Here is a 115,106-nt window from a genome sequence, read left to right on the forward strand (position 1 = left end):
CGTTGATCGGGTTCTTCGTGAACACGCTGGCGTTGCGCATGGATCTGTCGCAGGCACCGAGCGTGGCCGAGCTGTTGGCCCGCGTGCGGCAAACGGCGCTGTCGGCGCAGGATCACCAGGACCTGCCGTTCGAGCAGGTGGTGGAGATCGCCCAGCCGCCGCGTTGCCTGGATCACACGCCGTTGTTCCAGGTGATGTTTGCCTGGCAGAACAATGAGGCCGGCGAATTGGAACTTCCTGGTCTTCAACTTGTTCCCATCGCGCTGGCAGGGGACACGATCAAATTCGATCTGGAATTACATCTGAACGAAGAGGGTGGCACTATTCACGGTGCGCTGTTCTATGCAACGGCGTTGTTCGATGCGGCGACCATCGAGCGCTATCGCGGCTACCTGCTTAGCGTGTTGCAGGCGATGGTGGCCGATGCGCACGTGCCGGTGTCGCGGATCGACCTGCTCGGCACCGAGGAGCGCGAGCTGCTGCTGCACACCTGGAACCAGACGGACGCACCGTATCCGAAGGATCAGTGCATCCATCAGCTGTTCGAGCAGCAGGTGTTGCGTACGCCCGATGCAACGGCCGTGGTGTTCGAAGATCAGTCGCTGAGCTATGCGCAATTGAACGCACAGGCGAACCGCCTCGCCCATTACCTGCGCAGCCTGGGTGTCGAAGCGGACGGCCGCGTAGCGATTTGCGCCGGACGCAGCATGTCGATGGTGATAGGGATCCTGGCCATCCTGAAAGCAGGAGGAGTCTATGTGCCACTCGATCCAACCTATCCGAAGGATCGCCTGGTTCATTTGCTCAAAGACAGTGCGCCGCAGTTGATCCTGGCCGAAGGCAACGGTATGGACGCACTTCGTGGCGTCATGCCCGAGATGCGTCGCGTGGATTTGCGCGACGATGCCGCGTGGGCATGGCGTCCCGGCAAAGATTTCGATCCATTACAGGCGATGGCGGGTGCCGCAACGGCTTACGTCATGTACACCTCCGGCTCTACCGGCATCCCCAAGGGGGTGGCGGTACTGCATAGATCGATCGCACGTCTGGTCATCAACAACGGTTACGCGGATTTCAACGCCGAGGATCGGGTTGCGTTTGCCGCCAACCCTGCCTTTGATGCGAGCACGCTGGAATTGTGGGCGCCGCTGTTGCATGGCGGTACCCTGGTGATCTTCGATCACGCTACCGTGCTGGAGCCGGCACGCTTTGCGCGAGCCTTGCTGAAGCAGCGGATCAGTGTGCTGTGGCTGACCGTGGGACTGTTCAACCAATGTGTCGATGCGCTCAAGGACGTCATCCCAGGCCTGCGCTATCTGATTGTCGGTGGCGATGCGCTGGATCCCAAGATTATCCGCCAGGTGCAAACGCAGTTCCCGCCGCGATATTTACTGAACGGGTACGGCCCGACGGAAACGACCACCTTCGCAGCCTGCTACGCGATACCGAGGGAGTTGGACGGCCATACCAGCATTCCTATCGGTCGCCCGATCGGCAATACGCGTATTTATCTGTTGGATGCCCATGGCCAGCCGGTGCCGCTGGGCGCGCCGGGAGAAATCTACATTGGCGGCGCCGGTGTGGCGAGCGGCTATTTGAACCGCCCGGATCTCACGGCCGAGCGCTTTCTCGACGATCCATTCAGCCCGCACCCCGATGCACGCATGTACCGTACCGGCGATCTGGCGCGGTATCTGTCCGATGGCAACCTGGAATTTCTGGGACGTAACGATCACCAGATCAAGATCCGCGGCTTCCGGATCGAATTGGGTGAAATCGAAGCGTGCCTCGCTGAGCATCCGCTGGTGTGCGACGCAGTGGTCACGTTGCGCGAGGATGCACTTGGCGATAAGCGCCTGGTTGCCTATGTCACCACTATGGCAGGCACCACGATCGAAGCCGGTGATCTGGTTGCATCGTTGCGTGCACACGCCGGTGAATTTCTCCCCGACTACATGCTGCCGTCGGCCTTTGTACAGTTGACCGCGTTGCCGCTGACGCCAAATGGCAAGCTGGATCGCCAAATGTTGCCCATACCGGACGGCGAGGCCTACGTGAGGCGTGTTTACGAACCCCCGCAGGGTGACGCCGAGCAGACCATCGCGATTCTGTGGGAAGAGTTGCTTGGCGTGGAGCGAATTGGCCGGTACGACAACTTCTTCGAGCTCGGCGGGCATTCGCTGCTTGCCGTGCAGCTGATTCATCGTGCCAGAGAGCTCAGCTTGCGGCTTACCTTCAATGATCTGTTCCAGAACCCGGTGCTGCATCGGCTCGCCGCGCAGATTGAAAATCCGTCCCAATGGCTGGATGGCGATCGTGCGATTCCCGTCCGTACGACCGGTACCCAGACACCGATCTTCTTTTTGCCCACGGGTACCGGCGATCGTTCGTATATTTTCTCGCTCGCCAAAGATATCTCTAAAGAGCACCCGATCTACGGGTTGCCGTGGCCGTCGATGGAGGAAGGGGTGCTGCCGACACTCGAGGCCATGGCACCACGGTTGATCGCCATGATGCAAGCCGTCCAGCCGCAAGGGCCGTACCGCTTGATTGGCTACTCTGCAGGAGGTCTATTGGCCCATGCCATCGCGTCGGATTTGTTGAGAGCCAAACAACCCGTCTCATTCCTTGGTTTGATCGACACGTATTTGTATGCGGATCAGAAAATACGTCATCCCAAGAAAATGATCGTGGATTTTGTCGGGTCGCGGTACGGGGACCACGCGGAAGCCGTCGAACGCTTGCGTCGACTTGAAACGGATTTGAGCTTGGACGACCTGATCAAGGAAGCGCTCGAGCTGAAGCTGTTGCAGGCCAACCACGACGTGCGAGGCTGGAAACAGGTCTGCTACTTCCTGCAGGCCGCATTCTCGTACCAGGCATCAGATTCGTCGCTGACGGTGCATTTGTTCTGTGCGTCGGACCCACTACCGGAAGAGTTGACGTTGGGAGATGCCGATACGCACGCGCCTGACAAGGAGGCGATTGCGCAGCAACGTCCCGTCGAGAGTTGGCATGGCGCGTTGCCTGCCGCTTCCATGCACGTCATTCCCATTCCTGGGGACCACCTGAGCATGGTGTCGGAACCGGACCATCGGAGGGTATTGGGTGCGGCGATATCTGATGTGTTGGAAAAACCAGCCTGAGTAGCATGGGAATCGCTCGTCATCATCGACGCGGGAGCGGCCTGGTCTGGACTTGCGCGACGCAACGGATTGAAGCGTCGCACCAAAGGGGCGCGGCGCAAACCGCGCCCCTTTTTTTTGCAGCATTTCAGAGTGATGGCTGGGTATGCGGTGGTTCGGTGCTGCTGGGCAAACCGTTTTCCAGGTGGCCGCACAGGCGGCGTCCCCAGTTGCTCAAGCCCGCAACCGTGGCTTGCAGGTCGTACCAGTTGCTGCTGCTGCCCAGATTCCACGTATCGCTGACCTCGCCGCCGGCAGGCACGGTATAGGTGCGCATGTCGGAGGCGTCGTAGCCATTGGTCACCGTCATTGAGCAGGCGTTGGCGCCGGCATTGCTCATGGTCAGGGTGACCGTTCCCGCGCTGGGGTTATAGGCGATCGCGGTTTCCGGCATCACCGAGGCCGACTTGGCACTGCCCTGGTAATGGCGGACAAAACCGTTGGGTCCGTGCACTTCCAGCACGTAGGTGCCGCCGCTGAATATGCTGCCGTTCCAGAAGTCGGAGACAGAAGCGTTGGCGCCGACGGTATAGGTCCACGGGCCGGTGCTGGAACTGCGATTGAGCGCATACACCTGGAACACCACGCCTGCCGTACCGGTGTTGATGAAGTCGATGTCGAACTGGTCGGCCGAGGTGTTGATGCTGCCCTGCGCGTCGATCACGTAAGGCAGTGCGCAGGCCGGATAAGTGCCGGCTTCGGCGGCAGGCATCGCCTGCTTGCTTGGCACTGCGGGCGCAGGGAGCGTCGAGCACTCGGTGCTCGATTGCGAAACATAGTTGGCGGTCGAGGGCAGGCTGGGCCAGTGGGCGTTGCTGCCGCTGAAATCGAACGCGGAGGTGAGATCGCCGCAAACCGCACGCCGCCAGGCGCTGATGTTGGGTTCGGTAACGCCGGTCCAGGTCTCCAGGAATTGCAGCACCGAGCTGTGATCAAACACTTGTGAGCACACTCGCCCGCCGTAGGTCCACGGCGAGATGATGATCATCGGCACGCGATAGCCCAACCCGATCGGCGAGGAACTGATGGTGCTGCCCGATTCGTTGACCGTGGTCAGTTCGCCGGAGGTGCTGACGGTGGATTTGCCGCCCATGATGGCCGATGGCGGGCAAGGTGGCGGGACGTGATCGAAGAAGCCGCCGTTCTCGTCGTAGTTGAGGATGAACACGGTGCTGGCGTACACGCTGGGATTGGAGGCCAGGGCGGCAACCAGTTGCGCCGTGAGGTTTTCGCCATCCGGCGGCTGATAGTTCGGATGCTCGGACAAGGCCGCCGGCGCGACGACCCACGACACCTGCGGCAGAGTGTCGTTGGTCACGTCGTTCTGGAAGGCCGTCACGATATTGGCGACGGTGGCCATGCCCTGATCGTAGAGTGCGGAACCGGACGCGGCGTTCTTGAAATTGGCGAACCAGGCCAGGGCGTTGTCGTCGAAATTGTCGGTCTGCTGATACACCTTCCAGCTGATGCCGGCCGACTGCAGGCGTTCGGCATAAGTGGTCCAGGCCCAGCCCGAGCTGGACTCGGTGTCATCCAGCACCGGAGACGTACCGACCGAAAGACCGTTGCTGCCGGTGAACAGGAACAGGCGGTTCGGATTGGTGTCGGTGAGGGTGGAGCAGAAATACTGATCGCAGACCGTGAAGTTGTCGGCCAGCGCGTAGTAGAACGGCAGGTCGCTGCGGTTGTAGAAGCCCATGCCCAGTCCGGCCGTGCGTGCGGTATTCCAGGCATTGAACTTGCCGCCGTTGTTGATCGCGGTGTCGGTGGTGAAACCCATCGAGGATGCGCTGATACAGGTGGCGCTGGTCGTGCTGGTGTCCAGGTGAAAGGGCAGGATGTAGCTGTTCTTGGTCGGCTGGTACCATACGTTGTTGCCGGTCAGCGTGGCGCTGGGTAGCGGCGCCGGCACCGGATCGTTGAAGCCGCGAACACCCGGCCGGCTGCCGAAGTAATGGTCGAACGAACGGTTCTCCTGCATGAAGATCACCACGTGATTCACGTCGCCGATGGTGCCGCTCACCGTGGCTGCCGGCGTCGCCAGCGCCTTGCGTATCGCAGGTGGAAGCATCGACATGGCCGTCAGTCCGCCTGCGGCGCCCGCGGTAACCTTCAAAAACTTCCGACGCTTGATATCGTCGATCTCGCTCATACAGCTCTCCCCGCGCATTCGCCGGCCCACGCCGGCCCATGCATAGCTCAGCGCGTTGCTGTTGCAGTCCATTGCCATTGGCGGGGCAGGAGCTAGACACGAAGTGGACCTGTGTCCGGCGTTGTTGCTTGTTGTCGACAAGTACGGCGAGGCTTCACGCCGTCATCACGATGCAATGCGTGATCGAGTGCTTGAAGCGCGCGGTAGTCGCGGTCGGGTGGTACCCCTCGTTTCCAAAAAGCCCGGAACGATTCAAGGCGGACTCTCCGCTGTACCGCGTGCCTGCGCAGGTGCTAACGTTTTGCGGCTGTGGGCCAGGATAGGCCTGGCACACCATCGACGTGGTTCCGCTAGGAACTCGAGCCAGGGGAGGTGCGACGTGCTGATTCGAATTGCAGTGCCGTATCGATCGGATGGGCGGGGTAAGGGGCATGACAATGATTTGTGCCTGTTGGAACGCGGCGAACTGTGGACGGGTGAAGGAAGCTATCGGGCGTCGAACGACCGTGGACCAAGGTTCGTCACCGTTGGTTCGCAGCAATGCGCCATCCATGCCGTTACGCTCATTTCCCGACATTTGTATGACGCTTCCCACACGAGCGACGGGGCTCTGCCCAATAATTGGCAGGGCGTTACAGCCAGCCCGATCTATTGCGAGGCCATTGATGCGGCGTTGATTGATGGCCTTTTCGTTCCGGGCGGGCCAACGGCGCATCCGTCACAGGAGGGAGGCCGCAACAAAGAAAAAGTGAATAAGCCATGGGAAACGGCCAGGCATGCCCAGGAAGAGGACGCGATCCGCTATTGCCGTGACCAGAACATTCCCGTGTTTGCCATTTGTGGGGGCTCGTGGCGGCTTGCTGCGGTGCTTGGTGCCCAGATCGTCGGGTTTGGGCCGAGTAGTGGCGACATGAGGACACACAACAAGCCATTCAATGCGGAGGCGCTGCTGGTCTCCGCACACGACGTCAGCATCGAATCGAATACTCACCTGCGACAACTGTTCGATAGCGATTACCGGGGCTATCTGGCGACCAAAGAACGCGGTCCGCAGGAATCGGTGTTGAACATTTCAGTGAATTCTTCCCATTGGGCGAAATCTGTCTTCGATCGAGACGAGACCGCGACGCGGGTGAGTGCGTTGTCAGGAAATGTTGCCGAGGGTTACGAAGACCAAGGGAAGCATTTCTGCATCGGCGTGCAGTGGCACCCGGAATACGCACAGGTTCGCCTGATGCGTGGGGATGAAGACGAGAGCGCTCCCCACAAGCTGCTCATGGAGAACTTCATGCGCGCCACGGCGGCGCGCCATGCGGCGGTGACCATCCAGCGCGCCGTGCGGGAGTGGCTGAAGGTGCAGGCTACGCAAAGCAGCAGCCAAGCCACCGGCGGCGTGGTCCTCGAGCAACTGTAGGCGAGAGGCACGCCCGTGACGTACGGGCGTGCCTTGAGGCCTGCGGCAAAAAAAATCCCGGCCGGAGCCGGGATGTTCGATGCGGTGCATCGCAGGAGTTTGGCAGTGGGTCGAATCACCAGTGATAGATCACTTTGGTGTAATAGTAACGCCCATTGAAGCCGTTGGGTGAAAATTCCGAATACGGGATGGTGCCGTTGGTGCTGTTTACCGCGATCACCTTGTCCGGATAGCTGTTGCTGGCATTGTCCACACCCAGCGTGAAGGTCCAGTTGTCGAGGTTGTAGCTGCCGGCCAGGTCCAGCACCCATTGCGGACTGAATATCTGGTTGAGCAGATAGGACGAGTTGCTGTAGGCGGTGAAACTCCCGTAGCGCGTCAGGTTGCCGTTGAACGACCAGTGGCCCACCGCGTAATTCTCGTTGAAGATCAGCTTGCTGCGCGGCGTGGAGTTGGCAAGCAGGCCGCGGATGTCGCGATAGCTTACGCGCTCCAGCTCCAGCCCCAGCGCCTGCAACTGCGGCGGATTGGGTGCCACGCTGGTTACCTGGGAGCGGTTGTAGTTGTAGCTCAGCGTGCTGTCGAGCACGCCGTGGTTGCCGAAGTCGGAACGGTAGCTGGCGACCAGGTCGCCGCCCTGGGTCTTGGTATTTACCGCATTGGTAAAATATTGCGCCGAGCTGAAGGCCACGTTGGCGATGCCGTGCGCGGCCAGGTAATCCACCACCACCGGATCGTTCAGTCCGCTCAAGGTGCTGGAAAGCACGATGCGGTTGTTGATCTGGATCTGATAGACGTCGAAGGTCAGCGTCAGCGGATCGATCGGGTTGAATACCGCGCCGACGGTGTAGTTGCGCGACTTCTCCGGTCGCAACGCCTGCGCGCCCAGCAATTGCGCCACCGGATTGTTCACCGGCAGCAGGCCGGTCTGATAGATGCCGGGGGCGACGCCGGGGGCGGCATTGCTGGGGGTGAGATATAGCGAGCCGATCTGCGAGTAGTCTTCCTGCGCCAGCGACGGTGCGCGGAAACCGGTCGATGCGCTGGCGCGCAGGGCGAAACGGTCGGTGAAGTCGTAACGGGCCGCCAGCGCACCGGAGACGGTATTGCCGAAGTCGTTGTAATCCTCGTGGCGCACGGCGATCGAGGTGCCGAGCTTGTCGGTGAGGTTGGTCTCCAGGCTCACGTATTGCGCGACGTCGCTGCGGCTCCATGAGCCCGTGTTGACCGGGCTGTAGCCACTGAAGCCCTGTGCGCCGCCACTAACCCCCGAGGTGCCCACGTAATACGAACTCGGATCGCCGGCACGGATGCTGTAGGTTTCGCGCAGGTACTCGGCGCCGAAGGCGAGCGTCACCGGGTTGGGCAGCCAGCCGGGGGAGAAGTCCTTGGCGATGTCCACGTCGGCCGCTTGTTGCGCCGACGAAACGATGCCGTCGAAGAAACTGCCCGGCGTGTAGCCGAAGTCGTGCAGGAAGGCGTAGTTGGCACTGTGGATGGTGTCTAGCGACACGCGATTGCCACCATAGTTTGCGCTGGCGTCCCAGCGCCAGCCGCCCTCGGTGGTGCCGCGTACGCCCGCCACCAGGGACTGGTCGGTGCTGTGCGATTGCAACAGGGGTTGATAGCCGCCCGGGTAGATCGCATCGAGCAGGCTCGCGACCGATTTGGGATATCCGTAGGGATTGCGATACAGCTCGTCGGAAATTGCGTCGCGCTCGTGGTAGCTGCCGAAGGCGTAGAACTGCACGTTCTTGGCGATGTCGTATTGCGTGTTCAAGAACACGTTGTGCTGGCTGATCGACGGATCGCCGAACACCTGCTTTTCTCCCAGCTGCGGATAACGCACATCCACGCCGCCGTGATTGGTCGGATCCTGGTGGCCATCGTCCACGCTGATGCGCAGCCAGCCCTTGTCGCCGCCAAGGGGAATGCCGAAGTTGGCCGAACCCAGCCATTGGCGTCCGCCGCCGCGCTGGTATTGGCCGCCGTCGATTTCCACTGAGCCGCCTTGTGCACCGTGCTTGAGAATGATGTTGATCACGCCGGCAATCGCATCGGAGCCGTATTGCGCGGACGCACCGTCGCGCAGCACTTCGATGTGGTCGATGGCCGAGAGCGGAATGGTGTTGAGATCCACCGGTGCCGAGCCGCGCCCGATGGTGCCGTCGGTATTGATCATCGCGCTGGTGTGCCAGCGCTTGCCGTCCACCAGCACCAGCACTTCATCCGGCGAAAGACCGCGCAACTGGGCGGGCCGCTGCGAGTCGGTGGTATCGGTGGCGGCCGGGCGCGGGAAATTCAGCGACGGAATCAGGCGCCCGAGCGCCGTAGCCAGTTCGTTGGAGCCGGTGCTTTGCAGCGCGCTCGCCGGGATCACGTCGATCGGCGAGAGTGAGGTGCTGTCGGTGCGATTCTGCGCGCGCGTGCCGGTGACGATCACGGCCTGCAGGTTCTTGGCGTTGTTCGGCGGGGGAGGGGTGGGGCTGGCGTCTTGCGCGGCGGCGCTGGAGGCCAGGGCGAGCAGAACGGAGGCGGCGAGTGGTGCGATGGTGTTTTTATGGAGGCGATGCTTGCCTGTTTTCATTGCGGACTTCCCCTAGCGTGTCAAATGCTGCTGTGCAGCAATTTCAGATTAGTGACATTCAAACCCGGCGGCAACCGATGTTTGGGCGTCTAAAAGTCCAAATGGGAATATCCATATCGAACATGCGTTTATGCGCACATTTACGGTGGGCTGCGGGCTACCCACGGCTGGAGGATGGTGCGTCGCAAGTTTACGCGCCGTGCCGCCCGGCGATGAGCATGCGTAGGCTCGGCGTATAGGAAACGTGTAGAGGGTGTCTTGGCCCCCAGGGCTGGGCAGCACTATTTTCGTCGCCCTGCGTTGTCGTTGAGTGGTCGTTAGGGGGTAGCGCACGGCGCGGACTTGGCTGGCGAGCAAACAGCTCCCGGCGCGGGCCACGAAAATAGCGCTAACAGGCCATAGGCTAGGCGTCTCCAGGAGCAGGCACTAAGATGCCCGGGCCTGAGGTGACCGCCGGCCAAGTGCTGGCGGTTGAAACGGGAATCCGGTGACGCCAACGGCCATTCCGGAGCTGCCCCCGCAACGGTAGGCGAGCAAGACGGTCTCCACGCTGCCACTGTGCCCAGGCATGGGAAGGCGGAACCGGAAGGCGCAGGCGCCTTCGCTCGCGAGCCCGGAGACCGGCCCAGGCGATAACCGGACGGCGGAGGGCCATGTCGCGGGCCGCTGCCTTGCCAGCCGGTTCACCTCTTCACCGTCTCCATCGGCCTGCGTGCCGTCGCGTGAAGGAGAATGACCATCATGAAGCCCCTGCCCCGATCGATCGCCATCGGTCTGTTTGCGTCGTTGACGTTGTTGATGGCGGCCACGCGCTTCAAGCATTTCGGCGACGCGTTGCACTTGCCGGATGCATCGATGGCGGTGTTCTTCCTGGGCGGCCTGTATTTGCGCCGGCACCTCGCTTTCGTGTTTTTCACCCTGCTGGCGGTGCTGCTCGACTATGTGTCGATCCGTTATGCCGGCGTCAGCGATTTTTGTATCACCGCAGCCTACGCTTTCCTGCCGTTGGCTTATGCCGCACTTTGGTATGGCGGCCGCCTGTACGCGAACCAGCTGACCGGTCAGTGGCGATCCCTTTTAGGTGCGTTGGCCGTGGCGTTCGCCTGCGCTGCGCTGTCCTTTGCCATTTCCAATGGTTTCTTCTATTGGCTGGGCGGGCGTTACGCGCATCCGCACCTGGCCGAATATGTTGCGCGACTGTGGCAATGGGGGCCGCTGTTCGTGCGTACCACGCTCGCCTATGTGATCGTGGCATTGCTGCTGCAGGCCGGGTTGCAACGCTTGGCTGATCGCGTGGCCATCACGCAGGGAGCCGGCGCGTGAACGAACACGAGACATCTCGCGAGGCGATGACCGCGGAAGAGCGCCATCGCGAACGCATGCAGCGCAAGAAGGAACTGGTCGACCGCAAGATCGCCAGGGCCACCATCGACCGCGGCGTGCTGGTGGTGAATACCGGCAATGGCAAGGGCAAGAGCTCTTCCGGCTTCGGCATGTTGGCGCGCTCGCTCGGACATGGCTTCCACTGTGGCGTGGTGCAATTCATCAAGGGCACGTTCTCGACCGGGGAAGAAGCCTTTTTCCGTCGGTTCGCCGGTGACCAGCTGGACTATCACGTCATGGGCGAAGGCTTTACCTGGGAAACGCAAGACAAGGCGCGCGATATCGCGGCCGCCCAGGCGGCCTGGACAGTCGCCGCAAACATGCTCGCCGATCCCGCGTACGACTTCGTGCTGCTGGACGAACTCAACATCGCGCTGGTGAAGCAGTACATACAGCTCGATCAGGTATTGGCCGCACTGGCGGCGCGGCCGCCGCGCCAGCACGTGGTGATCACCGGGCGCGGCGCGCCGGATGGCCTGGTTGCGGTGGCCGACACGGTGACGGAGATGCGTGTGGTCAAGCACGCCTTTGATGCAGGCATCAAGGCGCAGAAAGGTGTGGAGCTGTGACGGCGCGACACTGTCCCGCCTTGCTGGTTTCCGCGCCCGCATCAGGACAGGGCAAGACCTCGATCACTGCAGCGCTGGCACGTTGGCATGCGCGCCAGGGGCGCCGCGTGCGGGTGTTCAAGACCGGACCGGATTTTCTCGACCCGATGGTGCTCGAGCGCGCGGCCGGTACGCCGGCTTACCAGCTCGACCTGTGGATGTGCGGCGAAGCCGACGTGCGCACGCGATTGTTCGATGCGGCGGGCGCGGCCGACCTGATCCTGGTCGAAGGTGTGATGGGGCTGTTCGATGGCGATCCGTCGAGTGCGGATCTTGCCCAGCGCTTCGGCCTGCCGGTGCTGGCGGTGATCGACGGCTCCGCGATGGCGCAGACCTTTGGCGCGCTTGCCTGCGGGCTGGCTGCCTATCGAGAAGGCTTGAACGTGTACGGCGTGGCCGCCAACCGCATCGGTAGCGACTATCACGCGCAATTGTTGCAACAGAGCTTGCCGCCGTCGCTGCATTGGCTGGGCGCGCTGCCACGCGATGAGGCGCTCGCACTGCCGGAACGACACCTGGGCCTGGTCGCCGCAACGGAGTTGCCGGACCTCGATCGCTGTCTCGACGTGCTGGCAGAAGCGTGGGCTCAGCACGCTAGCACCGAGTTGCCGCCGCCGTTGGCCTTCGAGGCACCCGCCTTGGAGCCGTTGCCGGCCCTGCTGCACGGTCAGCGGATTGCCGTAGCGCGCGATGCGGCCTTCTGCTTCATTTATCAGGCCAATCTCGATCTGCTCAGCGAAGCCGGCGCGCAACTGCGTTTCTTCTCGCCGCTGCAGGGCGATGCACTGCCCGATTGCGATGCCGTGTGGTTGCCGGGCGGCTATCCCGAGCTGCACCTGGACACGCTGACGAAGCAAAAAGCCTTGCACTCGGCATTGCTCGCGCATCGCGACGCGGGCAAGCCGATGCTGGCCGAATGTGGCGGATTACTGTTCGCGCTCGAGTCATTGGCGGACCGGGACGGCCACGAAGCGCCGATGGCTGGCCTGCTGGCCGGGCGGGCGGTGTTGCAATCGCGGCTGGCCGCCCTGGGTCTGCAAAGTGTGGAATTGCCGGAGGGCGCGCTGCGCGGGCATACCTTCCACTATGCGCGCGCCTGGATCGATGCGCCGCCGCTGGCGCAAGCCGTCAACCCGAACCAGGGACCCTGCCAGGAAGCGGTGTATCGCCAGCAACGGCTCACCGCCAGCTTCGTGCATTTTTATTTTCCCTCCAATCCAGTTGCCGCGATGAAATTGTTCCTGCCATGAGCATGGCGCTGGCGATGCTCGCGGCGGTGTTGATGGATGCGTGGCTGGGCGAACCGCGTCGTGCACATCCCTTGGTAGGTTTCGGGCGCGTGGCGAGCGGCATCGAGCAACGCGTTTACGCGGATAGGCGGGTGGCCGGCGTATTGGCCTGGTCGCTTGCCGTGCTGCCTGCCATCGCCTTGCTGTGGGGTATCCAGCGTGCCATGCCAGTGTGGGCATCCTGGTGTGTGGGCGCGGCGGTGCTGTATCTGACGCTCGGTTGGCGCAGCCTCGGCGAGCACGTGCGGCCGGTGGCGGCAGCCCTTGCGAAGGGCGATCTCGATGCAGCGCGTGCCGCGGTGAGCCGCGTGGTCAGTCGCGATACGGCAGCGTTGAACGACGTCCAGGTATCTGCGGCGGCGACCGAATCCGTACTCGAAAACGGCAATGACGCCGTGTTCGGAGCGCTGTTCTGGTTCGCGCTGCTGGGCGCACCCGGGGCCTTGTTGTATCGGCTGGCCAATACGCTGGATGCCACCTGGGGTTATCGCACGGCGCGCTACGAGCGTTTCGGCTGGGCGGCGGCGCGCATCGACGATGTGCTGAATTTCCTGCCGGCACGTCTCACTGCACTGACCTACGCATTGCTTGGCCACTTCGATACCGCATGGCGTTGCTGGCGCACCCAGGCTCCCCAGTGGGACAGCCCGAACGCCGGTCCGGTGATGGCGGCTGGCGCCGGTGCACTGCGTGTGCGCCTGGGCGGTCCGGCGCCTTATCACGGCCGGTGGGAAGCCCGCCCTGAACTGGGCGAAGGGGAGTTGCCGAGCGCGGCCTCCATTTCGCGGGCGCTGCACCTGGTTTCCAAAGGCGTGCTGATGTGGTTGATCTGCACCTGGGTACTCGGTTTCCTTCTCGACGGTGGCGTGCATGCTTGAACACGGCGGTCGCCTGCGACGCGCGGCAGGCGAGTACGGCATCGCCCTGGAACATTGGCTGGATCTTTCTACCGGCGTCAGTCCATTCGGATGGCCGGTGCCGGCGATTCCGCCTTCGGCGTGGCAGCGCCTGCCGGAAGACGATGACGGGCTGATCGACGCCGCGCGTACTTATTACGAAGCGCCACAGTTGCTGCCGGTGGCCGGTTCGCAGGCGGCCATCCAGGCGCTGCCGCTGTTGCGCGGTCCGTCGCGGGTGGGCGTTATCGCGCCCGGCTATGCCGAGCACGCACAAGCCTGGCGCGCAGCTGGCCACGAAGTGGCTTGCCTGCCTGCCGATGTGTTGTTGCAGCAGGTCGAGCGCTGGGACGTGCTGGTGCTGATCCACCCGAACAACCCCGGAGGCGAGCGCTTTTCCGTGCAGGAGTTGTTGCGCGTGCATGCCGCGTTGGCTGCCCGTGGCGGCTGGCTGCTGGTCGATGAGGCATTCGTGGATGTGACGCCGCAGGACAGTCTGTGCCGCTACACGCAGCGCGACGGCTTGATCGTGCTGCGCTCGGCGGGGAAGTTTTTCGGTCTGGCCGGAGCGCGGGCGGGATTTGTTTGCGCGGCATCCTCCTTGCTTGACCTTTTGCAGGAAAAACTGGGGCCGTGGACCTTGAGTGGACCGACGCGCTACGTCTTGCGGCATGCGCTTGCCGATCGTCCCTGGCAGGCCGAGGCGCGCGTGACGTTGCAGGCCGTCAGCGCGAGTCTGGCCGCGTTGCTGGCTCGCCGCGGACTGGCGCCGACCGCCGGTTGCGGACTGTTCCAATGGTGCCGACGCGACGATGCGGCGAGCCTGCATCGCGCGCTCGCCGAGCGGGGCATTTTTACGCGCTTGTTCGACACGCCGCCCAGCCTGCGCTTTGGTCTTCCCCCGGATGATGCGGCGTTCGAACGACTGGATCGTGCATTGAGCGAGGTGCTTCGATGACGGCACGGGTACTGATGGTGCAGGGCTGCACCTCCGATGCGGGCAAGAGTGCGCTGGTGACCGCGTTGTGTCGCTGGGCACATCGACGCGATATCAGCGTTGCACCCTTCAAGCCGCAAAACATGGCCTTGAATTCGGCGGTCACCGCCGATGGCGGAGAAATTGGCCGCGCGCAAGCCGTGCAGGCGCAGGCCTGCGGCATCGAGGCCAAGGTTGATTTCAATCCGGTGTTGCTCAAGCCGAACAGCGACATCGGTGCGCAGGTGATCGTGCACGGACGCGCCGTGGCCGACATGGATGCGCGCGATTATCACGACTACAAGCGTCGCGCTTTCGACGCGGTGATGGCATCGCACCGGCGCCTGGTGGAAACCTACGACGCGGTGATTGTCGAAGGCGCCGGCAGTCCAGCGGAAATCAATCTGCGCGATCGCGATATTGCCAACATGGGCTACGCCGAGGCGGTGGATTGTCCGGTGATCCTGGTGGCGGATATCGATCGCGGCGGCGTGTTTGCGCATCTGGTCGGCACGCTGGCCTTGCTTTCGCCGAGCGAGCGAGGGCGTATAGCGGGCTTCGTCATCAATCGCTTCCGCGGCGACCTCGCGTTGTTGCAGCCGGGTCTGGAATGGCTGGAGCGCGAAACCGGCAAACCCGTACTCGGCGTGCTGCCCTACCTGCATGGTTTGTATCTCGAAGCTGAAGATGCCTTGCCGCGCGATCGCCGCGTCAAGCCGGACGCGCTGTTGCGTGTCGCGGTACCGGCCTTGCCGCGCATCAGCAATCACACCGATTTCGATGCCTTGCGGGCGCACCCGCAGGTCGACCTGCACCTGGTTGGCCCTGGCGAGACGCCGCCTGCCTGCGACCTCATCGTACTGCCCGGTTCGAAGTCGACACGTGCGGACCTGGCCTGGTTGCGCGAGCAGGGTTGGGATGCGGCAATAGCCCGGCATCTGCGCTATGGCGGCAAGCTGATCGGCATCTGCGGCGGTTTGCAGATGCTGGGGCGCGCCATACACGATCCGCACGGTGTCGAGGGCGAAGCCGGTTCCAGCGACGGTCTGGGCTGGCTGGATCTGGAAACCCGCTTCGAACTGCAAAAGCAATTGCACCGCGTACGCGGGCACCTGAGTTTCGGCGGCGCCCACGTGCATGGCTATGAGATTCACTGCGGTGTCAGTTACGGCCCCGCGCTGGCGCGTCCGTTTGCGCAACTCGACGGTGGCCGCAGCGATGGCGCATTATCGGCGGACGGGCAGATCATCGGCACCTATCTGCACGGCGTCTTCGACGATCCACAGGCTTTGCGAGCATTGCTGCAATGGGCGGGTCTGCATGCCGCGGAATGCGTCGATGTGCGCGCGTTGCGCGAGGCGAGCATCGAACGGCTGGCCGATGCGGTGCAGGAGCATCTGGACACGGCAGCCTTGGAGCAATTATTGGGAATGGTTACGTGCGTACCTTGATTCTGGGTGGCGCCCGCTCCGGCAAAAGTGCCTTGGCAGAGCGGTTGGCCATCGAGAGTGGCCGCGAAGTGGTCTATGTCGCCACGGGCCAGGCCGGTGACGAAGAAATGGCCGCGCGCATCGCGCACCATCGCGCCCGCCGTCCTGCGCAATGGCGATGCGTGGAAGAACCGCTCAGGCTTGCCGATACGCTGCATAAACAGGCCCGCAACGATCGCTGCATTCTCGTCGACTGTCTGACACTATGGTTGAGTAATCTGCTTGGCGACGCCGATCCGGGGTGCTTGGAGCGCGAACGGGGCCTGCTGCTCGATGTGCTGCCCGGTTTGCCTGGCGAGGTGCTGATGGTCAGCAACGAAGTCGGCCTGGGCATCGTGCCGATGGGTGAGCTGGCGCGGCGTTTCGTCGACGAGGCAGGACGCCTGCATCAATCCGTTGCTGCGGCAAGCGAGCGCGCGCTCTTTGTTGCAGCGGGCTTGCCATTCGTTTTGAAAGGAAACCTGTAATGAGTCTCGACTGGCTTCACGCGCCCTGCGCACAGCCCGACGCGGTGTTGGCCGACGCGGCTCGCGCGCATCAACTGCAACTGACCAAGCCGCCCGGTTCGCTGGGTCTGCTGGAGGCATTGGCTATTCAATTGGCTTCGTTGCAGCACACATCCAAGCCTGCGCTGGAGCGGGTGTGGATCAGCGTGTTTGCCGGCGATCACGGTGTGGCCGACGAAGGCGTGTCGGCATTTCCGCAAGTGGTGACAGGCGAGATGGTGCGTAACTTCGCCAGCGGCGGTGCGGCCATCAGCGTGCTGGCGCGCACTCTGGGCGCGAACCTGGAGGTGGTCAACCTCGGTACGGTGAACGATCCGGGCGACATTCCGGGCGTGCGTCGCGCCATCATCGCGCCATCGACCGCCAATTTCTGTCTCGCCCCGGCAATGACCGTCGAGCAGCTCGATGCGGCGATGTCGATCGGTGCGCAAAGCGTGCAAGCGGCGCTTGCCGCCAAAGCGCAGCTTTTCATCGGCGGCGAGATGGGCATCGCCAACACCACCGCCGCCGCGGCCGTGGCGAGCGCCTTGCTCGATGAGCCGCCGTCGTGCCTGGCTGGTGCGGGCACCGGCCTGGACGCCGCGGGTATCCGGCACAAAGTGAGCGTGCTCGAGCGGGCACTGGAACGTCATGCCGATGCTTCGACGGCGCTGGAACAGTTGCGCTGCCTGGGTGGATTCGAGATTGCCGCGTTGACCGGCGCTTATGTGGCGGCGGCGCAGGCGGGCTTGCCGGTGCTGGTGGACGGTTTCATCACCACCACGGCCGCCCTGGCGGCAGTGACGATCCAGCCGGATGTGCGGCCCTGGCTGCTGTTTGCCCATCGTTCGAAGGAGCATGGCCACGCGCACTTGTTGAACGTGCTGGCCGCCCAGCCCGTGCTCGATCTTGGCTTGCGCCTGGGCGAGGCCAGCGGTGCTGCCACGGCGGTGCCGCTGCTTCGTCTTGCCTGTGCCTTGCACAACGGCATGGCCACGTTCGAGCAGGCAGGCGTGTCCAACGCATGAGCGAGGACGATGCTTTCCAGATCGAGTTGCTTCGCCACGGCGATACCGGCGAGCGCAGCTATCGCGGCCAGCTCGACGATGCCTTGAGCGAACTGGGCTGGTCGCAACTGCGCGCGGCGGTGCAGGGGCAAGCGTGGGACTGCATTGTTTCGTCCACCTTGCAGCGTTGCGCGGCCTTTGCGCAGGAACTCGCCGAGCAGCGCCACCTGCCTTTGCGGCTCGATGCGCGATTGGCGGAATACCACTTCGGCGATTGGCAAGGCATGCCGATCGAACAGATCGCGCAGGAGCAGGGCGACGCATTGGCGCGTTTCTGGGCAGACCCGGTGGCGTATCCGCCGCCAGGCGCGGAAACTTTCCAGGCTTTTGGCGATCGGTTAAGTGCCGCGCTGGACGAGGTGGCTGCGCAAGCGGCCGGCCGGCGCGTATTGGTGGTGACTCATGGAGGCGCGATCCGCTTGCTGCGCTGTCGGGTTGAACGACGTAGCTATGGCGACATGGCCGGCATCGAGGTGCCGCATGCTTCGCTGCATCGCCTGCCGTGGCATCGCGCGGTCGCGGCCTGATGCGCGGATTGCTGGTCGCGCTGGGTTTTCTTACCCGCCTGCCGGTGCCGCTCGGTGCGTTCGATGACGCGCGCGCAAAAGCTGTGTCGCTGGCGTGGTACCCGCTGGTGGGTTTGCTGATCGGCTTGTTGCTGGGCTCGCTCGCATGGTTGCTGCGCGACACGCCGCCCTTGCTGGCTGCCGGTATCGTGGTAGTGGCGTGGGTGGCGCTGACTGGCGCCATGCATCTGGATGGTCTGGCCGACAGCGCCGATGCCTGGATCGGCGGGCTGGGCGATCGCGAAAAAACACTGGCCATCATGAAAGATCCGCGCTGCGGGCCGGCCGGCGTGGTTGCCCTGGTGCTGGTCCTGCTGCTGAAGTTCGCGGCGCTGGCCAGCCTGCACCCCGCGCCTTGGTCGGAGCTGATCCTGGCTTCGCTGCTGGCGCGTGTAGGCCTGACGGCCTTGTTTCTTACGACGCCTTATGTGCGCGGCGGTGGGCTCGGGGCGGCCTTATCCAGTGCTCCGCGCAATGCCTGTGCCGTGGCTATCGCGGTCAGCGTCGGGTTTTGTCTGTTGGGACGCTGGCACGGGGTGCTAGCCCTTGGGGTGGCGGCCGTGGTGTTCGGCGGGTGGCGGCATGCCTGCATCAAGCGCCTGGGGGGTATCACCGGCGATACGGCGGGAGCTCTGGCGGAAATGGTCGAGGCGGCGGTCCTGGTGGCGCTGGTCGTGCGTTGAGCACCGTCGCGCGGTTGAAATCTCGTCGGTCGGCCTGATAATGATCGGCTGCCACCGGCTCAAGCCGGCCGGCATAGCGGAGTGTGTTCATGCCCATTTACGAATTCCAATGCAGCGCCTGCGGCCACCGGTTCGATCGGTTGCAGAAGATGTCCGATCCGGATCCGACCGATTGCCCCGACTGCGGTGCGCCGCAGGTCCACCGTCAGCTCAGTGCGCCGCAATTTCGCCTGGCCGGCGGCGGCTGGTACGAAACCGATTTCAAGAAAGATGGTGACAAGAAGCGCAATCTGGCCGGGGAGGGCTCGACCTCCAAGACCGCCGACAGCACGGCCGCGCCCGCCAAAACGGAAAGCAAGCCGGCGGCGACGCCCAGCGCGGACTGATATAGCCGTCCTGATCATTGGATAGCCTTCGCCGGGATGGCGATGCGGCGTTATTTCGTGGGCCTGGGGGAAGGGCTCGTGCAGCAGTGTTAAGATTCCGGGTCTTTTCCACGTTTATTCGCCGCCCTGGCGGCCCGGAGTCCCCTTTCGTATGCGCACGCACTATTGCGGCCTCATCGATGAGTCGCTGATCGGCCAGACCGTCACCCTGTGCGGTTGGGTGAATACCCTTCGCCTGCAGAGCCACGTGGCCTTCGTCGATCTGCGCGACCACGAGGGCCTTGCCCAGGTGGTGATCGAGCGCGACAACGCCGCGGCCTTCGCCGTGGCCGGCGAGCTGGGCTACGAGTATTGCGTGCGCGTGACGGGCAGCATCCGCAAGCGCTTGTCCGCCAACGACAAGCTCAAGACCGGCACGGTGGAACTGCTGGCCGAGCAGGTGGAGATTCTCAATGCCGCGAAGGATCTTCCGTTCGCGCTGCACGAGAATCCCAACGAGGACATGCGGATGACCTACCGCTACCTCGACCTGCGCCGTCCCGACATGCAGAACATGATGCGCACGCGCATCAAGCTGGTGCAGGCACTGCGGCGCTATCTGGATGCGCGCGGCTTCCAGGATATCGAAACCCCGATCCTCACCAAGGCCACGCCGGAAGGCGCACGCGATTACCTCGTGCCCAGCCGCGTGCACCCGGGCCAGTTCTACGCGCTGCCGCAGTCGCCGCAGCTGTTCAAGCAGATCCTGATGATGGCCGGCTTCGACCGCTACTATCAGATCGCGCGCTGCTTCCGCGACGAAGATCTGCGCGCCGACCGCCAGCCGGAATTCACCCAGCTCGACCTTGAATTCGCGTTTGTCGAAGAAAAAGACGTGCAGGATTTCGTCGAGGGTCTGATTCGCCACGTCTTCAAGGAAGTGGTGCAGGTGGAACTGGATGCCGTGTTCCCGCGCATGACCTGGGAAGAAGCGATGCGTCGCTTCGGTTCGGACAAGCCGGACCTGCGCATTGCGCTGGAACTGGTCGACGTGGCCGACGCGTTGAAGCACGTGGAGTTCAAGGTATTTGCCGAGCCGGCCAACGATCCCGCCGGCCGCGTCGCCGCGCTGCGCGTGCCAGGCGGCGCAGCGCTCAGCCGCAAGGAAATCGACCAGCTCACCGAATACGTGGCCAAATACGGCGCGAAGGGCTTGGCCTGGATCAAGGTGGAGGATCTGGCCAAGGGGCGCGAAGGCGTCAATTCGCCAGTGGCGAAATTCCTCGACGATGCCGCATTGGACGCCGTGCTCAAGGCGACGGGCGCGCAATCGGGCGATGTGGTGTTCGTCGGCGCGGGCAAGTGGAAGACGGTCACCGATTTCATGGGTGCACTGCGCCTGAAAGTCGGCAAGGACCGCGGCCTGGTCCAGGGCGGCTGGAAGCCGCTGTGGGTCACCGACTTCCCGATGTTCGAATACGACGAAGAGGAAAAGCGCTTCGTCGCCCTGCATCACCCGTTCACCGCACCCAAGGTCGACGACATTGCCGACCTGCGCGCGAACGCCGCCAACGCGGTGAGCCGCGGCTACGACATGGTGCTCAACGGTGCCGAGATCGGTGGCGGCTCCATCCGTATCCATCGCCCGGAAATGCAGAGCGCGGTCTTCGAGCTGCTCGGCATCGGCGCGGAAGAAGCGCAGATGAAGTTCGGCTTTCTGCTCAAGGCGCTGAAATTCGGCGCTCCGCCGCATGGCGGCCTGGCCTTTGGTATCGACCGCATTGCGGCGCTGATGGCGGGCACTGAGTCGATCCGCGACGTGATCGCCTTCCCCAAGACCACCAGCGCGCAGGACCTGATGACCGATGCGCCGTCGATGGTCAGCGAGGCGCAGTTGAAAGAGCTGCACGTGGCAGTGGCTGCAACCGATGAGGTGAAGCGCTGAGTTCTGCTTCCTCTCCCCTCGCCTTTGATCAAGAGCGGGGGAGCGGGAGGAGCGCGTTGCGGCAAGATAGGCACCTATGACCGATCACATCTTCTTGCTGCACGGCCTGTGGATGCGCGGCTTCGCGCTGGGCGTGCTGCATCGGCGCCTGATGGAAGAGGGGTTTCGCGTCCACCGCTTCGATTACATGAGCGTGGCTGCGACCCAGCAGCACATCCTGACGCGATTGCGTGCCGGCATGGCCGAGTGCGCGCCGGATGCGGTGCACCTGGTCGGCCATAGTCTGGGAGGCCTGCTCGCCTTGCGTGCCTGCCTGGAACCCGGCGAGCTTCCGCCGGGGCGGGTGGTTTGCCTGGGTTCGCCGCTCAAGGGCAGCGCCGCCGCCCGGGCCTTCGCCGGTTGGGGGCGCGGCGGCGAGGTGCTGCTAGGGCACAACCGACAGTTGCTGGAGAAGGGGCTGGAGGCCTGGCCAGGCCCCCGCGAAGTGGGGGTGATCGCCGGCCGCATGCCGATCGGGCTGGGAGCCATGCTGGGACACATCGCCGGGGAGCACGATGGGACCGTATCGGTGGCAGAGACCTGCCTGCCGGGACTTGCCGGCCATTGCGTGGTGGAAACCAGCCATACGGGGCTGTTGCTGTCGGCCGAGGTGGCGCGCCTGACCACCCAGTTTCTGCGCGAAGGGCGGTTTGGTCGGGTGCCCGTCACCGACGCAGGCTGAAAAAACGCATCCCTGGGGCCTGTCAGCACTATTTTCGTGGCCCGTGTCGGGAACTGTTTGCGCAATGCAGTAAAATCGCCCGCTTGTCATCTGATCCAGCCAGGAATCGCCATGGGTAGAGGCCCGTCCATCGAAGGTCGCAAGAACGCCGAAGACGCCAAGCGCGCCAAGGTATTCACCAAGCTGATCCGTGAAATCACCGTGGCCACGCGTGCCGGCGTGGCTGACCCCAATCTCAACCCGCGCCTGCGCGCGGCGGTGGACAAGGCGCTGACCGCCAACATGTCCAAGGACACCATCGAGCGCGCGATCAAGCGCGGCTCCGGTGCCGATGGCGGCGCGAAGATGGAAGAGCTGCGCTACGAGGGCTACGGCCCGGCCGGCATCGCTCTGATCATCGAGTGCTTCACCGACAACCCCACCCGCACCGTGGCCGACGTGCGCCACGCGCTGACCAAGCACGGCGGCAACCTTGGCACCAGCGGTTCGGTGGCGTTCCAGTTCACCCGTTGCGGCGAGCTGGTGTTCTCCACCGGCGGCGATGCCGCCGCGGAAGAGAAAGTGCTGGAGGCGGCACTTGAAGCGGGTGCCGACGACGTGGTCAACGAGCACGGCGAAAGCACCGTGATCTGCGCCCCCGAGAACTTCGAAGCCGTGCAGCAGGCGCTGACCGAGGCCAAGCTCCATGCGCAGCACGCGGGCGTGGGGATGCGTGCGAACAATCGCACCGCCGTCACCGGCGAGGCGCTGGAAACGCTCAACGACCTGCTGGAAAAGCTCGACGGCCTCGACGACGTCAGCGAGGTGTATCACAACGCGCTGCTGCCTGCTGAAGCCGGCTAAGTGACCAAGGCCACCACAGCCAGCGGCCGCCGATGATCCGCATCATTGGCATCGATCCTGGCAGTCAGCGCACGGGGGTCGGCATCGTGGATGTCGACGCCGCCGGCAAGCTGTCGCACGTTTTCCACGATGCCTTGATGGTGGCCGGCGAAGACGATTTTCCGCTGCGCCTGAAACGTATTTTTGATGGCGTCAGTGAGATCATCGCCATCCATCGTCCGGTCGAATGCGGTGTGGAGCGCGTGTTCATGGCACGCAACCCCGATTCCGCACTGAAGCTTGGGCAGGCACGCGGCGCAGCCATCTGCGCCGTGGTCAATCGGGGGATTGCCGTGCACGAGTATGCAGCGACCGAAGTCAAGAAGGCCGTGGTCGGTGGCGGCCGCAGCGACAAGACCCAGGTGCAGCACATGATTGGCGTGCTGCTGGGGCTGAAGGGGCCGATCCAGGCCGACGCCGCCGATGCGCTGGCTATTGCCGTGACGCACGCGCATACCCGTTCAAGTCTCGAACGCGTGGGGATTCCACGCATCGCATGGAGACGTCGCCGATGATCGGCCGACTTAGAGGCATCCTGGTTTCGAAACAGCCGCCGTGGCTGATGGTGGAAGTCGGTGGCGTGGGCTACGAGCTGGAAGCGCCCATGTCCACCATCTACGACTTGCCGCCCACTGGCAAGGAAGTCACCTTGCTCACCCATTATGCGGTCAAGGAGGACAGCGTTGCGCTCTACGGATTCCTGCACGAATCCGAGCGCGCCCTGTTCCGCAATCTGCAAAAAGTAAGCGGCATCGGCGCGAAGATTTCGCTGGCCGTACTGTCCGGTGTATCGACGCAGGATTTCGCGCGGCTGGTGCAGGCCGGCGACGTCGTCGCACTGACCAAGATCCCCGGCATCGGCAAGAAGACCGCCGAGCGCATCGTGGTGGAATTGCGCGATCGCGTGGACGGGCTGGGCGCGGGTGCGCCGGGCATTTCCGCTGTATCGAACGCGCCGCTCGATCCGGCGGCAGAGGCCGCCGTGGCGCTGCAGCAGCTGGGCTACAAACCGGCCGAAGTCACCCGGCTGGTGCAGAAAGTCGCCGCCGCGGGCGACAGCGCCGAAACCATCATCCGCAAGGCGCTGCGCGCCGCGCTAGGGAGCTGAGGAACCACTGATCAAATCCAGGCAGGTGGCATGATGTCCAGAAAGCTCACAGATTGTGTTTCGCGGTGCAGGGAAGACGGGCCGTCTTTCCAGGGCGCGCGATGCAGGGTGAGAGCCTTCTGGACATCACCCCATCATTTAAAATTTACTCGCTGGGGCCGGTTTTTTCGTCCGTATGCTTTCGATCCATCGTCTCGACAGACGGTCAGTCTGCCTTCGTCGATGGTCCTATGGCCTGCGGACGGACAGCACCGGTGACACCTACGTAGATTTGAACAGAGGATCCTTTGTGGGACACGATATTCATCAGGGCATGGGCGAGGCCGAGACCAAGAAGCGTCTGGCTGCGCTGGCACTGGGCGCCATCGGCGTCGTTTACGGGGACATCGGCACCAGCCCGCTGTACACGCTGCAGAGCACGCTCAGCCTGGATGGCCTGAAGCCCACCCAGGAAAGCATTTTCGGCGTGCTGTCGCTGATCTTCTGGGCGCAGATCATCGTGGTGTCGCTCAAGTACGTCACCTTTATCATGCGTGCGGACAACAAGGGCGAAGGCGGCATCATGGCGCTGATGGCCCTGGCGTTGCGCAGCGCGCGCGATCAACCGAAGTTGCGCTGGGTGCTGGCGATTCTCGGCATTTTTGGTGCCTCGCTGTTCTACGGCGATGGCGTGATCACGCCGGCGATTTCGGTGCTGGGCGCGGTGGAAGGCGTGAAAGTAGCGGCGCCCGGTCTGGGACATTGGGTGGTGCCGCTGACGGTTGCGGTGTTGCTCGTGCTGTTCTGGCTGCAACGTCGTGGCACGGGGCACGTAGGACGACTGTTCGGTCCGGTGATGGTGGTGTGGTTCGTGGTGATCGCGCTGCTCGGCATCAATATGATCGTCCGCAATCCGCACATTCTATGGGCGCTCAATCCGATGTATGGCGTGCATTTCTTCTTCGTGCACGGGTTCAAGGCGTTCGTGTCGCTCGGTGGCGTGGTGTTGGCGCTGACGGGCGCGGAGGCGCTGTACGCCGACATGGGTCATTTCGGCAAGCGGCCGATCCGGTTGGCATGGTTCAGTTTCGTGTTGCCGGCGTTGATCCTCAATTACTTCGGCCAGGGCGCCTTGCTGCTGGATCATCCCGAGGCGATCGACAGTCCGTTCTTCAAGACCGTGCCGTCGGTCGTGCTCTACCCGATGATCGGCCTGGCTACCGTGGCCGCGGTGATTGCTTCGCAGGCGGTGATTTCCGGCGCGTTCTCGATGACGCGCGAGGCGATGTCGCTGGGGTATTCGATGCGCATGCCGGTGGTGCACACCTCGCGCGAAATGTCCGGCCAGATTTTCGTGCCCTGGGTGAACGCGTTCCTGTTGGTGATGGTGCTGGTCGCGGTGCTCGGCTTCCGCAGCTCCGACAGCTTGAGTGCCGCGTACGGTATTGCGGTGACCGGCACGATGACGATCACCACGCTGCTCGCGCTGATTGTCGCCAACCGGCAATGGAACTGGCGCTTGCCGATCGTGATCGTGGTGGGCTTGGTGCTGTTGACCATCGATCTGTCGTTCCTGGGCGCGAACCTGCTGAAGGTGGAATACGGCGGCTGGTTCCCGTTGGTGCTGGGCCTGGGTGTTTTCATCATCATGACTACCTGGCGTCGCGGCCGCGAACTGGTGGTGCGCGAGATCAAGCAGGGCGGCCTGGCGCTGGAGCCGTTCATCGAGAACATCACCGAGCATCCGCCGTTGCGCGTGCCGGGCACGGCGGTGTTTCTCACCGCCAACCAGCACTCGGTGCCGCATGCGCTGCTGCACAATCTCAAGCACAACAAGGTGCTGCACGAGCGCAACGTGATGCTGACGGTGGAGATTCTGGAAGCACCGGTGGCCGACGCCGAAGAGCGCATTCATCTGATCCCGCTGGCTGGCGATTTCTATGGCCTCGAGCTGCGCTTCGGCTTTGCCGAAGATCCGAACATTCCGGTGGCGCTCACCCGTTGTGCCAAAAGCGGCCTGCCGTTCGACCTGATGGACACCACCTTCTTCCTCTCGCGCGAGAACGTGGTGGCAGACAAGCGCCGCCCGGGCATGGCCTTGTGGCGTGACCGTCTGTTTGCCTTCATGTCGCGCAATGCGTTGCCGGCGACGGCGTTCTTCCAGATTCCGGGCAACCGCCTGATCGAGCTGGGGACGCAAGTGGAAATCTAGGAGATGAGAGATAGACGTGAGGAATTAAAGGTCGCGATACCCGCTTTCTCTCGCTTCTCACTCCTCTTCACTCACTCCTCGTTCCATAATGACCAACATGACCGACCGCATCATCACCGCTAACGCCCACATGGACGACGAAGCCCTGGAAGCTTCGATCCGTCCCAAGCGGCTGGCCGAATACCTCGGCCAGCAGGCGGTGCGCGAGCAGTTGTCCATCTATATCGAAGCGGCCAAAAAGCGCGGCGGCGCACTGGACCACGTGCTGATTTTCGGGCCGCCGGGGTTGGGCAAGACGACGCTGAGCCACGTCATCGCCAACGAACTGGGCGTCAATGTGCGCTCCACCTCCGGGCCGGTGCTCGAGCGCGCCGGCGACCTTGCCGCGCTGCTCACCAATCTCGAAGCGCACGACGTGCTGTTCGTCGACGAGATCCATCGCCTGTCGCCGGTGGTGGAGGAAGTGCTCTATCCGGCGATGGAAGATTTCCAGATCGACATCATGATCGGCGAAGGCCCCGCCGCACGCTCGATCAAGCTGGATCTGCCGCCGTTTACCCTGATCGGTGCCACCACCCGCGCCGGGCTGCTGACCGCGCCTTTGCGCGACCGCTTCGGCATCGTGCAGCGCCTGGAGTTCTATTCGCCGGACGAATTGACGGCGATCGTGCGTCGCTCCGCGCGCATTCTCGGCATCGACTGCGAAGTGGAGGGGGCGCAGGAAATCGCCCGCCGTGCGCGCGGCACGCCACGCATCGCCAACCGCCTGCTGCGCCGCGTGCGCGATTACGCCGAAGTGCGCGCTGGCGGGCGCATCACCGTGCAGGCTGCACAGGCGGCGATGGACATGCTCAAAGTCGACGCCGAGGGTTTCGACGAGCTTGACCGGCGCCTGCTCACCGTGATCATCGAAAACTTCGAAGGCGGTCCGGTGGGTGTGGAGTCGCTCGCCGCGGCGCTGAGCGAAGACCGCGGCACCCTGGAAGACGTGGTCGAACCCTATCTGATCCAGCAAGGTTTCCTGATTCGCACGGCGCGCGGGCGCATGGCCAGCGCCAAGGCCTGGCGCCATCTGGGGCTGACACCGCCACCTCGCCAGCCACAGCCGGCGGACCTGTTCGGCATGGGCGGCCAAGATGTCTGAGATTCCGCGCTTCGAATGGCCGGTGCGCGTCTACTGGGAAGATACCGACGCCGGCGGCGTGGTCTACCACGCCAGCTACCTGCGCTTTCTGGAGCGCGCCCGTACCGAGTGGCTGCGCCGGCTTGGCGTGGACCAGATGGCCTTCAAGCAGGCCACCGGCCTGGCTTTCATGGTGCACCGGATGGAGATCGATTTCCTCCGGCCCGCCCTGCTGGACGATGAACTGGTTGTGAGCGTGGAAGTCAAAGAAAGGCGTTCAGCCAGTATCCTTTTCGCGCAGAGTATTACCCGGACGGATGGAACCGTCCTGATCCAGGCGCAAGTGCGGGCGGCTTGCGTCGATCTGAAACGAATGCGGCCCGCCCCGATTCCGGTTGATATCACCGACCGGATCGGCCGGGCCTGATCCCCATTCCGGTCCAACCTCAATTTTTAGACATACCCATGTGGTGGAGAACCCCCAAGCCATGAACAGTGGATTGAACATTTTCAAGCTGCTCGCCGATGCGAGCTTGCCTGTGCAGCTGGTGATGGTGCTGCTGCTGCTGTTCTCATTCCTGTCCTGGGTGATCATCATCCGCAAGTATTCGCAGCTAAAGGCGGCGATGGAAAACGCCGAGTCCTTCGAAGAGCGCTTCTGGTCCGGCGCCGACCTTGCCCAGTTGTTCCGCGAAGTCAGCAACAACGGCGGCGACAACGGCGGCATGGAAAACATCTTCGAATCGGGCTTCCGCGAATTCGTGCGCCAGCGCCAGCGCCGCAGCACCGACATGCGCACGGTGATCGAAGGCTCCGAACGCGCCATGCGCGTGGCCGGCACCAAGGAAATCGGTGCGCTGGAACGCAACCTGGAATTTCTCGCCAACGTCGGCTCGATCAGCCCGTACGTGGGCCTGTTCGGCACGGTGTGGGGCATCATGGGTGCCTTCCAGGGCCTGGGCGAAATGAAGGACGTCACCATCGCCGTGGTGGCTCCGCACATTTCCGAAGCGCTGATCGCCACCGCCATGGGTCTGTTCGCCGCCATTCCGGCGGTGTGGGCCTACAACCGCTACGCCAATAAAGTGGAGCGCGTAGCCTCGCACTACGAAGTATTCCAGGAAGAATTCTCCTCGGTGCTGCAGCGTCAGATCCAGATCGACGACAACAACTGATCGAGGGCGCGATCATGCGAAACGCCGCGCGCCACAAGCGCTTCAAACTCAAATCCGAAATCAACGTCGTTCCCTACATCGACGTGATGCTGGTGCTGCTGATCATCTTCATGGTCACCGCGCCGATGCTCAACGCCAACGTCGACGTGAACCTGCCGCAGGCCAACGCCAAGTCGTTGCAGGACAAGAAGGAGCCGGTGATCGTTTCGGTGGATGCCCAGGGCCAGATGTATCTGACCCTCGGCACCAGCAAGAAGGAACCGATCGACGCCAACGCCTTGAAGGTCAAAGTGAGCGCCTTCGTGCAGGAAAATCCCGACGTCAGCGTGCTGGTTGCAGGCGATCGCGACGGCAAGTACGACGGTGTCTACCAGGTGCTGGCTCTGTTGCAGCAGGCCGGCGTGGCCAAGGTCGGTTTGATGAGTGCGCCGGAGACGGGCAATCCGAATGGACGACCGTAATAAGAGTCTGCTTTCATGCTCCAAGCACCCCGCGTTGCTCCTGAGCGGTCGCCAGGTGGCAGCGTTTGGCGCAGCGCTTGACTGGCTGTCAAGTCAAGCCGCGCGCTGCCGCCTGGTGGGCGCTCAGGGGCAACCCTACGGGCCGGGTCTGTTTGCCCGCCATGCTGCGTCATCACTCAGTTACGTATCGACATACGCGCCTTCGTTCTTCCTTGCCTTGCGTGCAAACAGCTTCCGGCGCGGGGTGCTTGGAGCATGAAAGCAGACTCTAAAGGAACCCCGCTGGCGGTAGTTCTATCGGCCATCCTGCACCTGGGCATCGTCGCGTTCCTGTTCCTGGCGATGTTGCCGTGCACGAGCTACGAGGCGTTTCTCAGCGCCCTGCATCTGCCCAACCCCATCACCTGTACGCCACCGCCCCTGCAGTTGAAGGGTCCGGTGATCGAAGCCACGCTGCTGGGCGATACGGGTTCGCCGCCGCCGAAGGCCGTGAAGGTAAAGCCGATACCCAATACCGTGCCGCCCCCGCCTTCGGTTCCGCCGCCGACCCCGCCGCAGGTGCAGCCGCCGCCGAAGCCCAGCCAATTGCCGCCGCCGCCGAAGAATCCGTCTACGGAGGATCAGGAGCGCGTGGTGCAGGATGCGCTGCAGAAGGCCGAGGACGCCAAGAAGCTACAGGAAGAGAAAGAGCGCCAGCGCCAGTCCGAACTGGATGCCCAGGCGGCCAAGAAGAAGGCCGAGCAGCAAAAGGTGGATGAGTTGTTCAAGCAGCTCAACGAAGCCTCCACGCAAACGCAGAAGGCGGACAGCAAGGCCAAGCAGGCCAAGCAACAGATGGCCGACCTGAAAAACGCCCAGGACAACGGTCAGCCCGACCTGCCCAATGCGGCCCAGCGCCAGACCGGCACCAATGCGGCCAACAGCGATCTGCTGTCGCAATATGCGGCGGCCATTCAGAACGCTGTCACGCAGAATTGGACCCGGCCGGATAACATGCCCAGCGTCCCCTGCACGGTTCACATCGTGCAGCTGCCTGGCGGCAACGTCATGAGCGCGAAGGTCGTGGGCAATTGTCCCTACGACGATGCCGGCAGGCGGTCGGTCGAGAATGCCGTGCTGCGTGCACAGCCGCTGCCCTACAAGGGCTTCGAGAAAGTGTTCCGGCGCGAAATCGATTTCACCTTCACCCCGCAGTGAGCAAGCCCATGCGCAGATCACCCCGATCGCTGATTAACCTGATCCTGCTGTTGATCGCAGGCCTGATTGCCGGCCCCGCCGTCGCGCAATCGTTGAACGTGCAGATCGTCGGCGGCGTGAAAACCGCCACGCCGATCGCCGTGGTGCCGTTCGCGCAGCAGGGCGGTTCGCCGCTGCCGACCGACGCTGCCGACGTGATCCGCAACGACCTCAATCGCTGCGGCAAATTCCGCTCGCTGGCGGTGAGCGAGATCGTCGAGCAGCCCAGCCAGGGTTCGGACATCAAGTTCGCCACATGGCGCCTGCTCAAGCAGGACTACATCGTGATCGGCCGCATCAAGGATGCCGGTGCCGGCATGGTGTCCATCGAATACGAGTTGTGGGACGTCAACCGCCAGCAGCGCCTGCTCGGTGCGGCCATGCCGCCGGCTCCGGTCAGCGACCTGCGCAGCGTGGCGCACCAGATCGCCGACGCCATCTTCAAGCAGATCACCGGCATCCCCGGTGCGTTCTGGACGCGGATCGCCTATATCACCTCGGTAGGTACCGGTTCCAACCAGACCTACTCGCTGATCGTGGCCGATTCGGATGGCTACAACCCGCAGGTGGTGGCCCGCTCGCACGAAGCGCTGCTGTCGCCGAAGTGGTCGCCGGACGGTAACCGTATTGCCTACGTCTCCTTCGAGAGCGGCGATTCGGCCATCTACATCCAGAACATTTCCACCGGTGCGCGTCAGCTGATTTCCGGCCGCAGCAAGGGCATCAACAGCGCACCGGCCTGGTCGCCGGACGGCACCAAGCTGGCCTTGTCGCTCTCCTACACCGGCAATCCCGAGATCTATGTCATGGATCTGGCCTCGCGCCAGGAAACCCGCCTGACGCGTACCCTGGCCATCAATACCGAGCCGGTCTGGGCGCCGGACGGCCAAAGCATCTACTTCACCTCCGATCGTTCGGGCCGCCCGCAGATCTATCAGGTCTCGGCCGGCGGCGGCACGCCGCAGCGAGTCACCTTCCAGGGGCAGCAGAACCTGGACGCGGCGGTCAGCTACGACGGCAAACAGATGGCAATGGTGCAGGCCAACGGGAACGTGTATCGTATCGCCATTGTGGATCAGAGCCTCGGCGGGCAGTTGCGCTACATCTCGCCCGGTCCCATTGACGAATCGCCAAGCTTTGCACCAAACGCCAGCATGCTGATTTATGCCGCAACCGATGGAGCCCGGGACGTGTTGTATGCCGTTTCGGACGATGGCCTGGTCAGGCAACGGCTGATGCTGGCCGATGGCGACGTGCGTCAGCCGGCTTGGGGACCCTATCGCAAAAATTGAATACGATCCGGTCGCAACCCGTAGGGCTGCGGCCGGGTTTTGGGGAATGGCCCGGGACGCCTCCAGTGTTTCGGCCGAGGTGCGCGGTCGCATTTTGCCTCGCCCCTTAGCGGCCTTAAGCAGTACAATGCGTGGCCGTAAGATGAAGTTGTAAGAAAAATAAGTAAAACAGCCGGCCCACCGGCGATGACTGTCCCGTAGCCGCAATCGTCATTGACTGTCGGAAATCAAACCCGTTTGAAGGAACGTCACCATGAATAAGACCGTTCGTATCGCCCTGGTCGCTCTGCTTTGCGTTGGCGCAGCAGCTTGCTCCAAGAAGACCGTAAAGCCCCAGGCGCCCACCGCTGAACCCGAGACCACGCAAACCGCTCCTCCGCAGGGCACCGGCAAGTACACCCCGGCTGACCTCGACAGCGATCCGTGCCTGCGTCAGCGCGTTGTCTACTTCGACTTCGACAAGGACGAAGTGAAGCCGGAATTCGCGCAGATCATGCAGTGCCACGCCAAGTACCTGCAGGACCGCCCGACCGCTCAGATGCGCCTGGAAGGCAACACCGACGAGCGCGGTACGCGTGAATACAACCTTGGCCTCGGCGAGCGCCGCGGCAACGCCGTGTCCAGCGCGCTGCAGGCCAATGGCGCCTCGGCCAGCCAGGTCAGCGTGATCAGCTACGGCAAAGAAAAGCCGGTGTGCCGCGAGCACAACGAAGATTGCTGGAGCAAGAATCGTCGCGTCGAGATCGTCTACACGGCTGAGTAATGGTGTATCGATTGGCTAATCGTTTCACGGCCAGTCTCGGCATGGCGGGCGCCTTGGCGTCCGCCATGCTGTTTGTGGCCCCCGTGCACGCGCAGGACTCGTCGCCGATGAGTCTGGCCGACCGGGTTGCCCGGCTCGAACAGCTGCAGCAGAACCAGGGTCAAGGGCATGGCGACGTGCTCGGCCAGCTTCAGCAGATGCAGTCGCAAATGCGCGACATGCAGGGCCAGATCGAAGAACTGCAGCACCAGGTGCAGCAGTTGCAGGACCAGAGCAAAGCGCAATACACCGACCTGGACAGTCGGGTAGGACGCCTGGAAAAGAACCCTGGCGCAAACCCAGCACCCGCTGCCAGCAGCACGGCACCCGCCGCACCCGCTTCGGCCGGTAGCGCGGCGGCCGCCGCATCGTCCCCCGCAGCGCCCGCACCATCGACTGCTCCGGCCGAACCGCCAGCGCAAAAAGCGGCTGCGCTCAATGCCTACAACGCCGCCTTCAAGTCCCTGAAGGGGGGCGACTACGTATCCTCGTCGCGCGGGTTCCGGGAATTTATCGAGAAATACCCGAACGACGCGCTGATCCCGAATGCTTTCTACTGGCTGGGCGAGTCGTACTACGCCACGACCAACTACCAGGTCGCCGTGGAAGCCTTCAAGCATTTGCTCAGCCAGTATCCGCAGAGCGAGAAAGCCCCGGACGCCACGCTCAAGCTCGGCTACAGCCAGCTCGAGATGAAGCAGACCGACGCTGGCGCCGCCACTCTCAAGTCTGTGCTGGCCAAGTATCCCAATTCCAACGCGGCCAAACTGGCGCAGGAACGTTTGCGCCGTCTCGCGCAGCAACCGCACTGAGACGCAAGCCATGACGACGGCCAATCAAGCGAACGTGGAAGTCGCCACGTCGGCTCCGTCGACGGTTGAGCGGTTGCGCATCACCGAGATTTTCCATTCGATCCAGGGCGAGGCCGATGCCATCGGCTGGCGCACCGTGTTCGTCCGCCTCACCGGGTGCCCGCTGCGCTGCGTCTGGTGCGATACCGAATATTCGTTCTACGGCGGCAACTGGCGCGATATCGACGACATTCTTGCCGAGGTCGCTACACACGGTGCCAAGCACGTGTGCGTCACCGGCGGCGAGCCGCTGGCGCAAAAGCGCTGCCTGACTCTTTTGCAGAAACTGTGCGATGCCGGCTATGAGGTCTCGCTGGAAACCTCCGGTGCGATCGATGTGTCAACGGTCGATCCGCGCGTGCGCAAGGTGATGGACCTGAAAGCTCCCGATTCCGGCGAAAGCCAGCGCAATCTCTGGTCCAACCTTGATTACCTGCTGCCGCACGATCAAGTGAAAGTGGTGATCGCCAGTCGCGCCGACTACGAATGGGCGCGCGATGCGGTGGCCGAACACGCCATCGACCGGCGCTGCATGGTGCTGTTCTCGCCCGTGCATGGCGCGGTCGAGCCGCGTGCGCTGGCCGAATGGATCATCGAGGACAAACTGCCGGTGCGCTTTCAGCTGCAGTTGCACAAGCTGCTGTGGAACGACGCTCCCGGCCATTGATCCGCTTCGGCAAGATGGCAACGTGATTCACGCGCATCGGCTTGTGTCGCCGTCAGCGCTTTCCGGCCGGTGACCGGCCGTTTCAAACCTGGAATCCACCCATGTCAGGATCTCAATCCCGCAAGGCCGTCATCCTCGTTTCCGGAGGCATGGACTCGGCCGTCACCATCGCCATCGCTCGCGAGCAGGGCTATCAAGTGCATGCGCTGAGCGTCGCTTACGGGCAACGCCACAGTTCCGAACTGGAAGCTGCGGCACGCGTGGCCCACGTGCTCGGCGCCGTCGAACACAAGACCGTGCACGTGGATCTGCGCAGCATCGGCGGTTCGGCGTTGACCGCCGATATCGACGTGCCGGAAGAGGGCGGCGAGGGCATTCCGATCACCTATGTGCCTGCGCGCAACACCATCATGCTGTCGATCGCGCTCGGCTGGGCCGAGGTGCTCGGCTCCACGGATATCTGGTGCGGCGTCAACGCGGTCGATTATTCGGGTTATCCCGACTGCCGCCCGGCCTTTGTGGAGGCCTTCGAGCAGTTGGCCAACGTCGCCACCAAAGCTGGTGTGGAAGGTGCGGGCATTCGCATCCACGCACCGCTGATGGCGATGAGCAAGGCCGATATCGCCCGCGAGGGCGCGCGGTTGGGTATCGATTTTGCTGCCACGGTGAGCTGCTACCAGGCGGATGCCGAGGGCAGGGCGTGCGGCCATTGCGATGCCTGTCGCCTGCGCGCCCAGGGATTTCACGCGGCCGGACTACCCGATCCCACCCGATATGCCTGATTGGCTTGTGCCGCGGCCCTCCAGGCCATAAAATTGCCAGCTCACTTTTTTGCGGGCCGTTAGCTCAGTCGGTAGAGCAGTAGACTTTTAATCTATTGGTCGACAGTTCGAATCTGTCACGGCCCACCACATTAAGAACCCGCATGGCGCTGCGCCTTGCGGGTTTTTTCTTGGGCAATGCAAGCGGTGCCAACAGGCCTTAGGGCTGGTCGGAGTGATGCTGGGTCGGCGAATGCGAGGGATGCCAGCGCGATTTGAATCGCTCCAGTATCAACGGTACCAGCGACAACAGGGCCAGCACGCCCAGTGGTGCGATCACGCCCGGATCAAACATCAGGTTCAATCCGAACTGCTGCCCGTGGCTCAAGGCTTTGCCCAGGCCGGCACCGATCGAGGTTTCGAAGGCCAGCATCACCGTACCGCCGAACCAGGTGGCGCCCAGAAACAGCCACAGCGAGCAGCGCAGCCAGGCAAGCGCGACAGTGATCAGGCCGAATGGCGCAACCGGCACCAGGCGCAGGAATAACGTATAGGCGACCGGATGGCGTTCGAAGCCATGATGCAATTTTTCCACGATGGCGGGTGGGTGCTTGCTGCCCGCGCCGAAGGCGTAGCGGCTGGCAAGAAACAGAATCAGCGAACCCAGGGTGAGGCCGATCGACGAATACGTCGTACCTTCCACCACGCCGAACGCGAATCCGCCGGCAAGGATCAGCACGATGGTGACCGGGATACCGGTGCAAGTCGCCAAGACGAGCAGGCCGATATAGACCAAACGGCTCAGCCACGGATCTTCATTGATGTGCGCGCGAAATTCCTGCTGATGCGCAACCAGCTGTTCCGGGTGGATGCGATCGAATACGCCGGAGGCAAGCAGCACGATGCCCGCGGCCACGAGCAGAAGCAGCGGCAAGGCGGCGCGCAGCCGGTTCAATAGCTTTCCCCGGTGGCACCGTAGGTAGCAAGCACATCGCGCGCTTCGCTGCGCAGAATGTCGCGGCGCACGGCGATGCCGCGCTTCTCCAGTTCGCCGATCCAGTCCGCCGGCAGCGGGCCTTCATCGAACTCGGTAAGCGTTTCCACATCTTCCGCGCGTGCACCGATCAGCAGCGTATCAATGCCCGCCCACACGGTAGCGCCGTAGCATTGGCAGCAAGGCTGTGCGCTGGTGGCCAGGGTGTAATGGCCGCCTTTTTCGTTGAGACGGTAGCTGGCAAGCCGCTGCTGGGCGGCCATGTAAGCGAGCATTTCGGCATGCGCGACCGAGCAGGTTTGCGGTACCACGCGATTGGCCGCTGCGGCAATCAGTCGACCGTGTTCGTCGAAGACGGCCGCACCAAACGGGCCGCCGCTGCCGTGCTGGATGTTGCGCCGTGACAGTTCGATCGCCAGCCCTACGCGCTCTTCATCGGTCAGATAGCGTCGACTCGTGTCGGCCACTTCTTCGATCCAGGGCGGTAGGGTGAGATGGATCTGCAACGGCAGCATCATGCCTGTTTGGCCCAGGCGTCACGCAGGGTGACGGTGCGATTGAACACCGGCGCTTCCGCACGGTGCTCGATACGGTCGGCTACGAAATAGCCCAGGCGTTCGAACTGGTAGCGCTGCTCCGGCGCCGCGCCGGCGGCCGAAGGCTCCAGCCAGCCGCGCACGATGCGCTTGGCATCGGGGTTGATGTGTTCCAGCCAGGTCTTGCCGTCGCTTTCGTCGTCTGGCGTGGGCACGCTGAACAGGCGGTCGTACAGGCGGATTTCCGTGGCTACGCCGTGCTTGGCGCTGACCCAGTGAATGGTGCCTTTGACCTTGCGATCGGCGCCGGGCATGCCCGAACGCGATTCCAGGTCGAGCGTGCAATGCAGTTCCGTGATTTCACCGTCAGCATTTTTGACGATCTGCTCGCACTTCACGATGCCGACGCCGCGCAGGCGCACTTCACCTTCCGGCTTCAGGCGATGGAAGCCCTTGGGCGGCACTTCGGCGAAGTCTTCGCGTTCGATCCACAGCTCGCGCGAGAACGGAACCTGGCGCGTGCCGAAGCTTTCGTCCTTGGGATGGTTGGAGAAGGTCAGCGTTTCTTCGTAGCCTTCGGGCAGGTTGGTGATCACCAGTTTCAGCGGATCGATCACGGCCATGCGGCGCGGTGCGCTGCCGTCCAGGTCTTCGCGCACGCAGTTCTCGAAGATGGCGTAGTCGATCACGCTGTTCTGCTTGCTCACACCCAGGCGTTCGATCAGCAGGCGGATGCCGCCAGGCGTAAAGCCGCGACGGCGCAGGCCGCGCAAGGTGTTCATGCGCGGATCGTCCCAGCCGTCGACCACCGCTTCGTTCACCATCTGCGCCAGTTTGCGCTTGCTGGTGATCATGTAGCTCAGGTTGAGGCGGGAGAATTCGATCTGTCGCGGCTTGGCCGGTTCGGTGCGGAAGCCGGCATCGCGCATGTGCTGCCACAGTTCCGGATGGTTCGGCAGGTCCACGTTGTCCACGAACCAGTCGTAGAGCGGGCGGTGGTCTTCGAACTCCAGCGTGCACAGCGAGTGCGTGATGCCTTCAAGCGCATCGGACAGGCAATGCGCGTAGTCGTACATCGGATAGATCGGCCACGCGTCGCCGGTGTTCTGGTGGGTGACCTTGCGGATGCGGTAAATGGCCGGATCGCGCAGGTTGATGTTGCCCGAGGACATGTCGATCTTGGCGCGCAGGGTCTTGCTGCCGTCCTCGAACTCGCCCGCGCGCATGCGACGGAACAGGTCCAGGTTTTCCGCCACGCTGCGGTCGCGGAAGGGCGAGTTGCGGCCAGGTTCGGTGAGCGTGCCGCGGTATTCGCGCACCTGCTCGGCGGTGAGGTCGTCGACGTAGGCGTGGCCGTCCTCGATCAGCTTGACCGCGGAGCGATAGAACACCTCGAAGTAATCCGAGGCGTGGCGCAGGTCATGCCACTCGTAGCCCAGCCAGCGCACGTCGTCCTTGATGCCTTCGACGAATTCCGGGTCTTCCTTGCCGGGGTTGGTGTCGTCCAGGCGCAGGTTGCACCAGCCCTCGAACTCCCGGGCAATGCCGAAGTCCAGGCAGATGGCCTTGGCGTGGCCGATGTGCAGGTAGCCGTTGGGCTCGGGAGGAAAGCGGGTGCGGATGGCGGTGTGCTTGCCCTTGGCCAGGTCGTCGCGAATGATCTGGCGGACGAAATCGCGCGGCGCGTCGGTCTCGGGGGTTTCGGCAGGCTTGGCGGCGGCGGATTCGGTGGACATCGGGATCAAGACTTCGCACTTGGGGCGGGATTCCCAAGTTTAACCGGTTGAATGCGCTGCGTAACCGCGGGCGAAACGCTCGTTCCCCGAGGGGTAAGGGTCAGCGCGGGGCTGCTGTCAGGTCCAGGTAGCGTTGATGCAGGGCGGCGATCTGGGCATCCAGTGCGGCTTCGGGGCCGGCGTTGTCAATCACGTCATCGGCCAGACCCAGGCGGGCGGTCCGGGTGGCCTGGCTGGCGAGGATGCGCGTGGCGAGTGTTTCATCGATGCCGTCGCGGGCGATCAACCGCTGCTGTTGCAGCGCCTCGGGCACGTCCACCACCACGATCCGGTCGACCCAGCGGTAATGCCCGATGTTTTCGGCAAGCAGGGGGATCGACAGCATGACGTAAGGGCCGTCGGCGTGCTGGGCGTGATCCAGCATCCACTGCCGCACGCGCGGATGCACGATGGCCTCCAGAGTCTTGCGCGCGTCGGGGTCGGCAAAAACACGCTGACGCATGGCGGGGCGATCCAGGCGGCCCTGCGCATCGAGCACGCCGGCACCGAACGCAGCCACGATGGCGGCAAGGCCGCTGCTGCCGGGTTCCACCGCGACACGTGCGGCATGGTCTGCATCACAGACCGCTACACCCAGGGATTTGAAGCGCCGCTCCACCACGCTTTTCCCGGAGGCAATGCCGCCGGTGAGCGCCACGGTCAATGGCATGGTCCGGCTCACTGCATTCCGGAGAAGCTTGCGTAGGCGTGCCAGAGTTCGTCGCCTGCCACAAACCAGATCCAGCCGGCCATGGCGATAAAGGGGCCGAACGGCATCGGTACGTCGCGCCCTTGTTTGCGCAAGGCGATCAATGTGCCGCCGATCACGGCGCCGACCAGCGAGGACAACAGGATGATCGGCAGCAGGGCACCCGGTCCCATCCAGGCACCGAGTGCGGCGAGCAGCTTGAAGTCGCCGAAGCCCATGCCTTCCTTGCCGGTCAGCAGTTTGAACAGCCAGTACACGCTCCACAGGCTGAGGTAGCCGATGGCCGCGCCCAGAATGGCAGGCTGTGGTGCTACGAAGAGATGAAGCAAGCTCAACAGCAAACCCAGCCAAAGCAGGGGCAGGGTGATCTGGTCGGGCAGCAACTGCGTACGGAAATCGATGCCCGAAAGCGCCACCAGTGCCCAGGTCAGAAATAATCCCGCCAAAGCTGCCCAGGTGACACCGAATTTCCAGACGATGATGGCGCTGAATAGGGCAGTCAGCAGTTCGACCAACGGGTATTGGATCGAAATGGGCGCCTGGCAATAACGGCAGCGCCCGCGCAGCAGCATCCAGCCGAACAGAGGGATGTTGTCGCGGGCGCTCAGCGGGTGTTTGCAATGCGGACAGTGGGAGGGTTCGCGTACCACCCCGGGTGGCAACGGTTCGGCCTCCGCTTCCAACCCCAGCACGCTCTGCGCTTCCTGTCGCCAGGCTGCTTCGAGCCGCGCGGGCAGGCGCAGAATCACCACATTGAGAAAGCTGCCTACTATCAGGCCGAGCACACCGGCCAGCACGACCCACGCAATCAACGGCAAGTCGGGCATGCCCGGCTCCTATACAAAGAGAATGCCGTCGATATTAACCGGCGACCGCGCCAGCGAGCTTGAAGATCGGCAGATACAGCGACACCACCATGCCGCCCACCAACGTACCCAGGATCACCATGATCAGAGGTTCCAGCAGGGTGGAGAGCGTATCGACGGCGTTATTGACCTCTTCCTCGTAGAACTCCGCCACCTTGAACAACATGCTGTCCAGTGCACCGGATTCTTCGCCGATGGCCGTCATCTGCACCACCATGTTGGGAAACAGGCCGGTCTGGCGCATAGCCAATTGCAACTGGTGGCCGACCGCCACGTCGTCTCGCATCAGCTTGATGGCGTCGCCGTAGACCACGCTGCCGGTGGCGCCGGCTACCGAGTCGAGGGCTTCGACCAACGGCACACCGGCGTGGAAGGTGACGCCCAGGGTGCGGGAGAAACGGGCGATGGCGGAGTTGCGCAGGATGGCGCCGATCACGGGGAAACGCAGCAGTACGCGATCGAGGAAGTGCGAAAATTTCGCCGAACGTCTTTTGCCCTGGGTAATGCCAACGACGGCCAAAACCACGCTGCCGATCACCACCCACCAATAGCTCTGCATGAATTGGGAGGCGCTGACCACGACCTGTGTGGGGGCAGGCAGGGCGGCGCCAGCATCTTGGAAGGTTTTGGCAAACACGGGCACCACGAACAGCAGCATGATCATGCAGACCAGCATGGCTACGGCCAGCACCATCACCGGATAGAACATGGCCTTTTTGATCTTGCTCTTGATGCTCTCCATGCGCTCTTTGTAGGTGGCGACCGTGTCCAGCACGGTATCGAGCACACCTGCTGATTCGCCGGCGCGCACGAGGTTGCGATAGAGCTCGTCGAACTGTATCGGATACAAGCCCAGTGCTTCATGTAGCGAAGATCCGCCTTCGATGCCCTGTTTCACATTGACAAGTATGGTCTTGAAACGGGGGTTCCTCTGGCCGTCGGCGATGATGTCGAAGGCCTGGACCATGGGTACGCCCGAGGCCATCATGGTGGCGATCTGGCGACTGAAGATGGCCACGTCACGGGGTTTGACCGATTTGCCGTTGCCACCGAACAGCGGTTTCGACCGCTCCTTGACGTTCTGGGGATTCATGCCCTGGCGGCGCAACTCGGCTTTCACCAAGGTCGCATTCTTGGACTGCATCGACCCCTTCATGACCTTGCCGCGCTTGTCCAGCGCGGTCCAATCATAGGTCGGCATCTGCGTCACTTCGGCGCGCTGCGCGGCCTGCGTGCGAACGTTCTTAGCGGCTGTTACGGTGGCCATGCCCATCCCCCAATGATCCGGTCCGGCTCCGGCGATAAGCCGGGCAGGTATATCTCGAGCTTACGTTACTTCTAGGCAGGGTTTCGAGGTGTCTGGCGCAAGTCCGACATCCCACTGCCCCGAAAGGTTGACCGGATACTCAATCCTTGGTGACGCGGTCGATTTCGGCCAGGCTGGTGACCCCATCCCTGACCTTCTTCAAGGCCGAGGCGCGCAGATCGTTGATGCCGGCCTTGCGGGAGACTTCGGCAATCTGTAAGGCGTTGCCGCCTTGCAGTACGATCTTCTGGATGTCCTCCAGCATCGGCATCACCTGATAGATGCCCACGCGCCCTTTGTAGCCTTCGTTGCATTCATCGCATCCGCCTGCTTCATAGAGCGTAAGGCCGGCGTCGATTTCCTCTTGCGTAAAGCCAGCGTCGAGCAGCACTTGTGGTGGCAAGTTTTGCACCTTCTTGCAGCCATGCAGGCGGCGAGCCAGGCGCTGGGCAATGACCAGGGTGACCGAAGAGGTGATGTTATAAGGCGCGATGCCCATGTTCATCAGGCGGGCGATCGTCTGTGGCGCGTCGTTGGTATGCAGCGTGGACAGCACCATGTGACCGGTCTGGGCGGCCTTGATGGCGATTTCGGCCGTCTCCAGGTCACGGATTTCGCCCACCATGATCACGTCCGGGTCCTGGCGCAGGAACGAGCGCAGCGCGGCAGCGAAAGTCATGCCTCGCTTGGTGTTCTGCTGGACCTGGTTGATCCCCTCTACACGGATTTCCACCGGGTCTTCGACCGTGGAGATATTGCGCTCGGCGGTGTTGAGGATATTCAAAGCGGTATAAAGCGACACGGTCTTGCCCGAGCCCGTAGGGCCGGTCACCAGCACCATGCCGTAAGGCTTGTGCATGGCATCCAGATAAAGCTGTTTCTGATCATCGTCATAGCCCAGCTTGTCGATGCCGAGCTTGGCCGATGAGCTGTCCAGGATACGCAGCACCACCTTCTCGCCGAACAGCGTGGGCAGGGTGCTCACGCGAAAATCCATCGCGTGGCTCTTGCTCAGGTTCAATTTGATGCGTCCGTCCTGAGGCACGCGGCGCTCGGCGATATCCAGCCCGGCCATCACTTTCAGGCGTGCTGAAATGCGGTTAGCCAGCTTCTGGGGCGGGGAGGCCATCGCCCGCAACATGCCGTCCATGCGGAACCGCACGCGGTACTGCGATTCGAAAGGCTCGAAATGGATATCCGAGGCACCGCGGCGGATCGCGTCCACCAGGATCTTGTTGACGAACTTCACTACTGGAGCATCGGCGTTGGCGTCGATATCACTACCGGAGCTGCTGCCTTCCTCGTCACTGCCGCCCTCCAGCGCCAGCTCATCCAGGTCGCCGCCGCCCAGATCGGGCATGGCGCTGCTCATCGCGCTGATCGCCGCGTCGATCGCCCGGTTGAGCTGTATGCGCTCCACCAAGATCGGCTCTACCATGCAATTGGAGTGGAACTTGATCTCGTCCAGGGCATGCAATTGCATCGGATCGGCAATGCCAACAAACAGGCGCTTGCCACGTTGGATCAGCGGGAGCACCTGATGTTTGGTGATCAACTCCTGGCTGATTAGTCCCTTGGGCATGCTCGAAGGGGACAACGAGGTTACGTCAAGCATAGGCATGCCAAACTCAGCCGAGGCCACCTGGGCCAGCCGAGTGCTGTCAACCAAGTTCTGCTCTAGCAGCCAGGCAGTCAGAGTTTTCTTGTTTTGGCTGCAGTCGGTAACGGCCTTGCGCGCATCCGCTTCCGGTAGCAGGCCCTCGGCGACCAGACGGCGGGCCATGCCCGAGAGCCCCGCGACGGATGGTTGTAGTTGCGATGACATAACGAATCTGGTCCAGCCCCCTGATTGGAAGGGAATTTACCGCACATCAGTCCTTTCGGCCATGGGATGCCCCTATGCCTCTATGGCGTGATCAGTGACATCTCATGATCGATGAGACGATGAGCGGTCGTAAAGGAGCAATGGGAGAGAATGGTGGAACAGGATGTGCGATGTCTTCGTCAGTTCCTTGTTACGTCGGCCCCCTTCCCCGAAGTGGTTTGGAGGGAATCCAGTAGCGCTGTGAAGGTCTCCTCTCGCCGCGCGCGCTCCGTTCCGTCGGGCACATAAAGGGACATCGCCGATTTTTGCGCGCTTTTTGCGGCTAAGATTTTTCCCTGCAATGCCAATGCCACGGCTAGTGTAAATTGAGGTTCAGGGTCCGAGCCATCTGCTGCTATGGCTTGCCGCAAGATGGGCTCAGCCTCCGCTGCCCGGTTTCGTAAGATCAGCACTTCCGCTTGATCTATTAGATAGAAATCGTAAGTGGCGTTATTGAAACGAAGTTCGTTCGGATTTTTTATTTTTGATAAATAAAATTCCGCAAGATCCGCTTTTCCTTCTTTCAGAGCCATGCTTGCCCCATTAAGCATGCACATCGGACAGTTTTCGCTCCGAGCAATTACATCATTTATAATGTAGGTCGCTTTCTCGTTTTTTCCTGCCCCGATATATGCGGTGATTAGCTGATCTTTTGCGCCGACGTAAGTCGGATTCTCTTGATACGCCCACTCCCATAATTTTAGTTGGGATGACCAAAGTGGAATTGTCTGTCTGATGTTCATTATCGATAGGGCTATCCATGCCGCTAGCGCAACGAGAGCTGCTATCGAGCAGACATCACGGATGTTGGCTGGAATAGGGGTCTCCTGCAAGCATCCTGGTACCATGGCGCAAGCGATAGCTAGCGCGGTCATGGCATAGCGTTCATGGTAAAGGCTGGCGTCGACGTTGGCTGCTAGGACGTGTAATACAGGTAGCAAAGAAAACGTCACGACGAGGATTAGTCCGCCGGTGAAAGAGCGTCGGAGCGTGAGGATAAAGCCTATCAGAACCATGCTAACTGCACCCACGTCCCTCAATATCGACATGCTGCTGAAATTGAAGAATTGAATGCTGTCGATCGGGTGGAGGGGGCCCATTCCTGTCATGGGCCAGAAAAACATGCGCCAATAGCGCAGATATAGAAAGCTGGCTTGTTGTGCTCGAGGCAGCGCTGGTAGCTGGTCAGTCCCTGCTTCCAAGGCGAGGCTGCCAAGGGCCCAGTGTCGCAAGAAAAGATAGGTAATACCTGCTACCAGGGTCAGGACATAAACTGGCCAATTTCGGCTAATTAGACTTTGTAATTGCGCCAATTTCGGGGTGCTTTTGCTGATTGGCAACTTAAGCCAATCGAATACCACGATAAAAAGAGGAAATGGTGCGGCAGATTCTTTTGAACAAGCGGCCAGAAAAAAGCACAGAGCAACGGCAAGCATTCGCGGAAAGTTGCGTTTCAGGCTGGCGTTAAGCAGTAGTCCGAGCAGCATGAACAAGGTGGCGATCAGATCGAACTGACAGTCGATCCAAACCACGGGTTCGACTAGTAGGGGGTGCAAGCCATAGAGAAGCATGGCCAATGTCATGACAAACCAATGCTGGCCGGATCGGGACTCGCCGGCACTCAGGTGCATGGCGAGCAGGCCCACCAACAAGGTATTGACAATGTGGACCATCAGCGAGATTACGTGCATGGGGCCGGGCGTTACTTGAAATGCGCGTACTTCGAGGGTGAATAGCGCTACCACCAGCGGACGAAAATAATTCACGAAGCCATTGAAGCCGCGAAAAATAAGGTGTTGCCAGTCGTTGCCGTGACGCAAGCCCCCAGATCGCTGAAAATTCATAATGTCGTCCCAAACGAATTGGGCATGCGAAACGGGCCAGTAGACCAGTGCGACGAAAAGCGCAGCGGCGGCAGCAACGAAACAAAGGATAAGGGTGCCGCCAGGGCGGGATGTGGTGAATGGAGTCGACAACGCAATACCCTGTTGGATAGGTAATTCCTTTCGAAGTCTACAGGCAACTGGTGATGTGCGGCTTTGGTCGTCCGATTGAGTTTCCCGTCATGTCTGCAAGGATGTGCCCGAGGTATGATTTGCCAACATCCAGGGGAGTGACCCAGTTTGTCTCGTCTCAGTATTATTTTGCCCGCCAAAAATGAAGCCTCTGCCCTGGCAGGGTTGTTGCCGCGCCTGAAGGCCGCGCAGCCGGTTGCAGAAATCATTGTCGTGGACGATGGTTCTACCGATGATACGCGTACCGTTTGCGCTCAGAGCGGAGTCCAATGCATTAGCTCGCCTTATTCCATGGGCAATGGTGCGGCTATCAAGAGAGGGGCGCGAGCCGCTGCGGGCGATATTCTGGTTTTCATGGACGGAGATGGTCAGCACGACCCGGCTGACGTTGCCCGATTGCTCGAACGACTGGAACAAGGCTACGACATGGTCGTAGGGGCAAGGGATTGGGGCAGCCAGGCGGGTGTCGGGCGAGGTCTGGCCAATACGCTTTACAACTGGCTGGCAACACGAATGACGGGGCACCCGGTCGCCGACCTCACTTCAGGCTTCCGCGCAGTACGCGCAGATAAATTTCGGGAATTTCTGCACCTTTTGCCCAACGGGTTCAGCTATCCCACGACCAGCACTATGGCGTTCTTTCGCAGCGCATATCCGCTGGCTTATTTGCCCATTAAGGCTGCACAACGCGTGGGCAAAAGTCATATCCGCCCTCTTCGGGACGGTATCCGATTTCTGCTGATCATTTTCAAGATCGCCACGCTCTATTCACCGCTCAAGCTATTCGTTCCAGCGAGTGCCTGCTTTTTCATGCTCGGTTTGCTCAACTATGCATGGACCTTTCTCCATGAAGGGCGGCTGACGAATATGAGCACCCTGATGTGGAGTGCGTCAGTAATAGTCTTCCTGATCGGACTGGTCTCGGAGCAAATTACAGCGCTTACCTACACGCGGCAGCGCGATCGATAAATGGATGCGCGCTCAGATGCTTGTTCTGCATGTTGAGCCGGCCTTTTGGAGACGCAGTGTTTATTTACGTCGTTGAGTTAACTGATGGATGCAGGACATGAAATTAATTCGTTCCAGTGACGACCTGGCCATTTACGGCGCGTCCCCAGCTTATTCCGAACCTCTGCACGTAGGGCGCCCCAATGTTGGTAGCCGCGACACGTTCTTGCGTTTGGCAGGTGAGATGTTCGATCGCCATTGGTTCAGCAACAATGGGCCGCTTTTGCAACAGTTCGAACGGCGCATAGCTGAGCAGCTGGGAGTTGCACATTGTGTAGCCATGTGTAATGGCACCATTGCCCTGGAGATCGCTATTCGTGCTCTGGGGCTTTCGGGTGAGGTCATTGTGCCCTCATATACCTTTATTGCGACGGCGCACGCATTACATTGGCAAGGGATTACTCCTGTTTTTGCCGATATCGATCCGAGCACACACAATCTCGATCCGGTGGCCGTGCAGCGTATGATTACGCCCAAGACGACTGGCATTATTGGCGTGCATTTATGGGGTCGTGCAGCACCTATCGAGGCTCTGCAGAAAATAGCTGATGAGCATGGTTTGAAGTTGCTTTTTGATGCAGCTCATGCCTTTGGTTGTGATTACGGTGGACGTTTCATTGGTAGTTTCGGTGCTTGCGAAGTGCTGAGCTTTCACGCCACGAAGTTCTTTAATACCTTTGAAGGTGGGGCCGTTGTAACTAACGACGGAGATCTTGCTCAGGCCGTGCGGCTAATGCGTAACTTCGGCTTTGCCGGCTACGACAACGTCATTCATCCTGGCACCAACGGTAAGATGGTGGAGGTATGCGCGGCAATGGGATTGTCCAACCTTGATTACGTCGATTCGGTTATCGAGGTGAATCGCCGCAACTACTACGCTTATAAAGACGCAATTTCCCACTTGCCGGGCCTAAGTGTGCTCGATTTCGACGAAAGTAGGCGAAATAACTTTCAATATGTCGTATTGGAGGTGGGGGAAGACTGTCCTTGTAGCCGAGACGATCTGGTTGACACCTTGCACGCCGAGAACGTGCTGGTCCGAAAGTATTTTTGGCCTGGGTGCCACAATATGAGTCCATATCGTCAGTTGTTTCCTCATTCGGCATTGGTGTTGCCCAATACTGAGCGAGTAGCACAGCGTGTAATCGTGCTACCCACGGGTACGGCCATATCTGCCGACGATGTTGCGACAATCGTGTCGATTATTGCGCAGCGCATCGCGGTGTAGCAGAGGGACACGTGGCGTTACGTTTCAACGAAATAATTATGGGTTTGTATGGCTCGACTTTTTGTGCAAGTGGTTCAGGTAGTGATGCAGTCGGCTTTGTTGAATATCACACTACGTTCAGGGTGTTCGCTGCGCACATGATCAACAACGATCAGTGTTGCGCATAGGGCAAGGTGCGAGGGGCGGTTGGTCGTCGAAGGGGCTTGGGCGACAGATTTGGTAGAAAATGGCTCGTAGGCAACAAGGGTTTGGCCCATGAAAAGTGCTAGTAAATGCTAAAGGCTCGAGCTCTTTCCGCCACGATGTGGAGTGGTGCGGATATTATCCTGCGGCAAGCGATGCAGTTTTTATTTACGATCGCTTTGGTCAGAATGCTTAGTCCCACTGACTTCGGTACCGTTGCTTTGCTTACTTTGTTTACGGGGATTGCAACGGCAGTCGTGGATGGTGGATTTTCCGCTGCCCTCATACAAAACCAGCGGGTCGATCACGTCGACGAGTCGACTGTTTTCTGGTGCAATTTGGTGATTGGCGTTGTTGTGGCCGTGGCTTATTGTGCCATTGGGCCCTTGGTAGCCATCTTCTACGCTCAACCAGTGCTTTCATCACTTATGAGCGTGATGGCAGTGAACGTCTTTTTGGGGGCGCTTGGTACCATTCATCGCACATTGCTGACCAAGCAGCTCAATTTTCGCCTTCAAATGCGCGTTGGCCTAGTTTCTGCCGTTGTGTCCGGATGCGTCGCCATTTTGATGGCTTTAAATGGTTACGGGGTTTGGGCTCTTGTGGCCCAGATCGTGACAATGACGGCCGTATCCACTTGCTTGTTTTGGGTCTGGCATCCTTGGCGGCCTGCGTGGGTGTGGAGCGCATCGTCAGCACAAAAATTATTTGGTTTCGGCGGATACCATTTGGTATCCGGTGTACTCGATGTGGTTTACGCCAAGTTCTATACCCTGGTGATCGGAAAGCTATATAGCGCGCGCGAACTCGGCTATTACAACAACGCTGACAATACTTCCCAGCTTCCCGGTGCTTTTCTCGTCGGAGTGTTAACGAGGGTGGCGCTGCCCATGTTCTCATTCGCTGCAGACGATAAGTCGAAATTGAGGAGAGGGGTTCAGCTTTCAGTGAGGGGAGTGATCCTCATCAATGCACCCGCCATGTTTGGTATGGCAGCTTTGGCCGACCCCCTGGTGAGGGTCCTTTTTGGCGCGCAGTGGCTTCCGGCTGTTCCTTCTTTGCGGGTGCTGTGTCTGGCCTGCATACTTCTCCCGCTTCACGTAATAAACCTCAACGTGCTCATGGCTCAGGGGCACTCCAAGCTTATGCTTCGGTTGGAGGTCATCAAGAAAGTGCTGGGTGTTGTGCTGACATGCATCGGAGCTTTGTTTGGGGTGTTGGGGGTTGCTTGGAGTCAGGTGATTTTTAGCGTGCTGGCGTTATTCATAAATGCACACTATTCGAAGCGATTCCTGCAGTATGGCTTCGTTGAGCAGTTGTTGGACTTTTCACCTCCACTGGTGGTGGCTGGGTTGATGGCGCTAGTCGTGTATTTGGTCTCTCAAACTTGGCATGCGTCGCCGGCGGAAAAGCTGGTCGGGCTCGTCATCTTGGGTGGATCACTGTATTTCTTTGCGACGTTTGTGTTCCGATTGAAGGCGGTTCGTGATGTTGCTGAGTTGATCGTCGCTACCTCTTCAAGAAAGCTCGGCGATTAAGTTGCTTCCATAATATTTTGACAAAGCGCTGCAATCGCTTGGAGTGATATGCGTAGCCCACTCATTTCCGTATGTATCGTTACATACAATCAAGAGAGCTATATTCGCCAGTGCGTGGAAAGCGTATTGGCGCAAGGTCCCGATGTTTCGCTGGAAATCCTGGTGGGGGATGATTGCTCCAGTGACAGAACGGGCTCGATCGTAAAAGAGTTGGCTGACTTACATCCGGGAGTGATTCGATATGTGCGCAATGCATCTCGCCTTGGGCCTTCCGAGAATATCCAGGCTGTTCTTGCAAGAGTGAAGGGTGAATTCGTTGCGCATTTGGATGGTGATGACTACTGGCTTCCGGGGAAATTGAAGAAGCAGCTTGCATTCCTCGAGAGCAATCCGGGATGTGCGGCGGTATACACCAATGCGTTTACTGTCAATGAATCAGGTGGCCAGACGGGTTTTTTTAATGATGTTCGAGATTTGGAGCTGGATTTGGCGGGATTGCTGCGGAGAGGGAATTTCCTCAATGCAAGCTCAATGTGCACTCGTGCGGAGTTGATCAAGGATGTTGCAGCAATCGAAGGTCCTTTTATCGATTACAGAGCGCATTTGCGCTACGCCCGATACGGGTTTGTCGCACAGATAGCAGAGCCACTGGTTGGATATCGAGTCAATTCGACAGGATCGATGGTTCTGAATGCAAATGACCGAATTCGACAGCTTTACTGGGAGGCCCTGATGGATGTTCCAAGGGCGAAGGTCTCTGACATCGATTTCGCAAAGGGGATGGCGGATTTTCTTCGCCGGGTTACATTTAGAGCAATAAGAATGCGGCGTTGGAGTTTGATTCGTGAGTGGGCGCCTCGCGTATTCGAGGTTTCACCCTACGGTTCCGTGGTTGAGGTGCTGCTAACCTTGTCCTCGATTCTGCGCGTTATTTGTTCAGAAGCATGGGGTAGGCTTGTTCGCAACGAAAAAGTTCTCTATCGCCGGTAGGTTAAAAAACAAGCTATGAAATTACTCAAGCTGATTCAGTACGGTACGCTTGGCTGGCTTCCGTTCGGTCGGCGCTATTGTGTGATCTGTCGTCACAATGTGTGGGGCTTTTTGCCTTACAGAGGGGGAGTTGTCGACGTTTCCCCGCTCATGCGAAGCCTTGATTGGATTGGTAGTGATGTCGATAACTTCGAATGCCCTCGGTGTGGTGCGCATGATCGCGAACGGCACTTGTACATGTATTTAGAAGCCACTGGCCTGTTGTCCCGGCTTTCTAGTATGCAGATAGTGCATTTTGCACCAGAAAAGCGGTTGTCCAGGCTGATTTCGGCAATAGGTGTGTCGCGTTACGTCGGATGCGATTTATATCCTTCCAGGCCCGAGCTAGAGCGTATCGACATACTCAATACGGGTTTTGAATCTGCATCATTTGATTTGCTGATTGCGAATCACGTTTTGGAGCACGTGGACGACGACATGCAGGCTCTTTCGGAAATATATCGAGTGCTGAGGCCTGGAGGGTACGCAATACTGCAAACGCCTTTTAGCAGTAAACTTCAGCGAACCTGGCAGGATGACGGGATTCAGGGTGAGATGGCCAGATTGATGGCCTATGGACAGGAAGATCACGTCAGGCTTTACGGTAAAGATATATTTGAGCGATTCAGCGCTTCAGGTTTGTCTTCGATGGTGCGTAGCCACGAAGAGCTTCTTCCGGGCGTAGATCCCATTAAAAATGGAGTCAATTTGTTCGAGCCCTTTATGCTCTTTCGTAGAGAATGAATATTTATCGTATGGTGGGTAGGCCGTGTTTAAAAAATAATCTTAGTTTTTGTGGGAGCGGAACAAAGGTGTTTGCATATGAGCGAAGAGATGCATTTCTTTTTTGTTGCATGCCCTTTCGTCTCACTAGAATAGAGCGCCCGTTGCTTCGTAGAAATGAAAAAACTGGGGCATAAATATCCTTCCAGATTCGCGTGTTTCGCTGAATCAGGGTGAGTGCAGCACCTTCTAGAATTAGGCACGCCATGTGTAGTCCAAATAGCGGCCAAACCAATGCGGTGGGCGTGCACACCAACAAAACGGCCGTCTTGTTGCGCTCGCTTAGTCGGCGGCGGCGAAATGTCGTGGAAAGCCGCCCTGAATCTGCGCGATTGCCGCCAAAGCTTTTCCCCTGAAGATGGCGATACCTGCTATCTCTTGTAACTTGCACGGGTATACCTTGAAGCCTGGCTGCGCAGCAGAGATACATGTCTTCAGCGATAGACTCGAGCCAGGTGGGGAATCCGCCTAGATCATGCCAAAGCTTTCTAGGCATGAACATGCAAGCACCTATGACCATGGCCACGTCAACGCGGCCTATGTCCAGGTTGGGTACCGGATTGTGGAAGGGGTCCAAGAAGCACCCGCGATCAACTAGCACGTCAGTCTTCCAGTCATACTGAGGCAGCGTCAGAATTCCTTCTGAAGGCTGTGCTTGCGACGCTGTCAGTAGCGTTTCGATCGCATTGGACTCCAGTGCCGCATCATTGTTTAAAAGTAAGATGTATTTGCCTCTCGCAAACTCCACCATGCGATTGTTGCTGACACAAAATCCAACATTTTCGGTGCTCGCCAGAATCGATATATTGGGAAAGTTTTTTCGGAGATATGAGACTGATTCGTCAGTCGATGCATCATCGTGAACTATGATTTCGAGATCCAGCTCTCCCGATTGATTCATTACGGACTTCAAGCATTCGTTGAGCAGCGAGAGCCCGTTGTAATTGGCTATGCACACCGAGCACGTGGGATTCTCGGGCCGGCTTACCGGTGCGTAAGTCTGTACGAGTTCCATGTCTGCTCCAAGCCTCGGGCGATCGTGGTGGCTGGCATCCAGCCATAGCGAGACCTTGCCAGATTGTTGTCGAGTACGACGCGCTTGGCGTCGACAACTCGACTACATGTGTATTGCCGCGTTAACGGCATCCGGGTCACCTTTTCAACGAGGTCTAACAGCTCGTTCAGGCTGATTCCTAAGCCGCTGCCAGCGTTCAATACGCTGAATCCCCTGGGCATGGGGCTCTCGACGATCTTTAAGCAAAGACTTATCAGGTCGTCGATGTACAAGTAATCTCTAACAGTGGTTCCGTCTCCCCAAATGGGCAGCATTTCGCCGCGAATCGTCTTACCTAATGCGGCCGGGATAATGCCAAATCCAGCTCGCTCAGGCTGTCCGGGGCCGTAAATGTTGGACGGGCGAAGTGCTGTGGCGGTCGCCTCGTATTGTTGGCACCAGGCGGAAATGAACCATTCAGACGCAAATTTGCCGGCACCATGATAGGAGCGCGGGTTCACCGGCGAAGATTCGCTAGCCTCTCCTTCGATATTTCCAGAATAAAGGCTGCCCCCTGATGACATATAAAGAAGCTTTGCATCGGAGCGGTTCTGCAGTGCTTCCAGAAGTGCCGTGGTTATCTGAATGTTGCCTTGCAATTCAGGCGTGGGTTTCCCAGCGGAGCTTCCTGGTGTGGATACGGATGCCAGATGAACTACATCGCATCCTGGCGTGAGTACCGCGGAGAAGTCTTCGGGGGCTTTGAATTCGCCCGTCACTGTCTCGACGTTAGCGTAGCCAAAGTCGATAGGATGTCGAACCAGTGCGGTGAGCTTCTTGCTGACGGGGGCCAGCGCGTTTACGAGATGTCGCCCAATGAAGCCGCCGGCCCCAAGAATCACGGTGTGATTACGCATGTGAATGATTCTCGAATAATTGGCGATAGATGTCTGCGTAGCGGCCGGCGCAGTCGTCCCAGGTGCCAAACTCTTGCAACGCCCATCTTCGGGCTTCGTGCCCGAACGACCGGTTAGTTGATGGGTCTTCCAATCGCTCTACGGCGCGTTCATATTCTTGAGGCGACTCGCACAAAAATCCTGTGCTGCCGTGTGAAACAATGCTGGCGTGCGCCGACATGGAGGAAGCTATGATGGGGAGGCCGGAAGCCATGGCTTCAAGCATTACTTGCGGGCGGCCTTCCGCGTGGCGGCTCAGCGTAATCAGTCCACAGGCGTTTGGAAACCATTTTGCAGCGAGATCGTCGGGTGATGCCGAGCCGTGGTAATGGACCCATGAAGGAATTGATATCTGTTCCTGCATCGGGCCAAATAGATGCAATTCACGCTGAGTCTGTTGAAAGATTTTTTCCGACCATTCGAATAGTGGGCCTAGCTTGTCGTGGGTGAGACGAGTAACGGCGAGCCAGGGCTTGGGTTGTGAAGAGTCGATCTGACGCTCAATGTCGTACCAGCATTTGTCAATGCCAAATGATATGGGTCGAACGCGCGCGACATCGCCGAAAGCCGCTTCAAGAGGTGCCTGCATCCATTCCGCATTAGGGCAGATGGTGACCCTCCTGTTTTTCATGACCCGACGGAGCAACGGTCGTACTAGAGGAAGCTTCAGTAGTTTCAGATCGTTTCCAAGAGCGGTGATGACGGCAGGTTTTCCATCGTCGGGAAGAGGCAAGGCGCACTGCAGCCAGTTGATGTGATAGATGTCGTTGTGGGATTCGCGCTCATAGGCCTTTCGAAGCCTGTAGAGCAGTACAAATGGCGCGCTCATGGCTTTAACGCCGCCGCTGCGAACGAGATGCGAGATGCCGCCCGCCGCCATTAGACGAGACAGCCAGACATCATCGGAAATATTTGTGACTGATTGCACATCGGGCGGCAATTCGCCCGGTGGTGCCCAGATGCTTAATTTGACGTGTTCCAACCGGCTTAGTCCGCCCGCGACGTGACGAATGAATACACCACGCCAGTCTTTGAGGTCTTTGGGATAGGACGTGCTGATGAATAGGATGCGCATATTGTCAGGGAGGATGGCTGTCATGGTGGAATGCTGGTCGGACCTGACGCGTGGTTTCAAATATTGAGCTAACGCTTATCGTTGACCGCTATGTCAATTGTTCAAGGAACAGAGGACTGGCCTGGTGTCACCTGGTTACGCATGCCGGGAAGCGCCTGTAGTTCGTTCAAGCTGTCAGTCAATCGCCCCCCGATATTCAGCAATCGCAGTTGCGCAAGCGATGCGTTGGCTTCGCCATACTTGCCTTCGGCGGCGAGCATGCGTATCAGGGAAATTCGGTAGGCGGGCTCAGTAGGGGCCTTGCCGACAGCCTCGGCCAGATACTGTTCTCCCTGTGCTTCATTCCGAAGAATGTTCCAGGAATAGTCGCCGTACATTGCCAGGAGTCGAGCACTGGGCTGGGGGTGGGTGAGGGCTGCTTCGAATGCTTTGCCAAGATATTCCTGCGGAAAAATGCAGGTTTTGTCTCTTAGGCATTCAGTAAGCGTTTGCAGGGAGCTTTCGTCCTGAACGGCGATTCGGTGCGTTTTTAGCTTTTGATCCATGCTTGACCACCATTTCGCTTTGGTGGGCATGCCCATTCTCGAGCTCATGAATATCAGGGCTTGTTCGGGAAGCACGGACGAACCCGGAATACTGGCCGCGTGCTCAAGCGCGGAGTAGGCGAGCAATGTAAACGGTGAGTTTGGGTTGTAGTGAGAATAAATGACGTAAGTACGGCCAAGCTCATATTGAGCGCGTGGCGAATATGGATCGCGCGCGGCTAACGCTTCGGCCAATCTGAGGGGATCTCCCCATGCGCACGCGGTTATGGTTGTGAGAGTGGTCCAATAGGTTATTAGGCTGATTAACAGCACTGCTAGCAATCGCCTTACTCGATAGTTGTCGGCACCTACCTGTTGCGACCCTTCTGGGGCAAGCAGCGGAACCACCACCAGCATCAGGCCGAAGCTGGCGAAGTAGTTACGATGTTCATAGACCAGTTCCAGGGGAATGATCGTTGCAGTGAGGACGTGGCAGGCCAGGTAAAAGGCAATGCCCAAGGTGATTAAAGGGCGTCGCTTGCGTAGCCATAGAGCGAGAGCTACGAGCATGGCTAATGCGATGAGGCTTGTTAGAGTAGTCCAGGGAGACAGCAAATCGGTCGAAAGTGCAATGTCGTCGTGATAGAACGACAGCGTGTCAATCGTTGGAAAGAGTATCCAGCCGATGTAGTCGACAACTACCCTGGCTTCTGTGAGTAGGCGGGTATGCAGCGTAAAGTCGCGGGTTGCCCAAGAGGCGGGATTCAGGATTCCCGGCAGTAACCACGCAAGTCCAAGGCCTAATGGAAGCCACAGAGTCACTACAAATAACGTGATGATGCGAACGTCGTGACGCGATCTCGGCGGGGCGGTATGGTGCTGGTCTTCGAAATCTTTGCCGTGGTTGCCGACACGGGAGAATCCAAATAGCGCCCACTCGCATAGAAAGGCATAGAGCGGAAGCATTACGGCTGTTTCTTTTGCGGTCGCGCCCATTGCGGTCGCGCCTATTAGGCTTACCGTGCAAAGTGCAATCGCGCCTAAATTATTCGCAGATGGAAGCGTCAGCAATTTTACGCGACCATGCACATACCCAATCAACCCTAGCAAGACAAACAGATTTGCCAGGCTCTCCATGCGTTGGACTGTATAGAGAACGGCAGTGAGGTTAATTGGCAGCAACAGCCAGGATGCCGCTACCCAGGCGGCGATTGTTTCAGCACTACGTTCTGAGGCATGCGGGCGTGCTGACTTCAAAAGCAGTCGGGAGAGAAAGAAAACGAGACAACCGTTGAGCAGATGAATAATTAGGTTGGTGGCCTTCATCCAATAGGGATCGAGGCCAGTGAAGCTGTAATTGAGCGCAAAGCTCAATGACGCCAATGGGCGCTTGAAGTCGCTCGATGGTGACGACAATGCTGCGCGCACCAGCGACGCTGTATCGAGCTGGTTTGGCTGTACCCCGGGGTTGTCGACGATATTGGGATAGTCATCAAATAGCCAACCGCCGGAGAGCCCAGGCCAATAGGCCATAGTCGTCAGGCAAAGTGCAGCGAGCAACAGCAGTCGTCCATTGAACCAGTTGGCCCGGAAGATGCTCGCCTGCCTTCCGAGATGAAGTTTCGGCGGCGGTTCCGCTGTTGCTTGAGTTGTGTGGTCAGACGTTGGGCTCATCGCCCTATCATAATGGCCGCCTGCTCGTAACGCTTAAGTGCGTGATACCGCTTGATATTGGCAGTATCAGGTCCCGGATGGCTCGTTTTGGCGCTTCGTCGCAAGTTCGGCCTGGGACCGCAAGTTCAGGAGGGTTGGTGTATCGACCAAAGGCGGATGGATGCTCAATGCTTCGTCGATGACTTCAACCGCTTCGCGGTCGAGATGATTTTGGATCAGATACCCCGCCAGCCCACTAGCGTAGTTGGGAACATCTTTTTGCAGGATCACGGCTTTTTTCCATTCGGCAGTCGCTAGGGGGCGGTCTGCGAGTGGGCCTTGTGCCAGTTCTGCGTATTCCAGGTGAAGGCTCACCCGGTTGGGGTTGCGGCTAAGTGCAATCTGGTAAGCCAGCGCGAGTTGTTTTGCATCGATGTTTATGCCGTGGACGAGTCTGGCTTGTAACAGGCCATGGAGCGCCAGATAGGCTTCGGGCCCAAGCGGGGAGAACTGAAGCTTGTGATCCAGGCTTGACCACCAAGGGGTGCTGTCCAGCCCGGAATGATTGGCAGCTTGGATAATAAGGGCGTTTTCCAGCAAGGGGGATGCGTTTGGCAGCTTCGCGCCGCGCTCCAACTCATCAATGGCTAGCGAATAAATCGGTGAATTGGGGTTGTCGTTAGACAGCTCTACGAAGCGCCTTGCGAGATCCAGGGCGGCCCGTGGTGAGCAGGGGTTGTCTTGCGCGAGCGTCATGGCGAGTTGCACGGGGTTTCCCCACGTCGCAGCCCGCAAGGTAGTCAAAAAGCCCAGGTTTAGCAGGAGTACGCATGCAATCGTGGCTGCGAGTCGTGGAGGCCTTTGGCGAGTGGCCAGCCAAAGCAGGTCGGTGGCGGCTATGACGATTCCCAGCAGCGCGGGGTAGTTGCGATGCTCGAACACAAGCTCAAGCGGTATCGGACTGCTGGTCAGTGCGTGCGCCACGAAAAACCAGCCTATGCCGAGCGCGATCAAGGGGCGGCGTGAGCGCACGGCTACGGCTAGCCCAGCCAGTCCGAGCAATAGCAGCCCACTCAACAATGTCGTGGACGGATCGAGCCATCCGGCGGAAGCGGCGTAGTTGTCATAGTAGAAATGCAACTGGCTGGGTAGCGGGAGTATGCACCAAGCCAAATACATCGACAGCACGCGAAGCTGCGTGAGTTCGCGTTGCCATGCGCTGTAATCGCGCTTGGCGTAGGCCTCGGCGGTTGCGTAATGAGGCAGCAGGTAGCCTACAAAAATAACCAGTGTAGCTACACAGCCCGCGGCATAGAGGATCTTCCAGGCTCTGCAGGTGCTGGGCCGCGATGCTCTGAATCGCAATACAGTGAGCTCTAGCAAAAAGGCGTAGCCTGGCGCGAGCACGGCGGTTTGCTTGAAACAATAGCCTGTCAGGATTGCTATGCCGCTTAACAGCAGCCATGGCCATGCAAGTTGTCCTGTTTGCTGTCGTTGCCGAGCCTGCCAGTAAGCGAGCAGTGCGAGCAGTGTGAAGGTGAAGCCCAACAGCTCCATCCGTTGCACGACATACATCACTGTAGAAACTTGTAGAGGGTGGATGGCCCAGGCCAGGGCGATTCCAGAGGCCCAGATGTCGGTATCCGGAGATTCGACGCGCATGAAGTCGGTCTGGGTTTTCAGCCACGCAGCCGCAAGCAAGCGGCGGACGAGCAACCAGACCAAGAGGGTGTTTAGTAAATGGATTGCCAGGTTGAGCGTCTTGAAACCCCAGGTACTGCCGCCGAGAGCGTAATTCAGCGCATAACTGAACATGGCCAGGGGGCGCTGCGTATTGGAGTTGGACCAATCCCATAGGCTCTGCCATGCCTGCCAGTGCCAGCCCGAGACGTGGACGGCAGGGTTCTCCGCGAAAATGGGGTAGTCGTCGAAGATGAAGCCGCCACTGAGTCCTGGCCAAAACACCAGTGCCGTTATTGCCAGCAAGGCAAACAGTTGCGAGATTAGGATAAAACGACTGCGGTAAGAGCGCTCTTGCATAACCGATCATTGCATTTGGGTGAAATGACAAAGGCCGCCATGTGGCGGCCTTTGCAGTCAAGCATTAGTTGCTCAATGCTTAAACTTACTGGCAGCTGGCCGGAGCATACTTGTCGATGGCTGCCGTTACCGAGCAGGACCATGCGCCGCTCGCCGAGCGGGTCCAAACCAACGAGGCGCTCGCAGCGGTAAGGGCGGTATTGGCATGGTCGCCGAAAGTGGAAGTGATCGTTGCCACCGGCGCGCTAGTCATGACAATGACCGGTTTGCCACCGGTACCGGCAGCACCCAGCAGGTCGGACGTGGTCGCCGTCGAAAGGCAAGGGCTCGTGCCGACAGCCGTAATGCCGTTATTGAGGCAATCTTCGACCACCACTTTCTGGTCGCCAGTTTCGCCCATCACGCGGGTGACCTGCGAGCGGATAACGTAATTCTGGTACTGCGGAATGGCGATAGCCGCCAGGATGGCGATGATCGCGACCACGATCATCAGTTCGATCAGGGTAAAGCCCTTCTGCACGCTCTTCATGATGGTTCCTCTGTTTAGGTCGAAATGACCGTTTTTAGTCGCCCCCTGCGCCCCGCCCGGGCATCGCTTGTTGCGGTGCCGGCCCCAACACGAGGTCAGGAACAATCAGGAAGCTCTCGCTAGCGGTAGCACTATGTATGCCATACCTCCTGCTCCTGGCTAGCCCCGTGACGGGAGGTGGAGGGATTGTGCATGGGGTCTCAGTACCCAACAAGCGCTTGATGGGACGCAAAGGGCGGAACTGTGGACTATGTCGAATAGCGCGGGGTGGAATGGACCCTCCTGGGCAGAGAGTGACGTGATTGGTCACTGCCTATTGGGTCAACGTCACTCCGTGCAGTCAGGGGGCAGGGCCGCACTGGGCAGGTTGGCCGCGATGCACTGCCAACTGCCGCTGGCGCTTCGCTGCCAGGTGATCGTGCTGGTGCCGTTGGTTATCAGGGTTGATGAGTTGATCAGCGTGCAGGTGATGCTGCCCTGACCATTGGTGAGCGGCGATGACGAAATGAGGCAGCGCGGTGTGGTTGGTTGAAGGTTGAGGTTATTGACATCCGTATAGGTGCCATTGGTCTGAACGCCGGAGTCGATCAGCAGTTCATAGGCAGTGCGCCCAGGGGTGATGTCCGCCAGACCGGCAGTAACTTGCGAGCGAGCCACATAGACCTCGTACTGCGGTATGGCAATAGCCGCCAAAATGGCAATGATCGCCACCACGATCATCAACTCGATCAAGGTAAATCCTGCGGTGGTGCGTCGGTCCGACATATCGTTTTCCCCTGTGTATCGGCCGTTTAGTCGCACGTTCTGTGCCAAGCTTTTCCGGGGAATGTGATAGGTTCCGCGGTTCCGCGAGTGTCGGTTTTCCGCCACCCGGGCCGCCCGAGCTTGCGTGAAGCCGTCGCCCCCCTTACCGTCGGCGCCTTACCGCACTACCTCTCAAGGAGTTCCCATGAAGCCCCTGTTTGCTGCGCTGATGCTGGCGTTGGCGCTCCCCGTTGCCGCGGCCCCCATGCCCAGCGGCGTGCCGGTCGAAAACCACGGTCCGCATGCCTTCAACGTGCACGACCTGGTGATGATGGAGCGCGTCAGCGACCCGCAACTGTCGCCGGATGGCCGCTATGCGGCTTTCAGCGTGCGCAGTACCGATTACGCGGCCAACAAGGGGGTCAATGCGCTCTATGTGCTGGACCTGGGCAAGTCCGGCGCTCAGCCGGTGAAGCTGGCGGTGAAGGGGGCTTCTTCGGCCCGCTGGTCGTCCGACGGGCATAGCCTTTATTACGTGGCGGCCGCCGGTGACATCGCGCAACTGTGGCGGTTGGATATCTTTGCCGGCAAGAGCGGCCTGGATCTGTCATCGGCCAAGCCGGTGCAGATAAGCCACGGCCCGCTGGATATCGAGGACTACAAACTCTCGCCCGACGGCAAGAGCGTGCTGCTCTCCTACGCCGTGTTTACCGACTGCGACGACCTGGCCTGTACCAAGGAGCGCCTGGACGGCCGCGCCAAGGACAAATCCACCGGCACGCTCTACACCAAGCTGTTCGTGCGCCACTGGGATAACTGGTCCGACGGCCGCCGCGACCAGCTCTATATCGCCCGCTTCGGCGCCGACGGCAGCCTGCCGGCCGAACCCACGCTGCTGAGCAAGGGCATCGACGGCGATATCCCCAGCAAGCCATTTGGCGACGAGAGCGAATTCTCCTACTCGCCGGATAGCAAGACGGTGTACTTCGACGTACGCATCGCTGGCAACAGCGAGCCGTGGTCGACCAATTTCGACGTATATAAAGTACCGGCCGATGGTTCGGCCGCGCCGCAAAACCTCACCGCTGCCAACAAGGCCTGGGACGCTTTCCCGGTGCCCTCGCCGGACGGCAAGACGTTGTACTACCTGGCGATGAAAACCCCGGCCTTCGAGGCCGACCGCTTCGGCATCATGGCCATGGACCTGTCCACCGGCAGCATTCGCGAGATCGACCCGTCCTGGGACCGCTCCCCCGGCAGCATGCAGGTCAGCGCTGACGGCAAAACCTTGTACGTCACGGCCGACGACGAAGGTCAGCACCCGCTGTTCGCCGTGGACGTGACCAGCGGCAAGGTCGACAAGCTGGTCTCCGATGGCTCGGTAAGCGCCTACAGCCTGGCAGGCGATCGCATCCTGCTGGCGCGCGATGACCTTAAGCGTCCGTCCGATCTCTACACGGTTTCCGCCGCGGGCAAAGACCTCAAGCAGGTAACGCATTTCAATGCCGAGCGCCTGAAGAACGCCAAGATGGGCGACGCCCAGTTCTTCACCTTCAAGGGCTGGAACAACGAAACCGTGCAGGGCTACGTGGTGAAGCCGGTGGACTACAAGGCCGGCCAGAAATACCCGGTCGCCTTCATCATCCATGGCGGTCCGCAAGGCGCGATGACCAACGATTGGAGCTACCGCTGGAATCCGCAGACCTACGCCGGCCAGGGCTTCGCTGTGGTCACCATCAACTTCCACGGTTCCACCGGTTACGGCCAGGCCTTCACCGACTCCATCTCGGGCGATTGGGGCGGCAAGCCGCTGGAAGACCTCAAGCTCGGCTGGCAAGCCGCACTGGATAAATACTCTTTCCTCGATAGCGATCGCGCCTGCGCCCTCGGTGCCAGCTATGGCGGCTACATGACGTACTGGATCGCCGGCGTGTGGAACAAACCGTGGAAGTGCCTGGTCGACCACGACGGCGTGTTCGACGCGCGCATGATGTACTACGCCACCGAAGAACTGTGGTTCGAAGAACACGAAAACGGCGGCACACCGTTCAATGCGCCGGAGAACTACGAGAAGTTCAACCCGGTCAATCACGTCAAGGATTGGCGCGTGCCGATGCTGGTGGTGCATTCCGGCCACGACTTCCGCATTCCCATCACCCAGGGCCTGGGCGCCTTCACCGCTTTGCAGCGTCAGGGCATTCCCAGCGAATTCCTCACCTTCCCGGATGAGAACCACTGGGTGCTCAAACCGCAGAACAGCGTGCTGTGGCACGAAACCGTCAACGCGTGGCTGAAAAAGTGGACCGCGCCCGACGCATCGTCCACCTCCACGACCAAGTAAGACGTAGACGCTGGAGAACAAGCCTTTCCCTCTCCCCTTCGGGGAGAGGGCAGGGTGAGGGGCCACTCTTGCGCGACTTTTCCGAAGGAAAAGCTTTTCCTTCCCGCTTTTCAGCGATCCCACATCAGCGCACGCCTCAGTACCGCAAGCAAACCCCGATTCCCCCAGCGCCCACACGTACAAAACCTGCCATCGATCCCCTACACGGGTCCCGCGCGCTCATTTGATAAATTGGCACCGTCATCAACGCGAACGCTAACCAAGCAACGTCGATGACCCATGCAGCAATGTGTGGAAGTCGCGGACCGTGAGAGTAACGAGCTCCCACGATCCGCTAACCAAAACCAACTCATAGGAAGTTGATCATGGCTACCCAAGATCATACGGCAGACGCACGCCCATCGGTTCGCAACGAACCCGTTTCAGAATCCTTCCCGTTCGCCAACTACCAGCCCTATCCACTGAGCCGCACGCAGCAAAAGCGGCTGAGCAACCGTGCGCGCATCGCTGGCGTCGCCCATGCCACCGGCACCATCGAAGCCTTGCTGGAATACAGCGAAGCCTACAAACGCGCACGCATCGGTCGCACCCGCGACCCGATCAGCCCCTGGCCTTTGATCCCGTCAGAAGCCAGCGGCCTGCACGCCGCGCTCTACTACCTGCGCCAGTACGCCGGCACGCTCCCGCCTGAGCCGGGTGGATAACCCGTTACTGCCGCATGATCGCTACCGCGGCACGCCGCGTGAGGAAGGGCGTGCCGCATCTAAGCGGCTAAAAGAGGAATCAAGGCAACGAGATGTTCCCCTATGCAGCTGACTACGCAGCGTGGAGCGAACGGATCACTGTGTGCGGCAAGTTCCGAGCTATGAAAGGAGGGGCTGCGAAGCACCGGTCTAATGTTTTAGATCGGAGAAAAGTCGCAGCTAAAGAAAAGTTCCTTAAACGATTGAATATCTGCTGCAAAAATCTTTGCATGCCTCTGCATGGTTGAACATCATTACGTCAATGATGGAGAGTCTGGGTAGAAAAGCATCGTCGAATTGGCGGTACTCGATATTCCCTGATTCAAGAAAAGACAAATTCATGCCTTTCTCGGTAAAGGCATCTTTGCTGTAAAGTTCCATGCCGCCGATGCTATTCACATAACGCTCGCCACCTGCTTTTTTTGCAATGGCGACAAGTCGCTCGGATTTTTCCATTCCCTGCGTCTCAGGGGAGAAGTCGGAAGACTTTGCGTGAGTGAATTGAAGGTCCAGGTAATTGCAGGCGCTCGCGATGGATGTGATGGCCATATCGGCAATCGAGGCATGAGGTTGTTCGATTACCTCTATGATGCTTGCCATGACTTCATTGAAGTATGGGGCCTTCTTGTAGGCATGAATGAGCTGTTTGATCAAAGTGTCCTTCCATCGATCATCGGCAAGAAGGTGCGTATCTTTGATCAGTCTGTTCTGGCTGGCATTTGCGATAGGTATGGTAAAGCTGAATTTTTCACCATTCAGTAGAATATTGTTCTTGTTGATAAAGCCGCGCTTTATATAGTTGACGTCATCGTAGAAAACGAAAAAGTCAGTGGCGTTTATCAGCTGAAAGTAGCCTATATATGGATAGACGTAAGGCTGCATGATGGCAATGCGGCGGTCCACTGTCATGCGTTCTCGTGAGATGTTCGTGCTCGTAGAGCGAAATCCGAGTTTTCGATAAAGGAGACGGGCCGGATTGTCTGCGTCGACCTCCAGTGAAATGGGTTTTGTTCTGGCACGTATCAGGCCCTCTAGCAAAAGAGTCGCATGGCCTTTGTTTTGAAACTTGGGGTTTGTCCAGACCATCGAAATGAATACTTCGGGGCCATTGTCATAGAAGAGTACGTATGAAATAAGGATGCCGTCACTCCACGTGCATACGGACTTTCCGTTGATCAATAATTTGTGGGCATATGCTTGCAAATCATCTATGTGAAAGTAGACGCCATTGAGTGGCGAGAGCGTGGATACGATGTCCTCTTCGGTCAGCATCACCGGGCTCTCTCCTGTTGCTTTTCACCAGATTCAACCCCGGCGCTGCGGGCCAATCCGTTGGATATATTGTCGTTCAGCAACGCTAACGCTGCCGAGCGTTGCCGAGCAGGTAGCATGGCGATGCCAATCATACCCATCTCGCGGGCAGGCCCGGACTGGCCGTCCAGTGCCAGGGCATTAGCAAGGGACAGTTGCGCGGGTGCGTCGAAAGGATACGTCTTGACGGCTTCGGCGAATGTACGGACGGCCTCATCGTAACGACCTTGCAGCAAATAAGTGCGTCCGGTTGCCATAAGATACAGTTGCAGGGCAGGTGAGTTGGATACGTCGGGGCCGATGCGATTGAGTTTGTCCAGTGCCATGCTCGCCGTAACCGGATCATCGTTATCAAACGCCGCATGTCTTGCTATTAGCAGCAGGCAATAGCGGCAGGGGACGCGGTCTTCGATGATCGTGATGCTAAGTTTGCGGAAGCCGGTTTCGTCCTTGTTTCGCAGATATGCGTCGAGCAGATTTTGCCTGGACTGGGAGTCGTGGGGATACATGCTGAGTGCCCAGCGCCACAGGTTGGTATCGTTTGTCCACATGGGTAGCGTCAGCCGAATGTCGATCGCCGCAAAGATAAGCCAGAATGTGGCAGCGATCACGCAAGGCAATACGAGCCATCGCTTGGGGCTCTGTGTGGGCAGATTGCGAGGCCATATCAGCGGAAACATACCGCAGGCCGTGGCGAGAGCCGTCATAACATATCTTTCGTGGTAGAGGCTTATGTCGAAATCAGCCCCAAAAATATGCAAAACGGGAAGTAATGACGCTGTTACGGCGAGTGCGATGTAACCAGCATTTGCTTGGCGCGTGATGCTGAAATATAGCCCGGACGCTACGATACTGATCGCCAGTGCATCGATCATCAAAGCCGATGTCGATATGCTTTGAAAGATGTGTCTGTCGAGGGGGTGAATTGGACCTATTCCCGGCATGGGCCAGACCATAAGGCGCCAATAGTGTACGTAGATGGCGCAAACTTCTTGAATTCGTGCGATAGGATGGCCGCTCAATGGATTCGGTGGCGTGATGGGTGATTGCCCTGCATGGGCGATAAAGCCTCCCAATCCCCAGTGGCGAAATAGCAAGTACGCTGCACCTGCGCCAAGCAGTCCCGCATAAGACTGCCAATTTTCACTTAGAAGTTGACGCAAGGCTTTTACAGGTTGTCTTTGAGTAGGATCGAGGCGGAACGCCCAATCGAAAATGGCAATCAATATTGGGAAAGATATTGCTGATTCTTTGGAGCACGCGGCAAGAAAGAAGAATGCTGATACGCTTGCGGCCCGGCTTGCTTTGTGCTGAATGCCCAGGTTGGCAAGCAAGCCGAGCAGAATGAGCATGGTGGTGATCAGTTCGAACTGACAGCCGATCCAGGCTACTGGCTCAATCAGGGCGGGATGAAGGCCATAAACAGCCATGCACGTAATGGTCGTGAAGCTGCGATATCGCGATTCCTTCGTGCGTGTGCCGGCACAGTGCCAGGCAAGCAGGCCTACCAGAATCGTGTTCAGTAGATGCAAGGTTAACGAGACCACGTGCATCGGCCCCGGCATACCGTCGAAGATGCGTAGCTGGAGCGTAAAAAAAGCGAGCACAAGCGGTCTGAAATAGAATGACCAGCCGTTGAAGCCGTTGAAGATGTAGTGCTTCCAGAGGTTGCCCTGAGTCAGCCACGGCTCATCGTGAAAGCTTGGCCAATCGTCCCACACGAAATCTGCGTGGATAACGGGCCAATAGAGCGCCGCAATCGCTATCAGTACAATGGCGAACGCCAATACGGTTACTTCTTTGCGCATGCGCTCCCCTGGATAATAACTTGCTTGTTCTGCGCAAAAGGATACCAGTAGCGACTGTGCGAGAGCGGTGGAGCGCGAGCGCGATGAATGACTCAGATTTAGATAGGGGTTCTCACAGCCAGCGTGCTCGTTTGAGTGCGACGTAGATCACGCCGACCACGCTGGCCACCACCATGATGATGGTGGGATAAGCCCACGGCTTTGCCAACTCCGGCATGTGGGTGAAGTTCATGCCGTACCAACTGGTGATGAGAGTGGGGGCGGCGAGCATTGCGGCCCAGCCGGCGAGTTTTTTCATCACCTCGTTCTGGCCGAAGGTGACCAGGGAGAGGTTGACGTTGATGGCGGCGGTGAGCATTTCGCGCATGGCGCCGATGGATTCGTTGACGCGGAAGACGTGGTCGTAGACGTCGCGGAAGTAGACGCGCAATTCGTCTGGGATCAGTTCCGGGTGCAGGCGTACCAGTTGGCTGATGACGTCCTGCATGGGCGAAACGGCCAGGCGCAGGGTCATCAGGTCGCGCTGCATGTCGTACAGGCGGCGCACGGTGTTGCGGTTGAAGGTGTCGGCGAAGATGTCGTTTTCCAGCGTTTGCAGTTCTTCGCGGAATTCGCGCACGATGGGGAGGAGGTTGTCGACGATATAGTCGAGTACCCCGTACAGGCCGTAGCTGGGGCCGTGAGCAAGGAGGTCAGGTGTCTTCTCGCAGGCGTGTCGTGCGGGTGTGTAGGATAGCGACGCGCCATGCCTGACTGTAATCAAATAGCGAGCGCCGAAAAAAATGTGGGTCTCGCCGAAGGCGATGTGTCCTTCGATTAATTGAGCGGTTTGTACGACGATAAAGAGTGCGTCACCGTACGCTTCAATTTTTGTGCGTTGGTGTGCCTGCTGGGCGTCTTCGATCGCAAGATCGTGAAGGCCAAACTCGTCTTGCAATTTCAGCAGCAAGCGCTGATCGGGTTCGTGCAGGCCGACCCAGACAAACGTCTCGGGCTTCCTCAGGGTCTCGTCGATGTCCTCGATTTGAATGTCGTCGAGACGGCTGCCGTCTTTCCTATAGGCAACGCAATTGACGATCATGCCTTCCGGGAAAGGAATGGGAGTGACTGATGAGCGTTCCGCTGTCGACATGTCAGAATAATGCCGCCTCGCAGGGGCGGGGCGCAAATGGATGATCGTTGCGACTCGTGTACGAGCCTTTCCAGATGGTATGGGATTGGAACGTCGTTATGATGGCTGGCGTTGGCCAAGGCAGGGGGCGGGTGGATGGAGCGGAAAAAGGAATATCGGCTAGGTTATCGCGGCGACATCGAAGGGCTCCGCGCCATCGCAGTGCTGTTTGTGGTTGGCGTACACGCTGGGGTGCCCTGGTTGCAGGGTGGGTTCGTCGGGGTCGATATTTTCTTCGTGCTTTCAGGGTTTCTTATTACGGGGCTGCTGGCGAAGGAAATTACTTGGACAGGACGGCTTCAGTTCGCCGACTTCTATCTTCGTCGCCTTCGAAGGCTGTTGCCGGCTTTGGCTCTGATGTTGCTTGCCACCTGCCTGGCCGCATCGTTGCTGCTGGCTCCATCGCAGCAACTATCCCAATCGCTGACGGGTGTTGCGGCCGCTGAGTGGATCAGTAATTTCTATTTTGCTTTTCAGAAGCTCGACTACTTTGCGGCGGGCACGGAAACCAATATCTATCTCCACACTTGGTCTCTGGGTGTGGAGGAGCAGTTTTATCTGATCTGGCCGGTGCTGGTTTATTGGTTGCTGCGCAGAAAGGAGAGGAAAGTCAGCTTCGGTCGTCTGCGTTTGGGGATGATGGCGTTTGCAGGACTCAGTCTGGTCGCCTGCGTGGTGGCGACATACAGGGCTCCTCAGTGGGCATTTTATTTGATGCCCTTGCGTGCCTGGCAATTCGCAGCCGGAGCGCTGATATGGCTCGAATTTCAGGAAGAAGGGGGCAAGCTGCACGACTGGGGTGGCATAGGGCGACACAAGCTTTTGCTCGGTGCAGTAGGCTTGATGCTATTGCTGGCGTGTGGCATTTCGTTGAGTGCGAATGTGCCTTACCCCGGTTTGCTGGGACTGATTCCTACGCTGGGTGCCGCATTCGTCATCGGTTCGGGAAGTGCGGGGGCTGATACGTTCATACAGCGGTTTCTATCATTGACGCCATTGCAGGCCATCGGGCGAGTTTCGTATGCCTGGTATCTCTGGCATTGGCCGGTGCTTTTGCTTGGGTATGCATTGACGGGAGTGGATACTCCGGTATATCGAAGTGCATATGTGGCGGTATCGCTCGTGCTTGCTTTCGTCTCGTACAGATTTGTCGAGTCACCTATACGTCATCAGCGCTGGTGGCTATCTCACAAACGTATAGCGACATGTGTGGCATTCGCAGTCATGGCGGGGTCCATTTGGGTTTTGGGACGTTGGACTGTGGGAGCGGGAGGCGAGCTGAGTAACCCGGCTTACCAGCGCTTTGATATATCACGAAGGGATCAGCCTCTGATTTACGCTATGGGTTGTGATGATTCGTATCTTAGTGATCGGGTGAAGCCTTGCGATTTTGGTGATGCGAAGGCTAAGCACACCGCAGTGTTGCTAGGGGATAGCATTGCTGGGCAATGGTTTCCGGCCGTAGCAAAGGTCTTTGACCGACCCGATTGGCGGCTGGTGGTCCTGACCAAGTCGGCTTGCCCAATGATCGATAAATCGATCTTTTATCCCCGCATCGGGCGCATGTATACAGAATGTGATACGTGGCGCAGGACTGTCTTGGCGGATTTGGCGCAGATGCGGCCGGATATCGTTCTGATTAGCTCGCAGGTTACCTCGACGTCCGAACCCAAGGAATGGGCGGATGAGTCTGCAAGAGTATTGAAGCTTGTCAGTGCTGCGGCAAAGCGTGTTTATCTTTTGCGTGCGACGCCACATCTGACGTTCGATGGCCCGGATTGTTTGGCTGAACATGCTTTCAGGCCTCAATGGTTGCGGGGGCATGAAATGTGTAGTTCTTCCTTAAAGGAGGGCAACTCGGATGTCGTCTATGCATCCATTGAACGGACATTAGGGAGCTTCAACAATGTGGAGGGCATCGATGTCAGCGCCAATATTTGTCCAGGTGAGGTTTGCAGCGCCGAGCGGAATGGGATGATAATTTTTCGAGATTCGCAGCACTTGACTGCGACGTTTGCTGCCACACTCGCGCCGGCTTTAATGAATCGAATCAAATTCGATAATAATCAGTCTGGTGCGAACAAATAGCTGTTTCTCGAAGTTGGGAAGGCGAGGGCTGATTGCTCATCAGGTGGATGGCGACTTCCTCAAGGTCCGCGCCAGCGCAAGCCAGCACGGCAGCGCAAACAGAATCCACGGCTGGTTCTGTTGCACGACACCGGGCAACAGGTGCAGGGCCAGCGCAATCAGCAGTGCGCTCAGCTGAAGCAACAGAACACCGTGGGCGAATCGCGATAGTGCGATGCGCCGGTGCGCACGCCACAGTGGGCGCAGCAGTACAAACGCCAGTGGATTGAACAGAAGCAGGTTGGCGTTGGCCCAGGCGGAGTGGTGGGCGGTGAGGGTCCACAGGGCCAGCATCAGCAAGCCGCAGACGCCTGCGAGCAGCAGGAACAGATCGCCCAGCAGTGCATAGAACAGTGGGGCGCGATACCAGGCGAGCACGAGCAGCGCGGCGATCAACAGGCCGGCGATGGCGAGGGGAATGCGCAGGTCCGGCGGTGTGGCGGGTGGGGCGTCAAGGCGGTTCGGCGAAAGCAGGTTTTCGCTTTGAATCAGCGGCTGGGTGCCACCGTGGCCGTCGGGTACGGTGATGTTGTGCAGGTTTTTCTGCAGTTCGGCCGGTAGGAAGCTCTCCTGCCAGGCGTTGAGCGGATGATCGGCGTAGGGGCCAAGGCCGAGGTCGAGGATCAGCATCAGCCAGGGTTGCGCGCTCATAAGGCGCACGGTTTGCTGGCGGTAGGTCATGCCGCCGGGCAGGGTGGTGAGGCGAGCCTTGATGATGCCGCCCAGTGCGCGGTCGAGTGCGTCGCGCACGCGGGTGGTGCAGTTGTCGACGTAGTAGTCGTAGTTGTAGGTGGCGTTTTCGGGGCGCAGGTTCCACAGCAGGAAGTCGCGCAGCGCTGCCGCCTGGTCCGGCGTGAGGGCGAGACGTTGCTGGGTGACGGAGCGTCCGGCCTGTTTGTAGAACGCTTCTTCGTCGGTGGTGACTTCCGCATCGATCAGGTAATGCATGCGGCCGCGCGCGAAGTTGAGGAAGAAGTTCTTTTCCTCAAAGGAGAACACGCCGTAGTTGAAATCCACCTCTTCGCCGCTGACGGTGTCGCGCAGTTCAATGGCGTCGTGGCCGAAGCGCTCCCAGTAGATGTCGCCGGGCCCGTAGGTGATCAGCGAGATTTCGAGGTTGGCGCCCGGAGCGTTGCTGACGTCGGCTCTGGCGGTGATGCATGCGCTGCACAGGAGCAGGGCGAAGGTCAGCAGCAGGCGAGTGGCGAGCGTCATGGGCGAAACCGGTGGGCGGAAGGTGGGTAGCTTATCGGGAAGCTGGGGTGTGGGCGTTTGTTGCGCGTTGACGCTGGCGTGGGTTGGGATTGAAGAGCTTTACCCCCTCCCAGCCTCCCCCTGCTCGCAGGGGGAGGGGCAAGGCAGGCTACCGGCGGACGACGCGGAATTGCTGCACGCGCCGGTCGTCGGCCTGGGTGACGTGGAACAGGAAGTCGCCGATGGCGATTTCTTCGCCCACTTCCGGCAGGTGGCCGAATTCGGAGGTGACCATGCCGCCGATGGTGTCGAATTCCTCGTCGGAGAACTTCGCGCCGATTTCTTCGTTGAAATCGGAGATGGGGGTGAGGGCGTCCACGATCCATTCGCCCTCGGCCTGGGGCAGCATCAGCTCGGGTTCTTCCTCGTCGTCGTGCTCGTCGTCGATTTCGCCGACGATTTCCTCCAGCACGTCTTCGATGGTGATCAGGCCGGCGACGCCGCCGTATTCGTCCACCACCAGCGCCATGTGGTTGCGGCTGCGGCGGAATTCGGCCAGCAGCACGTTGAGCCGCATGGACTCGGGGATCAGCACGGCCGGGCGCAGGATCGAGCGGAGATCGAAGTCGTGGCCGTTGCCGAAATACTTGAGCAGATCCTTGGCCAGCAGGATGCCCAGGATGTCGTCCTTGTCTTCGCCGTGCACGGGGAAGCGCGAGTGGCCGGACTCGACCACGGCGGCGAGGATGTCGGTCAGGGGGGCGTCGACGTCGATCATCACGATCTGTACGCGGGGCACCATCACGTCGTCGACGTTGAGTTCGGTGACTCGCAGCGCGCCTTCCAGCATGGGAAGTGTGTCGGCGCTAAGCAGGCCGTTGGCCTGGGCGGTACGCAACTCGTCGATCAATTCTTCGCGGTTGCGGGGTTCGCCGGAAAACATGTGGCCCAGTCGATCCCACCATTTTCGGTGGACTGGGCCGCTGGTACTGCCAGGGTCCTCGTTCATTACTCTTGAAAATGCAGCCCGGATAAGGGCGGGAAGCCGAGTCTAGCGGAAAAATCGTGACGGTTCTGGAACGAAAGCCGGCCGGGCCGGGCTTTCGGGTGGCTTCGATGGGTGTTTGGTGCCCTGGGAGCGGCTACCGGGTAGGGTGATTCCGCTCCGGCCTTATCGGTTTTCGCCGGGCGTTATCGGGCTTCCGGTAAACGGGTTCCAGCCCTTGGCGGCCAGCGCCGCCCACGCCGTGGCCCCCAAGTGTGGCAGGTGGTAGTAGAAAAAGTCGGCATGGGTGGAGGTGGGGCCGATCGCGAAATCGGTGGCGATGCGCGCCTGCGGTGTCGCATAGAGCATCCCTTCGCCGTCACGCTGGGCAATCAGCAGTTGCCACAGCGCATCGGGCACCGGTTTGCCGCTTGCCTGCATGGCAGTGGCGACCTGTGCGGTGCCCTCGGTCCAGATGCCGTCCGGGTGGCGCCGGTAGCCGTAGCCCGCGCCGCTGCCGTGCTGGGTCTGGACCCAGGTCCACACCTGGTTCCAGGTGGAGGGGCGAGGATGAAAGGCGAGCAGCGGCCATACCTGCGCGTCCAGTCCGGATTTGTCGCGGGACAGGGTTTTGCCGTCGTCCAGTGTGCCGACCAGGAAGCGATGCTCCGTGCCGTCCCACATCGCGTTGACGAAACTGCCGGCGAGCTTCGCCTGCTGCGCCCATTCGGCACCGTGGCTTTCGCGATAGGCCCAGGTGGCGGCCGCGTAGATGTCGATGTTGTGCTCGGTGGATTTCCAATGCTGCACGCGCTGGGTGTTGTCGTAGCCGAACAGGCCGCCCTCGTAAGCGGGCGGCGCGATTTTGTTGAGGCGCGTCTGGATCCACTGCAATTGCGCCGTGGCGGCATCCAGGTAGCGTCGATCGTGCGTTTGGTCGTACACCGTCAGCAGCAGCAGCGCTGCCCATGCCGCGTTGCCGGTGGCGGTGCCGACCTGATAAGGATCCTGGCTCCAATAGTTGCCGTGGGTTTGCCAAAAGCCCGTCAGCGCCATCGGGCCGCTACCGACGGTGCCGCTGCGATAGGCATTGCGCAGGCGGCCGTCCTTCAAGCTTGGATCGTGCGCGGCAGCGAACACCAGCGCATCGGCAATGCGTTTTGCCTGGGCCGGTTCCCCGCACGCGGTGAGGGCGATGCCTGCCAAGGCGTTGTCGTAGACGAAGGCCACGTGTTCCAGCGCGAGGCTGGCGTCGTCCCCGGCGTCCTTGATGCTGGGATAGCTGGGCAGCAGCATGGGGCCGTTGCCGGGTATCGCTGTTGCTGCCGCGTGCAAAGCCGCGCAGGTGTCGCTGGCCAGTTGCTGCTGCGCGGTGTCCGCAGCAGCAACTGGCGCGGATGCCGTGGTCATGGCCAGCAGGCCGACGCTTGCAACGAAAGACCAATGCTTGGACATGTCCCTTTTCCTTTGTGCTTTAGTTTGGCGCTGGCGCGTTTATTCTTTTTCTACAGCATAGGGATCGGCGATGCCGAGCTTGGCCAGGATGCGCTTTTCCAACGCTTCCATGGTTTCGGCTTCGGCATCTTCGATGTGATCGTAGCCAAGCAGATGCAGCACGCCGTGCACGGTCATGTGCGCCCAATGATGCTGGGCGGGTTTGTCCTGCTCGGCGGCCTCGCGTTTCACCACGGGTGCGCAGATGGCCAGGTCGCCGATCAGCGGCACCGTGATGCCGGGCGGCAATTCCACCGGAAAGGACAGCACGTTGGTGGCGTAATCTTTATCGCGGTAATCGTGATTGAGCTTGCGGCCTTCGCGCGTGCCGACGATGCGGATGGCCAGTTCGGCGGATTTGCGCCGCTTCGCGCCGGCCAGCGCAGCGTCCACCCAGCGGCGAAAGCTGAGCGCGGAAGGCAGCCCTTTGCGCTCCACCCCGTAGCTGAGATGCACGACGTGCGGGGAATTATTTGGCGCCATTTTCCCGTTTCTCTTCGTTGGCGTCTTCAAAGGCTTCGTACGCGCGAACGATCTTGGCCACCAGCGGATGGCGCACCACGTCACGCGAAGTGAAGAAGGTGAAGCTGATGCCGTCCACGCCGCGCAACACTTCGACGGCGTGGCGCAGGCCCGAACGCACGTGGCGAGGCAGGTCGACCTGGCTGACGTCGCCCGTGATCACCGCCACCGAGCCGAAGCCGATGCGGGTGAGGAACATCTTCATCTGCTCGACCGTGGTGTTCTGCGCTTCGTCGAGAATCACGTACGAATCGTTGAGCGTGCGGCCGCGCATATACGCCAGCGGAGCGATCTCGATCACGTTGCGTTCGATCAGCTTGGCAACCTTTTCGAAGCCGAGCATTTCGTAGAGCGCGTCGTACAGCGGGCGCAGGTAGGGGTCGACCTTCTGCGACAAATCGCCGGGCAGGAAGCCGAGCTTTTCGCCGGCTTCCACCGCCGGGCGCACCAGCAGCAGGCGCTGCACGCGGTTGGCTTCCAGCGCTTCGACGGCGCTTGCCACGGCGAGATAGGTCTTGCCGGTACCCGCCGGCCCCACGCCGAAACTGATGTCGTGGGTGGTGATGGCGTGCAGGTAGCGCGCCTGGTTCGGGCCGCGTCCCTTGATGACGCCGCGCTTCACCTTGATGGTGACTTCCTGCGCGCTTTCGGCGGCCTCTTCGGTGATTGCATCGATGCCCGATTCGGCCAGATGCAGGTGGATCTTGGCGCCGGTGAGGGATTCGTTCTCGCTGGTGGCGTAGAGCGACTTCAGCACCTTTTCGGCGGCATGGGTTGCGCCTTCCTCGCCGATCACCTGGAACAGGTTGCCGCGGTGATCGATCTCCACGCCCAGGCGCAATTCCACCTGGCGCAGGTGTTCGTCGAACGGGCCGCACAGGTTGGCGAGCCGGGCGTTGTCTTCCGGATCGAGGGCGAAATCGCGTTGGTTCAAGCCGTTGTTCATGAGATGTGTCGGAGGTTGAGCCGATAGAAGCGGGTGTCTACCGGCATGAATAGAAAATTCGTGGGCAATGACGTTTTTTCAACCTGCGCAAAGCCGTTCTTTTCGTAGAAGCGATGCGCGGCGCGAAACTTTTCCGTGGTGCCGAGAAAGATGTTGCGCACGGCGTGCTGCTTCGCCCAGTCCGTGGCAGCTTCCAGCAGTTTCGCGGCCACGCGCCATTGGGCTCCGCGATAATCGGCTGCCACGAACATTTTGCGCAGGGCCGCCTGGTGTCCGCCGATATCCTTCAAGGCAATTGTGCCGACCACCTCGTCATCGTGCAGCGCTACCCAGAAATTCCCGGCGTCGCGTTGGTAGAACGCCGGAATGCTCGAGAGATCCGGTTGCCGCGCAAGGTCGATGTCGAAGCCGAACTCGTCGCGCTGGATGGCAACAATGAGGCCCGTGGCGGCTTCGAAATACCGGTCCTGGTAAGGCATCACGCAGATGCGCCCATCAGGAGTCGTGGCATTCGCGGCCATGCGTGTTTCAGGCAGCCTGGCTGTCCGCGCTACCGATCCGTCCGCGCAGCGAATTGGTCATCGCCTCGGTGATCACCACATCCACGAACTGCCCGATGAGGCGGCTCGGGCCGGGGAAATTCACGTAGCGCATGTTCTCGGTGCGACCGGTGAGCTCGTTCGGGTTCTTCTTGCTCGGCTTTTCCACCAGCACGCGCTGCACGGTACCGACCATGGCTTCGTTGATCTGCTTCGCGTTGGCGTTGAGCACGGCTTGCACGCGTGCGAGGCGCTCGCTCTTCACGGCGGCAGGCGTGTCGTCCTGCAGGTTGGCGGCCGGGGTGCCGGGGCGCGAAGAGAAGATGAAGGAGAAGCTCTGGTCGAAGCCGACGTCGTCGATCAGCTTCATGGTCTTTTCGAAATCGTCATCCGTTTCGCCGGGGAAGCCGACGATGAAATCCGACGAGATGCAGATGTCCGGGCGCACCGCGCGCAGCTTGCGGATCTTCTGCTTGAATTCGATCGCCGTGTAGCCGCGCTTCATTGCCGCAAGAATGCGATCCGAACCTGCCTGCACCGGCAGGTGCAGGAAGTTGGCCAGTTGCGGCACGTTGGCATAGGCCTCGATCAGCGAGTCGGAGAACTCCAGCGGATGCGAGGTGGTGAAGCGGATGCGGCCGATGCCTTCGATCTGCGCGATGGCGTGGATCAGCACGGCAAGATCCGCCGTGCCGCCGTCGTGCGTGGGACCACGGTAGGCGTTGACGTTCTGGCCGAGCAGGATCACTTCGCGCACGCCCTGGTCGGCGAGCTGCGCCACTTCCACGATCACGTCGTCGAACGGGCGGCTGATTTCCTCGCCGCGGGTGTAGGGCACCACGCAGTACGAGCAGTATTTGGAGCAGCCTTCCATGATCGAGACGAAAGCGGTGGGGCCTTCCGCGCGCGGCTCGGGCAGGCGGTCGAATTTCTCGATCTCGGGGAAGCTGATGTCCACCTGCGGCTTGCCGGTGGCGCGCTTGGCTTCGATCAGCTCGGGCAGACGGTGCAGGGTCTGCGGACCGAACACGAGGTCCACGTAGGGCGCGCGCTTAATGATCGCCTCGCCTTCCTGCGAGGCCACGCAGCCGCCCACGCCGATCAGCACCGGCTTGCCGCCCTGCTTGTATTCCTTCCAGCGGCCGAGCTGGCTGAATACCTTTTCCTGCGCCTTTTCGCGGATCGAACAGGTATTGACCAGGATCACGTCCGCTTCCGACTCGTCCTGGGTCAGTTCCAGGCCATGCGACGCCTTCAGCACGTCGGCCATCTTGGCCGAGTCGTACTCGTTCATCTGGCAGCCGTGGGTCTTGATGAAAAGCTTGCCGGTCATGGCGCTGGGTACCGTGGAAAGTGGGGCGGGCGCGGCTTGCGCCGAACCAAATATTGTACTAGTCCAGGACGCGGGCTGCTACTGACAGCGTTCGGCAGATCAAGCACTTGCGGGGGTGGAGGCGCTTTCCCCCTCTCCCCCTCCAGGGAGAGGATAAGGGGGCAATCATGTGACGCCGTTAGCCGCGCAGGCTCATTGGGGGAGCGGGCATTCGCCAGGACGGATTTGTTCTGGCTCACGAAATCATGCACTTAGACTTGGCTCTGCTCCGACATCGGGGCAAACTGCCGCCATGCCCGTCGCCGTACGCCAAAGGGGAGGCGCCGGCTCCCAGGCACCGCGCCTCCCTGCCTTAGTGATTGTCCTGTTCCAGGCCGTATTCGGCTGCGCGCTCATCCTGCTTTTGCTGGGTTCGGCGCCCGCGCGGGCCGGTGCGATGTTCCATTGCACCGGATCGCAGGGGGAGGCTGTGTTCACCAGCAGCACCGCGGGTTATCACGACTGCAAACCGATGGGCTCATATGCTGCTTCGGCGCCACGCTCGGCATCGCGGCATGGGGTAACGAAAGAGGTGACATCGTTGGCCTGGGTGACGGGCTGGGCGGAGACCACGGCGCAGCCGATTTCGCCGATGGTGGTGTCGCTGGACCGCGTGCAGGGTGGCGTTGAAACCACGGCACGCACGCTATCCCTCGCATCGCTAGCCGGCGGCAGGCCGGGGCAGTGGACGTATAGCCAGTCGAACGATGCGCTGCCGGCTTCCCTGGCATCGGCGGCCTTGCAGGATTCGCCGGACAACCGCGTGTTGCGTGGCGCGGTCTATCGGGTGGTGCGCAAGGACGGCAGCGTGGAGTACACCAATATCCAGCCTGCCGGCGAGTTGGCCCACAACGTCACCAAGCTCTTCAGCTATATCGCCACCTGCATGGCGTGCAACCTGCACTCGCCGATCAACTGGGGCACGGTGCACCTGGACCTCACCGACTATGCGCAGGTGATCCACGATGCGAGCGTGGAATCGGGCGTCGACGAAGCGCTGATCCGCGCCATCATTCATGCCGAAAGCGCTTTCAATCCGCGCGCGATGTCGTTGAAAGGCGCGCAGGGCCTGATGCAGTTGATGCCCGGCACGGCCAACGACATGGGTGTGCTGGATGCTTTCGATCCCGCCCAGAACATCCGCGGCGGCGCCCGCTATCTCGGCTTGCTGCTGAAGAATTTCAACGGCAACGTGCGGCTTACTGCCGCAGCCTACAACGCCGGTCCGGCCGCGGTGCAGCACTACAACGGCGTGCCGCCGTTCGCCGAGACGCAGGTCTACGTGGAGCGCGTGGGCGAATTGCTGCAGCGTTACAGCAAGGCCTTGCATCCGCCGGCCACGGCGAGTCTTTGAGGCTCAGCCGTCGACGTTGTTGCCCGGGTTCGCTGCCGCGGCGGCGGTGGGGGCCTGGGGCGGACGCTGCACCACCGTCAGCATCAAGTGGAACGGGACGCCGTTACGCAGGCCCGATACCTCCACCTTGCTGCCAGGCTTGAGAGCCGCCTCGCGGCGGCGGAGGTCGCCGGGATCGCGGATGTTGTCATCGCCCAGCTGCAGCACGATATCGTGCACCTGCAGGCCCGCCGCGGCGGCCGGCCCGTTGGGGTAGATGTCCTTGACTTGCGCGCCACGTGCCGCCGCCGGCAGGCCGCTGTCCGCCGCCACCGGCACGAAGCCGTAATCGGCGCCAAGCCAGCCGCGGATCACGTGTCCGGTTGCGATTAATTGTCGCAGGACGTTCGTAGCGGTATCGACAGGAATGGCAAAACCGATACCTTCGGCATTTGCCGCCTTGCCGATCAGTAACGTGTTGATGCCCACCAACTCGCCATTGCTATTCACCAGCGCACCGCCGGAGTTGCCGAGGTTGATGGCGGCGTCGGTCTGGATGAAGTCTTCCGGGCTGCTGTTGCTCAGCTGGCGGCCGATGGCGCTGATGATGCCCATGGTCACCGTCTGGTTGAGGCCGAGCGGGTTGCCGATGGCCAGCACCACGTCGCCGACGCGCAGACTCTTTGCATCGGCCATCTGGATGACCGGCAGGTTGCTGGCGTCGATGATCTTCAGCACGGCCAGGTCGGTTTCTTCGTCGGCGCCGACCAGTTTGGCCTTGGCGACGCGGCCGTCGTACAGCAGTACCTGGATGTCATCGGCATTGGCGATCACGTGATTATTCGTAAGCACATAGCCTTCGGGGCTGACGATCACCCCCGATCCCAGGTTCTGCTCGGTGCGCGGCACCGGTGGTCCTGCCGGCGTGCCGCCAAACAATTGTTGCATCAGCGGATCGGTGAACATTTGCACGGCTTGTTCGGTGACGAGCTTGTTTGCGTAAATATTGACCACCGAAGGCGCAGCCCTGGTCACGGCATCGGCGTACGAAGCTGGCGCATGGACGGCGGCGGAAGCGGGCGGTGCGATCGTGCTCGACGTCGCGGCGGGTGTGCGCTGGAATCCAAAATGCGCGCGCAGGCGATCGCCTACGCCTGGCGAGATCAGGCTGATGACGAATGCAAGCGCCAACCCGAGCACCACGAAGCGGGCAATAAAAGCGACGATGCCGGCGGCATGCTTCATGTCGTAATGCGATCCGTAACCGTTGCGTGGAGTGTGGCGGAGCGACGTGACCGCCCGTGCGGTTTTATTGTAGGGTGCTGAACCTGAGACTAGACTAACGTGATTTTTGTAAGGTAACGCGATTTTTGCAGGGGCACGATCCTGGGGCGGTCGGCGAAGCGCAACCTTTTTCGTCCGCAGGGCAGTATCTGGTTTCTGCATTCTCAATGGCATGCAAGTACCGGAGAGCCTGATGGCGAACGAAGTCGTCGATCAAGGCCGCCGCCGCTTTCTCACTACGACTACCGCCGTAGTGGGGGGAGTAGGTGTAGTGGCGGCAGCTGTGCCTTTCATCAAGTCGTGGGAACCCAGTGCAAGAGCCCGGGCGGCTGGTGCTCCGGTCACCCAGTCGTTAAAGAAAATCGAGCCTGGACAGCAGTTGATCGTGGCGTGGCGCAGCCTGCCGATCTTCATCGTCAACCGCACGCCCGCGCAGCTCGCTTCGTTGCCCAAGCAGGACCCTCGGCTGGTCGATCCCAAGTCCGATGGCTCCTCGGTGGACCAGCAGCCGAAATACGCGCAGAACGACACCCGTTCCATCAAGCCCGAATGGCTGGTGATGATCGGCATCTGCACGCACCTGGGTTGCGTGCCCAATTTCGTGGGCGAGATGAAGCCGGAGCCGTTCGACCCGAACTGGCAAGGCGGCTACTACTGCCCCTGCCATCACTCGCGCTATGACATGGCAGGCCGTGTCTATCAGGGAGTGCCGGCGCCAAAGAACATGGAGATTCCGCCGTATCACTTCATCGACGACACGACGGTGCAGATCGGCGTCGATCCGCAGGGGGCAGCGTAATGGCAAACGTCTTCTCCAATATTGGCGAGTGGGTTACTGAGCGTGCGCCCGGCCTGATGCCGGTGTATCGCAAGCACATGACCGAGTACTACGCGCCGAAGAATTTCAACCTTTGGTATTACTTCGGTTCGCTGGCCTTGCTGGTGCTGGTCAACCAGATCGTCACCGGCATCTTCCTCACGATGAACTACAACCCGAGCGCGGCAGGCGCGTTCGATTCGGTGCAGTACATCATGCGTGACGTGGAGTGGGGTTGGCTGATCCGCTACATGCATTCCACCGGCGCATCGCTGTTCTTCGTGGTGATCTATCTGCACATGTTCCGCGGCATTCTGTACGGCTCGTTCAAGCGGCCGCGCGAACTGGTGTGGCTGCTGGGCATGCTGATCTTCCTGGTGCTGATGGCCGAGGCATTCATGGGCTATGTGTTGCCGTGGGGCAACATGTCGTTCTGGGGCGCCAAGGTGATCGTGTCGCTGTTCGGTACTATCCCGAAGATCGGCAAGGACTTGGTCCAATGGATCATGGGCGATTTCCTGCCGGCCGACGCTACGCTCAACCGCTTCTTCGCCTTGCACGTGATCGCGCTGCCACTGGTGCTGTTGCTGTTGGTGGTGTTGCATCTGGCGGCGCTGCACGAGGTAGGCTCGAACAACCCCGACGGCGTGGACGTCAAGCATGGCCCGAAGGGCAATCGCTGGGATCCCACCAAGCCGGCCGACGGCATTCCCTTCCATCCGTATTACACAGTGAAGGATCTGGTCGGTGTGGGCCTGTTCCTGGCCATCGGCGCTTTCATCATCTTCTTCCAGCCTACGTTGGGCGGCTGGTTCCTCGAGCACGACAACTCGATTGCAGCGAACAACCTGGTGACGCCGTTGCAGATCAAGCCGGTGTGGTACTTCACTCCGTTCTACGCGATCGTGCGCATGATTCCTTCGGCGATGGGCACGGCGGTGTGGGGCGTGCTCGGCATGTTCGGCTCGATCGCGCTGCTGTTCGCGCTGCCGTGGATCGATGTGGGCAAGGTCAAGTCGGTGCGCTATCGCGGCACCGGTTACAAGGTGGCGCTGACGTTGTTCGTGCTGGCCTTCCTGGGGTTGGCGCTGATCGGCACCGACATGACCGACGAGCTGTTTCCGAAGCTGTTCGGCCAGGATATCGACATCACCCAGTGGGACAACGTATTCGGCCGCGTGCTGGTGTTTGTCTACTTCGGATTCTTCGTGTTCATGTGGCTGTATACGCATCTTGGCTGGGAAAAGACCAAGCCGGTTCCGGAACGGGTGACGACGCATGACTAAGCGCTACATATCCATTTTCGCGCTGGCATTCGGCCTGCTGCTTGGCACGACGGGCGCGATGGCCGAAGGGCCGGAGCTGCCCTCGGCCGGCACCAATATTCGCGACACGGCCTCGCTGCAACGCGGCGCCCACCTGTTCTTCAACTACTGCGTGGGCTGCCACTCGCTCAAGTACATGCGCTATGAGCGCATCGCGGACGACCTCGGTCTGACCGAAGACGACGTGATGAACAACCTCAACTTCACCGGCGCCAAATTCGGCGACCCGGTGATTTCGCACATGCCGGCGGACGATGCGCAGAAGTTCTTCGGCAAGGCACCGCCGGACCTGTCGCTGGAAGTATCGGCCAAGGGTCCGGATTGGGTTTTTGCGTACCTCAACTCGTTTTATCTCGACCCCAAAAGCCCGATCGGCTGGAACAACCTGATCCTGCCCAATGCCGCCATGCCGTTCCCGTTGTGGGAGCTGCAAGGCATGCAGGTGCCGGTGATGAAACCGGCCAAGGCGGGCGACGACCCGGCGATCGAAAGCCTCAAGCTCGAACATCCCGGCAGCATGACTCCCGAGCAGTACCAGCAGGCTACCCGCGACCTGACCAACTTCCTGGAATACGTATCCGAGCCGGCCGCGCTGCAGCGGCGCCATTACGGCATCTGGGTGGTTTTGTTCCTGCTGGCTTTCACCTTTTTGGCCTATCTGCTAAAGAAGGAATATTGGAAGGACGTTCACTGAAGGGATTTGTGATCGCCACGTGAGGGCTGAGGCCCTCATTGGCGATCGCCTATAAAAATGGGGAGACAAGTGCATGGTCCAGAACGCCCGTTCCCGGACAGTACTCGCCCTGTACTCCGCGGCCGATGACATTCAGTGTCACCGCGTACGGCTGGTGCTGGCAGCTAAGGGGGTTACTTACGATCTGGTCCAGGTCGACCCGGCCAAGCCGCCGGAAGACCTGATCGACCTCAATCCCTATCACAGCTTGCCGACCCTGGTGGATCGCGACCTCACCCTGTACGACACCTCGGTGGTGTGCGAATACCTGGATGAGCGCTATCCGCATCCGCCCTTGATGCCCATCGACCCGCTCTCCCGCGCGCGGCTGCGGCTGGCGGCCGTGAGGATAGAGCGAGATTGGTTGTCGGAGGTGGAGCACATCCGGGCCGGCGGCAAGCCGGCGGACCTGGCCCGCAAGCGCCTGCGCGAGCAACTGCTGGCTGCCCTGCCTTTGTTCAAGGCCTCCAAGTTTTTCCTCAATCCGGAGATGAGCCTGGCCGACTGCCTGGTCACCCCGGTGATCTGGCGGCTACCTTCGCTGGGCGTGGAGCTGGGGCGCGAAGGCAAGCCGATCATGGATTATGGCGAGCGTTTGTTCCACAGTCAGGGTTATGCTCGCAGTTTGACGTCGGAAGAAAAGGCTTTACGGTGACTCAGCAGGACCACGGGATGACCTCCAACCGCCCCTATCTGTTGCGGGCGATCTACGACTGGATCAGCGACAACAATCTCACCCCATACATGCTGGTGGATGCCACGCGCAGCGGCGTGCGTGTGCCCACGCACGTGATCAAGAACGGGCAGGTGGTGCTCAACATGGCCATGCGCGCGGTGGCCAACCTGGACCTGGGCAACGAATGGATCAGCTTCCAGGCCCGCTTCTCGGGCGTCAGCCACAGCATCCAGATCCCGATCCCGGCCGTGCTGGCCTTGTATGCCCAGGAGAACGGGCAGGGCATGATGTTTCCGGCCGATGAGGATGGCGGGGATACCCCTTCCGATAACCCACCCTCGCCGCCAGCACCCGATCCCACCACGGATGGCGACAAACCCAAGCGCGGCGGATCGCATTTGCGGGTAGTGAAATAACCTGCACCTGGCCTACGGTCGCAGGTTGGGTTACCCCGGACTAGGTCTGTGGGTAATCCAATAAACCCCCAACATTGAGAAAAAAAGTTGGGTTACGCTTCGCTAATCCAACCTACGAATGCGTGGGTTTAATGGCGCACATCGCGGTCACGGTCCCGTGGCCGAAACGGCACGATGTTTCCCCCGGATGGTGCATGCCCCGGCTCGATGGCATCCTCGGTCCGCTCCGGCGTATACAGCTCGATGGTCGGCAGGACCAAGGCCGTGAGCACGTTGCCGATCATCCATAGATGGCCGGCTTCGCGATCGTTGCCGTCGATGCTTACTTCAAAACTGTAGCGCCGCTCCAGCACGCGCTGGTCGCCGAAGCGCCGCAGGCGCCATCCGCTCAGGCCGACGGTTTCGTCCAGCAGTTGCAGGCCGTGCTGCTGGCAGCGGGAACGTGCTTCCTGGATGGCGCGGTCGCGGGCACGGCTGAGCCTTAGCCACAAGCCGACCAGGAGAACGAGCACCAGCAGAAGGAAAAGGGTAGCGAAGTCGCCCATGCACAGAGTGTGTGGGCGACTGGCTGAAGCTGCAAGCTCAGTTGATCTTCAACCTGAGCGAAAGATCGACCGCACGCACGTGTTTGGTCAGTGCGCCGACCGAGATGTAATCGACGCCGGTTTGTGCGAAGTCGCCAATGGTGCTCAGGTCGACGTTGCCGGAGATCTCCAGCGGCACGCTTCCTGCGGCGAGCGCAACCGCTTCGCGCATCAGCGGAAGGGTGAAGTTGTCGAGCATCACGCGATCGACGCCGGCATCCAATGCCTGCTGCAGTTCGTCGAGATTTTCCACTTCCACCTCCAGTAGCAGGGTGGGGTGGAGCTGACGCGCCGCCAGCACCGCTGCGGCGATGCTGCCGGCGGCGATGATGTGGTTTTCTTTCACCAGGATGGCGTCGTACAACCCGATGCGATGGTTGTGGCCGCCGCCGCAGCGTACCGCGTACTTCTGCGCCAGGCGCATGCCCGGCACGGTTTTGCGGGTGTCGAGCACACGCGTCCGGGTGCCGGCGACCGCGGCGACATAAGCGGCCGTGTTGGTGGCGGTGCCGGAGAGCAATTGCAGGAAATTGAGTGCCGAGCGCTCCGCGCTGACCAGGGCGCGAGCATCGCCGTGGATCACGCAAATCACACTGTCCGGCGCGACCCGGTCGCCATCATCGACGCGCCACTCGATCTGTGCCTTGGGATCGAGTTTGTGCACGCAGGTGTTGAACCAGGGGATGCCGGCGATCACCGCATCCTCGCGGCAGGTCAGCTGCGCAGTGGCCTGTGCGTCGGCGGGCAGAAGGCTGGCGGTGGCGTCGCCTTTGCCGAGATCTTCGGCGAAGGCGCGGTCCACGTCGGCGTTGATCGTTGCCTGATCGGGCGGGGTGAAGCGTAGAGCAGTAGTCATTCCGTATCGCTGGTGCGGCCGTCTTCGTGGCTCAATCGGTCAACAATAGCATCCAGCGCGCGGTCGAACAGTGCATTGGAGGCCAGCACGCGAGCGCGACCCTCGGCCATGACCGTGGCCAGCTCGTACGGCGAATAATCCGCCACCTTCAGGCCGCGGCGATTGACGAACAGGTAGCGGCCGCTCATCGGGCTGATCCAGGACAGCTTGGCACGCTCGAAGTGCGGTTCCTCATCGCCGTTGAACTCCAGCCAGCTGCCTGGCTTGAGCGCACTGACGTGCTCGAGCTGTTCGCGCACTTCGGGTGCGATGGCACTTGCCTCGGGCTCGGCCTGGGTGGGGTCGTCTTCCAGGTCGGCCACGTTCTCGGTAAGCGGTTGGATGCTTTCGGGAATGGGCAAGGGAGCCGGCGCGCTTTCGGCGGCCTGTGCCGCTTCCGTCGCCGGCGCCGCTTCACCCAGCTGCTGCCGATAGTACGTGTGCAGTTGGCCGAGCAGGCGCTCGATATCGGCCTCCTGGAACGCCACGTTGCCCAGGCCCTTGCGCAATGCGCGCTCGATGCCGGGCAGGAGCTGGCGCAGGTCGCGCTTGGCTTCCGGCGTACGAGCAGGCTTGGTACTGGCGATGAAGGCGTCGACGAAGCGCAAGGCTTCGCGGAATTCGCTGGACTCCTCACCCTGGCGCAGGATGGTGAGCACCAGGTAATTGGCCCAGGCGCGCGACAGCACGCCGTGAATCAGTGGCGGCAGGACGTGGTCGCCGATCCGGTTGAGGATTTCGCGTGCGGCGCGGCGGCGTGCCTGCTCGAGCTTTTCGCGGCCGCGGGTGGATTCGGCAACGCGCTGCTCGGCCAGTTCGGCGCGGCGGCGGTTGGAATCCTGGAACTGTTGCAGCTCGGCGGACAGACGATCGAACAACGTCATGTCGTCGTCGAATTCCTGCAACAGGCGCTCGACGATGCCCTTGATGGTGTCGTGCAGGCGTCCGTCGCGGTCCGATTCTTCCGACCAGCTCTTGGCTGCATCGGCCAGCCCGTCGAGCAGGCGGCGTGCCGGATGCTGGCGATGGGCGAACAGTTTGCGATCGAGAATCGCGGCTTTGAGATACGGAATCTGCAGGCGCGCCAGCATCACCTGCATTTGCGGCGGCAGATTGCGGTCTTCGAGAATGAACTCGAACAGCATGCCGACCAGATCGATCGTATCTTCGTCGATGGTGGCGATTTGGCCCGGGCGCTGGCCGCGCAGCGAGCCCAACTGCGACAGCAACTGTTCTTTCAGTTGCAGCACCTGCTGGGTGATATCCAGGGTGCTGCTGCTGCCGACCGACAGAGGCATGACGGGTACGGTGGCCGCCTGGCTCTGCAGCACGCTGAGTGCGCCGATCAATTCGTTGGCGGTGGGCAGCGGACCTTGCGCCATGGCCGCAAGCGGCACATTCGGATGAGCCCGGCGTGCGCCGAACAGTGTGCGCAAGGTTTGCAGCAATTCGGCCGAGGCTTCGCTGTCCTCGGCCATGATGGGTGCAGGCATTTCGCCCGCGGCACCGGCCGCGCCGGCGGGTGCCGAAGCGCCGCCCTGGCGCACCACCTCGTGACGCAGCTGCGGCAATACGCCTGCACGCATCAGTTCGGCATTGGTTTCCTGGTACAGCTCATCCAGCGACGCCATCACGTAGCGATCGAACAGCTTGTAGATGATCAGCTTCACGCGCATGTCGGCGCTGAGTTCGCGCATCGCCTGGCGGAATGCCTGGGAGAGCAGGGCCGGGCCGATCGGGTTGGTGGCGTCCTCGATCTTCACGCCGCCGCAGATCACCGACAGCCGCTGGTTTACCGCGAACAGATCGCGGGCCAGGCGGGTCTCGTTCTTGCCGATCATGCTGGTGATGGCCAGCGATTCTTCCAGCTCGTTGTCGGCGACCAGCGAGAGCTCGATCGATCCGACCGCGGGCGCCGAGGTGCCGGGCAAGGGGGGGGAGCGGGTGCCGCTCACAAAGTCGTTCAGCTCGCGCGATACCTGGGCCAGGAAACCGCGCTCGATCACCGACCGGCGCTTGCGCACTTCGCGCATGCCGTCGAAGTAATGCATCTGCGCGGCATTGTTCTCGGCCTTCTCGGCCAGATCGAACAAGGCGTCATCGACGTGCTCGAACATGTTGCCGATGTACTGCTGCAGGCGGCGGGTGGCAATGCTCCGGACAGCATTCAACAAGTCGCCTCCACGGCCACTGGACGGGTCCAGTCGCTGGCTGAGATTGACGATATTGGATGGCTCGTTGGCTTGATTCACCGCCACACCCCTGTGGTTGGCCGGATTTACTAAGAACGACGGTTGGCCGGCTGATCCCTTGAACATAAGCGAAAACGCGTCGCCCTGCTATGCCGGGCGTCAACAAATTCAGCTTTGCCGTTCAGGCCAGGCCGGGGTGGCAGGTATTTACGTAAGAGAAGCTTAAGCTTGCGCTGGAAAATCGTTGAGCTGGGTGGTGCCGATGCCTTCCTCGGGCAGCATCACCGGAATGCCGTCTTCGACCCGGTAGACCACTTTGCGGTCCACGGTGATCAGCCCCTCGCCGAGCCGGGTTTGTACCGACGAGCCCACCACGTTGACCACCTGGCCGGCGTCGATGGCCTGGTTGAGCGCGTGCAGTTCGCTGCTGTTGAGCGGGCGCACCGGCGTCTTGCTTACCGGGCAGCAGAGAATGTCGAGCAGGCGCTTGTCCATGGGGCAGGGCGGGTATCGTTGCAGTGCGGGGAAGCACGTACAATATCCCCTTTTGGACGACCGGGCCATGACGGTAACAACGGCAGCACCGCGGGTAGGGGTGGTGATGGGATCGCGTTCGGATTGGGAAACCATGACGCATGCGGCCGATGTGCTACAGGAGCTGGGCGTCGCCCACGAGGTGCGTGTCGTCTCCGCCCACCGTACTCCCGATTTGCTGTTCCAGTACGCCGAAGAGGCCGTGGGCCGCGGCATTCAGGTAATCATCGCCGGTGCCGGCGGCGCCGCGCACTTGCCCGGCATGCTGGCGGCCAAGACGCGCTTGCCGGTGCTGGGTGTGCCGGTGCAGTCCAAGGCGCTCAACGGTATGGATTCGCTACTTTCCATCGCGCAGATGCCGGCCGGCATTCCGGTGGGAACGCTGGCGATTGGCCGGGCGGGGGCGGTCAACGCAGGCCTGCTGGCGGCTGCCGTGCTCGCCTTGCACGATCCTGCCCTGGCGGCGGCGGTGGAGGCTTTTCGCTCCCGCCAGACCCAGACGGTCCTGGATCACCCGGACCCGCGGACGTGACCGTGCGCAAGCAACCCGTGCTCGGCATTCTTGGTGGCGGGCAATTGGCCCGCATGCTGGCCCTGGCCGCTGCCCCATTGGGCGTGAATACGCTGGTGGTCGATAGCGCCGCCGATGCGTGCGCCGGGCAGGTGGCACCGCTGCGGCTGGCCGACTGGACCGATTACGCGACCCTGGAAAAATTCGCGGCCGAAGTCGACGTGGTGACCTTCGATTTCGAGAATGTGCCCGCGGAAACGGCACATTGGCTGGCCGAGCGCGTGCAGGTGTTTCCCGATCCGCGCGCGCTGGCGGTGGCGCAGGATCGCCTAGCCGAGAAAACCCTGTTTCGCGAATGCGGTCTTGAGACGCCTGCTTTCCACGCGGTCGATACGCGCGAAGACCTGGACCGTGCCCTTGCTTCGATCGGTGCGCCGGCCATTCTGAAGACGCGCCGCCTGGGCTACGACGGCAAAGGGCAGTTCCGCATCAAGCAGCTCGCCGATGCGGATGCCGCGTGGGCGGCACTTGGCGCGCAGGCCACGGCGCATGGGTTGATCCTGGAAGCTTTCGTACCTTTCGAGCGCGAGCTTTCCGTTCTGGCGGTGCGCGCCCGCAACGGCGACTTTCGTATCTGGCCGCTGACCCAGAACTGGCACACCGATGGCGTGCTGAGTCTCAGCCTGGCGCCGGCTCCAAAGGTGAATGCCCTGCAGCAGCGCGCAGAAGAACTGGCGCGCATCCTGGCCGAGCGTCTGGGCTACGTCGGGGTCTTTGCGCTGGAATTGTTCGTCAAGGACGGCCAGCTGCTGGGCAACGAGATGGCGCCGCGCGTGCACAATTCCGGCCATTGGACCATCGAAGGGGCCATCGCCAGCCAGTTCGAGAATCACGTGCGCGCCGTGCTGGGCCTGCCCTTGGGCGATACCTCGGCACGCGGTTTCTCGGTGATGTTCAATTGGATCGGCGAGTTGCCGGATGCCGCGCCGGTGCTCCGTGCGACCGATGGGCACTGGCACGATTACGGTAAGCAGTCGCGGCCGGGGCGCAAGGTGGGGCATGCCACCGTTTGCGCGCAGGACGCAGCCACGCTTGCTGCACGTATCGGTGACGTAGCGCGTGCGCTGACGCGCGAAGAGCAGGCCATGCCAGCGGTGCGCCTGCTGGCGGACTGACCGGGCCGTCCGCTTCCGGGCGGCCTGAGGTTGGGGGAGCACCCTGCCTTTTGCCAATCTCGAAGCGAGCTCCGATTGCGGCTCCGTGCAGGAGTGTCTCCTCGCCTCAATCCTCTCCCCCGCGGGGGAGAGGAGGAGACACGGGGATCAGGCGAGATTCTTCGCCGCGAAGTCCCAGTTCACCAGGTTCCAGAACGACTCCACGTACTTCGGGCGTGCGTTGCGGTAGTCGATGTAATAAGCGTGTTCCCACACGTCGATGGTGAACAGCGGCTTGTCGCTGCCGGTGATCGGGGTGGCGGCATTGGAGGTGTTCACGATGCCCAGCGAACCGTCGGGACGCTGTACCAGCCAGGTCCAGCCCGAGCCGAAGTTGCCGGTGGCGGACTTGGCGAACTCTTCCTTGAACTTGTCGAACGAACCGAAGGCCTTGTTGATCTCGTCGGCCAGCTTGCCGGTCGGAGCGTTGTGCTCCAGCGGCTTGCGCATCGAGTGCCAGTAGAAGGTGTGGTTCCAGATCTGTGCCGCGTTGTTGAACACGCCACCGGAGGACTTCTTGATGATGTCTTCCAGTGCGGCGCTTTCGAACTCGGTGCCCTTGATCAGGTTGTTGAGGTTGGTCACGTAGGCCTGGTGATGCTTGCCGTAGTGGAACTCCAGAGTTTCGGCCGAGATGTTCGGCTCGAGGGCGTTCTTTTCGTAGGGCAACGGGGGAAGTTCGATCGCCATGGGTAACTCCTGGGCGTTGGCTGAGGAAGACGGTTGGCCGGTCCGGTTGGGATGCCGGGGCGGCTGGTACACTATCGATCTGCTGCATTGTAGTGATGAATCGGAACTTATGGACGTCAACGAGCGAATCAAGGCAGTGCTTGCCGAGCACCCGATCGTGCTCTTCATGAAGGGCACGCCCGAGTTTCCGATGTGCGGCTTTTCCAGCCGTGCCGCTCAGGCGTTGAAGGAAGCCAGTGCCGCATTTCACGCGGTCAATGTGCTGGCCGATCCGGAAATCCGCGCCGCGCTGCCGCATTACGCCAACTGGCCGACCTTCCCGCAGCTATTCATTCAGGGCGAGCTGATCGGTGGTTGCGACATCGTCGAAGATTTGAAAGCTTCCGGCGAATTGGCGCGCATGGCCAACGACGTCGCCGGCGAGAGTCACGCATGAGCCTGCCTTTGCATCGTTTGCCCGCCACCTGGACATCATCCGACAACACCCTGGAAGGACGCGTGATTTTGGTCACCGGCGCCTATGGCGGGCTGGGCAGCGCCGTGTCGCGCGCGGCTGCGCGTGCGGGCGCCACAGTGGTGATCACCGGCAAGCGCAAGCGTCAACTGGAACAGCTTTACGATGCGATGGTCAAGGAAGGCCTGCGCGAGCCGGTGATTCATCCGCTCGATGTGGAAACCGCCACGCCGACGGATTACGAAGCCTTGGCTGACGGCCTGCAGCGCGACCTTGGCAGACTGGATGGCATCGTGCATGCCGCGGCCAGTTTCGCGGGCCTTACTCCGCTGGCCATGCACAAGCCCGATGCGTGGCTGCGTGCCTTGCACGTCAATGTGTCGGCACCGTTTGCGCTGACCCAGGCCTGCCTGCCGCTGCTCACCCGTGCACCGGACAGCGCAGCGGTATTCGTGCTGGACAATCCGGAGCTCGTGCAGCGGGCACACTGGGGCGCCTACGGTGTGTCGAAGGCCGCGCTGGAGCGCTTCGTTGCGATCCTGCACGACGAACACGACAGCGGTGCATTCCGCGTGCACGCCATCCTGCCTGCACCGATGCGCACGACGTTGCGTCGCACGGCATATTTCGGCGAGAACACCCTGGAGCATCCGCTGCCGGATGCCACGGCCGAAGCGGTGGTCTATCTACTGAGCGATCGCGCCGCTGCTGCGCGCGGTGCCGTGCTCGATCTGCGCGTGGCATGATCACGTCCCGCGGCGCTCAGCCGCACTCGTGTGCGTTGAAACAGGGGGTGGAATGGAAACGCAGATGACGACGTTGTCGGCAGCAATCCTGCTGTTCCTGATCATGGATCCGCTCGGCAACATCCCGATCTTCCTGAGTCTGCTCAAGGGCGTATCGCCCAAGCGCCGGCGTGCGGTGATGGTGCGCGAACTGCTGATTGCGCTGGCCGTACTGCTGGTGTTTCTGATGGGTGGTCAGCTCATTCTCAAGCTGCTGCAATTGCGGCAGGAGTCGATCAGCATTGCCGGCGGCATCGTGCTGTTCCTGATCGGCATCCGCATGGTGTTTCCGCCGGCCGACGGCGGCGGTATTTTCGGCGGCAGCGGAGAGGGCGAGCCCTTCATCGTGCCCATGGCGATCCCCGGTGTGGCAGGTCCTTCGGCGATGGCCGCCTTGCTCTTGCTTACCAATACCCAGCCCGGCCGCACGGCGGACTGGGCCACCGCGCTGCTCGGCGCCTGGTTTGCCACGGCGGTGATTCTGCTCAGCTCCACCTATCTTTTCCGCTGGCTGGGCGAAAGTGTGCTCACCGCGCTGGAGCGCGTGATGGGCATGTTGCTGATCGCCTTGTCGGTGCAAATGTTCCTGGGTGGCATTGCGTCCTACCTGCATCTGACGGTTTGAACGGAATTTTCTGTCGCCGCCTGAGGCGGCTTGACGGGCTCTTAAGAAATCGCCTGCCGTCCATCGTGTATTCTTGCGATCCAGTAAGGTTTGACCGCGCTTTTTCGCGCAGTTGTCACACTTGATCGGCAACATGCATTAAAACCAAGGGAGGCGGTCATGCTTCACGTTGAACAGGCCCTTACCGAGCGTCTGCCCTGGCTTGCCCAGCACCCGATGATTCGTCGGCCTGTGGCGGGCATGCTGGGTCGTCTCGCCGACGAAGCAGGTTTCAACCGTGTGCTCGATCGGCTTGCAGATACCAAGGGCTTCGACTTCGTCGACAAGGTGCTCGATCTTCTAGGGTGCAGTTACCACGTCGTGCAGCGCGAGCGGGAAAACATTCCCGTCGAAGGCGGCGTGCTCGTCGTCGCCAACCATCCGCTGGGCATGCTGGATGCCATGGCGCTGTGCCAGTTGGTTGGCTCGGTGCGCCAGGACGTTCGTATTCTTGGTAACGACTGGCTGGCAGCCGTTCCACAACTTGGGCCGCTGCTGTTGCCGGTGGATGTGTTCGGGGGCGGTGCAGCCTCGCGTTTGCGCAATGTCTATCGCGCACTGGATCGTGGCGAAGCGTTAATTGTTTTTCCTGCTGGCGAAGTGTCGCGCATGGGGCCGGCCGGCGTGCGTGATGCTCGTTGGGCCGATGGCTTTGCGCGGCTTGCCATGCGCAGCAAGGTGCCGGTACTGCCTATTCACGTGGCGGCGCGCAACTCAGCCATGTTCTATGGCCTGTCGATGTTGGCCAAGCCGCTCAGCACCGCGATGTTGCCGCGCGAAGCGGTGGCGACCAATGTGAGTCGCATCGGTTTCAGCGTCGGCGCGTTGGTCAGTGCCGAAGAAATGGAGGCGCGCAGCGAAGGATCGCCACAGCGCGCTGCGGACCTGATGCGCCGACACGTTTATCGTATCGGCCGCCGTCGTGGCCTGATCTTCGGCGGCCAGGTGCCGCTGGCGCATCCGGAGCCCGTCGAGCGAGTTGCGATGGAACTGTCGCAATGCGAAAAACTGGCCGATCTGACTGACGGCAAGCAGATATTGGTTTTGCGCGGGTCTACCGACGGTGCCGCCTTGCGCGAGATAGGCCGTCTGCGTGAACTCACTTTTCGCAAGGTCGGGGAGGGTACCAATACCCGCCGCGACCTGGATGCCTACGACGCGCACTACGAGCACCTGGTGCTGTGGGATCCGAAGGTATTGCGTATCGTTGGTTCCTATCGCCTCGGTCATGGTGGCCGCCTGATCACACAGCGCGGCATGGCGGGGCTCTACACCGCCAGTTTGTTCAATTATTCACCAACGCTGGAATCGCGCCTGGCGCAAGGTCTTGAGCTTGGGCGCAGCTTTGTTGCTCCGGCCTATTGGCGTTCGCGTGCACTGGATCAGCTTTGGCAGGGCATTGGCCTATACCTGCAACGCCATCCGGATCTGCGTTATGTGTTCGGTCCAGTGAGCATGTCGGTAAGCCTACCCCGGCAGGCGCGCGAGTGGATTGCTGCCGCGCACCAGCATTATTTCGGTGTGTCCGGGTTGGCTTCGGCCCGCCAGCCGTTCAAGGTATCGGCAGACGTGCTTGAAGGGGTGCGCCGCGAGCTGGAAGGCCTGGATTCGGTCAGTGGCCTGGGTAAATTGCGCCACCATCTGGATGCCCTTGGGGTGAGCTTGCCGGTGCTGTATCGCCAATACGTCGACCTGATGGAACCGGATGGCATCCAATTCCTTGATTTTGGTGAAGATCCTGGGTTTTCCGGTTGCGTCGACGGCTTGGTATTGCTCGACCTTTCTCGGCTGAAGGCAGCCAAGCGTGCCCGCTACCTAGGTAAGGGTGCTTAACCAGGCAAGGGACCCAACCCTGCGCAAAAAAGGCCGCCTTCGGGCGGCTTTTTGCTTTCAGGCCAGGTCGTTGCGGTTGAAGCCGGGCCTGGACCTGTTGGGGTAGAGATGCCTCGACTGAGACAATTCTGTAAAATAATTGTAAGGGATACGTGTAATCTTACTAAGGTATCGCTAAGAATCGTGGCGGCTTTCCCCTGTCTGGTGTCCGAAAGGGATTGCAGATAACGCCTACGCATCGCCCGTTTACACGTGAAGTTTTCATCCAAGGTTGTGTATAGGGGACGAGGCCCTTCCACCTCGTTCCGCAAGAAATCACAAAACCGAAGGTTCCACAAAGAGGTTTCACGAGGCTCATTGTCATGAGCCCGAGCCTCGTTTTGTGTCGATGAAGCAGCACGTGCAACAGCTCGCAAGAGCTGAGGGTCGAGTGTCGTAAGAGCTGTTCGGGCAGTCACGAAAAGCGGTGCCAGAGAAATATCGAAACTAACAATCAGGACTATGGGGCTCTCAATGAAACGTACGCATCTTTCTGCAGCGATAGCAATGGCTTGTTGGATGTCCGCAGGTGTCGTGATGGCGCAGACCGCCAACGATACCCAGGCCACCCAAAACACCACCACCAGCACCGCCCAGTCGGCTTCGGCACCTCAGGCCTCCGTGTCCAGCACGTCGAAGGTCTCGGCGGTTGCCACCAAGAGTGCGCGCCAGCTGGATACGGTGAAGGTGTCGGCGGTCGAGCCGGCGCTGGGCGGCGGTCTGATGACCGAACAGGACGCTCCCAAGGCGGTGTCGACCATCACTCGCCAGGCCATTCAGCAGGCTGCACCCGGCGCCAACTTCACTCAGGCGATCGAGAGCATTCCCGGTGTGATCACCTCCACCGACGATTTCACCGGCTTGAACGACGGCAACTACACCATTCGCGGCTTCACCAGCGACGAAATCGGCACGACCGTCAATGGTGCGCCGATCAACGACAGCGGTAGCTATCAGGTTTACGCCAGCGAATACGGCGACACCGAAAACATGGGCGACATCACCGTCCAGCAGGGCTGGCCGGATGTGGATCAGCCGATTTCGGGTGCGGCCGGCGGCTCGATCGGCTGGGCGACCATCGATCCTTCGCACACCGGTGGCGTCGACTTCAGCCAGACGCTGGGCGGCAACAGCTACCACCGCACCTTCGTCCGCCTGAACACGGGCGACCTGGGTCCGGTGCGTTCGTGGATTTCCTACTCGGACAACGAAGCCAGCATCTGGGACGGTCCGGGCAAGCAAAGGATCACCAAGGTCGACGGCAAATCCCTGTGGACCATCGATGATCGCAATTCGGTGTCTTTCTCGATGCAGTACAACCGGGAAACGAAAACCGATTACATGCATCTGACCAAGCAGCAGGCGGCCGAGCAGTACGACCAGAACTACTCCAGCTACTGGGCGGTTCCGGAGAACACCAAGCAAACCGCTTCGGCGTATTGCGGACCCAACGCGCCGTACAATGCTTGTTACTACGGCCTGCATTTCAATCCGTTCAAGAGCGCGCTGTTCAGCGCCGACGGCGAGTTCACGCTGACGGACAACCTGCATCTCTCGGTGGTGCCTTACTTCCAGTACGGCTCGGGCGGCGGCAGCGGCGCCAGCCTCTTCACCGAGTCGACTGCCGGCCACGACGAGTTCGGCTACGTCGATGCCGACCTCAACGGCGACGGCATCGTCAAGAACGGCACCAAGGGCATCGTCTACGGCATCAACCAGTCCTATACCTATCGCCCGGGCGTGATCGCCAAGCTGAGCCAGGACTTCGGCAGCAACGACACGTTGGTCTACGGCGTGTGGTGGGAAAAGCCGCGCGAACAGCAGGATGAAGTCTATTCGCTGGTCAGCCCCCAGGATGGCGGCGTGGGCGACATCTGGGGCAACACCGACGTGATCCGTTACCCCAACGGTCAAACGATGCGCCTCTACAACGAGTACACCACTACCACCACCGAAAAGGCGTTTGCCACCAACACCTGGACCCCGACCGATGCGTTGACGCTGACGGCCGGCATCGCCTACATCTGGGCCAAGCGCCAGGGCTATGACCTGGAATATCAAGGCGCGACCTACGGTCCCCTCTATGACCAGCAATACGGTGGTCAGCTGGCTGCCACGTACCACAAGTGGTCGCCCACGGTCGGCGCGAAGTATCAGATCAACGATGCCAACCAGATCTTCTTCGGTGCAGGCCGCTCGTTCCGCACGCCGGTCAACGGCGCGCTGATGGAGAACGGTGCGGCGGCGCAGCTTGCCATGATCGATCCGTATCCGGGCCACGAGTACAGCGCCATCGAAAAGCCGGAAACCTCGACCAGCGGCGACCTGGGCTGGCGCTTCTACACCGACCGCGTGTCGGCCAGCGTGGATGCGTATGCAGCCGTGTTCCACAACAAGCAGGTCAGCGGCTACGACGACAACAGCGGCCTGACGGTCTACACCAATCTGCCCGACATCCACATGCGCGGCCTCAACGGTGAAGCCAGCGTCAAGTTGAACGACATGTTCACCGTGTACGGTTCGTACACCTACACCATCGCTCACCAGCAAGACAACGTGGATGCCGGCAACGACGGTGTCTACTACACCCGCGGCAAGACGCTCACCAACACGCCGCTCAATGCCGGTTACATGAGCTTGTACTTCCACGAAGGTTCGGTGTGGGCCAATCTGAATGCGAAGTATCGCGGTGCCGTGTGGGGCGACTGGTCCAACACCCAGCAGGTGGGTGGCTATACGACCTTCAACCTCGATGCGGGCTACAACTTCGCCGACTTCGGCAGCTTCTTGCACAAGCCGTACGTCAAGCTCAACCTGTTCAACCTGACCAACCACCAGGCGTTCACCTGGGCTTCGAGCAACCCGTTCCTGGCCAGTACCTCCGATGCCAGCGGCAACAACAAGCTGGGTCAGTATTACTCGCCTGCGACCTACTCGATCCTCGAAGAGCGTACCTGGATGGTCACCATCGGCGCGTCGTTCAACTGATTTACGCCGATTTTGTACTTGCTGCATCGAGCCGGTCCCGCAAGGGGCCGGCTTTTTTATGTGCCGCTTGACCCTGTCAGGTGCGGCGCGTGAAGCTATCCGGACAACACGACAATAATCGAAGCCACGTGCGTGGCCAGGAGAAAGATTTCATGAATGATGTCCAGACCGGTACCGTCAGTGCCCGCATCTCCCCCGCTGGAGGTCTCGATATCCTGTCCCGCAACGAAGTGGCGCGCCTGCGCGATGCCAGCGGTTCGGGCCTGCACGGTTTGCTGCGTCGCTGCGCATTGGCGGTGCTCACCTCCGGCGACGTAAGCGACGACCCGCGCGGCATGTTCGAGCAATATCCGAACTTCGACATCCAGGTGCTGCAGCAGGATCGCGGCATCAAGATCGAGCTTTCGCATGCGCCGGCCAAAGCCTTCGTGGACGGACACATCATCCGCGGTATCAACGAGCTGCTGGTGGCGGTGGTGCGCGACATCGTCTACGTATCGACGCAGCTGGAGCAGGGCAATTTCGATCTGGACGACTCGGTCGGCATCACCCATGCGGTGTTCGAAATCCTGCGCAATGCGCGCATCCTGAAGCCGCAGATCGATCCCAACCTCGCGGTTTGCTGGGGCGGTCATTCGATCTCGCGCGACGAATACGAATACACCAAGCTGGTCGGTTACCAGCTCGGCTTGCGCAGCCTGGATATCTGCACGGGTTGCGGCCCGGGCGCAATGAAAGGACCGATGAAGGGTGCAACCATTGCCCATGCCAAGCAGCGCCGCCGCAAGAATCGCTACATCGGCATTACCGAGCCGGGCATCATTGCGGCCGAATCACCCAATCCGATCGTGAACCAACTCGTGATCATGCCGGATATCGAGAAGCGTCTGGAAGCATTCGTACGCATGGGTCACGGCATCATCGTGTTTCCGGGCGGCGTTGGCACGGCCGAAGAAATTCTCTACATGCTCGGCATCCTGCTGCACCCGGACAATGCCGGCATTCCGTTCCCGCTGATTTTCACCGGGCCGAAGCAGTCGGCAGCGTATTTCGAGCAGATCGATAAATTTCTGCGCCTTGCACTGGGCGACCAGGTTGCTCAGTACTACAAGATCATCGTCGACGATCCGATCGCGGTGGCGCACGCGATGGTGCGCGGCATCGACAAGGTGCGCAATCACCGGCTGGACAACAAGGACGCGTTTTTCTTCAATTGGTCGCTGAACATCCCGCCGGCATTCCAGCAACCCTTCGCCCCCACCCACGAAGCCATGCGCTCCCTGGCGATCCACCGCGACCGCCCCAAGCACGAGCTGGCCGCGGACCTGCGCCGCGCCTTCTCCGGCATCGTGGCCGGCAACGTGAAGGAAGAGGGCGTGCGCGCCATCGAGAAGTACGGCCCCTTCGAGATCGACGGCGAGAGCGAGATCATGCTCGCTCTGGATCGCCTGTTGCAGGCCTTCGTGGAGCAGCACCGCATGAAGCTACCTGGCGGCTCGGCCTATGTGCCGTGCTATCGCGTGCTGACGAGTTGATCGATTCATCGGAAATTCGGCCCCGGCTTGACAGCGACGGGGCCGATTCCTCAAACTATGCAGCTCCCCGCCCGAATAGCTCAGCCGGTTAGAGCACTTGACTGTTAATCAGGGGGTCGTTGGTTCGAGTCCAACTTCGGGCGCCAAATTCAGAAAAGGGCCTACCTTGCGGTAGGCCCTTTTCTTTTAGCGTATTTTCATCGGCGAAGGATCGCGCGATTTGAAAATGTGTTGCGACAAGCCTCAAATGTCTAAGTGGCCATCTGCGTGGGTGGTGAAATGCACAATTACGAGTGCAACGCTTGAGAACGCTTTCATTCGGCAGATTTGGCGGTTTTGGCTCGAGGCCTGTGCTTTTGGCACAGGTAACCAAGAGACACCTCGATTTTGGGCGTCGGCATCATGAAGAAAGTTTAATTTTTTAGGCATACATTTTCATTGTTCGCTTTTTTTCAAAGTGGCATAAATGTGCCGTCGAGCTTTCGGTACTCCGTTCGCGCCGGTTCCCCTCCCCCTATCGAACTGGCTTTGGCTCGACTAAGCCGCTTCGTAATGACGCGGCTTAAATTTTTATTGCAGCAGGCGCTTTAATTCGTTTCGGCGAAGGCGCTAGCCGAGCGTGGAAGCCGGCTCAGCTCGGTTGCGCGCACTACTGATTTTCTTCCGAGGTTTACTGATCGCGCTGGTCTGGCTGCGCTTGCTTGGCGTTGGGGCAGGCCGGTCAGGCTGTCTCTTTGGGAGTGAATGGGGAAAGGCTCACAAAAAGTTTGGCCATTCGGCCCGATTTGTGCTTGTCTAGCCAACCGGCTGTGGGACGCCGAAAGGATGACGCTCGTGTTGCTACTGCAAGCACCTTTTGATCTGAATGACGAAAAGCCGCCGCTCAGGGCGCGACGGGGTTCCGACGCCGGGGCGTCGCGGCTGCCTCGCGGTGGCGGCTCTTCCGGCGCCTTGGGTCAAGCCCAGCCGCAGAAGGTGACCTACAGGGTCGTGCTTTGCGCGCCGGCGACGTTCAAGGGGCAGCGGACCGGGGCCATCCCGGCGCCCCGCGGACAGAAGATCCTGTTCGTGGACCCGCAAGGCTGGGCCTCCCGGCGCCACGTGCGCATCGGCATGGACCGGCTTACCCGCAGTCCTTACGCGGCCCGCCCGTCAAGAATGTACAGCGTTGCCTACGGGGCATCGGTGCCCAAGGCGGCCAGCGACATGTCGACGGTGCTGCTTGCCGCCCGCCGTCACGTCAAGGCGTATCGCCAGCCCACGGCGAACACCCTGGCGATGGCCGCGAGCACGGCGGTGGTGGCGATCGTCGGCCACTACTGGCATTCGCAGGTATTGCCGCCGGTGGTCACGTCCCTGAGCATCGAGCGGCCCGCGCTGACGGCCGTACTGCCGCCGATGGCGCTGCAGACGCCGCATTTGTTTGCGAAGCTTTCTCGTGAGATGGCCGCCGTCCGCGGCGCTACGCCGGCCCTTTCCGCCACCGACCTGAAGCGGCTGGCGGCAGCCCTGCCGGCGCAGGCGATTCACGGCGATTTCAATCTGGACATCACCTCGCCCAAAAGCCTCTGGGCGGCGGCGGGCGCACGCTACCGCATTGACCCGCTGCTGATCTATGCCGTGGCGCTGGTTGAGAGCAAGAGCGCGCAGGCCGATGGCTCCATCGCCCCCAGCCCGTGGTTGGTGCGAGTGGCCGGGCGCATGCACAAGGGGTCGCGCGAGGATGCCGAGCGCGCGATCGAGATGGCGCACCGGCTGGCCCTGCCGGTGCAGGACGTCGGCATCATGCAGGTGTATTACCCGATGCATCGCGATATCGAGCCCGATCCGATCGCGTTGCTCAATCCGGTGCGCAACATCGAAGTGGGGACCAGCCTGCTGCGCAAAGCCATGCAGGAAAGCCGCGATCCCGTGCTGCGCATCGGCTATTACCACAGCCACGACGTGGCGCTGGCGCGTGGCTATGGCCAGGCCGTGCTGAGCGTGTATCGCGAGTTGAAAATCGCCATGGCGCGCTCCCCGTCGGTCAATACGATGGCACTGGCCAATACCTTTCCCGCGCTTACCGGCGGCTGATACCTGACAAAAGGCCCGTTCCCGACGGGCTTTCCCCCGGCCGGGCGCCTGCCTGACGTCCTGCCGCAAGACCGTTAGACTGGCAGCTTTGATTCCGACGGCTACGCCATGTCGCAACCTTTTGTCGTGCATTTCAACCCGGTCGCCCTGCACCTGGGGCCGATCCAGATCCATTGGTACGGGCTGATGTACCTGCTCGGCTTTCTGGGGGCGTGGACGCTGGGCGAATACCGCCGCAAGCACGGCCGCCTGCCGGTCAACCGGGATGCCTTCGGCGATCTGTGTTTCTACGCCATGATGGGCGTGATCGTGGGCGGCCGCATCTGGTACATGCTGTTCTATTACGCGGACGGCATCCGCTGGATCTGGACCGAGCCACTGGCCCTGTTCCGCGTGTGGGACGGTGGCATGAGCTTCCACGGCGGCTTGCTCGGGGTGCTGGTGGCCGGTCTTTGGTGGTCCCGGCGGCACAAGCTGCATTTTTTCGATACGGTCGATTTCGTGGCGCCGCTGGTACCGATCGGCCTGGGCCTGGGGCGGTTTGGCAATTTCATCAATGGCGAGCTGTGGGGCAAGCCGGGCCTGGTGTCCTGGGCGATGATTTTTCCCAACGCGCACGACGAAGACGTGGCACTGGCGGCCACCGATCCGAAGCTGGCGCAGCTGATGCAGCAGTACAACGGCTTGCCGCGCCATCCCTCGCAGCTTTACGAAATGCTGCTCGAGGGTGTGGTGATGTTCGCCGTGTTGTGGCTGGTTTCGCTCAAGCCGCGTCCGCGCTATCTGGTTTCGGGCTTGTTCGCGCTGATGTACGGCTGCTTCCGCTTCGCGGTGGAATTTGTACGCGTGCCGGACGCGCAGCTCGGTTACCTGGCCTGGGGCTGGGTGACGATGGGGCAGTTGCAGTCGTTGCCGCTGATCGTCGTCGGGCTGGTGTTGATCGCGTTGTCGCGCCGTGCGCCCACCTTGCCGTTGGCGACAGCGGACCAAACCCAGGCAGCGTAAACTTCGACCATGCACGCCTATCTCGACTTGCTTCGCCACGTGCTGGAACACGGCACGGAAAAAACCGATCGCACCGGCACCGGCACGCGCAGCGTGTTTGGTTGGCAAATGCGCTTTGACCTCAACCAGGGCTTTCCGCTGGTCACGACCAAGAAGCTGCATCTGAAATCGATCGTGCACGAGTTGATCTGGTTTCTGCAGGGCGATACGAATATCGCTTACCTGAAGGACAATGGCGTCAGCATCTGGGACGAATGGGCCGACGAACACGGCGATCTCGGTCCGGTCTACGGTAAGCAGTGGCGCGCGTGGCCCACTGCCGACGGCCGCGCGGTGGACCAGATCCGCTGGGTCGTGGAAGAGATCCGCCGCAATCCCGATTCGCGCCGCCTGATCGTCAATGCGTGGAATGTGGGCGAATTGCCGAAGATGGCGCTGATGCCATGTCACGCGCTGTTCCAGTTCTACGTGGCCGACGGCAAGCTGAGCTGCCAGTTGTATCAGCGCTCCGGCGATATTTTTCTCGGCGTACCCTTCAACATTGCCAGCTATGCGTTGCTCACGCACGTGATCGCGCAGGTGTGCGGCCTGGGCGTGGGTGATTTCGTGCATACGCTGGGCGACGCGCACCTGTACAGCAATCACCTGGAGCAGGCGCGCTTGCAGCTCTCTCGCGAGCCGCGGCCGTTGCCGCGGTTGCGGCTCAACCCGCACGTATCTTCGGTCTTCGACTTCCGCTTTGAAGACGTGGCCATCGAGGATTACCACCCGCATCCGGCCATCAAGGCACCGGTAGCGGTGTAAGGGCGCGCCCCTCGGAGGCTAGCCCAGCTCTCTGGAGTGGGCGTGTACGCCGGTCGCGATGCAAGACGCTATAATGGGCGGTCAGCGTGGTCGGATCGGATATCCGGCTGCAGGTACCGTTCGATCACTGTCACATTGCCGGAGCTTCCATGGCCATTTCGTTGATTGCCGCCCTCGACGAGAATTTCGCAATCGGCCGCAAGGGCCAGCTCCCCTGGCATCTCCCCGACGATCTGCGCTGGTTCAAGCAGCTTACCGTCGGCAAGTACGTGCTGATGGGCTACAACACCGCCATCTCCATCGGCCGGACCCTGCCGGAGCGCGAAAACCTGGTGCTGTCCCACCGCCACGAGGCGCCGTTCCCGGGCCAGGTCACCGTGCGTTCCATCGAAGAAGCTCAGGCCCGTTCCAACGGCACCGGCCTGATGGTGATCGGCGGCGGCAAGGTGTTCCACGACGCGCTGCCGATGGCTCAGCGCCTTTATCTCACCTGGGTCGGGGCTGCGGTGGAAGGTGCCGATACGTTCTTCCCGGGCATCCATTTTGCCGAGTGGACCGAAGTCAAGCGCACGCACCACAAGAAGGACAGCGAGCACAGCTACGACTTCGACATGGTCGAGTACATCCGCAGCCACTGATCGCTCGATGAGCGATCCCCTCCAGGCACCCATGCACGTCATGGCTGGCGTGCTGCGCAATGCGCAGGGAGAGGTTCTGCTGGCGCAGCGACCCGAAGGCAAGCACCTTGCAGGGTCATGGGAGTTCCCCGGCGGCAAGCTGGAACCGGGCGAACACCCATCGCAAGCCCTGGCACGCGAGCTTCGCGAGGAACTGGGCATCCAGGTCGATCCCGCCGATGGCGCGCCGTTGATCCGCGTGCCGTGGCGTTATGGCGAGCGGGGTTTGCTGCTCGACGCCTGGCAATTCACTCGCTGGCAGGGTTTGCCCGTATCGCTGGAAGGACAGGCATTGCAGTGGCTGCGGCCTTCCGAAGTGGATCTGGCCATGCTTGCGCCTGCCGATCGGCCCATCTTGCAGGCACTGCGCCTACCGCGGGTCTATGCCGTGACTCCTGCGGACGCGATGCCCGACCAGGCGGGACTCTGGCAGGCACGGATAGGCGAGGCGCTCGAGGCGGGTGCCGGCTTGATCCAATTGCGCTTTCCCTCGTGGTCGACCGAACAGGTGCGTGAGCTGGCAGCGAGCCTGCAGCCGCAGGCGCAGCGTCTGGGTGCGTACCTGTTGCTCAACCGGGACATCGAGGGCGCGCGCCGTCTGGGTGCCGGCGTTGGCGTGCACCTGAAGGCATCCCAATTGGCCGGGCTCGACCAACGTCCTCTGCCCTGGACGCAATGGGTTGGCGCGAGTTGCCACGACGCTTCCGAACTGGCGCTTGCGCAGCGTATCGGCGCGGATTTCGCCACGCTCTCGCCAGTGCTCGCCACGGCCAGCCATCCGGGCGCGATGCCGCTGGGCTGGGCGTCGTTCCAGGCACTCGCCGAAGCGGCCTCGCTGCCGGTCTATGCGCTGGGTGGCGTGGGCCTGGCGCAGATCCAGCTGGCGCTTGAAAACGGCGCGCAGGGAGTGGCTGGCATCCGCGGTTTTTGGTGAGGCGGCTTGCCCGATGGCGCTGGCAGCAGTAGCGTGCATGCATGCGCATCATCTATCGAGCCCGCAATCTGATCGACGCCCATCTGGTGAAGGATGCGCTGGAAAACGCCGAAGTACCCGCTTTCATTTCCGGGGAATACCTCACCGGCGGCGTAGGGCAGTTGCCGGCACTGGACTATGTGGCGGTGCTGGTGCCCGAGTCGAGCCTGGAGACTGCGGAACCGGTGGTGCGCGAGATCGATCGCGCGCTGGCCGAGGCACGGGATGTCCTGCAAGAGCAGGGCGACGACCTCGACGACATGCTGCCCATCCCGGGCTAAATCATCCAACCCCGTTGTTTTTCTCGGCCCGGGTACCCACTGTTTGGCGGCACTCGGGCCGGGCCGATAGGTGCCGGCAGGTATCCTACCTGCCGCGCGACGGCCAGCCTGGCCGCTTGCACACGTATGACTGGAGTCCAGTGCATGACATCGTTTGAGAACCTGATCCGCGCGGTGCCGGATTTTCCGAAGCCGGGCGTGATCTTTCGTGACATCACGCCCATGCTGGCCGATGCGGCCGCCTTTGCAAGCTGCATCGACGCCATGGTCGAACCCTGGCAGGGCAGCGGAGTCCAGGCTGTCTGCGGCGTCGAATCGCGCGGCTTTATCTTCGCCGCTGCAATGGCGCAGAAACTGGGCGCGGGTTTCATTCCCTTGCGCAAGCCGGGCAAGCTGCCGCCGCCGGTGATGCACGCGGACTACCAGCTCGAGTACGGCACCGACCGGCTTGAAGCAAGGGTCGATACCCTGCGCCAGGGCGAGCGTGTGTTGCTGGTCGACGATGTACTGGCTACGGGCGGCACTCTGGGGGCGGCGCGCAACCTGCTCGGGCAGCTTGGCGCCGAACTGGTGGGGGCGTCGGTAGTGATCGAGTTGCTGGCCTTGCAGGGAAGAAAACTCTGGCCGGAAAACATTCCGCTACATACCTTGCTGCATTATTGATACCCGCCGGTCCGAAGAAAGGAGGATGTGGTCATGCTTGGCATCGGTGCTTGGAAACAACGCATGCCTCGTCCCGAAGAGGCTTTGCCCGGGCGCGAGCAGGCGCTCGTCCCCGAAGAAAACCATCACGTACTTGGCGGCGCCTTGCAGCCCGAGGCTTTTCCGGGCAGCGAGAGCGTCGCGTTCGGCATGGGTTGCTTCTGGGGTGCGGAGCGCAAGTTCTGGAACCTGCCTGGTGTGCTCACCACGGCGGCGGGATATGCGGGCGGCTATACCCCCAACCCCAGCTACCGCGAGGTGTGCTCGGGCATGACCGGGCATGCTGAAGTCGTGCGGGTGGTTTTCGACCCGGCCAGGATATCGTTCGACACTCTGCTCAAGACATTCTGGGAAAGCCACGATCCCACCCAGGGCATGCGCCAGGGCAACGATGCCGGCACGCAATACCGTTCAGCCATCTATACGTCCACGGTGGCCCAGCTCGACGCGGCGCAGGCTTCGGCCAGGCGTTTCCAGCCGGTATTGACGCAGGCCGGCTATGGCAACGTCACCACCGAGATCGTCATGGCAGGCCCCTTCTACTTTGCCGAGGACGATCACCAGCAGTACCTGTCCAAGCATCCGGACGGCTATTGCGGGCTGGGTGGCACGGGCGTGTCCTGTCCGATCGGGCTTGCCGCTGCGCCCTGATCCTTCGCAGAAGATCGGGCCCTGCCACGCTGGCGTCGCTCAATGAACCGGCAAGTGCAGCACTTCCGCGACCAGGCTGGCGATGGCGTAGGCATCGCCAGCAGGCTGGTCGGTGTAGTGCTGCGTTCCGTGATTCCATGCATCGCCCATGGCAAACCAGTCGATCTGTTTGGGCGCCGTGCCGGTGCGCAGCGCATCGTCCAATGAACGGAAGTAGGTTTCCCAGCGCAGGCGGTAATAGTCGCGGGTCAGGCCGGCCCAATCCTTGTTGCCATAGTCGTGCAGGCCGCCATCCTCGCTGGCCTTGCGATCGCCCCAGGTGGTGAGCAGGGATCGGGCATCGTATGCCAGTCGTGTGCCTTCCTCCGGTGTCGAGGCCCAGGAGTCGACGCGTGCCAGCCAGCTCCCGACCAGGAAGAAACGATTGCTGGCCAGCAATTGATCCTGCAAATCCATCAGTTGTAGCCAACGCCGGGTGAGGGCTTCGAATCCGGTGCGATCCTTGCCTTCATAAGCAGTCTTGATCCGAGGCAACAGTGCGCGGCTTTCGTTCGCCAAGGTCTGGCGCGCGACGTCCACCAGGTCGTATTGATAGGTGTCGCTGTCGCGCAAGGCCGGCGCAACTTGCAGCAGTTCCGGCAACGCCTGCTTGAAGATTTCAGGATCGTAGCGCATGCCCTTGGGCGACCAGGACGAGGCGCTGCGTGCATCGAGGCTGGGCTGCGCATCGAACAGCGATTCCTGCGCCGCGTCGCGCTCGCTGTCGAAATCGACGTTGTCCATGTGGATGTCGTAAGCCGTGTTCAACAACACTTTCCACGCAGCTAGTGCGTGCGGATCGGCCGCACCGTAGCGACGCAATACATAGTCGCCGGTCCATTGCGCGAGGTCGACCGGATCGCTGCGCCAGGCCATTTCGGTGAACAGGTCCAAAGCAAAGGGATTGGTACCCATGCCTTCGGTAAACACCGCGGTGCCTGCCAGATTTTGGTTGGTATGGTGCTGAAGCGGCAACTCGTCGACGATGTTGCGCGTGTTCGCGCCCAGCGTGGTGCACCCGCCGAATTCCCACAGGCCGCCGAACAGATAGGGCGCGCCCTGGAAATCTTTCTCGCGGTCATCGTGCGACACGCGTTCGCGGCCGATATCGACAATCAGCACGTGTTGGCGGTCGATGCCGCTGAGCAGATCCTGGCGCGGATTGCCGTGCCAGGCCAGCATCATCCAGTGCGCGTCGGGGTGTGCGGCCAGCATGGCGTTCTGCACGGCGCTTGCAGCGGCGGGCACGGGTACGTCGCCGGATTTGCCGCCTTCCTGGAACACCTCCATGTCGTAGATGCTGCTGTCGCCATACAGCTCGTGCTGATGCCGGTAGAACGCAGTCGCGAGTTTGGCAAACATCGGGTCGCGTGGATCGAGCCAGCCAGGTCGCGTAAAGCCCACCCACTCGCCTTGCGGTATCACGTGGGCGTGCGGAAATTTCTTCTGGAAGTCGGCTGGCACGATGCCGTAGAAGCCGGGGAAGACCGGTGTGATGCCGAGCTCGCGCAGGCGTGCCACGATCTTCTGTGTAGACTCGGCGCGTTTGCGCATCAATGCCAGGCTGATCGGCCCGTTGAAGCAGCACATATTGCCCATCAATTGCCAGTTCTGATGCGCGGGCTGGGTGATCCAGGCGCGAACTTCATCATCCGAATAGCCGACGTCGCGAAAGGTTCGATAAAGCACACTGTCCATGCCGCGTTCGATCAATACGGCATTGATGCCGGACAGCGCCAGCACGTCGATCTCGCGCTGCCAACGCGGCCCATCCCAATAGGCCGTGGTGTAGCCATCGACGTTTTCATTCAGCGCATAACGGTATGTGTAGGGCGTTTCCCGTTCGATCGGGGTCTTAGGCAACGGAAAGGGGGCAGAGCCGATACGATCGCCGTTCGGCGAGATTTGTACGTGCGCGACGTATTTCAGATACCAGTTCACGCCGAACAGCAGCGCGCTGGGCGTGCTGCCTTCGACCTTGATGCGGTCGTCCGCAGTGGAGATGCGGAAGCGTTCGTGGTCACGAGCAGGGGGCAGGGTGCTCAGCGTGAATTGCTGTGCTTGATGTGGCAGCAGGCGCAACAGCAACGCTTGCGCAGGGTGGGTATCGAAGGCGGGTGCCTGCGCGGCCTGGGCTATCGGATTCCATCCGAGTGCGGCGACGGCCGCAAGCCAGAAGCAGGCAGTGGATGTACGCATGGCGCTTTCCGGGCGGTGTCAGAGCCCTTCACTGTATACCTTGACGTCCTCGCTCACCGATTCACTTTGAAAGCGCGAGAACCACATCAGCCACTCGCTGAGTACGATCAGTGTCCAGATGGCGCGGGCATGGTCGTTCAGCCGCGCCTGATGTTCGGCAAGCAGCTCCAGCGCTGCATCGGTGTGAATGCCGGCATCGGCCAGTACGGAACTGGACAGGCGCGCCTGCGCCCACCCGTGCAGCGGTTCGCGCAGCCATGCCGCCAATGGCACGGATAAACCGCGCTTGCGGCGCGTCACGACCGACTCGGGCAGATATCGGCGGGCATAGCGTTTCAGGAAGGCTTTGGTGGTCAGGCCGTGCACGCGCGCATCGAGCGGCAAGTTGGCGGCGAACTCGATGACGGTTTGATCGAGGAACGGTGCGCGGATCTCCACACCATGCAACATGCCGCCGCGATCGGCCTTGGCCATCAAGGCATCGGGCAGCGAGTGATCGAAGTCGTAGCGTTGCAGTACATCGATCAGGCGGCTGGGATCGTGCGCGGTCGGGTCTTTGGGCGGGGTGACACCGAGTCGGCGCAGCCACTCCGGACCGATGCTTGCGGTCCACAACAAGTGGCGCGCCAGCCCGTCGAGTTCCTGTCCGCGAATGAATCGCTTGAGCAGAAAGGACAGCGTGACTTTCTTGTCGCTGGCAGGCAGGCTTTCGATCAATCGCTGTGAGAGCGTGCGGATCGGCTTGGGCAAATGCGTGTACAAGCTGGACCAGCGCGCGCCCAGATAGGTGGGATAGCCGCCGAACAGTTCGTCAGCGCCTTCGCCCGCCAGCAGCACGCGCACGTCTTGCGCGGCGCGGCGCGTCACCATCGACAGCGGGATCCAGGCCGGATCGGCCAGCGGTTCGCCGGTAGCTTGAATCAATTGTCGCAGCGCGCCGGGAACGTCGCCTGCCTCCACTTGCACCGGCACGAAATCGCAGCCGAGCTGTGCGGCGATGGCGGCGGCATCCTGTCCTTCGTCGAACGATGCTTCGCCGAAGCGAATGCAGTAGGCGGAGATTTTTTTCTCGGGGCGCAGATCGCGCGCCACCGCCGTCATCAGTGCGGAATCGATGCCGCCACTGAGCAGTACGCCGTAGTCCACGTCGATGTCGCTTTGCCGGAACACGGCTTCGCGAAACACCGGATCGAAGGCGGAAGGTTCCGGTTCTTTCGCCGCCGGCGGCTTGGCCGGAAAGTCCCAGTAGCGCACGTGACGCGTGCCCGACGGTTCGATCACGATTATTTCGCCCGGGCTGACCTTGTGGTGGTTCTTCACCAGGCTGTCCGGAGACGGGCAATAGCCGGAGCGCAGATAGCGGGCCATGCCGTCTTTATTCAACTGTGCAGCGGTCTTGGCCGCCATCAATGCGGCCAATTCCGAGGCGAAATAGATCGCATCGTCCGAGGTGGCGTAATACAGGTGGCGTTCGCCGGCACGATCGCGCGCCAGAATCAGCCGCTGCGTGCGGCTGTCCCACAAGGCCAGCGCGAACACGCCTTGCAAGTGCTTTAGAAACTCCAGGCCATATTCGAGATACAGCGGCGCGATCACCGCGACGTCGGTGCTGAGCGTGATGTGATGGCCGGCTTCTGCCAACGACTGGCGCAATTGCCGGTGATTGTCGATTTCACCGTTGCAGGCCACCACGATTCCGGCTTCGTGTTCGATCAGCGGCGGCTGATGCTGATCCACGCCGCGGATGGCCAGGCGATTGCAGGCCATCACCAGTCGTTCGCGCTTGGCGAAAGCGTCGCCGTGCGGTCCGCGATGCGACATGGCGCGCAACACGTTACGGACTTTTTGCCCCGCTTCTGGAACCGGCTGGTTTCCGTCAAGGCTCAATATGCCGCAGATACCGCACATATCAGGGCTCTACCCGTTCCAGTACGCGCTTGCGCCAGCTTCCCACGCGAGTGACGTCGTGCACCTGGCAGGCCTTCAGCAATGGATCGACGCGGTCGGGCGAGATATACGAATCGATCACGACCAGCGCCGATGGCCAGCTATGCAAGGCGTGGCACAGCGATTCGCCTGCTTGCGGTGCATTGAGAGGAATGCCGTAGACCGGTTTGTCCAGATACATGCGTACGCCCCACGGCGTTTCTTCTTCGATGTAGTAATCCTCGTCGGTGTTCTCGATGAAGATCATGGTTGCGTAGCTTTCCGGCGAAACCTGTTCGCTGAGCTGTTTCGCCATCAGCCGGTTGTCGTTCTCTGAATGCATGAAATAGGCGCCGTAGGCTTTGGCCGAGAGTAGTGCAATCACCCAGATCAGCAACCAGATCCGCTGCTTGGTGCGGTGAAGGTCGACGGCGTGGCGCAATGACAACGCCACCATCAGCGACAGCGGCATGAACAGGGGCAGCAGATAAAGCGGCAATCGCGACTGGGCCAGGCAGAACACCACGAAAGGCACGATGAACCACAGCGCGAGGAAATATTCGGTTGAATGGCTGCTGCGCCAGGCTTTCCATGCCTGCACTGACACGGCTGAGCGCAATCCGCGGGCCGCGCTGGGCCACCAGGGCAGGATGCCGAGGGCAAGCGTCGGCACATAGATCAAGGCCCAGCCCAGGGCGCCGGCATGCCGGTGCTGGGCACCGGTAAACAACCGGTTGTAGACCTCCTGATGCAGGAAGTAATGCGGCAACCACGGGTTGCGCAGCATCACCACCACATACCAGGACGCGCCGATCGCCAGGAACAGGATCAGTCCGCCGGGGTTGAAATAGCGGCCCAGTCCGCGCCAGCCGTCGCGCGAGACGATGTAGGGAATGATCGCCAGCAGCGGCAGCAACCCGGGTGGCCCTTTGGTGAGAAAGGCCAATCCCCAGCCCAGCCACATCAGCAGTACGTAGCGCTTGGCGGGGCGAGGGCCCTCGCCGAAGGCGGCGAGCACGAAGCCGAGCATCGCGACGGCTTCGCTCAGCGTCAGAAAGACATCGGTGCTAATGATATTGCTGGTGAAGAAGGGGAACGCGGAGCAGGCGTAGACCAGGCCGGGCAGCCAAGGCTTTTCGGGGACCAGGCGCCGGCCCATGGCGTATAGCGCCAGGATGGTCAGCAGGAACGCCAGCGCATAGGGTGTGCGCGCCGCCCAGGCATTGCGCCCACCCAGTTTCATGGCGCCAGCGATGATCCAGTAGGTGGTCGGAGGCTTGGAGAAGTTCACTTCGTCGGGGCTGTAGCCGGGCACGAGGTAATTGCCGGTGTCGAGCATCTGCAGCGACGCGTCCACGTAGCGCCCCTCATCCGGCCCCCACAGGCCGCGCGAACCCTGGAACGCGAATCCCAGCAGCAGGCTCAGGCAGATCAACCAGAACAACGGCCGAAAGGCCCCAGGTACGGGCTGGGACCGCGAAGGCTCGCGGAGGTGGTCGTTCGGCATGGGCGAATCCAGAAAGCGAAAGATCAGGGGCGTGAGTGCGAAAGGCGCTCAGCCCGGGTCGGGGCGTTTGCGCAGCATTTGCAGGTTGCGCAGGAAGATCATCAGGGTGATGGTCTCGCCGATGATGAAAACCGGTTCGCGCCGGTGAATGGCATAACTCAGCAGAATCACTCCGCCGGCTACGCTCAGGTACCAAAAAGCGTCAGGAATCAGGCTTTTACCTCTCGATTCGCTGTACAGCCACTGCACCAGGAAACGCGCGCCGAACAAGGCTTGCCCGGCAAGGCCTGCGCCTATCCAAAGGGTATCTACCGACATACGGCCCTCTTGCGGCGGAGCGGAAACGTGAAAGACCCGAGCGCGACCAGGCACCCGGCGCAGGCGTCAGGAAACGGTGGGCGTTGAGCCATTGGCCAGCTCCTTTTTTTCACGCAAACGCATCTGGAGGTTGCGCAGGTAGATCAGCAGGCCTCCGGTTTGTCCTGTAATGAATACCGGATCTTCCTTATGACAGGCATAGCAGAACAGGAAGAACCCTCCGGTTACGCTGGCGTACCAGAAGGCCATCGGGATCACGCTTTGCCCCTTTTGCTCGCTGTAAAACCATTGCAGCAGGAAGCGGGCGGTAAAAACGGTCTGGCCGACCAGACCGAAGATCAGCCAGCCATTGCTAAACATTCCCATTCGCATTACTCAAGAAATCAGGCTTGCAGCATCGCAAACCCAGGGAGTGAACTTTATGACAGACCGGCCCCTCCGGTCTGTCGGGGGCGCATCGTTTCCGGCCCATCCCAGGCCGCAAGCTTACCCGATCCCCCGTCTGGGCTATGGATTCCGGGGCGAATCCTGGCCTAGTCTTTGGCCGTTGTCGACATTGTCCCCACGATTGAGCGAGACCCTCATGAAATTCCTGGTCATGATCTACAACGACGACGCATTGATGGATGCGCTGCCGCCCGGCCAGTACGACGAGATGATGAACGGCTGTTTCAAGCACGCGGACGAACTGCGCGCCGACGGCCATCTGCTGGACTCCATGCAACTGCAGCCCCCGGCGAAAACCAAGACCATCCGCGTGCGCAACAACCGCACCACCATCATCGACGGGCCGTTTGCCGAAACGCGCGAGTACCTCGGCGGCTTCAACCTGATCGAGGCCGCCGATATCCACGAGGCGGTGCGTATTGCGCAGAGCTTCCCGTGGGCGGCGACCGGGTGCATCGAGGTGCGGCCGGTGCACGATATCGATGCGGAGCGGGTGCGGGTCGGCGCATAGCCGGTTGCATCCCTCGCCCTTCGGCGCTGTCTGTTGAAGCAGTGGGTGCGGCGGGTCGTCAAACGCCGTCCTGCTGCTCGTCTTCCAAGGGCATGACTTCGTCGAAGATGGTGTAGTCGATCACGTTCAGGCCGTTCTCGTCGCGGCGCACCAGATCGACATAGCGGTGGTTCCAGCGGACTTCCTTGATGCCCCATTGATGGCGGGCCAGCATCGATTGCGAGGTGGTCTCGTCGGTACCCTCGATGGTCAGCAGCAGGGTCGTCTCGGTAGCTTCCAGTTCTTCCTGCGTGATGCCGTACAGCGGGCTTTGCTCGTCGATCACGTGCATCACGTTCCAGCTCAGCATGAAGACCGGGTGGTGATCCCGCACCAGTTTCATGTCCTCGATGCGGCGCAGCTGGAAACCCTCGGGCGTGACGTGGCGGCGTAGCAGGTGCAATTGGGCCGAGGCCTGCGCGATCAGATTCAGGCGCATGTTGGCCGCGCGCATCATCAGCGTTTGCTTGCCATCGATCATGCGCACCACCGGGTTCCTGCCGAACAGGATCTTGGCCCGCGGGCGCGAAAAGCGCGCAAAGATCAGGCCGGTAACCACGGCAATGTTGCCCATGCCCAGGATGATCTCCGCCGTGGCGACGACGTGCGTGTAGATCGACTGCGGGTGCATGTCGCCATAGCCCACCGTGGCCAGGGTTTCCACGCTGAAGAAGAACGCACCGGCCAGGCCCTTCGGGTATTGGTTAGCGATGCCGTGCGGGTCGACCTGGTAAATCATCGCGAAGATCGCGTTGAAGATCAGGAACACGCTGGTGGCAAGGCCGAAGAAAACCGGCCAGCTGACGGTCAATGCGCGGTGGTAGAAGTCGTCCCACGCGCGCTCGGGCAGTCCTTCCGACACGAACGGACGACCGCCGATCTGCACGACGCGCGGCCGTGGCCGCAGCCAGAAGAACGGATGTCCAGCCACGTGGGATTTCCTCCTGAAAGATGCGTTGCGGACAAATTGTAGCGCCGCGGCGGGGGGCCTACGCTGCATCGTGCCGGCGGGAGGGGTAAGCTAATCCACCCATTGAAAAAAGCCGTGACGTTTCATGCTCAAGCTCATCGGTTTCGACGGCGACGACACGCTCTGGCACAGCGAGGGCTATTACCGCGAGGCGAGCGCTCAATTTACCGCCGTCATCGGGCGCTACGTCGATGTCGGTGACGAGCAGGTGCAGGCCGCCATGCTGGCGACCGAGCGGCGCAACCTGAAGCTGTTCGGCTATGGCGCCAAGGGCATGACCCTGTCGATGGTGGAGACCGCCATCGCGGTGACCGAGGGCCGCATCTCCGCCGCCGACATTCACCAACTGGTGGAGGTGGGCAAGTCCGTGCTGCAACATCCGGTGGAACTGCTGCCCGGCGTGCGCGAAGCGGTGGCCGACGTGGCGCGCAGCCACGAGGTAGTGCTGATCACCAAGGGCGACCTGTTCCACCAGGAAAAGAAAGTGGCGCAGTCGGGCATGGCCGATCTGTTCCGGCGGATTGAGATCGTGTCGGAAAAAGACACCGCAACCTATCGCCGCGTGCTGGCCGAATTCGCACTGGAACCGGCGCAATTTGCCATGGTGGGCAATTCGTTGCGCTCGGATATCGAACCGGTGATCCGGCTGGGCGGTTGGGGGGTGCACGTTCCCTACCATGTGACCTGGGAGCACGAGATGGAAAACGGCCTGGGCGAGGCCGATGCGCCGCGCATGCTCACCGTTGACGAACCGGCCGGCATCCCTGCTGCCGTCGAGCAACTGGCACGGCGGACTGCAGCCTGATGGACCCGATGCTCGCCACGCGCCACGTCCTGTGTCCGTATTGCGGCGAGCGCATCGAGATCGTGATCGACGCCTCGGCAGGCGACCAGCAATACATCGAGGACTGCCAGGTATGCTGCTGCCCGATCAGCGTCGAGGTGCGGATCGACGAGGATGGGCACGCCCACGTAGGCGTGGCCGGCGAAGACGAGGCTTAGGCCCTAGGCCAGCGAGTCAGCCGATTCGACGATGCCGATACCTGCAGCTCGCAGCGTTGCGCGCGTGGCTTCATCGCTATCGGGCGTCACCGGCCGGGTAAGGTCCCACAGCAGGTGTGCACGAAAACCCAGGGCTTGCGCATCCTGCACGGTCCACAGCACGCAGACGTCGCGTGCCAATCCGGCCACGTAGACTTCATCGACACCGCGCTCGCGCAGCCATCCCGCCAGCCCGGTGCTGGGGCGGCTGCCGTCGGGGCCGTGGTTCTCGCGGAAGCCGCTATACGAATCCACCTGCGTGTCGCTGCCTTTGCGCAGGATCAGGTCCAGCGAAGACCAATCGATCGCCGGATGCAGCGCGGCCCCCGCCGTATCCTGTACGCAATGGTCCGGCCACAGTGTCTGCGGGTGGCCGTGCAGCGGGATCTGCTGGAACGGTTGCGTGCCGACGTGGCTGCTGGCAAAGGAAGCGTGCCCGCGCGGATGCCAGTCCTGTGTGGCCACGCAATGCCGGAACAGGCGGCGGCGCAGCAGGCGGTCCGCGCCCGGCACGATGGCGTCACCTTCGTGGCAAGCCAGCGAGCCTCCCGGCATGAAGTCCGGTTGCACGTCGACGAGGATCAAGGCGGCATGGGTTTGCATGGGAAGGCTCGCGAAAGTACCGCAAGATTCCACTGCCAAACGACGGCATAATGCAAGCGATAAATCCTTGGAAGCGGCGGCAATGCACTACGACCAATCGTGGATGGGCTATGGCATGGTGGGTGGCGTGGAAGCCGGCGCGATCAGCGCGGCCGCTGCGCTGGTGCTGTACCTGATCGTGCACGTGATTGGCCGTCGCGACGGTTGGAGTCCGCTGAAAAAACTCGCTATCGCATTTCTGTTGGCCTTGTTGCTGACCGCCAGCGGCGATACCTGGGACCTGTTTTATTTCAACTACAGCCAGATTGAATCCGTGCAATTGCTCAAGGCCAAGTTGGCCGCGGTGCACGACCCGGACAACATCGGCGTGCGGGTATTCTGCGAGCTGATCGGTGCAATGGTAGGCGCCGGGGTGGGCTGGATCGTGAAGGGTGGCGATTGGCGGCGCTTGTTGCGCGGCGGCGACTGATTTCGACGCGTCGCCGTCTGCACGCGGCGATGCTCACAGGATCGGGTCGCACAGTCGCGCCAGATGCATGGCCAGGCGGCGCCAATAAGGCGCTTTGCGGTACTCGTCGCGTTTTACTTCCACCGCGCGCGAAAAATCCTCCAGCAGCATGCTTTCCACTCGTTCGGCGAAGGCGCGGTCCACGTTCAGGGCGCCGACTTCGAAATTCAGGCGGAACGAACGATTGTCCAGGTTCATGCTGCCGACGCTGGCGCCGTCGTCGTCGATCAGAATGACCTTTTCGTGGATGAAGCCGGGCTGGTAGCGAAAAATGCGGATGCCGGCGCGAATGGCATCGTAGGCATGCAGGGTGGAGGCCAGGAATACGGTGCGATGATCCGGCCGCGAAGGAATCAGCACGCGCACGTCGACGCCGCGCAGCACGGCCAGGCGCAATGCCGACATCACGGCCTGGTCCGGCACGAAATACGGCGTGGTCAACCACAGCCTTTTGCGCGCGGCGTTGATCACCGTGGTGAAGTACAGCGAACAACTTTCCTGCGGGTCGGCCGGGCCGGTGGCGGCAATCAAGGTGTAGGTGTCGCCCTGCGCGGGCCGCACCGGCAGGATCGGCGGCAGTTCGCCGGTGACCCAGTGCCAGTCCACGGCAAAGCTGCGTTGCAGGTCCAGCACGGCCGGGCCGCTCACTTGCAGATGGGTATCGCGCCAGGGCGCCAAGGGTGGCGAAAGGCCCAGGTATTCGTCGCCCACGTTGAGGCCGCCCAGGAAACCTACCCACCCGTCCACGACGACGATCTTGCGGTGATTGCGGAAATTGAGCTGGAAGCGATTGCTGAAGCGCTGGGTGGCGAAGGGATGAATGGCGACGCCACCTCGCCGCAGCGTTTCCACATATTGCTCAGGCAAGGCGTGGCTGCCGATGCCGTCGAACAGCACGAACACCTTCACGCCGGCGGCGGCGCGTTCCAGCAGTGCGTGCTGCACGCGACGGCCGAGCGCGTCGTCGTGGATGATGAAGAATTGCATCAGGATGCATTGCTCGGCCTGTGCAATGGCCTTGATGATCGCTTCGAACGTCGCATCGCCATTCACCAGCAGCTGTA

General features: G+C 61.0%; 104 protein-coding genes, 2 tRNA genes and 1 riboswitch (1 of these 107 running past the window's edge). Of the genes, 65 read left to right on the plus strand and 41 right to left on the minus strand.

From position 1 onward, the window contains the following. Positions 1-3,146, plus strand: a 3,146-nt coding sequence (locus ISS99_RS10770) for a non-ribosomal peptide synthetase (RefSeq protein ID WP_204631641.1), incomplete at its 5' end; no start/stop codon positions are given. Positions 3,147-3,273: 127 nt separating this feature from the next. On the opposite strand, the gene ISS99_RS10775 is transcribed toward ISS99_RS10770, so the two are convergent. Continuing rightward, positions 3,274-5,337, minus strand: coding sequence for a phosphocholine-specific phospholipase C (locus ISS99_RS10775; protein WP_204631642.1), 2,064 nt, complete (start codon positions 5,335-5,337; stop codon positions 3,274-3,276). A gap of 379 nt (positions 5,338-5,716) precedes the next feature. Between ISS99_RS10775 and ISS99_RS10780 the strand changes: the two genes are divergently transcribed. Beyond that, entirely contained in the window at positions 5,717-6,751 is a 1,035-nt protein-coding gene (locus tag ISS99_RS10780) for a gamma-glutamyl-gamma-aminobutyrate hydrolase family protein (RefSeq protein ID WP_204631643.1), read from the plus strand. 115 nt (positions 6,752-6,866) lie between these two features. Here the strand turns inward: ISS99_RS10780 and ISS99_RS10785 are convergent, their stop codons facing one another. Next, entirely contained in the window at positions 6,867-9,338 is a 2,472-nt protein-coding gene (locus ISS99_RS10785; protein ID WP_204631644.1) for a TonB-dependent receptor plug domain-containing protein, read from the minus strand. A gap of 427 nt (positions 9,339-9,765) precedes the next feature. Next, a riboswitch (cobalamin riboswitch) is annotated at positions 9,766-9,980 on the plus strand. 99 nt (positions 9,981-10,079) lie between these two features. Here ISS99_RS10785 and ISS99_RS10790 point away from each other — a divergent pair. The 28 genes from ISS99_RS10790 to ISS99_RS10925 all read left to right on the plus strand — a co-directional run bounded on the left by ISS99_RS10790 (position 10,080) and on the right by ISS99_RS10925 (position 34,511). Continuing rightward, a complete protein-coding gene (locus tag ISS99_RS10790; RefSeq protein ID WP_204631645.1) occupies positions 10,080-10,661 on the plus strand; it encodes a hypothetical protein in 582 nt (193 codons plus the stop codon). Positions 10,662-10,687: 26 nt separating this feature from the next. Then, positions 10,688-11,290 carry a cob(I)yrinic acid a,c-diamide adenosyltransferase gene (gene cobO / locus ISS99_RS10795; RefSeq protein ID WP_204632631.1) on the plus strand — a complete coding sequence of 201 codons (603 nt, stop codon included), beginning with the start codon at positions 10,688-10,690 and terminating at the stop codon, positions 11,288-11,290. Then, positions 11,287-12,579, plus strand: a complete 1,293-nt coding sequence (locus tag ISS99_RS10800) for a cobyrinic acid a,c-diamide synthase CobB (protein ID WP_284343709.1) — start codon at positions 11,287-11,289, stop codon at positions 12,577-12,579. Before cobO ends, ISS99_RS10800 begins: the two co-directional genes overlap by 4 nt. A 2-nt stretch (positions 12,580-12,581) precedes the next feature. Continuing rightward, complete coding sequence (gene cbiB / locus ISS99_RS10805; protein ID WP_239537952.1) at positions 12,582-13,496, plus strand: adenosylcobinamide-phosphate synthase CbiB; 915 nt, start codon at positions 12,582-12,584, stop codon at positions 13,494-13,496. Further along, the gene (gene cobD / locus ISS99_RS10810) at positions 13,489-14,472 is read left to right on the plus strand and encodes a threonine-phosphate decarboxylase CobD (RefSeq protein ID WP_204631647.1); all 984 of its coding nucleotides are present in this window, start codon (positions 13,489-13,491) and stop codon (positions 14,470-14,472) included. Before cbiB ends, cobD begins: the two co-directional genes overlap by 8 nt. Further along, positions 14,469-15,941 carry a cobyric acid synthase gene (locus tag ISS99_RS10815; protein ID WP_204631648.1) on the plus strand — a complete coding sequence of 491 codons (1,473 nt, stop codon included), beginning with the start codon at positions 14,469-14,471 and terminating at the stop codon, positions 15,939-15,941. Before cobD ends, ISS99_RS10815 begins: the two co-directional genes overlap by 4 nt. Beyond that, a complete protein-coding gene (cobU, locus tag ISS99_RS10820) occupies positions 15,929-16,447 on the plus strand; it encodes a bifunctional adenosylcobinamide kinase/adenosylcobinamide-phosphate guanylyltransferase (protein WP_204631649.1) in 519 nt (172 codons plus the stop codon). Before ISS99_RS10815 ends, cobU begins: the two co-directional genes overlap by 13 nt. Next, positions 16,447-17,493, plus strand: coding sequence for a nicotinate-nucleotide--dimethylbenzimidazole phosphoribosyltransferase (cobT, locus tag ISS99_RS10825; protein ID WP_204631650.1), 1,047 nt, complete (start codon positions 16,447-16,449; stop codon positions 17,491-17,493). Before cobU ends, cobT begins: the two co-directional genes overlap by 1 nt. Next, positions 17,490-18,059 (plus strand): histidine phosphatase family protein, encoded by a 570-nt coding sequence (locus tag ISS99_RS10830; RefSeq protein WP_204631651.1) that lies wholly within the window; start codon positions 17,490-17,492, stop codon positions 18,057-18,059. Before cobT ends, ISS99_RS10830 begins: the two co-directional genes overlap by 4 nt. Next, positions 18,056-18,781 (plus strand): adenosylcobinamide-GDP ribazoletransferase, encoded by a 726-nt coding sequence (locus ISS99_RS10835; RefSeq protein ID WP_204632633.1) that lies wholly within the window; start codon positions 18,056-18,058, stop codon positions 18,779-18,781. The genes ISS99_RS10830 and ISS99_RS10835 overlap by 4 nt, the downstream gene beginning before the upstream one ends. Before the next feature lie 89 nt (positions 18,782-18,870). After that, complete coding sequence (locus tag ISS99_RS10840; protein WP_204631652.1) at positions 18,871-19,167, plus strand: FmdB family zinc ribbon protein; 297 nt, start codon at positions 18,871-18,873, stop codon at positions 19,165-19,167. A gap of 151 nt (positions 19,168-19,318) precedes the next feature. Beyond that, positions 19,319-21,091: an aspartate--tRNA ligase gene (gene aspS, locus ISS99_RS10845; RefSeq protein WP_204631653.1), complete on the plus strand. Its 1,773-nt coding sequence runs from the start codon at positions 19,319-19,321 to the stop codon at positions 21,089-21,091. 76 nt (positions 21,092-21,167) lie between these two features. Beyond that, positions 21,168-21,812 carry an alpha/beta fold hydrolase gene (locus ISS99_RS10850; RefSeq protein ID WP_204631654.1) on the plus strand — a complete coding sequence of 215 codons (645 nt, stop codon included), beginning with the start codon at positions 21,168-21,170 and terminating at the stop codon, positions 21,810-21,812. A gap of 111 nt (positions 21,813-21,923) precedes the next feature. Next, positions 21,924-22,655, plus strand: a complete 732-nt coding sequence (locus ISS99_RS10855; RefSeq protein ID WP_204631655.1) for a YebC/PmpR family DNA-binding transcriptional regulator — start codon at positions 21,924-21,926, stop codon at positions 22,653-22,655. Positions 22,656-22,687: 32 nt separating this feature from the next. Then, entirely contained in the window at positions 22,688-23,209 is a 522-nt protein-coding gene (ruvC, locus tag ISS99_RS10860) for a crossover junction endodeoxyribonuclease RuvC (protein WP_204631656.1), read from the plus strand. Continuing rightward, complete coding sequence (gene ruvA / locus ISS99_RS10865) at positions 23,206-23,802, plus strand: Holliday junction branch migration protein RuvA (RefSeq protein WP_204631657.1); 597 nt, start codon at positions 23,206-23,208, stop codon at positions 23,800-23,802. The genes ruvC and ruvA overlap by 4 nt, the downstream gene beginning before the upstream one ends. Before the next feature lie 313 nt (positions 23,803-24,115). After that, positions 24,116-25,993 (plus strand): potassium transporter Kup, encoded by a 1,878-nt coding sequence (locus ISS99_RS10870; protein WP_204632634.1) that lies wholly within the window; start codon positions 24,116-24,118, stop codon positions 25,991-25,993. Positions 25,994-26,090: 97 nt separating this feature from the next. After that, positions 26,091-27,137: a Holliday junction branch migration DNA helicase RuvB gene (ruvB, locus tag ISS99_RS10875; RefSeq protein WP_204631658.1), complete on the plus strand. Its 1,047-nt coding sequence runs from the start codon at positions 26,091-26,093 to the stop codon at positions 27,135-27,137. Continuing rightward, entirely contained in the window at positions 27,130-27,543 is a 414-nt protein-coding gene (gene ybgC / locus ISS99_RS10880; protein WP_204631659.1) for a tol-pal system-associated acyl-CoA thioesterase, read from the plus strand. Before ruvB ends, ybgC begins: the two co-directional genes overlap by 8 nt. A 61-nt stretch (positions 27,544-27,604) precedes the next feature. Further along, positions 27,605-28,291 carry a protein TolQ gene (gene tolQ, locus ISS99_RS10885; protein ID WP_204631660.1) on the plus strand — a complete coding sequence of 229 codons (687 nt, stop codon included), beginning with the start codon at positions 27,605-27,607 and terminating at the stop codon, positions 28,289-28,291. Between the two features lie 14 nt (positions 28,292-28,305). Then, positions 28,306-28,752 carry a protein TolR gene (tolR, locus tag ISS99_RS10890; protein ID WP_204631661.1) on the plus strand — a complete coding sequence of 149 codons (447 nt, stop codon included), beginning with the start codon at positions 28,306-28,308 and terminating at the stop codon, positions 28,750-28,752. 255 nt (positions 28,753-29,007) lie between these two features. Next, positions 29,008-29,949 (plus strand): cell envelope integrity TolA family protein, encoded by a 942-nt coding sequence (locus tag ISS99_RS10895; RefSeq protein ID WP_204631662.1) that lies wholly within the window; start codon positions 29,008-29,010, stop codon positions 29,947-29,949. Between the two features lie 8 nt (positions 29,950-29,957). Continuing rightward, positions 29,958-31,280, plus strand: coding sequence for a Tol-Pal system beta propeller repeat protein TolB (tolB, locus tag ISS99_RS10900; protein WP_204631663.1), 1,323 nt, complete (start codon positions 29,958-29,960; stop codon positions 31,278-31,280). A 253-nt stretch (positions 31,281-31,533) separates the two neighbouring features. Then, positions 31,534-32,043 (plus strand): peptidoglycan-associated lipoprotein Pal, encoded by a 510-nt coding sequence (gene pal / locus ISS99_RS10905; RefSeq protein WP_204631664.1) that lies wholly within the window; start codon positions 31,534-31,536, stop codon positions 32,041-32,043. Between the two features lie 2 nt (positions 32,044-32,045). Then, the gene (gene ybgF / locus ISS99_RS10910; RefSeq protein WP_306482335.1) at positions 32,046-32,894 is read left to right on the plus strand and encodes a tol-pal system protein YbgF; all 849 of its coding nucleotides are present in this window, start codon (positions 32,046-32,048) and stop codon (positions 32,892-32,894) included. Between the two features lie 10 nt (positions 32,895-32,904). Next, positions 32,905-33,600, plus strand: coding sequence for a 7-carboxy-7-deazaguanine synthase QueE (queE, locus tag ISS99_RS10915; protein ID WP_204631666.1), 696 nt, complete (start codon positions 32,905-32,907; stop codon positions 33,598-33,600). 101 nt (positions 33,601-33,701) lie between these two features. Next, positions 33,702-34,382 (plus strand): 7-cyano-7-deazaguanine synthase QueC, encoded by a 681-nt coding sequence (gene queC, locus ISS99_RS10920; protein WP_204631667.1) that lies wholly within the window; start codon positions 33,702-33,704, stop codon positions 34,380-34,382. A 53-nt stretch (positions 34,383-34,435) separates the two neighbouring features. After that, positions 34,436-34,511, plus strand: a tRNA-Lys gene (locus ISS99_RS10925). Positions 34,512-34,581: 70 nt separating this feature from the next. On the opposite strand, the gene ISS99_RS10930 is transcribed toward ISS99_RS10925, so the two are convergent. The 8 genes from ISS99_RS10930 to ISS99_RS10965 all read right to left on the minus strand — a co-directional run bounded on the left by ISS99_RS10930 (position 34,582) and on the right by ISS99_RS10965 (position 44,387). After that, positions 34,582-35,316 carry a TVP38/TMEM64 family protein gene (locus ISS99_RS10930; RefSeq protein ID WP_204631668.1) on the minus strand — a complete coding sequence of 245 codons (735 nt, stop codon included), beginning with the start codon at positions 35,314-35,316 and terminating at the stop codon, positions 34,582-34,584. Next, the gene (locus ISS99_RS10935) at positions 35,313-35,870 is read right to left on the minus strand and encodes a nucleoside deaminase (RefSeq protein WP_204632635.1); all 558 of its coding nucleotides are present in this window, start codon (positions 35,868-35,870) and stop codon (positions 35,313-35,315) included. Before ISS99_RS10935 ends, ISS99_RS10930 begins: the two co-directional genes overlap by 4 nt. Further along, positions 35,870-37,627, minus strand: a complete 1,758-nt coding sequence (locus tag ISS99_RS10940) for a glutamine--tRNA ligase/YqeY domain fusion protein (protein ID WP_204631669.1) — start codon at positions 37,625-37,627, stop codon at positions 35,870-35,872. The genes ISS99_RS10935 and ISS99_RS10940 overlap by 1 nt, the downstream gene beginning before the upstream one ends. Before the next feature lie 100 nt (positions 37,628-37,727). Continuing rightward, entirely contained in the window at positions 37,728-38,336 is a 609-nt protein-coding gene (gene coaE / locus ISS99_RS10945; protein WP_204631670.1) for a dephospho-CoA kinase, read from the minus strand. 8 nt (positions 38,337-38,344) lie between these two features. After that, positions 38,345-39,202, minus strand: a complete 858-nt coding sequence (locus tag ISS99_RS10950; RefSeq protein ID WP_204631671.1) for a prepilin peptidase — start codon at positions 39,200-39,202, stop codon at positions 38,345-38,347. Between the two features lie 34 nt (positions 39,203-39,236). Then, positions 39,237-40,508, minus strand: a complete 1,272-nt coding sequence (locus ISS99_RS10955) for a type II secretion system F family protein (protein ID WP_204631672.1) — start codon at positions 40,506-40,508, stop codon at positions 39,237-39,239. A 139-nt stretch (positions 40,509-40,647) separates the two neighbouring features. After that, positions 40,648-42,372, minus strand: coding sequence for a type IV-A pilus assembly ATPase PilB (gene pilB / locus ISS99_RS10960; RefSeq protein WP_204631673.1), 1,725 nt, complete (start codon positions 42,370-42,372; stop codon positions 40,648-40,650). 179 nt (positions 42,373-42,551) lie between these two features. Then, a complete protein-coding gene (locus tag ISS99_RS10965; protein WP_204631674.1) occupies positions 42,552-44,387 on the minus strand; it encodes a tetratricopeptide repeat protein in 1,836 nt (611 codons plus the stop codon). Between the two features lie 147 nt (positions 44,388-44,534). Between ISS99_RS10965 and ISS99_RS10970 the strand changes: the two genes are divergently transcribed. The 5 genes from ISS99_RS10970 to ISS99_RS10990 all read left to right on the plus strand — a co-directional run bounded on the left by ISS99_RS10970 (position 44,535) and on the right by ISS99_RS10990 (position 50,156). Further along, the gene (locus ISS99_RS10970) at positions 44,535-45,395 is read left to right on the plus strand and encodes a glycosyltransferase family 2 protein (RefSeq protein ID WP_204631675.1); all 861 of its coding nucleotides are present in this window, start codon (positions 44,535-44,537) and stop codon (positions 45,393-45,395) included. Positions 45,396-45,492: 97 nt separating this feature from the next. Beyond that, positions 45,493-46,662: a DegT/DnrJ/EryC1/StrS family aminotransferase gene (locus tag ISS99_RS10975; protein WP_204631676.1), complete on the plus strand. Its 1,170-nt coding sequence runs from the start codon at positions 45,493-45,495 to the stop codon at positions 46,660-46,662. 272 nt (positions 46,663-46,934) lie between these two features. Next, positions 46,935-48,383, plus strand: coding sequence for a lipopolysaccharide biosynthesis protein (locus ISS99_RS10980; RefSeq protein WP_204631677.1), 1,449 nt, complete (start codon positions 46,935-46,937; stop codon positions 48,381-48,383). 48 nt (positions 48,384-48,431) lie between these two features. Then, positions 48,432-49,373: a glycosyltransferase gene (locus ISS99_RS10985; RefSeq protein WP_204631678.1), complete on the plus strand. Its 942-nt coding sequence runs from the start codon at positions 48,432-48,434 to the stop codon at positions 49,371-49,373. A 15-nt stretch (positions 49,374-49,388) separates the two neighbouring features. Further along, positions 49,389-50,156 carry a class I SAM-dependent methyltransferase gene (locus tag ISS99_RS10990; protein WP_239537903.1) on the plus strand — a complete coding sequence of 256 codons (768 nt, stop codon included), beginning with the start codon at positions 49,389-49,391 and terminating at the stop codon, positions 50,154-50,156. Positions 50,157-50,160: 4 nt separating this feature from the next. On the opposite strand, the gene ISS99_RS10995 is transcribed toward ISS99_RS10990, so the two are convergent. The 7 genes from ISS99_RS10995 to ISS99_RS11025 form a co-directional block, all read right to left on the minus strand. Continuing rightward, positions 50,161-51,210, minus strand: coding sequence for a glycosyltransferase family 2 protein (locus ISS99_RS10995; protein WP_204631679.1), 1,050 nt, complete (start codon positions 51,208-51,210; stop codon positions 50,161-50,163). Further along, entirely contained in the window at positions 51,180-52,106 is a 927-nt protein-coding gene (locus tag ISS99_RS11000) for an NAD-dependent epimerase/dehydratase family protein (protein WP_204631680.1), read from the minus strand. Before ISS99_RS11000 ends, ISS99_RS10995 begins: the two co-directional genes overlap by 31 nt. Beyond that, entirely contained in the window at positions 52,099-53,244 is a 1,146-nt protein-coding gene (locus ISS99_RS11005) for a glycosyltransferase family 4 protein (protein ID WP_239537904.1), read from the minus strand. Before ISS99_RS11005 ends, ISS99_RS11000 begins: the two co-directional genes overlap by 8 nt. Before the next feature lie 77 nt (positions 53,245-53,321). After that, the gene (locus ISS99_RS11010; protein WP_239537905.1) at positions 53,322-55,418 is read right to left on the minus strand and encodes a hypothetical protein; all 2,097 of its coding nucleotides are present in this window, start codon (positions 55,416-55,418) and stop codon (positions 53,322-53,324) included. Between the two features lie 66 nt (positions 55,419-55,484). Further along, positions 55,485-57,437, minus strand: coding sequence for a tetratricopeptide repeat protein (locus tag ISS99_RS11015; protein WP_204631681.1), 1,953 nt, complete (start codon positions 57,435-57,437; stop codon positions 55,485-55,487). Positions 57,438-57,522: 85 nt separating this feature from the next. After that, the gene (locus tag ISS99_RS11020; protein ID WP_204631682.1) at positions 57,523-57,966 is read right to left on the minus strand and encodes a pilin; all 444 of its coding nucleotides are present in this window, start codon (positions 57,964-57,966) and stop codon (positions 57,523-57,525) included. A 327-nt stretch (positions 57,967-58,293) separates the two neighbouring features. Continuing rightward, positions 58,294-58,731, minus strand: a complete 438-nt coding sequence (locus ISS99_RS11025) for a pilin (RefSeq protein WP_204631683.1) — start codon at positions 58,729-58,731, stop codon at positions 58,294-58,296. A gap of 184 nt (positions 58,732-58,915) precedes the next feature. Here ISS99_RS11025 and ISS99_RS11030 point away from each other — a divergent pair, with 184 nt between their 5' ends. Beyond that, entirely contained in the window at positions 58,916-61,051 is a 2,136-nt protein-coding gene (locus ISS99_RS11030; protein ID WP_204631684.1) for a S9 family peptidase, read from the plus strand. A 365-nt stretch (positions 61,052-61,416) separates the two neighbouring features. Then, positions 61,417-61,755: a hypothetical protein gene (locus ISS99_RS11035; protein WP_204631685.1), complete on the plus strand. Its 339-nt coding sequence runs from the start codon at positions 61,417-61,419 to the stop codon at positions 61,753-61,755. Between the two features lie 234 nt (positions 61,756-61,989). On the opposite strand, the gene ISS99_RS11040 is transcribed toward ISS99_RS11035, so the two are convergent. The 3 genes from ISS99_RS11040 to ISS99_RS11050 form a co-directional block, all read right to left on the minus strand. Next, positions 61,990-63,066 (minus strand): WbqC family protein, encoded by a 1,077-nt coding sequence (locus ISS99_RS11040; RefSeq protein WP_239537954.1) that lies wholly within the window; start codon positions 63,064-63,066, stop codon positions 61,990-61,992. Further along, positions 63,066-64,913, minus strand: coding sequence for a tetratricopeptide repeat protein (locus tag ISS99_RS11045; protein ID WP_204631687.1), 1,848 nt, complete (start codon positions 64,911-64,913; stop codon positions 63,066-63,068). The genes ISS99_RS11040 and ISS99_RS11045 overlap by 1 nt, the downstream gene beginning before the upstream one ends. Before the next feature lie 112 nt (positions 64,914-65,025). Then, on the minus strand, positions 65,026-66,045 hold the full coding sequence (locus ISS99_RS11050) for a magnesium and cobalt transport protein CorA (RefSeq protein ID WP_239537906.1): 1,020 nt from the start codon (positions 66,043-66,045) through the stop codon (positions 65,026-65,028). Between the two features lie 135 nt (positions 66,046-66,180). Between ISS99_RS11050 and ISS99_RS11055 the strand changes: the two genes are divergently transcribed. Continuing rightward, entirely contained in the window at positions 66,181-68,172 is a 1,992-nt protein-coding gene (locus ISS99_RS11055) for an acyltransferase family protein (protein WP_204631688.1), read from the plus strand. A 39-nt stretch (positions 68,173-68,211) separates the two neighbouring features. Here ISS99_RS11055 and ISS99_RS11060 read toward each other — a convergent pair whose 3' ends face one another. From ISS99_RS11060 to miaB, 7 genes are all read right to left on the minus strand, one after another. Beyond that, entirely contained in the window at positions 68,212-69,426 is a 1,215-nt protein-coding gene (locus tag ISS99_RS11060; RefSeq protein WP_204631689.1) for a lipoprotein N-acyltransferase Lnb domain-containing protein, read from the minus strand. A 148-nt stretch (positions 69,427-69,574) separates the two neighbouring features. Continuing rightward, positions 69,575-70,414, minus strand: a complete 840-nt coding sequence (locus ISS99_RS11065; RefSeq protein ID WP_204631690.1) for a CorC family transporter — start codon at positions 70,412-70,414, stop codon at positions 69,575-69,577. A gap of 162 nt (positions 70,415-70,576) precedes the next feature. Continuing rightward, on the minus strand, positions 70,577-71,845 hold the full coding sequence (locus ISS99_RS11070; protein WP_204631691.1) for a hypothetical protein: 1,269 nt from the start codon (positions 71,843-71,845) through the stop codon (positions 70,577-70,579). Positions 71,846-71,884: 39 nt separating this feature from the next. Beyond that, entirely contained in the window at positions 71,885-72,367 is a 483-nt protein-coding gene (gene ybeY, locus ISS99_RS11075) for an rRNA maturation RNase YbeY (protein WP_204631692.1), read from the minus strand. After that, on the minus strand, positions 72,354-73,352 hold the full coding sequence (locus ISS99_RS11080) for a PhoH family protein (protein WP_204631693.1): 999 nt from the start codon (positions 73,350-73,352) through the stop codon (positions 72,354-72,356). The genes ybeY and ISS99_RS11080 overlap by 14 nt, the downstream gene beginning before the upstream one ends. Then, positions 73,349-73,873, minus strand: a complete 525-nt coding sequence (locus tag ISS99_RS11085; protein ID WP_204631694.1) for a GNAT family N-acetyltransferase — start codon at positions 73,871-73,873, stop codon at positions 73,349-73,351. The genes ISS99_RS11080 and ISS99_RS11085 overlap by 4 nt, the downstream gene beginning before the upstream one ends. Before the next feature lie 7 nt (positions 73,874-73,880). Continuing rightward, positions 73,881-75,224 carry a tRNA (N6-isopentenyl adenosine(37)-C2)-methylthiotransferase MiaB gene (miaB, locus tag ISS99_RS11090; RefSeq protein ID WP_204631695.1) on the minus strand — a complete coding sequence of 448 codons (1,344 nt, stop codon included), beginning with the start codon at positions 75,222-75,224 and terminating at the stop codon, positions 73,881-73,883. 571 nt (positions 75,225-75,795) lie between these two features. Here miaB and ISS99_RS11095 point away from each other — a divergent pair. Further along, positions 75,796-76,617: a lytic transglycosylase domain-containing protein gene (locus ISS99_RS11095; protein WP_338081585.1), complete on the plus strand. Its 822-nt coding sequence runs from the start codon at positions 75,796-75,798 to the stop codon at positions 76,615-76,617. A gap of 3 nt (positions 76,618-76,620) precedes the next feature. On the opposite strand, the gene ISS99_RS11100 is transcribed toward ISS99_RS11095, so the two are convergent. Next, the gene (locus ISS99_RS11100) at positions 76,621-77,841 is read right to left on the minus strand and encodes a S1C family serine protease (protein ID WP_204631696.1); all 1,221 of its coding nucleotides are present in this window, start codon (positions 77,839-77,841) and stop codon (positions 76,621-76,623) included. Positions 77,842-78,073: 232 nt separating this feature from the next. Here ISS99_RS11100 and petA point away from each other — a divergent pair, with 232 nt between their 5' ends. The 5 genes from petA (at position 78,074) to ISS99_RS11125 (ending at position 81,847) form a co-directional block, all read left to right on the plus strand. Beyond that, on the plus strand, positions 78,074-78,679 hold the full coding sequence (petA, locus tag ISS99_RS11105) for a ubiquinol-cytochrome c reductase iron-sulfur subunit (protein WP_204631697.1): 606 nt from the start codon (positions 78,074-78,076) through the stop codon (positions 78,677-78,679). After that, a complete protein-coding gene (locus ISS99_RS11110; RefSeq protein WP_204631698.1) occupies positions 78,679-79,983 on the plus strand; it encodes a cytochrome b in 1,305 nt (434 codons plus the stop codon). Before petA ends, ISS99_RS11110 begins: the two co-directional genes overlap by 1 nt. Beyond that, positions 79,976-80,716 (plus strand): cytochrome c1, encoded by a 741-nt coding sequence (locus ISS99_RS11115; protein ID WP_204631699.1) that lies wholly within the window; start codon positions 79,976-79,978, stop codon positions 80,714-80,716. The genes ISS99_RS11110 and ISS99_RS11115 overlap by 8 nt, the downstream gene beginning before the upstream one ends. A gap of 73 nt (positions 80,717-80,789) precedes the next feature. Beyond that, positions 80,790-81,410: a glutathione S-transferase N-terminal domain-containing protein gene (locus ISS99_RS11120; protein ID WP_204631700.1), complete on the plus strand. Its 621-nt coding sequence runs from the start codon at positions 80,790-80,792 to the stop codon at positions 81,408-81,410. A gap of 17 nt (positions 81,411-81,427) precedes the next feature. Then, complete coding sequence (locus ISS99_RS11125) at positions 81,428-81,847, plus strand: ClpXP protease specificity-enhancing factor (RefSeq protein WP_204631701.1); 420 nt, start codon at positions 81,428-81,430, stop codon at positions 81,845-81,847. A gap of 128 nt (positions 81,848-81,975) precedes the next feature. Here ISS99_RS11125 and ISS99_RS11130 read toward each other — a convergent pair whose 3' ends face one another. From ISS99_RS11130 to ISS99_RS11145, 4 genes are all read right to left on the minus strand, one after another. Beyond that, positions 81,976-82,392 (minus strand): DUF3301 domain-containing protein, encoded by a 417-nt coding sequence (locus tag ISS99_RS11130; protein ID WP_204631702.1) that lies wholly within the window; start codon positions 82,390-82,392, stop codon positions 81,976-81,978. Between the two features lie 37 nt (positions 82,393-82,429). Beyond that, complete coding sequence (gene nadC / locus ISS99_RS11135; RefSeq protein ID WP_204631703.1) at positions 82,430-83,287, minus strand: carboxylating nicotinate-nucleotide diphosphorylase; 858 nt, start codon at positions 83,285-83,287, stop codon at positions 82,430-82,432. Next, positions 83,284-85,578, minus strand: coding sequence for a DUF1631 domain-containing protein (locus ISS99_RS11140; protein WP_204631704.1), 2,295 nt, complete (start codon positions 85,576-85,578; stop codon positions 83,284-83,286). Before ISS99_RS11140 ends, nadC begins: the two co-directional genes overlap by 4 nt. Positions 85,579-85,740: 162 nt before the next feature. Further along, complete coding sequence (locus ISS99_RS11145; protein WP_204631705.1) at positions 85,741-86,013, minus strand: Trm112 family protein; 273 nt, start codon at positions 86,011-86,013, stop codon at positions 85,741-85,743. A gap of 67 nt (positions 86,014-86,080) precedes the next feature. On the opposite strand from ISS99_RS11145, the gene purE reads away from it, so the two are divergent. Together purE and ISS99_RS11155 are read left to right on the plus strand one after the other, a co-directional pair. Next, entirely contained in the window at positions 86,081-86,584 is a 504-nt protein-coding gene (gene purE, locus ISS99_RS11150; RefSeq protein WP_204631706.1) for a 5-(carboxyamino)imidazole ribonucleotide mutase, read from the plus strand. Continuing rightward, positions 86,581-87,738, plus strand: coding sequence for a 5-(carboxyamino)imidazole ribonucleotide synthase (locus tag ISS99_RS11155; protein ID WP_204631707.1), 1,158 nt, complete (start codon positions 86,581-86,583; stop codon positions 87,736-87,738). The genes purE and ISS99_RS11155 overlap by 4 nt, the downstream gene beginning before the upstream one ends. A 147-nt stretch (positions 87,739-87,885) precedes the next feature. Here the strand turns inward: ISS99_RS11155 and ISS99_RS11160 are convergent, their stop codons facing one another. Continuing rightward, the gene (locus ISS99_RS11160; RefSeq protein ID WP_204631708.1) at positions 87,886-88,467 is read right to left on the minus strand and encodes a superoxide dismutase; all 582 of its coding nucleotides are present in this window, start codon (positions 88,465-88,467) and stop codon (positions 87,886-87,888) included. A 109-nt stretch (positions 88,468-88,576) separates the two neighbouring features. On the opposite strand from ISS99_RS11160, the gene grxD reads away from it, so the two are divergent. The 15 genes from grxD to msrA all read left to right on the plus strand — a co-directional run bounded on the left by grxD (position 88,577) and on the right by msrA (position 103,934). Continuing rightward, on the plus strand, positions 88,577-88,903 hold the full coding sequence (gene grxD, locus ISS99_RS11165) for a Grx4 family monothiol glutaredoxin (protein ID WP_204632641.1): 327 nt from the start codon (positions 88,577-88,579) through the stop codon (positions 88,901-88,903). Continuing rightward, on the plus strand, positions 88,900-89,667 hold the full coding sequence (locus ISS99_RS11170; protein WP_204631709.1) for an SDR family NAD(P)-dependent oxidoreductase: 768 nt from the start codon (positions 88,900-88,902) through the stop codon (positions 89,665-89,667). Before grxD ends, ISS99_RS11170 begins: the two co-directional genes overlap by 4 nt. Before the next feature lie 64 nt (positions 89,668-89,731). Next, a complete protein-coding gene (locus ISS99_RS11175) occupies positions 89,732-90,331 on the plus strand; it encodes a YhgN family NAAT transporter (protein WP_204631710.1) in 600 nt (199 codons plus the stop codon). A 159-nt stretch (positions 90,332-90,490) separates the two neighbouring features. After that, the gene (gene olsF / locus ISS99_RS11180; protein ID WP_204631711.1) at positions 90,491-92,203 is read left to right on the plus strand and encodes a bifunctional ornithine lipid synthase OlsF; all 1,713 of its coding nucleotides are present in this window, start codon (positions 90,491-90,493) and stop codon (positions 92,201-92,203) included. A gap of 558 nt (positions 92,204-92,761) precedes the next feature. Next, positions 92,762-95,230: a TonB-dependent receptor gene (locus tag ISS99_RS11185; protein WP_239537908.1), complete on the plus strand. Its 2,469-nt coding sequence runs from the start codon at positions 92,762-92,764 to the stop codon at positions 95,228-95,230. 152 nt (positions 95,231-95,382) lie between these two features. After that, positions 95,383-96,765 carry a nucleotide 5'-monophosphate nucleosidase PpnN gene (gene ppnN, locus ISS99_RS11190; RefSeq protein ID WP_204631713.1) on the plus strand — a complete coding sequence of 461 codons (1,383 nt, stop codon included), beginning with the start codon at positions 95,383-95,385 and terminating at the stop codon, positions 96,763-96,765. A 69-nt stretch (positions 96,766-96,834) separates the two neighbouring features. Next, positions 96,835-96,911: transfer RNA gene (locus ISS99_RS11195), tRNA-Asn, on the plus strand. Positions 96,912-97,599: 688 nt separating this feature from the next. Continuing rightward, complete coding sequence (locus ISS99_RS11200; protein WP_204631714.1) at positions 97,600-98,841, plus strand: transglycosylase SLT domain-containing protein; 1,242 nt, start codon at positions 97,600-97,602, stop codon at positions 98,839-98,841. Between the two features lie 108 nt (positions 98,842-98,949). Then, positions 98,950-99,846: a prolipoprotein diacylglyceryl transferase gene (gene lgt, locus ISS99_RS11205; protein WP_204631715.1), complete on the plus strand. Its 897-nt coding sequence runs from the start codon at positions 98,950-98,952 to the stop codon at positions 99,844-99,846. A 9-nt stretch (positions 99,847-99,855) separates the two neighbouring features. Then, positions 99,856-100,650 (plus strand): thymidylate synthase, encoded by a 795-nt coding sequence (locus tag ISS99_RS11210; protein WP_204631716.1) that lies wholly within the window; start codon positions 99,856-99,858, stop codon positions 100,648-100,650. A 149-nt stretch (positions 100,651-100,799) separates the two neighbouring features. Further along, positions 100,800-101,288 carry a dihydrofolate reductase gene (locus ISS99_RS11215; RefSeq protein ID WP_204631717.1) on the plus strand — a complete coding sequence of 163 codons (489 nt, stop codon included), beginning with the start codon at positions 100,800-100,802 and terminating at the stop codon, positions 101,286-101,288. Between the two features lie 7 nt (positions 101,289-101,295). After that, positions 101,296-102,261, plus strand: a complete 966-nt coding sequence (locus ISS99_RS11220; protein WP_239537909.1) for a Nudix family hydrolase — start codon at positions 101,296-101,298, stop codon at positions 102,259-102,261. 41 nt (positions 102,262-102,302) lie between these two features. Then, on the plus strand, positions 102,303-102,581 hold the full coding sequence (locus tag ISS99_RS11225) for a putative signal transducing protein (RefSeq protein WP_204631718.1): 279 nt from the start codon (positions 102,303-102,305) through the stop codon (positions 102,579-102,581). 144 nt (positions 102,582-102,725) lie between these two features. Further along, positions 102,726-103,244 carry an adenine phosphoribosyltransferase gene (locus tag ISS99_RS11230; RefSeq protein ID WP_204631719.1) on the plus strand — a complete coding sequence of 173 codons (519 nt, stop codon included), beginning with the start codon at positions 102,726-102,728 and terminating at the stop codon, positions 103,242-103,244. Between the two features lie 33 nt (positions 103,245-103,277). Further along, positions 103,278-103,934, plus strand: coding sequence for a peptide-methionine (S)-S-oxide reductase MsrA (gene msrA / locus ISS99_RS11235; RefSeq protein ID WP_204631720.1), 657 nt, complete (start codon positions 103,278-103,280; stop codon positions 103,932-103,934). Between the two features lie 39 nt (positions 103,935-103,973). On the opposite strand, the gene ISS99_RS11240 is transcribed toward msrA, so the two are convergent. From ISS99_RS11240 to ISS99_RS11260, 5 genes are all read right to left on the minus strand, one after another. Further along, entirely contained in the window at positions 103,974-106,172 is a 2,199-nt protein-coding gene (locus ISS99_RS11240; protein ID WP_204631721.1) for an alpha-N-acetylglucosaminidase, read from the minus strand. Positions 106,173-106,190: 18 nt separating this feature from the next. Continuing rightward, positions 106,191-108,080, minus strand: a complete 1,890-nt coding sequence (gene asnB / locus ISS99_RS11245; protein WP_204631722.1) for an asparagine synthase (glutamine-hydrolyzing) — start codon at positions 108,078-108,080, stop codon at positions 106,191-106,193. A gap of 1 nt (position 108,081) precedes the next feature. Further along, positions 108,082-109,605: an ArnT family glycosyltransferase gene (locus ISS99_RS11250; RefSeq protein ID WP_204631723.1), complete on the minus strand. Its 1,524-nt coding sequence runs from the start codon at positions 109,603-109,605 to the stop codon at positions 108,082-108,084. 48 nt (positions 109,606-109,653) lie between these two features. Beyond that, the gene (locus ISS99_RS11255) at positions 109,654-109,923 is read right to left on the minus strand and encodes a lipid-A-disaccharide synthase N-terminal domain-containing protein (RefSeq protein WP_204631724.1); all 270 of its coding nucleotides are present in this window, start codon (positions 109,921-109,923) and stop codon (positions 109,654-109,656) included. Between the two features lie 66 nt (positions 109,924-109,989). After that, positions 109,990-110,295 carry a lipid-A-disaccharide synthase N-terminal domain-containing protein gene (locus ISS99_RS11260; protein WP_204631725.1) on the minus strand — a complete coding sequence of 102 codons (306 nt, stop codon included), beginning with the start codon at positions 110,293-110,295 and terminating at the stop codon, positions 109,990-109,992. 211 nt (positions 110,296-110,506) lie between these two features. Here ISS99_RS11260 and ISS99_RS11265 point away from each other — a divergent pair, with 211 nt between their 5' ends. Then, positions 110,507-110,881: a YciI family protein gene (locus ISS99_RS11265; protein ID WP_204631726.1), complete on the plus strand. Its 375-nt coding sequence runs from the start codon at positions 110,507-110,509 to the stop codon at positions 110,879-110,881. Between the two features lie 58 nt (positions 110,882-110,939). Here the strand turns inward: ISS99_RS11265 and ISS99_RS11270 are convergent, their stop codons facing one another. Continuing rightward, complete coding sequence (locus ISS99_RS11270; protein ID WP_284343712.1) at positions 110,940-111,851, minus strand: ion channel; 912 nt, start codon at positions 111,849-111,851, stop codon at positions 110,940-110,942. Positions 111,852-111,975: 124 nt separating this feature from the next. On the opposite strand from ISS99_RS11270, the gene ISS99_RS11275 reads away from it, so the two are divergent. Beyond that, positions 111,976-112,695 carry an HAD family hydrolase gene (locus tag ISS99_RS11275; protein WP_204631728.1) on the plus strand — a complete coding sequence of 240 codons (720 nt, stop codon included), beginning with the start codon at positions 111,976-111,978 and terminating at the stop codon, positions 112,693-112,695. An 8-nt stretch (positions 112,696-112,703) separates the two neighbouring features. Next, complete coding sequence (locus ISS99_RS11280) at positions 112,704-112,892, plus strand: CPXCG motif-containing cysteine-rich protein (protein WP_204632643.1); 189 nt, start codon at positions 112,704-112,706, stop codon at positions 112,890-112,892. 3 nt (positions 112,893-112,895) lie between these two features. Here ISS99_RS11280 and pncA read toward each other — a convergent pair whose 3' ends face one another. Further along, entirely contained in the window at positions 112,896-113,534 is a 639-nt protein-coding gene (gene pncA, locus ISS99_RS11285) for a bifunctional nicotinamidase/pyrazinamidase (protein WP_204631729.1), read from the minus strand. Between the two features lie 82 nt (positions 113,535-113,616). Between pncA and ISS99_RS11290 the strand changes: the two genes are divergently transcribed. Beyond that, entirely contained in the window at positions 113,617-114,003 is a 387-nt protein-coding gene (locus ISS99_RS11290) for a hypothetical protein (protein ID WP_204631730.1), read from the plus strand. Positions 114,004-114,036: 33 nt separating this feature from the next. On the opposite strand, the gene cls is transcribed toward ISS99_RS11290, so the two are convergent. Next, positions 114,037-115,106: the 3' portion of a cardiolipin synthase gene (cls, locus tag ISS99_RS11295; protein ID WP_204631731.1), read on the minus strand. The gene runs 331 nt beyond the window's last position; the window shows 1,070 of its 1,401 coding nt (coding positions 332-1,401); the start codon falls outside the window, past its right edge; its stop codon occupies positions 114,037-114,039.

Origin of the sequence: Dyella mobilis, from assembly GCF_016904945.1 — a bacterium.
GTDB classification, from domain to species: Bacteria; Pseudomonadota; Gammaproteobacteria; order Xanthomonadales; family Rhodanobacteraceae; genus Dyella_B; species Dyella_B mobilis.

Bases quoted from the DNA above. Each gene is read 5' to 3' on its own strand.
- ISS99_RS11220 (WP_239537909.1), top strand. From the start codon at position 101,296: ATGAGCGATCCCCTCCAGGCACCCATGCACGTCATGGCTGGCGTGCTG.
- ppnN (WP_204631713.1), top strand. From the start codon at position 95,383: ATGAATGATGTCCAGACCGGTACCGTCAGTGCCCGCATCTCCCCCGCT.
- ISS99_RS11030 (WP_204631684.1), top strand. From the start codon at position 58,916: ATGAAGCCCCTGTTTGCTGCGCTGATGCTGGCGTTGGCGCTCCCCGTT.
- ISS99_RS11080 (WP_204631693.1), bottom strand. From the start codon at position 73,352: ATGAACAACGGCTTGAACCAACGCGATTTCGCCCTCGATCCGGAAGAC.
- ISS99_RS10980 (WP_204631677.1), top strand. From the start codon at position 46,935: ATGCTAAAGGCTCGAGCTCTTTCCGCCACGATGTGGAGTGGTGCGGAT.
- ISS99_RS11015 (WP_204631681.1), bottom strand. From the start codon at position 57,437: ATGCAAGAGCGCTCTTACCGCAGTCGTTTTATCCTAATCTCGCAACTG.
- lgt (WP_204631715.1), top strand. From the start codon at position 98,950: ATGTCGCAACCTTTTGTCGTGCATTTCAACCCGGTCGCCCTGCACCTG.
- ISS99_RS11160 (WP_204631708.1), bottom strand. From the start codon at position 88,467: ATGGCGATCGAACTTCCCCCGTTGCCCTACGAAAAGAACGCCCTCGAG.
- ISS99_RS11210 (WP_204631716.1), top strand. From the start codon at position 99,856: ATGCACGCCTATCTCGACTTGCTTCGCCACGTGCTGGAACACGGCACG.
- ruvB (WP_204631658.1), top strand. From the start codon at position 26,091: ATGACCGACCGCATCATCACCGCTAACGCCCACATGGACGACGAAGCC.
- ISS99_RS11060 (WP_204631689.1), bottom strand. From the start codon at position 69,426: ATGACGCTCGCCACTCGCCTGCTGCTGACCTTCGCCCTGCTCCTGTGC.
- ISS99_RS11035 (WP_204631685.1), top strand. From the start codon at position 61,417: ATGGCTACCCAAGATCATACGGCAGACGCACGCCCATCGGTTCGCAAC.
- ISS99_RS10995 (WP_204631679.1), bottom strand. From the start codon at position 51,210: ATGGAACTCGTACAGACTTACGCACCGGTAAGCCGGCCCGAGAATCCC.
- ISS99_RS11085 (WP_204631694.1), bottom strand. From the start codon at position 73,873: ATGGCCGCGAATGCCACGACTCCTGATGGGCGCATCTGCGTGATGCCT.
- ISS99_RS11000 (WP_204631680.1), bottom strand. From the start codon at position 52,106: ATGCGTAATCACACCGTGATTCTTGGGGCCGGCGGCTTCATTGGGCGA.
- ISS99_RS11250 (WP_204631723.1), bottom strand. From the start codon at position 109,605: ATGCCGAACGACCACCTCCGCGAGCCTTCGCGGTCCCAGCCCGTACCT.
- ISS99_RS10775 (WP_204631642.1), bottom strand. From the start codon at position 5,337: ATGAGCGAGATCGACGATATCAAGCGTCGGAAGTTTTTGAAGGTTACC.
- purE (WP_204631706.1), top strand. From the start codon at position 86,081: ATGACGGTAACAACGGCAGCACCGCGGGTAGGGGTGGTGATGGGATCG.
- ISS99_RS11045 (WP_204631687.1), bottom strand. From the start codon at position 64,913: ATGCGCAAAGAAGTAACCGTATTGGCGTTCGCCATTGTACTGATAGCG.
- ISS99_RS11225 (WP_204631718.1), top strand. From the start codon at position 102,303: ATGCGCATCATCTATCGAGCCCGCAATCTGATCGACGCCCATCTGGTG.
- cobT (WP_204631650.1), top strand. From the start codon at position 16,447: ATGAGTCTCGACTGGCTTCACGCGCCCTGCGCACAGCCCGACGCGGTG.
- ISS99_RS10855 (WP_204631655.1), top strand. From the start codon at position 21,924: ATGGGTAGAGGCCCGTCCATCGAAGGTCGCAAGAACGCCGAAGACGCC.
- ybeY (WP_204631692.1), bottom strand. From the start codon at position 72,367: ATGGCGCCAAATAATTCCCCGCACGTCGTGCATCTCAGCTACGGGGTG.
- ISS99_RS11010 (WP_239537905.1), bottom strand. From the start codon at position 55,418: ATGAGCCCAACGTCTGACCACACAACTCAAGCAACAGCGGAACCGCCG.
- ISS99_RS11055 (WP_204631688.1), top strand. From the start codon at position 66,181: ATGGAGCGGAAAAAGGAATATCGGCTAGGTTATCGCGGCGACATCGAA.
- ISS99_RS10990 (WP_239537903.1), top strand. From the start codon at position 49,389: ATGAAATTACTCAAGCTGATTCAGTACGGTACGCTTGGCTGGCTTCCG.
- asnB (WP_204631722.1), bottom strand. From the start codon at position 108,080: ATGTGCGGTATCTGCGGCATATTGAGCCTTGACGGAAACCAGCCGGTT.
- ISS99_RS11280 (WP_204632643.1), top strand. From the start codon at position 112,704: ATGCTCGCCACGCGCCACGTCCTGTGTCCGTATTGCGGCGAGCGCATC.
- ISS99_RS10830 (WP_204631651.1), top strand. From the start codon at position 17,490: ATGAGCGAGGACGATGCTTTCCAGATCGAGTTGCTTCGCCACGGCGAT.
- ISS99_RS11050 (WP_239537906.1), bottom strand. From the start codon at position 66,045: ATGTCGACAGCGGAACGCTCATCAGTCACTCCCATTCCTTTCCCGGAA.
- ISS99_RS11275 (WP_204631728.1), top strand. From the start codon at position 111,976: ATGCTCAAGCTCATCGGTTTCGACGGCGACGACACGCTCTGGCACAGC.
- ISS99_RS11110 (WP_204631698.1), top strand. From the start codon at position 78,679: ATGGCAAACGTCTTCTCCAATATTGGCGAGTGGGTTACTGAGCGTGCG.
- ISS99_RS11260 (WP_204631725.1), bottom strand. From the start codon at position 110,295: ATGCGAATGGGAATGTTTAGCAATGGCTGGCTGATCTTCGGTCTGGTC.
- ISS99_RS11175 (WP_204631710.1), top strand. From the start codon at position 89,732: ATGACGACGTTGTCGGCAGCAATCCTGCTGTTCCTGATCATGGATCCG.
- ISS99_RS11265 (WP_204631726.1), top strand. From the start codon at position 110,507: ATGAAATTCCTGGTCATGATCTACAACGACGACGCATTGATGGATGCG.
- aspS (WP_204631653.1), top strand. From the start codon at position 19,319: ATGCGCACGCACTATTGCGGCCTCATCGATGAGTCGCTGATCGGCCAG.
- ISS99_RS11025 (WP_204631683.1), bottom strand. From the start codon at position 58,731: ATGTCGGACCGACGCACCACCGCAGGATTTACCTTGATCGAGTTGATG.
- cobO (WP_204632631.1), top strand. From the start codon at position 10,688: ATGACCGCGGAAGAGCGCCATCGCGAACGCATGCAGCGCAAGAAGGAA.
- ISS99_RS11290 (WP_204631730.1), top strand. From the start codon at position 113,617: ATGCACTACGACCAATCGTGGATGGGCTATGGCATGGTGGGTGGCGTG.
- queE (WP_204631666.1), top strand. From the start codon at position 32,905: ATGACGACGGCCAATCAAGCGAACGTGGAAGTCGCCACGTCGGCTCCG.
- ISS99_RS11005 (WP_239537904.1), bottom strand. From the start codon at position 53,244: ATGACAGCCATCCTCCCTGACAATATGCGCATCCTATTCATCAGCACG.
- ISS99_RS11065 (WP_204631690.1), bottom strand. From the start codon at position 70,414: ATGAACGAGGACCCTGGCAGTACCAGCGGCCCAGTCCACCGAAAATGG.
- ruvC (WP_204631656.1), top strand. From the start codon at position 22,688: ATGATCCGCATCATTGGCATCGATCCTGGCAGTCAGCGCACGGGGGTC.
- queC (WP_204631667.1), top strand. From the start codon at position 33,702: ATGTCAGGATCTCAATCCCGCAAGGCCGTCATCCTCGTTTCCGGAGGC.
- cobD (WP_204631647.1), top strand. From the start codon at position 13,489: ATGCTTGAACACGGCGGTCGCCTGCGACGCGCGGCAGGCGAGTACGGC.
- ISS99_RS11240 (WP_204631721.1), bottom strand. From the start codon at position 106,172: ATGCGTACATCCACTGCCTGCTTCTGGCTTGCGGCCGTCGCCGCACTC.
- msrA (WP_204631720.1), top strand. From the start codon at position 103,278: ATGCTTGGCATCGGTGCTTGGAAACAACGCATGCCTCGTCCCGAAGAG.
- grxD (WP_204632641.1), top strand. From the start codon at position 88,577: ATGGACGTCAACGAGCGAATCAAGGCAGTGCTTGCCGAGCACCCGATC.
- pncA (WP_204631729.1), bottom strand. From the start codon at position 113,534: ATGCAAACCCATGCCGCCTTGATCCTCGTCGACGTGCAACCGGACTTC.
- tolR (WP_204631661.1), top strand. From the start codon at position 28,306: ATGCGAAACGCCGCGCGCCACAAGCGCTTCAAACTCAAATCCGAAATC.
- cbiB (WP_239537952.1), top strand. From the start codon at position 12,582: ATGGCGCTGGCGATGCTCGCGGCGGTGTTGATGGATGCGTGGCTGGGC.
- nadC (WP_204631703.1), bottom strand. From the start codon at position 83,287: ATGACTACTGCTCTACGCTTCACCCCGCCCGATCAGGCAACGATCAAC.
- ISS99_RS10895 (WP_204631662.1), top strand. From the start codon at position 29,008: ATGAAAGCAGACTCTAAAGGAACCCCGCTGGCGGTAGTTCTATCGGCC.
- tolB (WP_204631663.1), top strand. From the start codon at position 29,958: ATGCGCAGATCACCCCGATCGCTGATTAACCTGATCCTGCTGTTGATC.
- petA (WP_204631697.1), top strand. From the start codon at position 78,074: ATGGCGAACGAAGTCGTCGATCAAGGCCGCCGCCGCTTTCTCACTACG.
- pilB (WP_204631673.1), bottom strand. From the start codon at position 42,372: ATGTCATCGCAACTACAACCATCCGTCGCGGGGCTCTCGGGCATGGCC.
- tolQ (WP_204631660.1), top strand. From the start codon at position 27,605: ATGAACAGTGGATTGAACATTTTCAAGCTGCTCGCCGATGCGAGCTTG.
- ISS99_RS10850 (WP_204631654.1), top strand. From the start codon at position 21,168: ATGACCGATCACATCTTCTTGCTGCACGGCCTGTGGATGCGCGGCTTC.
- ISS99_RS11070 (WP_204631691.1), bottom strand. From the start codon at position 71,845: ATGTCCAAGCATTGGTCTTTCGTTGCAAGCGTCGGCCTGCTGGCCATG.
- ISS99_RS11115 (WP_204631699.1), top strand. From the start codon at position 79,976: ATGACTAAGCGCTACATATCCATTTTCGCGCTGGCATTCGGCCTGCTG.
- ISS99_RS10985 (WP_204631678.1), top strand. From the start codon at position 48,432: ATGCGTAGCCCACTCATTTCCGTATGTATCGTTACATACAATCAAGAG.
- ISS99_RS11215 (WP_204631717.1), top strand. From the start codon at position 100,800: ATGGCCATTTCGTTGATTGCCGCCCTCGACGAGAATTTCGCAATCGGC.
- ISS99_RS10935 (WP_204632635.1), bottom strand. From the start codon at position 35,870: ATGCTGCCGTTGCAGATCCATCTCACCCTACCGCCCTGGATCGAAGAA.
- ISS99_RS10955 (WP_204631672.1), bottom strand. From the start codon at position 40,508: ATGGCCACCGTAACAGCCGCTAAGAACGTTCGCACGCAGGCCGCGCAG.
- ISS99_RS10785 (WP_204631644.1), bottom strand. From the start codon at position 9,338: ATGAAAACAGGCAAGCATCGCCTCCATAAAAACACCATCGCACCACTC.
- olsF (WP_204631711.1), top strand. From the start codon at position 90,491: ATGCTTCACGTTGAACAGGCCCTTACCGAGCGTCTGCCCTGGCTTGCC.
- miaB (WP_204631695.1), bottom strand. From the start codon at position 75,224: ATGACCGGCAAGCTTTTCATCAAGACCCACGGCTGCCAGATGAACGAG.
- ISS99_RS10815 (WP_204631648.1), top strand. From the start codon at position 14,469: ATGACGGCACGGGTACTGATGGTGCAGGGCTGCACCTCCGATGCGGGC.
- ISS99_RS10790 (WP_204631645.1), top strand. From the start codon at position 10,080: ATGAAGCCCCTGCCCCGATCGATCGCCATCGGTCTGTTTGCGTCGTTG.
- ISS99_RS10840 (WP_204631652.1), top strand. From the start codon at position 18,871: ATGCCCATTTACGAATTCCAATGCAGCGCCTGCGGCCACCGGTTCGAT.
- ISS99_RS10870 (WP_204632634.1), top strand. From the start codon at position 24,116: ATGGGCGAGGCCGAGACCAAGAAGCGTCTGGCTGCGCTGGCACTGGGC.
- ISS99_RS11120 (WP_204631700.1), top strand. From the start codon at position 80,790: ATGGTCCAGAACGCCCGTTCCCGGACAGTACTCGCCCTGTACTCCGCG.
- pal (WP_204631664.1), top strand. From the start codon at position 31,534: ATGAATAAGACCGTTCGTATCGCCCTGGTCGCTCTGCTTTGCGTTGGC.
- ISS99_RS11170 (WP_204631709.1), top strand. From the start codon at position 88,900: ATGAGCCTGCCTTTGCATCGTTTGCCCGCCACCTGGACATCATCCGAC.
- ISS99_RS11125 (WP_204631701.1), top strand. From the start codon at position 81,428: ATGACCTCCAACCGCCCCTATCTGTTGCGGGCGATCTACGACTGGATC.
- ISS99_RS11040 (WP_239537954.1), bottom strand. From the start codon at position 63,066: ATGCTGACCGAAGAGGACATCGTATCCACGCTCTCGCCACTCAATGGC.
- ISS99_RS10950 (WP_204631671.1), bottom strand. From the start codon at position 39,202: ATGCCCGACTTGCCGTTGATTGCGTGGGTCGTGCTGGCCGGTGTGCTC.
- ybgC (WP_204631659.1), top strand. From the start codon at position 27,130: ATGTCTGAGATTCCGCGCTTCGAATGGCCGGTGCGCGTCTACTGGGAA.
- ISS99_RS11020 (WP_204631682.1), bottom strand. From the start codon at position 57,966: ATGAAGAGCGTGCAGAAGGGCTTTACCCTGATCGAACTGATGATCGTG.
- ISS99_RS10940 (WP_204631669.1), bottom strand. From the start codon at position 37,627: ATGTCCACCGAATCCGCCGCCGCCAAGCCTGCCGAAACCCCCGAGACC.
- ISS99_RS11130 (WP_204631702.1), bottom strand. From the start codon at position 82,392: ATGGGCGACTTCGCTACCCTTTTCCTTCTGCTGGTGCTCGTTCTCCTG.
- ISS99_RS11185 (WP_239537908.1), top strand. From the start codon at position 92,762: ATGTCCGCAGGTGTCGTGATGGCGCAGACCGCCAACGATACCCAGGCC.
- ISS99_RS11255 (WP_204631724.1), bottom strand. From the start codon at position 109,923: ATGTCGGTAGATACCCTTTGGATAGGCGCAGGCCTTGCCGGGCAAGCC.
- ruvA (WP_204631657.1), top strand. From the start codon at position 23,206: ATGATCGGCCGACTTAGAGGCATCCTGGTTTCGAAACAGCCGCCGTGG.
- ISS99_RS11145 (WP_204631705.1), bottom strand. From the start codon at position 86,013: ATGGACAAGCGCCTGCTCGACATTCTCTGCTGCCCGGTAAGCAAGACG.
- ISS99_RS11100 (WP_204631696.1), bottom strand. From the start codon at position 77,841: ATGAAGCATGCCGCCGGCATCGTCGCTTTTATTGCCCGCTTCGTGGTG.
- ISS99_RS11230 (WP_204631719.1), top strand. From the start codon at position 102,726: ATGACATCGTTTGAGAACCTGATCCGCGCGGTGCCGGATTTTCCGAAG.
- coaE (WP_204631670.1), bottom strand. From the start codon at position 38,336: ATGCCATTGACCGTGGCGCTCACCGGCGGCATTGCCTCCGGGAAAAGC.
- ISS99_RS10975 (WP_204631676.1), top strand. From the start codon at position 45,493: ATGAAATTAATTCGTTCCAGTGACGACCTGGCCATTTACGGCGCGTCC.